Genomic DNA, 115,343 nt, shown 5'->3' on the forward strand with positions numbered 1-115,343 from the left:
CCTATACCATGATGGGAGATACAGTCAATCTAGCAGCAAGGCTTGAAGCAGCAGGTAAGGATTATGGGGTTTGTATTCTCGTTTCGGAATTTGTCCATGATGAAATCAAAGACCATTTTTTCTCACGGAAACTCGATACAGTACGTGTGAAAGGAAAATCAAAACCAGTCACTCTATATGAAGTGAGATGCAAAAAGGGAGAAGAGTCAGAAGAAGAGAAAAAATTCGTAAATGCATACGAAACTGCCCTATTTTCCTATTTTAATCGTAAATTTTTGGAAGCAAAACGGCAGTTTGAAATCTTATACCAGTCCTCTCACGACGAAGCGTGTAAACTTCTCTTGGAACGGTGCCAATACTATATCGAAACTCCTCCGGAATTGGATTGGGACGGTTCATTTACAAGGACTAAAAAGTAGGAAATACATAGATTTTTCTGCTAAAATAGACAAAGTATCCAATAAATTGTATAATTTTCTTGCTTTTGTCGGCGTAGTTTCAATATTGGGAAGTATCTGACTCATATAGGAGAAACACGAGATGGCACTACGACTCGGCGATGAAGCACCCAATTTCCAAGCGGAAACTTCGGAAGGTAAAATTGACTTCCATGAATATTTAGGACAAAGTTGGGGGATTTTATTTTCTCATCCAAAAGACTACACTCCAGTTTGTACAACTGAGTTAGGTTATGTGGCTAAAATCAAACCTGAGTTTGAAAAAAGAAATGTAAAAGTGATCGCACTTTCCGTTGACCCTGTGGACAGCCATAAAGGTTGGATCTCTGATATCAACGAAACACAAAGCACAAATGTAAATTACCCAATCATTGCAGATGCTGACAAAAAAGTATCCAATTTATATGATATGATCCACCCAAATGCGAGCGAAACAACGACAGTTCGTTCTGTGTTTGTAGTAGGACCAGACAAAAAAGTAAAACTCACTCTTACTTACCCAGCTTCCACTGGAAGAAATTTTGATGAGTTACTTCGGGTTATTGATTCTTTACAACTCACTTCTCAATTTAGTGTTGCAACTCCTGCCAACTGGAAAGACGGAGAAGATACAATCATCGTTCCATCAGTTTCCGATGAAGATGCAAAGAAAAAATTCCCAAAAGGGTTTCGTACAATCAAACCTTATTTACGTTACACACCACAACCGAATAAATAGTGGAAAAGTGGCGGGGCCAATCCCCCGCCTGTGTGGAACATGATTTATGCACATTCATTTAAAACGTATCGAAGCCCCATTTGTCTTAGAAGCAACTAACGAAGCAGGCAATTCCATTCGGATCGATGCCTCACCCGAAATTGGTGGCAAAAATTCTGGTCCAAGGCCAATGGAACTTCTCATCATGGGACTTGCAGGTTGCAGTAGCATTGATGTCATCATGATCTTAAACAAGTATCGCATTGAAGTGAAAGACTATTCAGTGGATGTGGAAGCAGACCGTGAAAAAGTAGAAGAAGCCAATCTCTTCAAAAAAATTCATTTGAAATTTTTTGTAAAAGGAGAATTCGAAGAGTCACAAGTAAAACGAGCCATTGACTTGAGTTTAGAAAAGTATTGTTCCGTTGCTAAAACATTGGAAAAAACGGCTACAATCACTTACGAATTAAAATTGGTTTCATAAAATCTACAAAACCAATCTATCAGATTACTTTCAATCTTTATGGATCGAATGGGTTCTTATTTCAATTCGTTTAGATCCCAATTGTATTCATTGTAAATGATTTTGGCATCGGGTTTGATCGTATCTTCAAATCCATCTTGTATAAATTGGATGAGTGATGTCTTTTTGGTAAAGTCAGGTTGGAACCAGTTGAATATCTTACTTAGATACAGTGTATTTGTATTTTTATCATAAGAATTTTTCTTAGAGTTTTTTAAGAACGTTAGTTTTGCTATTTGTAATTGTTTTTCTAAATTTGCAGGTGTATAAGCTTCAGATTGTAAAATTGGGCAGCCAATGGATGCACATACAATCGCAAAATGAATCCTTGGTTCCATAAAATCTTTTCTCAGTTTTTCATGTTCAATCCAATCTAGGTGTCTGGATTTCCCAAGTAGGCTAAAAAATTCTTTTTTCCAAGGAATCCCTCTGGCTAAATTGATTTTTGAAATCGGTGAACCAATGTCAGTGATACTGTCCACAGGGTAATGGTCCACTATCAGTTTTACAGTAAATGCATTATAAGCATTAATCAAAAAACTGATTTTTTCTTTTTCAGAAAAGGATTGGTACTGACTGTCAGAAACTTTTGTTAGTTGGTCGAGGTAACTATTCAATTGGGATGAGTCAGAGATAAATCCTTTGTAAGAGACAAGTCCATTTTTGACATGTTTTTTGAGTAACAAGTCCCAAACACTATGTTTGTGATCAAAGTTCTGTGCTATTAACGATTGGGACATCCCCAGAACAAAAAAGAGTGCAAAATAATGTTTCATAACAACCATCCAGAACTTAGACAGAACTGTTACCCTATTGACATTTCAATTTTTAAGTTTGTCTTAGATTTAGGACAAACTATTCAGATAACGGCTAATCCCTTGGACCACAGGAGCGGGAATTTCGTGTCCTCCAGGGAAGGATATGAACTCTCCTAACAAACCAGAACCTCGAAGTAATTTTTCCAGTTTTTTCGCATTGGCATAACCCAAAATAGGATCGTATTCGCCATGAGATTGGAAAAACCTTAAGTTTGATTTTTTAGGTGCCAAATCTTTCCAAAGAGTCTCATTGACTAAGGCTCCTGAAAGGATCATTAATCCTTTGGATATTAGTTCGTTTCGGAGTGTAATATCAGTTGCAAGCATTGCTCCTTGCGAAAAACCACCTAAAATCAATTGGTTCCAAGGCACACCAAGAGCTTCTAACATCAAATATGCGGAAGCTCTTGCGATATCCATACCTTCTGGGTCTTTGTCTGCAAAATTTCGAAAATCATTCTTTCGTATCGCTTCTTCTAAAGCGGCCATATCAATGGGGAACCAAGCACGCCCCGAATACCCGGGCATCAGTGGAATACTCAAATGGCCATGTGGGAAAACCCAATTGAATTTTTGGTCTGTAACAAGAACTTCATGGATGGGGTATAAATCAAATGCACTAGCACCATAACCATGAAACAAAACTATTGTGGGAGCGTCAGGGTCCCCTTTTACTCTTAATACCTTTAATGGTCCTAAAGATTCTAAATCGTTTTCATCATCTAACATATATTATCCGAACAAGGAAGGTTGGTCTTCCGGAATTTCTTTTTCATAAAAATTAGAAACTGATAGTCCCAAAAGTCTAATTTTTTTAGGAGGATCAAAATTGTCCTTCCAAACACTTGCCAACATGTTCGAGGATTGTTGGAAAAGGTTGTCTGCCAAGAAGAAAACAACGTCAGAAGTAATTGATTTTTGTTTTACAGTAAAATCTTCAAATTTTACTTTTAAGGTAAGTGTTTTACCTTTTTTGTTTTTTTTCAACATTCTCATTTCGAGTTCTTTTGCAAGAGATTCCAATTTGAGTAAAAAATAAGAAAAATCCTCAGAATCATGAGTGAAAGTGGTTTCCACACCAATGGACTTAGGATCACGGAAAGGGATAACTTCTCTATCATCGATCCCCCTTGCCATTCGATAAAATACAGCACCCATTTTTCCAAATTCATGGACAAGAAATGATTCCTCCGCCTTTCTCAAATCTTTCCCTTTTGAAAAACCTAAGTGTTGGAGTTTTTCAAAAGTTTTTTTCCCTATCCCAAAAAATTGGTATAAAGGTAATTCATCCAAGAAAGAAATTTCGTCTCCTGGTAAAACGACATACAATCCGTTTGGTTTGTTTTTTTCGGAAGCCATCTTCGCCAAAAACTTGTTTGTTGCAACTCCAGCAGAACAAGTGAGCCCTGTGTTTTCCCAAATCTTTTTTCGAATTTCTTTGGCGATTGTACTGGCAAGTGGAATCTCTTGTTTGTTCAATGTTACATCTAAATAAGCTTCATCTAAGGATAAGGGTTCGACTAAATCAGTATATTCCAAAAAGATCCTACGAATTTCTTTTGATACTGATTTATAAACATCAAATCGTGGAGGAGTAAAAATTGCATCAGGACAAAGTTTGTATGCTTGGTAACATGAAATCGCTGATCGAATTCCAAATTTTCTAGCTTCATAACTTGCAGCACAAACCACCCCCCTGGAATGCGGAGATCCACCAACAACAACAGGTTTCCCTCTCATTTCAGGGAAGTCACGTTGTTCAACTGATGCATAAAATGCATCCATATCAATGTGGATGATCTTTCTCATTTGATTTGGAGAGAATTTTTATCTCTTAAAAAAACCTTGCCAAAAGTTTTTTGTAAATCATCCTTTTTGCATAGTGAATTCTAAATTAGCCGCAAAAATTTTAGTCGTTGATGATAATGAAACCAATATGGAAATCATCACCCATATTTTACTTGGCCAAGGTTATGAAGTTGCAGTTGCATACGATGGAGAGTATGCCTTAGAACTTGCGGAAGTTTTGGATTTTGATCTGATATTACTCGATATCTTATTGCCAGGAATCAGCGGACTCGAGGTGGCAAAACGACTTTTAACGATGGAACGTCATAAAAATACACCTATCCTTTTTCTCTCAGCATTAAATGAAACAAGTGATATAGTAAAAGGTTTAGAAACTGGAGCTGTTGACTACATCACAAAACCCTTTCAAGAATCTGAAATTTTAGCAAGGATTCGAACCCACCTCAAAATCAAAACTTTAGAAAAGGAACGGATCGATTTATTGTACGCCATTCAGAAAGATTTAGAGTTAGCAAAAACAAACCAAGAGAAACTGGTAACATTTCAATTCCCACCCTCCCCCTTATACGAAATTTACACTTCTTATAAACCTATGGATTTAGTTGGTGGGGATTTGATAACTTATGATGTGCTTCCGTCGGGAGATTTGGATATCCTATTTGGCGATGTAACAGGGCATGGAATTGCAGCTGCAATGGTGTCTCTCATGGCAATTATTACATTCAAAACAATGAACAAATCGTTTTTGTCACCTAGCGAATGTTTATATTGGATTCACAATACCCTCACTCCTTTGATCAGTACACATTTCATAAGTGCAGTTTATATTCGTTACCGTGCTGAGGAAAACTTACTTTCTTATTCCATGGCAGGTCACCATCACATGTTTTTAATTCGAAAAAACAATATTCAAAAATTGGGAACAAAAGGTTTTTGTCTCATGATGTTTCCAGATCAATTGAATACAAAAAATGAAGACATCATATTACAATCGGGTGATCGATTGTTTTTATTTTCAGATGGTATGTTTGAAGTGCCGAATGAAAAAGAAGAGTATTTAGGAGACCAAAAATTTTCGGAAATCGTGGAAAAAAACATCAATTTATCATCCCAACATTTTTTGGATTCGATTTCGGAAGAAGTGTTAAAGTATTCTGAAGGAAAGGTTGCTGATGATATGACTATGTTATTACTTGAAGTAAAATGATAGAACAAATCATATCCATTGGAATCGCTGCGACTCTTTTGTATTTTGCTTACTTCTATCGTAATGCATATAGAAGAGAAAAAAAACTAAGGAAAATATTATTCCGAAAAAATTTAATCAACGCTGAAGAAATTGGAAGAGTCATTCGAGAAAAAGAAAAACAATTCCAAGATATATATGATACTGCAAATTCAATCATCATACGTTGGAGCCCTGATTTTCGAATCCATTCTGTAAATCCTTACGCTGAAGAATTTTTTCAAATGGCAAAAGACAAGGCCGAAGGAAAAGACTTAGTCTTAGATTTGTTTCGGGTACCTTTTGAAAAATCAAATGAAATCAAATCGTTATTATGGAACATCTTTCATCGTCCGGAACAAAACATTCGTCAAGAATTTGATGTATATATAGGATTAGATGATAAACGCACTGTTACTTGGTCCAATCGCATTTTAAAAAACGAATTTGGTTACCCATACGAAGTATTATCGATAGGGATTGATATTACAAACAGAAAGATTGCCGAAGAAAACTTAATGAAATCCTATGAACGGATTTTGGATTTATATAACAATGCTCCTTGTGGTTATCACTCTCTCGATAAAGATAACATTTTAGTATCAATCAATGATACTGAATTGGATTGGTTGGGATATACAAGAGAAGAAATTGTCGGTAACTTTCGAATCAATGATTTATTAACTCATAGTAGTTTCGAAAAATTCCAACAAATCATTCATTCCTTCCCTCAAGAAACATTAACTGGAGTTGAATTAGAGTTTGTTAGAAAGGATAAATCTACTTTTTTTGTGAGTTTAAATTCTATCCCAACGTATGATAAAAATGGGAATTTTGTCATTAGCAAATCCACTGTTTTTGATATCACTGACAGAAAAATAGCCGAAGATAAACTTAATGATTATTCTCAAAAAATCCAACTCCAAAACAAACGACTCCAAAAAGCTGTAGAAGCAGCGATCAAAGCAAACCAATCAAAATCAGTATTTTTTTCCAAAATCACACATGAACTTCGAACACCATTACACGCAGTCATTGGGTTCTCACAAATATTAGAAAAGGACCCCAATTTACCAGATCATTTAAAAGGGTATGTTAATTCATTATACGAAAATGGCGTACATTTATTGGGAATGATCAATGATATATTAGATCTTTCTAAAATAGAAGCCGGTAAGATGACAGAGACTAGAGAAAAATTTTCTTTAGTTCAATTATGGGACACATTATTTTCGATGTTTTCGTATCGATTTGCAGAAAAACAAATTCATTTTGAACTACTACAACCAGAAACAATTGAAAATAAATTTTATGAAGCAGACCTGCAAAAAATTAGACAAATATTAGTCAATTTACTCGGCAATTCGTTGAAATTTACAAACCAAGGATTTGTGAATTTGGAAATCCAAATTAAGCAAGGCTTGGAACCTAATATTGATTTGGTTTGTTTTACCGTCAAAGACTCTGGAATTGGAATCCCTAAAGACCAACTCCATTCTATTTTTGAAGCTTTCCAACAAACAGAACAAGGGAGTTCCTACCAAGAAGGAACAGGGCTTGGACTCTCCATCTCACATCAATTAGTTGATTTTTTGGGAGGAACGATACAGGTAGATAGTGAATTGAACCAAGGTTCTACTTTTGTATTTGAGTTACCTCTTCTTCAGTTGATGGAAATCCCAAATGATCTAATTCTTAAATCTAAAATTGGACCTACAAATTCTAAAGAAGTTTGGCATATAACAAATGCTGACGAAAAAGAAAAAGAATATGTAAGGAACTTTCTAAATTCTGAAGACAATCAGTTTAAAAATGAAATTTTACAACTGATCAAAATCCAAAACTTTGGCCAACTATTACAACTATTAGGTAAAATCACTTCGGAAGCAAAAGGAAAAACAATTTTACTCGAAAAAGTAAAGAACAAACGATATAAATTTTTAATTGATTTGGTTCAATCTTCTTCCCTTTAAGGGATCATTGTTTTTCAGTTTTAATCTCTATTTTCTGGTAATTTTTTTGTTTTAAAATGTCTGTGACTGTTACAAACGTTCCAAATTCAATGTGTTGGTCTACTTCTAAGCTTACAGATTTGTTTGGATCAGAATTACTCTCTAAGGTTTTTACAAATGTATCCATATCCATTTTGGTATCATTTTTATATAAATCACCACTAGCCCTGATTTGAATTTTAAAAGCATAGGTTTCATTTCCAATACTTTCTGTTTTTGATTTAGGTAAATCCAATGAAATGGAAGAAGTTGGTTCTGAAAATCGAACAGCTAACATTAAAAAGATCAAAAGGATAAACAAAACATCAATCAAACTGCTAATATCAATACCTGATTCTTGTTTCGGTTTTCTGAGTTTCATTCTGTTTTGGTATGGTCTTTTGCGATCAGTTCAGATAAATATCGAATTTTATTTTCGATGATTCGATGGAAAAACAAGGAAGGAATGGCTACAAGTAACCCGGCAATCGTTGTATTCAATGCATCTTTGATTCCGCCTGCCAAAACTTCCAAACTCACCTTTTTTTGGGCTTCCATTTCTCCAAAGGCAGTGTTGATCCCAATCACTGTTCCAAGTAAACCAAGCAACATAGCTAAGGAAGCGATGGTTGGGAACCAATGGGTTGTTCGTTCTAATGGAGAAAAAAACAAATCCAACTCATCTTCCGATGGTTCTTTCGGGAAACAGTTCATTCTAGTTTCCTTTTCTTCCAATTTTCGAAATCCAAGGAACAATCGCAAAAAAGAAGCCAAAGAAATCATCGAAAAAGCCAAAAGAAGAATAAAAATCAAAATTGCGGGAATTGAAAATGTCCAATTCATGGATGTATCGACCTCTATGAACCAATACAAACTGCCTTCCCAAGAAAAGAAACCCGAATATGTAAGAAAGAACTTTGATGGAATCGCAAGAGCTTACGACAGATTCAATGATTGGAATAGTTTTTTCCTACATCGAATCTGGAAAGATTGGGTTGTCAAAGAAGCTAAAAAAGAGGTCCCCCAAGCAACATCTGCATTGGATCTATGTTGTGGTACAGGTGATATCACGTATCGGTTATCTTTGGATCCCCAACTGCAAACGGTAGTTGGACTCGATTTTTCAGAACAGATGTTATCCTATGCTTTCCCGAAGGTAGAAGGGAAAACACAGGTCAAACTCCTTGTAGGTGATGCCATGGACCTCAAACAATTTCCCGAAGGGAGTTTTGATATTGTAACAATGGGTTTTGGCCTAAGAAATGTTTCGGATTTAAAAAAATGCCTTTTTGAGATCAAACGAGTGTTAAAGAAAGATGGAGTGTACGTCAATTTGGATGTTGGTCGTGTGAGACCCAAATTTCTGAAATACTTTGCTGATTTTTACTTTTTTAAAATCGTTCCTTTATTTGGGTATTTGTTGTATGGGAAACAAAACGAAATGTTTGATTACCTCCCCCATTCTTCCAAACTTTACCCCGACCAAGAAACACTTTCTCTGATCCTAACAGAAATTGGATTTACCAATGTCCGTTTTCAGAATTTTGTATTTGGAAATGCAGTTGCCCATATTGCAAAAAAGGGAAAATGATGCTTTTTTAAGCAATTATGTCTGATCAGTTTCGAAAATTGTCCTTTTTTTTGATCCCTGTTCGTACTTCTACCCAGAAATCCCATGGATTTCCCTAATTTTTTTGCAAAAGCGTTGATTATTTTCAATATTTGTCGTTTAATCTCCTATACAGGTAGGAAAAAAATATGAATCGATGGATCATTCTTTTGGTGCTTCCTCTCTTTCTTCTGGATTGCTCCAATAAGAAAAAAGGAATGTTATTACTCCCCTTTTTAGGGCTCGGCGACGGAACTACACAAGCCACAACGGCTTCCGCAAATGATGGTGATGGAACATTTACTGTGGTAGGATTGGAAACAACAGATCCAAGCCAAGTGACTACACCTGATTCCAATACAAACACTGGTGATACTGGTAATTCCGAAACTCCTTCCGTAGTCACTCCAACACCAACTCCAGCTGCGCCAACTCCTGGACCTACAACCGTTAATAATGAAACAACAACGACTGTGGTTGACCAAACCAATGGTGGAGATTTTAATTTTGAAACGAATATCACTGTACCAGTTACCGTTGTGATTGTGAATGAGGCAGGTCCAGTGACCAACGCTCCTGTCACTGTGACGGAGTCGATCACAACAGGGGAACCAAACGTTGTGGGAGTCGGAACTACTAACGGCAATGGTTCAGTCACCATTCCAATCAGTGTCCCCCCTACGGTTGTTTCTGTTGATATCAGTGTTGTCGGTGTGAATCCAACAACTGGAGAAGTTGTGGAAATCGTGGGATCAGCTCCCGTACAACAACCAGCAACTGGATCTAATTCAGAAGGCACTGTTGTGGTAGCACCTGTAATCAATGTAGACACTACCAATTTCCAACCAGTCAACGGTTGTGTGCAAGCAGTTGATTCGGATTGTGATGGTATTGCAAATAATTATGACGAATTCCCAGATGACCCAAGTTTAGCAACCATTGCAAGAACTGGTCGTTATACAATTGCATTTGAGGACATGTTCCCTTCTGCAGGGGATGCGGACTTAAATGACCACTCTACAGTGTTCAGTACTGAAATGGACAAAACACCGACTAACAAAGTAAAAATCATTCGTGGAACCTATACACATGTTGCAAAAGGTGCAGGTTACAATCACGAATTGAGACTTTCACTTGATGTTCCAACAAATGCTAATGTTCAAATCAGTTACGTTGATGGAAGTGGAAACCCATGGAATGGATGTGCGTCTGCTCCCAAATACACTGCCAATACTGCAGGTGATTGCACTGGTGGAACATTAACCCCTGCACAACTCAAACGTGGTGTATTAATCCTCCCAAGTTCTGATAAAACATTGTTTGGAAAGAAAAATGCTCCAGCAGCTGGATCTACTTTTACAATCAATGACTTCGTAAGAGGGGTAACTGCACAAGTTACGATTACTTTCGAAGAACCAGTGGATTTGAATGCAACTAAGAACCTAGTTGGGGGACACCTAAACTACTTCCTTGCAATCAACCAAAAAACTGACGGTGTTTTCAGACAAATTTTCCGTCCAGGTTACTTCAAAGATGCAAAAGGAAAAGACTCCTTCCTCGATAAAAATGGTTTCCCTTGGGCGATCATCGTTCCAGGTGTTTTCAACCACCCAACAGAAGGTGCTGACATTCGCAAACCATCAACTTCTGGTTACATTTTCTTTAACTCTTGGATGAACTCCAATGGTGTTGCTCATAAGGATTGGTATTTACACATCGACCAAATCCCTGCACCAAACCGACCATCCTATGTAGTCAGAGTGAGTGATTTTTACACAGACAACGGATTTACTGCATACCTCATCAAAGCGGTTCGTAAGAATGCTTTGGAAGTATCAGCAAGCCTGATCGTCGTAGGAGCTGCGTTAGGTTTTCTCATGAAACGTAAAATGGGAAATCCAAAAGCCGCTTAAAAACAATTCTACCTAAACAAAAGAAATCCTTCCTCCGAAACCACGGAGGGAGGATTTTTGTTTTATGGCCTCTCTTTTACGGTTCGCTGACAAAGATTACTTTTTATCTGGCAATTTTTTCAAAGACCTTGAGTTCCACCATCCGATCCTTGTGGATCCTCTTTGGCAAGGAACGAAGTTAGAAACTCAATTCCAACAGTTCCCTCTTCCTGACTTAAAAACACCGAACCACCGATCGTTTGGTTTAGTGACATCCGGATCCACTGGAGTCCCAAAAATAGTATGGAAAGAGTGGGCTGAAATCCATTCAGAACTTGAAGATTGGGCAAACGAAAAAGACATCCAAAGTTTTTTAGATGGGACCAACGAATTCCAAGTCCAAGTCCCGTTTTGCCATCTCTACGGCCTTCTCTGGGGATTTTTACTTCCAAAACAGTTAGGAATCCCTATTGTCTTTGGGGATGGATATAAACATTCGGAAACGACTCTCTGCATTACTTCTGCCCCTCAGTTACAACTGGCGTTATCACAAGGTTTGCAACTCCCAAGAAGAGCCATTGTTTCTGGGATGAAATTTCCAGTACCACTCGCTCGGGAACTTAGAGAAAAAACAGAAATTTCAATCATAGAGATTTATGGGTCCACAGAGACAGGCGGAATGGGTTACCGTGACCCACTTAGGCAAAATAGATTCCAATTTTTACCGAATGTAGAATTTCAATTCCAATCCGTAGAGGAAAATCAGGAACTTTTAGTCAAAAGTCCATTTGTTTCAAAACAATATTATTCCTTACAATCCAGTGAATGGGTATTATCTACAATACCCACTAATTCATATTATGCGACAGGAGATTTAGGAGAAAATTCGGATCTCGGATTTTATCTTTTCGGTAGGAAAGATCGTATTATTAAACACAAAGGAAAACGAGTGTCTTTGGACCGAATTGAATCAGAAATACTTGGTTTAGGACTCGAAGGTCAGTTTTTTTGTGTACCGGTCCATCATGAAACAGGTGATACAATTGGGTTATTTACGGATTCTTTACTTCCGATCGATAGAATCTACCAGAGATTACGCAATGAACTCCCAAGTAGTCATGTTCCAAGAGTGATTGTCAAACAAAACGAGATCCCAAAATTACCAAACGGGAAAACTGATTATTCCAAAATCTCAGGTTTGTGTTTTGAAGAATTCCTTAGGCTTCAATTGCTAAAAGAAAAAGGAAAAAACATCCAAAACATCAATTCGGAAACAACAATTCCTGAAATACTTGAATCAATATTGGGTTCGGTTCCAAAACCAGACCAACATTTCATTTATGATTGTGGGATGGATTCTATCCTCTTTAGTGAACTCATTTTGAAATTGGAAAAAAAATTAGGGCACCAAATCCCAGAGGAAGATAAACAAACCGGTTATTTAATCAGTTTGTCAGGGCTTGAAGAATATGTCAGGGATAAACTGTATTTGATAGAATGATGACTAACTGGGAAAGAATGGAATCTTTCCCAGTTTTTTTGAATCGATAAAATTCTTTTATCTTAGTTTTACAAAGATCCAATTTGAGTTTGTAGCTTTGTCGTGATACAAATGAATCACCACATTGGTAGGTTTCATTTTATAAGTAAAAACATAATTGAAAGCGATGTCCAAATCACCTGAAATCATACCTTCTTTGAATCTACCGTAAAAAATACGGTTATTGGTACAGATTGCTACTTCCGTGAAAAAGTTTTTCCCTACCGCTGTTTGAATGGGAACATTGGCAAGTTCCGATTCATATTTATTGTAGAGTAAAATTTTACCTGATTCATCTACCTTTACAATTCCAAATGGGCATGCATCTGCTTCCGATTGGTTAAGGGATCCGAGTTTACCTAAAATACTTGGGTCTATAAATTTGCTCATTAATTTCGTTCCTGTCCGAATGTGTTTTATGTTTCGTATTCTGAATACATCGAATTAAGTTGTTCTTCCATTCCTCGGATGAGTTCCATCACCTCAGAAATAGAATGGGTTTTTGTTTCCTTTAACAACATTTCCTTTTCCGCATATAAATCAGAGATTTGTTCTTCAATGGAGTCTGACTCTATAGAATTTGACGGATTCCCTGTCGCATTTGTCACAGAATTTTCTTTTTCTGCGTATAAGTCTTCCACTTGCATTACCAAATCTTTTGTGACTTCAATGAGGCTTGTTACGTCCTCAGTCCCTCTGACTTGATTTCGGATCAATTCATTGATCCAATAAATGACGGAATTCTGTGATTTCGCCTTTTCTAAACGCAATCGTTCTGAAAGCGGATAGTGTTCTTCAATTTCCCTTTTAGTGAATATCATAGTCTAAATATTAGATGTATTTTTTGTTAAAATTACGTCAAAAAAAATGAATCCTACAAAAAATTAGGGAAACCAATGCCACAACAAAAAATCTTCAATGAAAAAGAGAGACTCTACTCTCGTTTGGTTTGGAATGATTCTATCAATTTAGTCCTTTTTCTCCTCCTCGCAGGTATGTTTGGATACCAATCCATTTACGGACTTCTCCCAGTAATAATCCAATTTATTGCTGGATCGGTGGTTTTTATTACTTTCGTATTTTCTATTTTTCGAATGATCCAAAATAAAAATATTCTAAAAAAAGATATAGTCTCAAATCATTTAGCCGCTGATCCAGTTTTATTACTTTCCGGATATGGAATTGATATCCACGAATATTCGGAGTCTCTAACAGATACATGTTCTGATTTACAAAAAAGATTGGATGCCATTGGCAATCATATCATTGAATTAAATGAGAAAATTCAAACGACAGGCGGTGACATCGATCGTGTGTACCAAATTGTCTCCCAACTCGCTTCAGAAGAAGTAAAACTTATGGATGCAGTGGGTAAAACTTCAGAAGAAATCAACATCATGTTTGAAATTGTAAACGTCGTCATAGCTGAGATACAAAGCAGAAATGAAACAATGGAAAATTTAGTCCAATTAAGTAAGGATGGTAGAAAAAAAGTAAATGATACCAATTTTACAATCCAAAGGATCAGTGAGTCCTCAGGGAATATTCTAAAACTCATCGACTTCATTAATGGAGTATCCAAACAAACGAATTTACTAGCAATCAATGCGGCCATTGAGGCAACTCACTCTGGTTCCGAAGGGAAAGGATTCACGGTCATTGCTGACGAAATTAAAAATTTATCTACAATGACGGCAAACAATGCAAAACAGATTTCGAAAATCTTAAACGAAAATGTGAATGATTATAAAAAGGCAGAAAAACTTGGGATTGAATCGGGAGATGCCTTTCAATTCATCGCTTCGGAAATTCATATTGTTCATGGAACTATAGCGGAAGTTGTACAATCCATTCAGGAATTAAAGTCGAGAGGTGGCGCTATCCTTTCCAAAGCAAAAACACTAGATGATGTTGCAGAACGTGTGAGAGATACTTCTGGTGAGGTTTATGGTGAGATTGTTACGATCAATTCAAACCTAGACGAAATCCAATCCTTATCGAATACAATCCAAAATGAATGCGAAGAGATTCGTTCTGCACAACAAGTCATCTTAAAAACGACTGAAATTTTAAAATCACAAATTAAAGAGATCCATTCTGTCACAGATAAGATGATGATGGGAACCACTTGAAAATAGATAGACCGATTGTTCTATAATTCAAAAACTGGGTGAATGAGAAATAGAGAGATATTACTCGAATACAAAGTTCATCCCCTTTGGAAATTTTTAGAAGAAACATATGGTTTTGAACAGGCATTCCGAATGTTCAAACCATATGAAGGGGCCAACATACTACCAAAACTCATCGATCGAAACACAATGGTAGTTTCCATGCCACTCATTCTCTCCAATACAAATTATGTAGGGACCCATTTTGGTGGTTCCTTATATTCTATGTGTGATCCATTTTTTATGTTTTTACTCATGATGAATTTAGGAAAAGATTATATGGTTTGGGACAAAGGTGCAAAAATCGATTTTGTCAAACCAGGTGAAGGCACTGTAACAGCAACGTTCCATCTTCCTGATTCTGAATTTGCAGAAATCAAAAATCTCTTACAAAAAGAGAAAAAAACAATCCGAACCTATGAGGCTCTCGTTGTTGGTGAAGATGGAAAAACTGTTGCTCAAATTACCAAGGATTTGTACATCCGTAGGCTCACCTAAGCACAGTGAATGAATTTTCTTAATTTAAAACTGAAATCGACCTAAACCATCAAATTGGGATTTTGGTAATCGAAATTCCAATTTAGATCTGGTATGAATTTGGATGTAAGTAGCACCTTTGGGAGCGTCTCCAGTCCAAACATAACCAGACTTAGTTTCCGTAAATAATTCTTTTTTGATCTGATTTCTTTCTATATTTAAAAAATTAATTCCAACAAGAGAGGATTTGGAGTTTGTTTCCAAGAAGATTCGGCCACTACGGGAAACATTTATATCTACCAATTTCCATTCCCAAATTTTTCCATGAAATTCATATTCATAGTTAGGTGATACAGGAGGGATTGTATATGCGATTTGATAATCTTTGGTTTCATTTTTACGAAATTCCGACCCAATTCCATAGGTTAAAAATTTCTGTGAATGAAACAAACTGTAGTTTAAAGGCAGACCAACTGACAAGATGAGGAGTAAGGGAGAAAACCAAATCGTTTTCCTATACTTATCAAAACTGGGAGAATAACCAGTTCCTTTTTCTCCTAAAAGAATGAGATAAAAACATAAAAAGGCACCATCCGAATTCTGGATTTGGACTCCAAATAAAAATGGGATGAGAAGTAAAATGCCTTGTTTCCAAAGCCCTCTTTCCCAAATGAAAATCCCGATATAAAAAAGAAATACAATGGAACCAAGGATTCCTAATTCATACAACATCCAATGGTAAAATGTAGGTGGGAAGTCAACGAAGGGAATGTTGGCAATTGATCCATTTTGTTCTGGGGAAAGTAAAAACAAGGGAAAAGATCCAATCCCATTCCCCATCCAAAGGTTTTCATGAATTCCCAAATTTGCAACTTTGATGAGCTCATATCGGACTAAATCCAATTGTTGGAAGGCTAAACTGGGAGAGCTAGGGAATGATTTTAGAAACAACATAAATCGTTTTGCTAAGATCACAAGATCCCATTCTTTTGGTACCAAACTGATGCCATATAATGCCAAACAACCTAATACTGGTAAAGCGAAGTAAAGCCCAATTTGTGTGAAAATTTTGGTTTTTGGTGACAAGATCCATAAATCCGTTATCAGTTGGATGAATCCAACTAAAACTGTTACTCCCCATATCACCCAAAAAGCCTTTCCTTGTTTTAATCCCAACCAGGTGATAAGGAGGAAAGAAAGGATTAATAATATTAAACTAAAACGTTCTTTTGATTTTCGCCAAATATGAGTTAGTTTTGTCATCCATAAAAATCCGACAATTGGAAGGAGCCAAGATGCCGATCCTGAGTCCTGGAAAAAACCTGTTGTGCGTCCTGCACTGACGCTTAAATGAGTTCCCTGTGAAAAAAATTCCAAACTCCAAATAGATTGGATACACATAACCAAAAGATTGATTCCAAATCCTAAAAAGAGTCCAAATCGAATCTGTTCTGATAAACTATCCTTTGATGGAGTTGGCATAGAACGTTCTTCTGAAAAAAAATACAAAATGACAAGTGTGAGTGGAATGAGAATTTTACAAGAAAGCCCCATTGCTTCTCTTGAAGAAAGTTTTGGATAATACAAATATTCTTGGATACCAAGCCCTGTAAATATACCGATCCCTTGGTATTCTAAAAAACACAAAATCGTTAAACAGAAGATAAAAAACAAAAACCCAAAATAGGTAGAATACCAAATGGGAGAATTTGATTTTCCAGTGGGATTTCGAATCATCCAGTCGGTAATGATTTGTTCTGATTGTTTTGGTAATGCAGTTTCATTTCTGCCAATTAACACAAGTAAGGTTTCTCGAACCCAAATCCCAAGAATGGAACCAAGAAGAAGTCCCACTAATTGATAAGAACCCACCATCGGTAATCCCGATAAATAGGGAAGCCTAACAAGAGTAACCGCCGATAAACTCGTCCAAACCCTTCCCCATTTCCGTTGGTACAATTGTGGGAAAAAACCAAATGAAAACTGGAAGAAAAAGGAGGGAAAAAAGAGTGATTGGGGAACTGGCTCTACGTAACGGTGTAAGTTCCAAACGAGAATACTCGCACCAAAAAAAAATACTAAGTCAAGGATTGGTAAAGAACGAAACCTTTCTAAAAATCTCACGATAGAAAGAGTTTAAGGACTGGTATGGCGAATCAATTGTATTTTCAGGTAAAAAAGAGAATTCGATGTAGGGAAAACGAAAGGAGAGTTTGTATTTAGGGTAAAACTTCTAAAACCGGTGTTAAGAGAAAATCAGACGATTCTCTCTAGTCGAGAGAATCTACATCCATTCCCGTTGTGGGGTAAGCCGAAAGGGAATCCATTCGGTAACCACCTGCACGGTTACGACTTTTTGCCATTTGTTCCGCGAATTCTACGGTGAATCTTGTCCACGGGATGGCTTTGAGTCTTGCAAGGGGGATTTTTTTCTTTGTCCCTTCACAAATGCCATAGGTTCCGTTTTCAATTTTCTCTAAAGCGAGTTCGATCTCACGTAGAGTCTCAATTTCGTTTTCTGTCAAAACAGAAGTGAGGGCTTCTGAGTTGAGTTCGGATGCGATGTCTGCAATATCTCCCATTTCCTTAAGGCCAGAAGGAGAACTTGTATCTTCCCACTGGTTGAGTTTGATGAGAAGAGATTCTTTTTTCTCTTGGAGGAGCTCACGCACCTCTTCGATGAACTTCTTGTCTACTCCCTTCTCGGCGGAGGATTTTGCAGCTGGTTTAGGCATCTTATTCCTTAGACTTTGGATTCCTTGTGATCCGTGTGTGCTTTGCAAAATTTGCAATATTTTTTTGTCACAAGTTTTTCCGACTTTGTCTTTTTGTTTTTAGTCTGGAAGTAATTTGACCGCCCAGGTATCGCACATGGGACACAGGTTAGTTTTATGATTTCTCTCATAATTTATGCCATGACGTACCGACCCCATATATAGTCAATCGACAATAGCAGGTTTTTTCAATTCCTTCCGAAAATAGCTAGCGAAGAGGCTTCCGAGTAAAGAATGCGTGAGACTCGAAAGTGCACTAGGAATTGCCGTGTTTGGATCGGCAAAATGGGTCTTGGCAAGGACCGCCCCAAGCCCAGAATTTTGCATTCCCACTTCTATGGAAATGGTTTGGGAAATTTTGGGATCCCGAGTTAGGATCCAAGCAAAGAATCCCCCGAGTCCAAAGCCACCTAAATGCAAACAAATCACTGCTAAAAAAATTCGGTAGTCTGAAGTAATGATGGTCTCTTTCCCACTGGCAATGATGGAAGCAACAATCATCGCAATGAGGAGTACAGATAGTACGGGAAAAATATCTTTTGTTTTCTCTGTAGCTTTTGGGAAAAAAGATTTGAGAAAAAGCCCAAGTCCAACAGGTAAAAGGATCACTTGGAAGGTGGTGAGAACAAGTCCCAAGCGGTCAATTTCCAAACGACTGCCAATAAAAAATGCAACTAACATGGGAGTGAATACGATACCAAGGATCGTCGAAACAGAAGTCAGAGTGACACTGAGTGGAACATTGGCCTTTGCCAGAAAAGTAATGACATTGGATGCAGTTCCACCAGGGCAACACGATACAAGAATCAGTCCTACTGCATAGGCTTCAGGTAAGTGAAACCAAAAACCAAGATAATAACCTAACAAAGGCATGATGGTATACTGCAAGATAGTTCCGATTAGAATTGGTTTGGGTTGTTTGAAAATCCTAAGAAAATCATCCACTTCTAATGATAATCCCATCCCAAGCATAATGAGGCCTAAACTGTAAGTGATCCAAGGCCCCTTAAACCAAGAAATTTTTTCTGGTTCCAGAAACCCTATCCCTGCAATTCCAAGTAAAACAAGGGGAAATGCATTTACGATTTGTTTTGAGAGACTTGTTAACACAGGTCCCTCTACTTTTCCAAATACGATTGTAAATGGGTTTTCACACGGTTTACATGTTCTTCTTCAATCCCAATATGAGGTGCCATTCGGAGGCGACCCAGGCGAACTGCCGTGATGATTCCATGTTGTTTGAGATGGGCCTGGATGGCTTCTGGTTGGAATTTTTTAGGGTCTATGTGGTTTGTTATGGCTAAAATTCCTGTTTTGACGTCGGGGAAAACATCTGATTCCAGAGTAAAACCTAACTCGTGTAACATGTCCTTTAACATCCCTGCTACTTCGTAAATCCTTTCCTGGACTCGTGAGAACCCAAGAGTGGACAACATTTTGAGGGAAGCAAAAAAATAAATCCAATCGTTAAAATTGATGGTACTCTGTTCAAATTGTTCGGCAGCGGGTTTCCATTCGTCTCGATATGGAAAATAATTGGAATCGTTGACAACACTTGCTTGTCCTTTGAATACCAATTGGAATCCTTTCGATTCTTCTTTTGAAATATAAATCACACCTAAACCCAATGGACCAAGTAACCATTTCCAAGCCGCAAACGCACAAAATGCCACTTTGATTTTGGAAAAATTCAGTGGGATATGACCAACTGCTTGGCTTCCATCAATCACAAGTTTGGTCCCGAAACTTTCACATAATGCTGAAACAGTTTCCATATCAAACACTACACCCGTACACCAATGAACAGGTGATATACTAAGGATAAAAACATCCTTTTTTTCTAGTTCCAGTTTTAGGTTTTCTAAAAATTCATTGGGAGTCTTCCCCACTTTGACAAAACCTAAAGTTACACCTTTATTTTGCCAATGTTCCCAAGGATACACATTACTTGGGTATTCATTCTCCAAAACCAAAATCCGTTTCCCTTTTGGAATTTGTATACTATGAGAATAAAAATTCATCCCCTCACTGGTGTTATGTACTATCCCAATCTCTGTTGGATCACAATGTAAAATTTCTGAGAGATACCCACGAATTTCTTTTTTGATATAGGGTTCCGAAAAATTGGGAGTAAAGATTCCAAATTTTGCATATTCCTCTAGATACACATTCATCATTTGAATGGCATAAGTCGATACAGGGGTGGTACCACAATAGTTCAACCAAACCGATTCTTTTTGTACGGGGAAATACTCGGAAATGCCTTTCCAGTTGGAAAATATTGGGAAGGGAGGGAAAACAGATGGAGATTCAGACATGTAAAAATAGAAATATCTGAAGCGACAGAAGAGAAAAGTAAAAAAAAATGGGACCGTGCAATCTTCTCGGATTTACCTCTCTCGTTCCGCTTTTAGCCATAACATTGCTCTTTTTCGCAAACTTATTGGTTCCAAAACAAAATTCACTGCCATTATAAAATCCAATGCTTATGGACATGGGTTACTTGCTACCGCATCCATTGCCCTCGACGCAGGTGCCGATTATTTGGGTGTCAATTCACTTGAAGAAGCGGTATCCATTCGGCGTGTGTTTGCCAAAGCGACCATCCTTATCATGGGAAGTATTCCCAATTTAAAAGAAAGACAGGCGGAACTTGCAGACGAAAACTATTGGGTGATGGTTTCTCGTGTAGAAGAAATGGAAATTTTAGCAAAACTTTCCCCCACTCCCAAAATCCATTTGAAGGTTGATACTGGGATGAGTCGTTTGGGAATCCCCTTCCAGAATGCGGAAGTCCTCGCCAAAGAAATTGCAGAAAAAAAACTCCCCCTTTCAGGGATTGCTACCCATTTTGCGAGTACGGAAGATTTTACTGAACATAGTTATTCCATGTTACAACTAGGAAGGTTCCAAGATACTATCGATACATTCGCTAAACACGGGTTTATCGACCTCATTTGCCACTGCGCCTCTTCTGCATCAGCGATGTTATTTTCAGAAGCGCGTATGGACTTAGTACGAGTTGGAATTTCTCTTTATGGACTTTGGCCCAGTCTCGAAACCAAACTTTCACTTTCTCTTATGAAAAAAGATGTGGGGATGTTAAAACCGGCTCTCAGTTGGAAAACCCAAATCCAACACATCCAAAACCTAAACCCCGGAACTTTTGTTGGGTATGGATCCACATTCAAAACCACTCATGAAACAAGACTTGCTGTTGTACCTGTTGGGTACTATGAAGGTCTGGACAGAAAATTATCTAATCATGGTTATATGTTGATTCGTGGCGAACGAGCAAAAATTTTAGGTAGAATTTGTATGAATATGAGTATGCTTGACATCACTCATATTTCAGATGCGAAAATTGGAGACGATGTTGTGATTTTAGGTAAGTCAGGAAATGAGGTGATCTCTGCTGATGACCATGCCACATGGACTGGAACCATCAACTATGAAGTAGTCACAAAAATTTTGGGATCCTTCCCTCGTATCATTGAAGACTAGAGGACCATATGTCAGAAAGACAAACATATAATTGGAAAAACCACAGACTAACATACGTTCGGCATAAATCCCTGAATCCAAAATCCAAGGAAACCATTGTTCTCGTTGGAGGATGGTGTTCTGCTGCAGGGTATTGGGGACTCAATATTCCATTTTTTCGCCAATTGGGCGATGTCATCGAACTTGACTTAGTTGGTCATTATCCAGCCGAAATTTTTGACCAAAAAAAAGGCCTTACCCTCCAGGATTTTTTAGAAACTCAAGCACAAGGGATTTGGGCATCAGCCGGGGAAAAAGACATCACACTCGTTGGCCACTCCACAGGTGGAATGGCAGTCCTTGCCATTGCATCTCTTTTCCCACAACGCATCAAACAAGTGATCGCAATCGCCCCCTATGTGCACGGACCAGTCCCTGGGATCTTAAAAATTGGAGTGATGGGGTTACGTGCTAATTTAGGAACGTTTTTTGACCTAGGATTTAAAATTGGGAAATCATTACCCAAAGCCCTACAGATAGGTTTTTCCTATGGAGTGTATGATTCAAGTGCGTTCCATGCAAGAGAAGACATCAAACAATTCTTAAAAGAATACAACCCACAATTCGAATGTTTGAACCCAAGGCAAATCCTCATGATCCTTGAGATGCTCGACCGAACAGATATTCGACCTATTGTGTTTGGAAACCAAGTACCAACACTCATCATGCGAGGGGAAGAAGATCCCATCATTCCTGGTAAGGATGTGATGGAATTAGAAAGAACAACACCTCATGTAAAAGCGGTATTGTTTTCGGAATGCGGACACTTTGTACACATGGAAAAACAAAAAGCAGCTGAGAAAGTGATGAAAGACTTTCTTTTGATGAAAAAATCTTCTTCGACAAGAAAGTCTTTTTTCTAAATTCCAAACCTTCGGTGGTGCAAACTCGGTAAAGTAGAACGGATCTCAGACAATCGATCCATTTCGATCTCAGCGATGGCAAACCCTTCTTCGGAATCGAGCTCTGCCAAAATTTCTCCCCACGGAGAGATGATGAGTGAATGGCCAAAAGTCTTACGTTTGCCATGAGGATCATGTGTTCCTGTCTGGCCAGGTGCGAGAACATACATTAAATTTTCAATCGCCCTTGCTCGGAGGAGAACATGCCAATGGGCTTCTCCTGTTGGCACTGTAAATGCAGCAGGTAAAAAACACAAATCGACACCTTGTTTGGATAAGGCACGGAAAAGTTCGGGGAATCTTAGGTCGTAACAAATGGCAGAGGAGATATTTCCGTATTCGGTGTGGATCACTTCAGGGACCTTTTCTCCCGCTTCGGTGTGATTGGATTCTTTGTATGAGAATCCATCTCCCACAACCGCATCAAATAAATGGGCTTTGTGGTAACGGAACACTTCCTCACCTTTGGGATTTACAATGACAGCCGTGTTGAACACTTTTCCCGTAGGTGCTTTTGTGGGGAATCCTCCTCCCAAAAGATAAATCCCAAGGTCCATCGCCGTTTCTTTTAAAAAGGAAAAGGTTTCTTCTTCAATTTGACCAAGTAGGTTTTGTTTTTCGGATTCACTTCCCATAAACGAAAAATTTTCAGGTAGGCCAATGACTTTGGCGCCGGCCTTAGCAGCACCTTCCACAAGTTGCCTACACTTGGTTAGGTTATTTGAGACTCTTGCGGTACTTGTGACTTGCACAACGGCGGCTTTAAAATTCATTATCATAAATGAGGACTTTTATGGACCACCAATCAGAAAAAATCAATCATATCTTAGAAGCACTTCCTTATTTGATCAAATATTCTGGAAAAACCATCGTCATCAAATATGGTGGGGCTGCCATGGTGGAGGAAGAACTCAAAGCTTCCTTTGCAGAAGACATTGTTTTACTCAAGTACTTAGGCATCAATCCTGTGGTGGTTCACGGTGGTGGCCCTGAAATCAATTCTCTCATCAAATCATTAAATCTCAACACACAATTCATTCGAGGCCATCGTGTGACAGATGAGGCCACGATGGAAGTGGTAGAAATGGTTCTCACAGGAAAAGTAAACAAACAAATTGTTTCCCTCATCCAAGAAAAGGGAGGGAAACCTGTTGGTCTTTCGGGAAAGGACGGAGGTCTTGCCATTGCCGAAAAATATTTGATGGAAGTCGAGGGGGAAGATGGGAAAACCCAAAAAGTTGACCTAGGTCTTGTGGGAGAAATCACTTCTGTTGACCCAAATATTATCCTCACCTTACAACGAGAAGGTTTTATTCCGATCATATCCCCAGTAGCCATGTCAAAAGAAGGCCAAACTCTCAATATCAATGCCGACACCATGGCAGGAGCAATTGCACAGGCACTCCATGCAGACAAACTCATTTTACTCACAGACACACCTGGTATTTTGATTGATGGCCAATTGGTAACAGGACTCAAAAAAGTCGACATTCATACTTACATAAAAACTGGACAGATCTCTGGTGGCATGATACCAAAAGTAGAGTGTTGTTTGGGTGCGATTGATTCTGGAGTCAAACGAGCCCACATTATCGATGGTCGAGTGCCTCATTCCGTCTTAATTGAAATTTTGACTAACCAGGGGATAGGAAGTTTGATCGAACAAGGATAGATTTGGATGCCTACGAAACTTTTAACATTAAGTCTGATTTCAGATATAACGAGTCGAATCAATTCACAAGAAGATCTAAACACCCTTCTCAGTGAAATTATGGGGATCACTCGTGATGTGTTACATACGGAAGGATCCTCCCTACTCCTCTACGATAAAGAAAATGACCAACTTGTGTTTAATACAACAAGTGGTTTAAAAGAAGAATCTCTTGCCCACCTAACAGTCCCCAGGGGTAAGGGAATTGCAGGCATGGTGCTTGAAACATTAAAACCAGAAATCGTAAACGATGCAGCAAACGACCCTAGAATCTTCAAAGCGATTGACCAAAAAGTTGGGTATGTCACTCGTAATTTAATTTGTGTGCCAATGGTTGCACAAGGAGAAGTACAAGGTGTACTTGAAGCAGTGAACTCCCTAGACAACCGTGACTTCACCCAAACCGATATCAAAATCCTACGTTACCTTTCGAACTTAGCAGCCATAGCTGTCAAAAACCGTCTTCTCATTGATAACTTAAATTTAAGAGCTAACGAACTCAATTGCCTCTTCCAAATTTCACAAGCACTTGCCAATATCCAAAGTTCAGATGAATTTATGGACCTCGCCGTCAAAACCATCTCCGATGTTTTACAAGTGGACAGAGTTTGCCTCAACTTTGAAAAGATTGAGAAACGAGGATTACCACGATCCAAATCCAAAGGATTTTCCGACCAAATCCAAGACGAAGATGTAGTAGGACTTCTCTTCAACGATAAATCAGATTGGATGTTCAAAGGGTTTAAGGTCATTACCGCCAATTCACCACAAGGGATGCAACTCACTCATAAGGGACTCTTCCAACACAGTATGATTTTACTTCCCATTCTAAAGAACAAAGAATGGTTAGGTTCTCTTGTTGTTTCGGACAAAACATCTCGTACACGTTTTGATGAAATGGACATTCGAATCCTGCGTACTCTGACAAACCAAGTCGGTGAAGCTTACACTGCATTACAAGTGAAGATCCAAAGTGAACGTTTAAAAAACATTGATCGTGACATGCAAGTCGCAGCCATGATCCAAAAACACTCACTCCCTATCATTCCCAAACAATACTCTCTCCTTGAATTTGATACTTACTACCAAGCATCTCGTGAAATTGGTGGAGACTTTTATGATATGGTGGTCCATGGAAAAGACGAAGTGTCTGTCATCATCGCCGATGTTTCTGGGAAAGGAACTCCTGCCGCACTGTTTATGGAATTTTCCAAAACCGTATTACAACAAGAAGTTTCGAAAACCACTTCGACAAGTGAAGCTCTCTTTAACGCGAACCAAATCCTACAAGATAAATCTGGCTTTCTAATGTTTGTTACAGCGATGCTTGTTCGTATCAATATGACAAAAAAAGAATTAACCTATTCCTCTGCTGGTCATAATTTACAAATCATCTATCGCAAAAAACACCATAAGATCCAACACTTATCGGGCAAAGGACAACCAATGGGAATTGGCAAATGTGAATTCTCTGAACATACTGTCAGTTATTTGCCAGGTGATTTACTTGTGCTTTACACGGATGGAGTGACGGAAGCGATGAATACGAAAGAAGAACTTTTTTCAGAAGAAAGGCTTGAGTCTGTGATTCTATCTCATATCAACGATCCACCAGAAGTGATTCGGCAAGCAATCTTACAAAAAGTAAGTGAATTTGTGGGAGAAGCGGAACCACATGATGACCTTTCTCTCTTTATCATCCGTCTAAACTAAAGATAAAGGAGATTTTATGAGACGCATTCTATATGCAATGGCAGTGTTTCTCCGATTGGACAAACTGCACAAAGCGATGTTAGATGCAGTCATTGAAACACGAGTTAAAAACGCACTCCAAACATCTGACAAATTACGCAAAGAACAAGACAGATTGCGAGAAAAAGAATTTCGCAAACAAATGGAAGACCTTCAAAACAACCACAATAGCAGTTTTGAAAATTATAAATTAGAAACGGAAAATTTAATCCGAATCTTCAAAAACCAAATCCTCGTCGAAAAAAAAGAAGTATTAAAAGAACGCGAAGTGGTCAAGGAAATGCAAAGGCAAGCCATGATCCGCGAAAACAGATTCCAACATTACATCTTACGATTCAAAGAAATCCTATTTGTAAACAAAAAGGTAGTGGAATCGATCCAAAGTTTGGTCAAAGTAGAATCAAACATCGAAGATCTGTTATACGAAATAGATAATTACGATGAAAGTAAGTTCATCAAAAAACCAGAAATGATTTTGGATACCGAGTTTCTAAACGAACTTCACAAAAAAGAAGAAGAGATCAGAGACAATATCCTTAAGTTCCAAAAAAAAGTAGAGAATAGCTGAAGGGGAACCTTCAGCTATTTTTTGATTCTAATCTGTAAATTCGTTCACTCATGAACTTTTTTCTAACAACATCTCTTTTTGTTTCCACAGATAATAGATGGCTGGATAAACCACAAGTTCCAGTGCAAAACTTGTGACGAGCCCACCAACCATCGGTGCTGCTATCCGTTTCATTAGGTCAGAACCAGAACCCGTCGCCCACATGATTGGCAATAAACCTATGAATCCAGAAAGAACTGTCATCATTTTGGGTCGTATTCGGTGCACTGCTCCCTCGATAATGGCTAGTTTTAGATCCGGTAAACTCAAATTTGAATGTTGAGATTTATGTTTCTCATAAGAGAGATCCAAATACATGAGCATAAATACTCCAGTTTCCGCATCTAACCCGAGAAGTGCAATGATTCCTACCCAAACGGCAACTGAAATTTGGTAATCTAAAACATATAACAACCAAAAGGCGCCTATCATAGAAAAAGGAACCGCGGTTAATACGATTGCCGTTTTCATAACAGACTTTGTATTGAGATATAAAAGAAAAAATATCAAGATAAGCGTTATGGGTACCACAATCATCATCCGGTTTCTAACACGAATGATATTTTCATATTGCCCACTCCACTCCAAAAATACTCCTTTGGGAAGACTCACTTCTTTTTCAACGACCGACTTCAGACGATCCACAAATCCGAGTAAATCCGTGTCCGTTGTATCCACATACACATAACCTGTCAAAAATCCATTCTCATCTCTGATCATAGTAGGTCCTATGTTGTATTCAAGAGTTGCCAAGTAACTAAGTGGGATATGCCCACGATTTGGAATTGGAATGAGTACTTTTGAAATCATTTCCAGACTATCACGGTATTCCCTGGGATATCGAATTTGGATGGAATACCTCTCTCGTTTTTCAATGGTTGTGGAGATGGTTTCTCCACCCAAAGCAGAAAGAATTGTTTTTTGGATATCTTCGATTGTTAATCCATACTTGGCAGCAAGTTCCCTTTTGATTTTAATATCGATATAATAACCGCCAGATGTTCTTTCAGCAAAGATAGAACGAACATTTTTTTCTTTTTTCAAAGCTGTTTCAATATGGATTCCCACCTCTTGGATTTCTTCCAGATTCTCACCTAACACTTTTATACCGATCGGAGTTCGAATCCCTGTAGACAACATATCAATACGAGCACGGATCGGTTGAGTCCAAGCATTCGAAAAACCTGGGATCTCCATTTGTTCGTTCATTTGTTTCACAAGTTCTTCTTTGGTAAGTCCAGGCCTCCAATCCTTCTCTGGTTTAAGAGTGACAACTATCTCAAACATTGAAATGGGAGATGGATCCGTGGATGTATCTGCCCTTCCAGCTTTTCCATAAACAGATTCTACTTCCGGAAAACGAACTAACTTCTGGTCCATGATCTTTAATACCCGTTCTGCTTCTCCAATACTAATCCCAGGAAGAGTGGTTGGCATATACAAAATGGAACCTTCATTGAGTGGAGGTAAAAACTCAGTTCCCAGTTTAAAATAAATGGGAACTGTCAAAAGAAATAACAAAACGGCAGAAAGAATTGTCTTTTTAGGATGGTTCAAAACCATTTTCACCACAGGTTCGTACACTAAATACAAACGTTTGCTAATCGGATGGTTTTTCTCTGAATGATACTTCCCTACAAAAATAGTTGTTAACAGGGAATTGACAACAGGTGTAAACTTTGTGAAGGGATCCATCCGCGTGAATAACATTCGAAACGCAGGATCTACAGTAATCGCAAGGAGCGCAGCGATCGCCATGGTTAAATTCTTGGAAATGGCAAGGGGTCTAAATAATTTTCCTTCCTGGTCAACTAAAGTAAAAATAGGAAAAAAAGCAACGGCGATGATGAGAAGAGAAAAGAATACGGAAGGTCCCACTTCCAATAGTGCTTCCAGTCGAATTGCATGAAAGTCACCCACTCGGCCAGATGATTCCCATTCTTCCAATTTTTTATAAGCATTTTCAACCTCCACGATTGCCCCATCCACAAGAACTCCAATCGATAAAGCTATCCCAGCCAAGGACATCAAATTGGAACCAATGTCAGCCAAATACATGGGCAAAAAAGAAAGGATGACTGCGATCGGTATTGTAAGGATCGGAACGATCGCAGATGGAATGTGCCAAAGGAATATTAAGATAATGATGGAAACAACAATGATTTCCTCTGTTAACTTTTCCTTTAATACACGTATGGTTTCGTTGATAAGGATAGAACGATCATACACTGGTTTAATTTTTAAACCTTTGGGCAAAGAAGCTTCCATTGATTTGATTTTATCTTGCACTGATTCAATGACTCGAAGTGCATTTTCACCATGCCTCATGATAATGATCCCAGAGACTTGGTCCCCTTCACCATTCCAATCACCAACACCTCGCCTTAAGTCAGGGCCATCTACAATTGTCGCAACCTGTGATAAATAAATGGGAGTTCCCAAGGAATTGGCACCTAACGAGATTTGTTCGATATCTTCTTTGGACTGAACATACCCTCTCACACGGATCATGTATTCAGCACCACCAATTTCAAGTAACCTAGCGCCTATGTCATCATTTGATTTACGAACTGTATCAATGACACGGTCCATATCGATTCCAAATATTTGTAATTTTAAAGGATCAATTTGGATTTGGTATTGTTTTTTAAACCCTCCCACAGTGGCAACTTCCGCCACACCAGGGATTGAATTTAGTAGGTACTTCAATTTAAAATCTTGGAAAGAGCGAATTTCAGCTAAATCCATTTGGTTTGTTTCATCGACTAAAACGTATTGGTAGATCCAGCCAACACCCGTAGCGTCAGGCCCTAAACTTAAGTTTACTCCCGTTGGCAAATTATTTTGCAATTGAGAAATGTATTCGTTCACTCGCGAACGTGCCCAATACAAATCAGCTCCATCTTCAAAGATTACATAAACAAAGGAATAACCAAAATCGGAAAATCCTCGGATCGCCTTTACCTTGGGAGCTCCTAACAATGATCTGACGATTGGATAAGTCACTTGGTCTTCGATGATATCTGGACTACGATCCCATTTGGAATAGATAATCACCTGTGTATCAGACATATCAGGTAAAGCATCCAATGGGATGTGTTTCATTGCAAAAATCGACATTAATACAAAAAATAATGCCGTGATGATGACCAAATACCGGTTATTAGCGGAGAATCTAATGATTGTGCTGATCATTTTTATCACCACCTAACTTTAATTTTGATTCTGAATCTAAAAGGAAATTTGCTTTGGAGACAATTTCATCATTTTCTACTAAACCTTCCTGTACCTCGACCCATTCTGTAGAAGAAAACCCAACCTTTATTTTTTTAGGGGCATAATGGTTGGATTCAGTTTTCTGATACACCAAATCGGATTTGCCTGTAGGAAGAATGGATTCTTTTGGAATTCTTAAAACATTCGTCTTTTCAATCCCATAAGTCCCTTGTACATACATCTGTGGCTTAAAATATTCTTGGGGATCTTTCACCTCACACCAAACAGACAATGTTCGTGTGTCTTGGTTGATCAAATTTCCCATTGCCACTATTTTTGCCTTTGGTTGAGCATTTGTTTCGATCGGATTAACTAAATCTATGACCTTTCCTACTTTTAAATAGGAGAGATCATTTTCATACACTTGGAACACTAATAAGGCTGTTTGCTTTGATCTACCCGTTAAAAATAGATTTGCATTTTTAGAAAGGATAAATTGGATCTGTTTTTCACTTAATCCCAATTTGGTGAATCGTAAACGAATTCCCTCTCGAATTTCCCTCCCCCATTCATTCCCAGAACCAATTGACTTGTATTCATTGGCAGTCGAAAAAATTTCAGGATCATAAGCAACTTGCCCACTGAGATTGATCGTTTTACTAATGGTTCCCCTTGTCACAAGAACCGTATCTAAATTGAGAATGGATTGTTTATTCTCTGATAGTTTTAAGTCAGGCTCTTTTGATTGGGTATGGTTTGCATGCTCAGATTCAGGTTCAAGGAGTGGATCTTCCTTTTTTACAAGTGTCATGCCACAAATCGGGCATTCTCCTGGATGGTCCATTTCAATTTGAGGATGCATCGGACAAGTGTAAATATCTTTATGATTATGAACAGTTTCACCACAAGAAACCAAAACTAAAGACACAATGAGGATGGGAAATAGAATATATTTAACCTTCATGATTTTCTCCTTCAGGCAACAAATGATTTGTTAGTTGCAATAGTTTTAAAACAGATGACCAACGTTTGAATTGGATTTGATGCACTTGAGATTGCATTTCTAAAGATTCAGCGATAAAATCGTAACTCTCACCCAATACACTATCTCCTTTAGAATACGATGAAAGTGATGATTTTATATTTTTTTGAAAAGAAGGCAAAAGATTATTTTTAAAGTTATCAAGTCTTTGTTTATTCCCTAACCATGATTCGATAGTTGCCTGGTATTCTGACTTAAGTCGAATCCGTTCCTTTTCTTTTTCTTTTTGCAACCTCTGCACTTTGATGGCATTGGATTGGTTCAATTCATCTACTTTTGACAAAGACCATACAGGCACTCGAACTGTCACACCTGCACTCCAAAGATCACCAGCGAACTCAGGATTATCCATAATGGCTAGGTTCAAAGGTCCACTATCAAGTAAAAAAGGTTTACGCCTTCGTTGCATATAACTCACGAATACTTCAAAATCAGGTAAGTGTAAGATCTCATCTTTTTTAGATTCTACAATTGCCTTCGTTTCGTTCACCTCAGCATATTGGATGAGTGGAAACTTCGATAACGAATCTCCTGACAATTCCTGCTCAATGTTACTTTCTTTTTTTGTCAGATACGCAATAATCTCTTCTTCAGTAATGGAATTGGAACCTATATACTTTGAATAAAAATCAAGAGATTGTTTTAATTCTTTTAGAGTAATTGTTTTCTCAATTACTCTATCCTTGATTCTTTCAATTTGATTTTTGGTTTTGAGAACATTAGATAATTTAAACTGTTCTGAAACGTATTGTGTGGATTCCAATTTTACTTTGGTATAAAGTTGTTTTTCAATGTTTTGCAGATCATTTAATTCTCTTTCAATTGCTGCAACGGACAAAATCAATTCAAAGTATGTTCGAATGAATTCATTTTGGATCCAAACGCCACTCCAATAATCCAGTTCCGAATCGTTTTTTAGAATTTGTTTTTCTAGATTTAACCTTCCAGGGAATGGAATTTCTTGCGCGATGGAATATTCTTTCCCAGTCATACTAGGAGTATCAGGTCTAGCGCGATCGGTATCAAATCCTGATCTATAAGGATAGGATCTGTATGCAAACCCAATTTTTGGATCTGGGTATACATCTGCATGTTTGGAACGAAATTCTTTTTCTTTCGCTTCCAAAAACTTCAACGATACTTCTGGATGTTTTTTCAATAATTCGTTGATTTTGCCGTCAATGCCACTTGGACTGTCTAGGTTACTTGCATCTACTTGAACAAAAAAGACAAAATAAATAAGTAAAGCAGTATATTTTAATATATGTATGTAATGATTTCCCATAAATTACCTCCGATTTTAATCAAAAAAATCGAAATGGTTTAAATGAGAAGTTTTATGGTTTTTTGTAGGGTTATAAAATCGTTATGGAAAGTATCAGCGATTGATTGAAATATTTGAAATGCAAAATTTGAAATTGGTATTTCAACTTGTGAAGGCAAATACAGTTTTTGAATGAAGACACGTACTAATTTAGAAAACTCTATTTGAAAACGTATTCCATCCGAATTTGAAACTTCATTGCATTGACAAGAATTTCCATTCGGCGTTTCATTTGAATCCCCTGCCTCTTTCGAATCTGCATGGCAAGGCATGACGTAATCTTGAGAATCTGCAGTTTCACTACTTGTTTGAGTTATACCGAATTTGGGACATGTGAAAAATCCAGCCGTACAAACCAACACAAAGGCAATGGAAGTCAGTAAAATGGCACTGACAATCCTTAGGTCCTTTCTTTGTTTCGGTTTCATATGGTTCACTTACCAGTTAGACGAAAGCCCGATTCCAGTGGAAGAGAAAAATCTTTCTTTTTTCAGCCTTTCGCCTTCATCGTATTGGGTTGGCCAGTGGAGGCGAGGAGTGCTCGCCACAAGGTACTCTTTTCTGGACGTAATACCTTTCGTTCTGCAATGGCAAGTGAGATTGGCATCACAGTGAAAACATTATTCCAAATCCCTACCACACAACCAGTGCGGCCAGCGAACGCCGCATGTACCGCGTTTTGTGCTAAAAACCCACAGAAAACCGAATCTTCCGCATTGGCAGGAACAGAACGAATGATGTAACTTGGGTCGATGTATTTTAGATTGAGAGCCACACCTTCTTTTTTGAAATACTCTGTGATTTTCTCTTTCATAAACACACCCACATCAGCGAGTTTTTTGTTACCAGATTGGTCTTTTTCCCCTTTGTCTTCAAAGTACTTTTGTCCCGCTCCTTCAGCGATGATGACAACAGCATGTCCTCTTCTTTGCACTCGATCTTTTAAGACTGGTAAAAATGCACCTTCCCCTTCCAAATCAAAATCTTGTTCTGGGATGAGGACAAAATTCACATTTTTGGAAGCCAAAGCCGAGTTCACAGCGATGAACCCAGAGTGGCGTCCCATCAGTTTCACAAGGCCAATGCCATTTGGTGCCCCTTTTGCTTCTTCATGTGCACAGTTGACTGCTTCCACCGCCTTACTAAACGCAGTCGAAAACCCAAACGTTTTTTGGACATAATTGATATCGTTGTCGATGGTTTTCGGAATTCCAACAATGGCGATGTCTTCTTTTCGTTTTCTCACTTCTTCTTGGATCGCCTGGGCACCTCGGAGAGTTCCATCTCCCCCAATACAAAACAACATCTTCACTCCATATAAAAATAAAGTATCTACCATCTCCTCTATCTTTTGGTTCCCCCGAGATGACCCAAGGATGGACCCACCAAAATTCATGATATGAGCCACTTTATCAGGAGTGAGTTCAATCGGCCTGTGTCCAAACTTTTTCACAAGACCTTCATACCCAAATGGAAATCCGAGGATTCTTGGAACTTTGTAACGATAGTGTAATTCCATGACAAGAGCACGGATCACATCATTGATGCCCGGGCAAAGCCCACCACAGGTTACGATGCCCGCGGTTACTTCTTCCGGTTTAAAGTAGATTTTTTCTTTTGGGCCTGCTTGTTCAAAAAATACGGGACTTGTCTCAACTGTTTTTTTGGCATCTTCTGCCCCAGAAAAGATGGTTTGAAACAAGACGACAGAATTGTCTTCTGTCCAATAATCATAACCCGCTGGGTTTGGTATGGTGCAAGGCCCAAATTGTTCTACTTTCGTATCGTTTTGATTCATCGGTCTCACTTATAACAAAAAAAGACAGAGAAGAAAGCAAATTTCATTGCCAAACAAAGGAAAATCAGGCAGAAATGCTTTTAGATGCTAAAAAAGATAGTTCTCATCGCCTTTCTCGTCTCGTTGACGAGCCTCACCGTTTTAGCACAAGGGCTTCCGTTTTTTTCTAGTTATTCCTTTACTGATCCTCGTTCGTCTCTTTTCCAAGTTGGCAATTCACATAACGGCAATTTGGCGATACTTATCCCTTTTCGTTTCCCAAAGGAACTCGAGTTGGGATCCAATTCGGAATTTTCCAAATCCAATGACCCAATGGCAGGGATTCAAATTTTTTCTCCAGTGATTCCATTCACTACTTCAAACCCTTACCGAAATCCTGAAGGGAATTTTGATGTGAGACCAGAACGTGCCAATGCAGCACTTTTATCGTACCAACCGAATGTAACCTATGTGTATTACAGAAATGGATTCACACTTGATTTAGGACTGAGCATCGGTATGTCACTCAACCAAGGGTCTAATGGATATGTGGATGTGGCAGAGTCAAAAGTGCGAATCAAATACCGCCTCAACAGGAATCTATTTTCCTTTATCAAAAATTCTCGTTGGGAATTGTTTTTACAACTTTCTGAATTACATAGGTTTGAATCTTCTGATTACAACAATCGTTTTAACACTTCCATCCGTGCCCAAGAACCTTCGCGCACAAACTTCGTAGGAAGACAAGTGTATGTGACACCAGGGATCAGTATTTCCAATAGTAATATTACATTTGAAGGTATGGTGCGAGTTCCCATCAATGCAAGAGAAGCAGGTCGCACACTCGACGAACTATGGGCACCTGAGATCCAAGGAAACTTAGGACTCAAGTACTACATGCCAGTCACGCCTTCTCGTTCCACTCAGTAAATAGGGCAAGTTTCCACCTTTCATAGATCTAATTGAACGAAATCGTTTCCTTCCTTTGGTAGGGGCGCCTCGAATCCGTTAGACGATTGGTAATCAATTTTATAACGACCGCGCTTTTCGCTCCAATTTTTCCAACATTTAGAGGTTTTCAGAATCCTACTGTATGGAAAAGATTTCCGCTACAATCGCTGGCGCAGGGGGAAAGGTATTCATTGTCATACGTATAACAATCTTATAGCGGGTGATAATCGAGTATCAGATAAATTCTGGGGATGGAAATGATATGCGAATTACATTTATCACGCGTATTCTTGCATGTTATCCGCATTACAATTAACCGACGCCGGTCCAAGCGAACCGAATTACAATTAGCCCATGCCCATTTTAATAATAGACAACTTCAATTGTCTCAATCAAAAATTCGACCTAAGTACTTCTCAAGATTGATACGGATTGGCATGAGATAAGAATTCATTCCATTCTCCGAACAATATGTAAGTACATCCTTTGCAAATTTCACATTCCATTCCAAACTCGGACGGAACTCTCTTGGGAAATAAGCTCGATTCCTAGATTCCCAATAACTTTGTGATTTTTCAGTGACCACGGGACTAACACCGATATACACTTCCATCCCTTTCAGTTTTTCCGTGAATATATCCACAAGTCTCATATCAAAAAAAGGTTGGGTCAAAAACCCGTCAGCACCTGCGTCTTTTTTCATTTCAATGTAATCAAACTCATCTTTGATCCCAACACGGTACTGGTCGACAGCTGCATACACTTTCAAGTGTTGTATTTCTTTTTTTAGTTTTTTGATGAGTTTAATGGAAGTTGTTGGGTAAACTTGTTTTGACATATCCGTTGGTGGATCACCTTTGATCACAACCACCGAGGGAATTCGGTGGTGTTGTAAAGTTTTTACCAAAGGATCACAATTGTCTAAGTCAAAATCAATCGCTCGAATATGAGGGATAACATTTGGGAAGATTGGCTGAACCAAGGATGCCGCTTCCCAACTTCTATTTTCAAAGCGTAACAAATCAGGGATGTTAATACCCGAAATTTGATGATAATTTTTTTTTACAAATTTTACTTCCTGTAAAAGAACTGATACATCACGAGGTACAACTTCTAGTAGAATTTGATTCATTCTTGGCAAGCATATTCAATCTGCCATTCCGTAACGTTTCTAGTATTCGATGTCTGAGTAGAATGAATTGCAACATTTGTATTCGACTTTGTAAAACCATTGTTATTTCGTTGTGCATTCATATTTGTATTTTGATTTACATTTGTTGTGCTTCCCACAACAACTTCACCTTCTTGCAAAATTTTCACTTGTTTTGACCCGCAGTTTGTTGCCATAAATCGATCAGCCTCTGCTTTAGCTTCTGCTGATTTTAATAGACCTTGTGTGACTGCTACCGTTCCACCCTCACCTGGCCTTGAATTAACAACTCTTGCTGTGGCGCAATGGATGGTCGATAGAGTTAGAATACCTAAGGTTAAAAAAGTAAATTGTTTCAATTTATATCTCCTGTTTTGCTTTTTATACTAATTTATAAAATTGAAAGTCAAATGAAAAAGTCTCATCGATTTAGAAATTCGGATATTGTAACCTACGTATAACGAACAGGTCCAAAAAAGTTCAAACCTCTATGATTTTTCAACAAATCGTTTCCACGACAAGTCCACATCCATCTTAGAAATATTTTCTTTTTTACGAGAGATTCGAAATTCAAAAATTCTAGATGCGGGCATCTTTGCAATCGTAGGTGCGGCTTTGTCGTCGTTGGAAGGAGAGTTTGGTGTTAGGTTGACATCATGTTTCCAAACAATCAAGGTTTCTTCTGTTGGGCAACTAACTTCCCCACAACTCACTTCTAAGATTTCCAAATCCGCATCTTTGGGAATGGTTGTGTAGGTAGAAAGCCACTCAGCAAGTTTCGGATGGAAAGGAAACCCTGAGGAAAGTTTCCCTTTTGTTACCGATTTCCATCCATGCTCGTGGGAAGGTTTCGATACTGTCATAGTGATCTCCATTTCAGATCATCCATCACAAATCATTATTAAAAGATAACAACGATTTGTTTGAAGTCTTATCCTTTAGACTTCCTGGATGGGTCATAGTTTAGAATAGGAGACAACCAACGTTCCACTTCCGATTTTTCCATTTCTTTCATTTTAGCGTATGGTTCTACTTGGTCTTCGTTGATTTTTCCAATGGCAAAATAACGTGCTTCAGGGTGTGAAAAATAATACCCACTCACACTGCTAGCTGGCCACATCGCACAAGATTCAGTGAGTTTGATGCCTGCATTTTTTTCGACATCCAAAAGTTTCCAAATTTTGCGTTTTTCCGTATGATCTGGACAAGCTGGATAACCAGGTGCAGGTCGAATCCCGCGATACTTTTCACGGATCAAATCTTCAGTGGTAAGATTTTCATCTTTTCCAAAACCCCACTCTTCCCTCATTTTATGGTGCATGTATTCAGCAAAAGCTTCTGCAAATCGATCTGCAAGTGCTTTGACCAAAATAGAATTGTAGTCATCATGTTTGACTTCATAGGTTTTCGCTAATTCTTCAATGCCGTGGCCTGCTGTGACTGCAAAATAACCGATATAATCATTTTTGTTAGTTTCTTTTGGAGCAATAAAATCCGCCAAACTATAATTAGGTTGGTTTGACATTTTTGTTGTTTGTTGGCGTAACATTGGGTAAAATCCCAATGATTTTTGTTTGGTTTCATCTTCAAAAATTTCAACCATCTCACCGTGTGAAACCGCTGGGAACATACCAACAACAGCTCTCGGTTTGAGGTCTGGATTTTCTAACATTTCTTTTAAGATAGTTTGCGCATCATTATACAAAGAAGTTGCTTCTTTCCCAATCACTGGATCCTTTAAAATTTGTGGGAAACGCCCTTTTAATTCCCAAGCCAAAAAGAATGGAGACCAGTCAATAAACGGTAGTAAGTCTTTCAAAGAAACATCATTAAAAACTTTTATGCCCGTAAAACTTGGCTTTGGTGGCGTATAAGAATCCCAATCCGCCGCAAATTTGTTTTTGATTGCATCAGCAATTGGAAGGATATTACGTTCACTTTCTCTGGAATAAAATTCTTCTCGGATACGTGATTGTTCTTCCGTGATCGTTTTCGCATACTCCTTTGATGTTTGAGGATTTAAGACACTGTTCATCACATTTACGACGCGAGATGCATCCATCACATGTAAAACTGGTTGTGAGTACTGTTCTGCAATTTTCACAGCAGTATGTGCAGGAGAAGTAGTAGCACCACCAATCAGAAGTGGAACTTTAAACTCCAATCGTTCCATCTCTTTTGCCACATAAACCATTTCATCGAGAGAAGGAGTGATAAGACCAGATAGCCCAATGGCTGCGACGTTTTCTTTTTTAGCAGTTTCCAAAATCTTTTCACAAGGCACCATTACACCGAGGTCTATCACCTCATAATTGTTACACGCCAAAACCACACCCACAATATTTTTCCCAATATCATGCACATCACCTTTTACAGTTGCAATGAGGAATTTTGCTTGTTTACTTTCGTCTTTTTGGTTTCGTTTTTCCTCTTCCATATAAGGCATGAGGTAAGCGACTGCCTTTTTCATTACCCGCGCACTTTTAACAACTTGTGGCAAAAACATTTTACCAGCACCAAAAAGTTCCCCTACCACCTTCATTCCGTTCATGAGTGGTCCTTCGATGACATCGAGAGGTTTGGCTAAACTTTGGCGTGCTTCTTCCGTATCTTGGGTTACAAATTCATCGATACCTTTCACAAGGGCGTGTGTGAGCCTCTCTTCAACCGTTCCACTGCGCCAAACATCATCCTTCTTTTGGACTTTTGCTTCACCATGGAAACTACCAGCAGCATCGATCAAACGTTCTGTGGCATCTGGTCTTCGATTGAGTAACACATCTTCCACTAATTCAAGTAAGTCTTTTGGGATTTGTTCATAAACTTCGAGCATCCCTGCATTGACAATCGCCATATCCATTCCTGCTTGGATGGCATGGTATAAAAAGGCAGAGTGCATTGCTTCCCTGACCGGGTTATTGCCTCGAAAGGAAAAGGAAATATTACTGAGTCCACCTGATACTTTCGCACCTGGGCAAACTTTTTTAATCTCACGTGTGGCTTCAATAAAATCGACAGCATAATTATTGTGTTCTTCAATCCCAGTTGCAACGGTTAAGATGTTGGGATCAAAGATAATATCAGTTGGCTCAAAGTCTAATTTTGAAACTAACAAATCATAAGCACGTTTACAAATTCGAACTTTGTCATCTTTAGTTGCCGCCTGCCCTTGTTCGTCGAACGCCATCACAATCGCTGCTGCTCCAAATCTTTGGATCGTGCGAGCATGGTTTAAAAATACTTCTTCCCCTTCTTTGAGGGAGATGGAGTTTACAATAGGTTTCCCTTGGATACACTTAAGGCCCGCAAGTAACACAGACCATTTCGAGGAATCAACCATAAAAGGAACACGAGCAATGTCTGGTTCCCCTGCAATTAAATTCAAAAACTTTGTCATCGATGCTTCTCCATCGAGAAGCGCCTCATCAAAGTTAATGTCTATGATATTGGCACCAGCTTGTACCTGTTGTAAGGCAACTTGAACAGCTTCTTCAAAATTTCCATCTAAGATGAGTTTTTTGAACTTCGGAGATCCTGTGACGTTGTTTCTTTCTCCAACGTTGATGAATCCTTGGTCTTTAGTAAGTTTGAGTGGTTCTAGACCTGCAAATCTACTGAGTTGTGGTTGTTCTTTTAAAGCACGAGGTTTTATCGAACTAACTGCTTCTTTTGCAGCACGGATGTGTGCAGGTGTGGTTCCGCAACACCCACCTACTATATTTAAGAAACCCGCTTCGCCGAAATTTTTCATCCATCCACCAAACTCTTCTGGAGTTTGGTCATACCCACCAAACGCATTGGGAAGGCCAGCATTTGGGTAACAAGATACATAACAATCGGCCACACGAGATATTTCTTCAATATAGGGACGCATCTCACCTGCACCTAACGCACAGTTGATTCCAACTGCAAGTGGTTTTGCATGTTTGATCGAAATGTAAAATGCTTCTCCCGTTTGACCTGAAAGGGTTCGACCAGATGCATCGGTAATCGTAACCGATAAAACAACAGGAATACGAATGTTTCGTTCTTCAAATACCTTTTCAATGGCATAAATACATGCTTTGAGATTCAAAGTATCGATATTAGTTTCTGGTAATAATAAATCCACACCACCATCGAGTAATGCCGATACCTGTTCATGGAAACAATCGACTAATTCATCAAAGGTGACAGCGCGAAATGCTGGGTTATTTACATCAGGTGAAAGGGATGCTGTTTTGACAGTTGGTCCAATTGAACCTGCAATAAAAACGTCTGTTTTGCCAGTTTTCGCTTTGAATTTTTCTACTGCATTTTTTGCACACTGAACAGCTGCTAGGTTTAGGTCTCTCACAGCAGATTCCATTTTATAGTCTGCTTGCGAGACAATATTGGAACTAAAGGTATTGGTTTCGATAATATCCGCACCGGCTTCCAAATACTCTAAGTGGACAGATTCTATGATATCTGGTCTCGTGATCGCAAGAACATCATTATTTCCCTTTATCGAAACAGGCCAATCCTTAAACCTGTCACCTCGGAAATCGACTTCCTCAAGTGAGTGCCTTTGGATCATGGTCCCCATGGCACCATCTAGAACTAAGATTTTTTCCGTGAGTAACTTTAAGAGGGTTTTGGAAGAAGGATTGGTATATTCAAATTTCATAATATTTATGTATATAATTAGATCAGTAGATTAAAATAAAAGTGGGCGATTACTTTCGGAATACACCCACAAGATTCGTTATTTACTCGGGTCGGAACATTTGGCACCTTTGAGAGGTGGTTTTGTTGTTACGATTACCGGGAATTTATTTGCTTCTTTTGCGTTTACTTCAATTGATGGTTTGTGTTTTTCGGGAACATCATAGTCCGGAAAAATCGCATCAATCGGGCATTCGTATTGGCATGCATTACAATCAATACAAGTATCTGGATCGATGTACAAAGTGTCCGGAGCTTCGTGAAAAGCTTCCACTGGACAAACTGCAGCACAACTCGTGTATTTACAATCAACGCAAATTTCAGTTACAACATACGCCATGAGAAACTCCCAATGCCCTTTATTGAACAATCATAAAGGGCAATTTTTTTTAGTAGCGGTAGTGGTCCGGTTTGTAAGGACCTTCTAGTGGAACACTGATGTAATCAGCTTGTTTTTGAGTGAGTTTTGTCAAACGAACACCCAACTGCTCCAAATGAAGTGCAGCTACCTTTTCATCCAAGTGTTTTGGAAGGCGATACACACCCAACTCATATTTCGTAGTATAGAGTTCAATTTGAGCCAAAACTTGGTTCGTAAAGGAACTAGACATGACAAATGATGGGTGGCCTGTTGCGCAACCTAAGTTCACTAGACGACCTTCCGCAAGAACGATAATGGATTTACCATCTGGGAAAGTGTATTTGTCTACTTGAGGTTTGATTTCTTTTTTAGTCACACCTTTCTCAGAATTCAAACGTGACATTTGAATCTCAGTATCAAAGTGACCAATGTTACAAAGGATTGCACCGTCTTTCATCGCTTTCATGTGTTCCAAAGAAATGATATCATCATTTCCAGTTGCTGTCACAACGATGTCTGCGTTTTCAATTACATCTTCCACGCGAAGTACTTGGTATCCTTCCATCACTGCTTGGAGTGCACAAATTGGATCGATTTCAGTTACGATCACACGTGCTCCAAAATTACGAAGGGATGCAGCAGAACCTTTTCCTACGTCTCCGTATCCGCAAACGAGAGCTACTTTTCCAGCAAGCATCACGTCAGTAGCACGTTTGATTCCGTCAGCAAGTGACTCACGGCAACCATAAAGGTTATCAAACTTTGATTTTGTTACAGAGTCGTTTACGTTGATTGCAGGGATTTTCAAAGTTCCTGCTTTTAATTTTTTATGAAGTGCAATCACACCTGTAGTTGTTTCTTCAGAAACACCTTTGATGTCTGCAAGTAGTTGTGGGTATTTTTCATGGATGAAGTGTGTAAGGTCATGTCCATCATCTAGGATCATGTTAGGACCTTTGCCACCATCAAAAAATAGAGTTTGTTCAATACACCACCAGTATTCTTCTTCCGTTTCACCTTTCCATGCAAATACAGGGATTCCTGCTTTTGCAATTGCGGCTGCTGCATGGTCTTGTGTTGAAAAAATGTTACAAGAGGACCAACGAATGTCAGCACCTAATGCAGCTAAGGTTTCGATAAGAACCGCTGTTTGGATTGTCATGTGAAGAGATCCGCAAATTCTTGCACCTTTAAGTGGTTTAGAAGTTCCGAATTCTTTACGAAGAGCCATAAGACCTGGCATTTCTTTTTCTGCCAAAATGATTTCTTCTCTTCCCCATTCTGCAAGAGAGATATCCTTCACTTTATATGGCAATCGTTCCGATTTTGTTTCAGTTGCTGTGGACATTTTGTTTCCTTATTCCTTTGTTGCTTTGATTGTTAAAATTTTAAAACTTGATTCTGTTTGGATTTCTCCAATTGATTCGACTTTGAAACCTGCATTTGATAACCATGATTCAAATAATTCTGGTTCAAACCCAAGCCATAAATCCGCAAAATTATCTCTCATGTATTCTGCATTGTGTTTCTCTAAATCAACAATACACAAAACTCCACCCGGTTTTAATACACGGGCAATCTCTTCTAAAACTGTAGGTGGATGAGAAATATGATGCATAACCATAGATGCAACTACCGCATCACAGGATTTAGATGTAAGTGGCAAATGTTCCATAGGTGTTTGGATTAAACTTACACTTGGATTTTTTGCAAAGTGGATGGATGCGTTTTCAATCATACGGGAAGAGTTGTCAATTCCAGTAACATGTTTTGCTTTATTGAGTAAAAAAGGAATAAGACCTCCAGGCCCACATCCCAAGTCTACAATGTTTTCACAAAGGGGTAACTCTTGTAAAATCCATGAACGATAAAGTTTTGGGTGTAAGGTTTCTTCCTGTAATTTTTCCCAACTCTCAGCAACTCCATCAAAAAATGATTTCGATTTTTTCTCACGAGCTTCTAAAATTTGATGAACCATTTTTTGATCCTTTTCTCTTGAGGGAAGTTCTTCTTTATAAGATAACAATAATTTGGTGAGCTCTAAAGGGAATCTGAATCCAAATCCCTCTTCATCTGGTAAAAAACTGTAAACCAAACTGCCTTCCCGTCTCGAACCAACTAACCCGGCTTCTGTTAGGATTTTTAAATGGCGGGAGATCCGTGATTGGCCCATGCCCAAAATTTCCACCACTTCATTCACGGAAAATGCTCCAAAACTTAAGATATGGAGGATCCGAATCCTGGTTTCATCAGAAATGGCTTTGGTGGCAGCTAGGATTTGTGAGGCACTGCGGATGGATGGAAGGGTTTCTGTTGCCATTTCTAAGATATCTACATATCAAGAAATCTTGATATGTAGATTCTGAGCAACCAAAAAAAGGAATGTTCCTAAAAATTGGAACATCCTTCGGCAGGGAACTAAGAGATTTTAAAGAAATTGATCTTTCTTTTTAGGGTTTCCGCTAAGTTTGCAATCCCATTCGCGGTTGCAGTCATTTCTTCAAGGCCTGCAGCAGTACCTTGGGTGAGGTCATTGATGCTAAAAATGGCTTGGGCAACCTCTCCAATCGCATTTTTTTGCTCTTCCATGGAAAGCCGGATGGCTTGGCTAATTTGGTTCACCTTGTCCACCTCTTCCCCTACCTTCTGGTTGATGATGAGCTGTTCCTTGGTACTTTTTTCGATGGTGTCTGTCATTTCATCAAACGAACTCACACCTTGGATGATCCTTTGGATGAGAGAAATTGTGGTTTCAATTGTGTCTCGACCACTTTCAATTTCCTTCTCGTTTGCTTGGATGAGTTCACCAATGTCATTGATTGAAATGGCAGTTTTTTCGGCGAGTTTACCAATTTCATCGGCTACTACGGCAAAACCACGACCATACACACCCGCTCTTGCAGCTTCAATCGCGGCGTTTAATGCAAGTAAGTTGATTTGTTCCGAAATATTATTGATGATTTCAATCACACTTCCAATTTCTTCCGAACTATTACTGATTTTTGAAATGGAATTCCGCATGGAATCAAGTGAAGATTGCCCTAATTTTGCTTCTTCTGAAATTTGATTCACATCCTGGGATGCCTTTCCTACTTGTTTGCCAGTCGCTTCAATGAGACTTGAAAGTTCCGCCATTTTTGCTTTTAAAAAATCAACTTTGCGGAATTGGTCTTCTGCTTGTGCATCTACATTTTGGACTGCAGCCGAAATTTCTTCAATGGAAGCAGAGATTTCTTCAGCAGAAGCAGCTTGTGTTTGTGCATTTGATGACAACATATTCAGAGATGCTGACATTTGTTCTGCGGATGCAGCTAAATCTTCCGAGAATGCTTGGTTGGAACCAACTACTTCTATAATTTGTTTGAGTGTTGCATTAAGTCCTCGAGAAAGGCGAGCAAATTCATCAGAAGATTCCAACTTTACTTTGGTTCGCAAATCTCCCACTTCTACATTTTGTAAAACCTTTCCGATTGTTTTCATTGGATGAAACCTTGCAGAAAACAACATATAAATCGAAAGTGCAATGACAATGGATCCAATCAAACTAATGACCGTTAAACCTCGTAATGAGGACAAACTTTCTACTTCAATTTCTTTGAGATCTATGGTAGAAAAAAACTGAATCCCATACTTTGTACTGACTTTTCTTCGAAGTAAGAATGTTGAACCTTCCCAAGGGTTACGAAAGGAATCCGTTTCACCAGCATTCAAAGCAAGCTTTTCAAATTCAGAACCTTTAAAACTATTCATTAGGTATTTTGGATTTGGATGATAAACCATCTTGGATTCTCGATCGAGTAAAAACGAATAACCAGTGGAACCAATTTTCACATTTTTAAGGAACGATTCCATCGCTTTCCCAACTAAAAAAGGCATTCCAACAAGACCTACGACAGTCCCATTCGCATTTTTCACAGGAGTTGTAACCATAATCACAATTTGACCGTTAAATGGTGATTTAACGGCAACGCCAACATGTGGTTTCCCTTCTTTGGATGCTTTGATGTTTTCGGAAACCTCAGGATTGGCCACAAGTTTGTAACCAACACTTGCTCCGCCAGGTAGTCCAGATGCAACGATTGGAGTACCTTCCTCAAACGATGCAATAAAAGCATTTTCAAGGAGTAACTGCGTATCACCGTAAGCTTTTTCCAAAGCAGGTACTGCTAATTTATAATTTCGTGTTTCTAGCGCCTGTTTGACGGAAGGTAAAGAAGCAACGTCATTTAATGTATTTTCTACTGCTTCAAAATAAACATTAATCCCTGCTTCATTACTTTGGTTAAAATTGTACAATTGGTTTGAAAACGCTTTTTCCAATGCCTTTGCATTCACATTAAATGAATATATCAAAAGGAAAATGGAGAGTACCATTACCATAAAGGAAAACATAACTGGCACTGTATTTCTTAAATTACGATAATAAGGAGTGATTCGATCATTGAGTTCTGACTGGAAGATATCGTCATCGAGTACTATGTGAGATGCTTTCTCTAAAAAGACAAACGAGATGATGACATTGAGAAGTGCAGTGAGAATCAAACTACAAATAATGTAAAATCCATCTGATTTACTTGTTTCGGGTAAATACAAGACTGGAATGATTACAATGGGAATTGCTAATGCCCATTGGGAGGCACCAACCTTTGCTCCAATCACTGGCATTCTGGCAATGGTATCCCATACTTTTGTATATGTTTCAGGGTTTTTTTCCGACTGGGACTCTAGTTCGAGTAAACCCTCTTTGATGAACTTGAGTTTTTTCGGGAAAATCAAACTGGGAAGCAGTAACGTGATGAGAGCTGCGATTACAGTTGCACCTAAAAAGGTCTTAATCTGAGTGGAACTTAAATCGACATAAAATAAGATGAGAGCAATCCCTATGGGAACCACTACTCCCAAGGAAAATACTTGGGAGGCCATGATGAAGGAACGTGTGTAACGTTTATACAAATTCATTGAAACTTAGACCTTGGCATATCGTAAATTTGATACCAAGTACGGCAAGGTTTTATGGTTTTCCCCGAAGTTTTCTAAAAAGAGAGTTTGAGTCCTAAATTTGCTGAGTAGAGGTCTTTCCCACCATACAATCCCTCGGCAATCACCTTCAGCATGAACAAATCCAATTCCAAACCAACAATTCCATAACCAATCCCACGTTTCGAATTGGATTCACCGCTTGCACGAAAACCAAGAGTAGCATTCGGATTTTGGGCAAGGAGTTGTTGGTCAAGGACTGTTTGGTATTCTCTAGGAAGTTCCAGCGGTAAGGATTGGTTGGCAGAAATGATGAAAGGACCTCGACGAGAGAGAGAAGCTGAATTATGACCAGAATTCCAACTGTAACCACCTCCAACGATCAAGTTTGCTACCCAAAATAGTCCAATCCCTGTTCGTAAGTCCACATTGGTTGTTTGGACCTTTGTGTTAAAAAGGAAATTGGTGTCCCCACCCCATTTTCCCTTAACTCCTTGGAATTCAATTTGGGCAGCTTTGCCTTCCAAATAACTAAGACTCATGTTTTGTTCCATCACATGATGGCCCACTCCCACATTGATCCCATTCCAAGTAATGAGGTTCATCAAAAATCCTTCTTTTTCTACCAGTTGGTAACGAAGCATTCCACCATACGAGCGTACGGCGATTCTTCCCTCATAATTCTTGTTATTCGATGGAGCTTGGAGTTGGTCTTGTGTCACTGCCACATTCATTCCATGCAAAAAAATTCCGATTCGACGGATATAACCACCTTCTTCTGTTCCTAACAACCAACCTGGGTTGATGTCCAAATGAAAGGAAGGTATAACAGATCCACCGACGTTCGGAAGTTTTGGGTATTTGATCAAATCATCTTGGATTTGGATATCGTCTTTTTTATAACCAGCGGCAGATGCACTCACACCTATTTGGATACGGCGGACAGTACCTGTTCCAATGTTACTTGTGCCAACATTGGCCAAAAATCCTGCTTCTAAATTTGTTTTTAATACTTCGTCGAGATACCCTTTCTCGAATTTTTTAAGTGTGGCATTTCCTGTTTCTGTGAGTTGTGAAGGTAAAAAACTACAAGCTGTTCCTTCGCAGGTAAATTGGGCAGATAGTTCCGTTTGTGCAAACAAGGTGACCAAAACTGTGGAAAGGAAAACGATTCTAAATTTCATATAGATCCTTTATTCTCTACTCTGAATCAACAATTGGAAAGTAATTTTCTCTCTCAAACCGAGACTTCTTTTGGTTTTTTTCCCGTACTAATCCAAAAAACACCTGTAAGAACAAACAATGTTCCAATACTATGTAGGATGGTAATTGGCTCATCCAATAACCAATACGCTAAAAATAAAGTCGACATTGGTCCAATTGATCCAACGATTGCTGCTGTTTTACTTCCTACACGTTTGATCCCTTCAGATACAAAAACTGCTGGAACAACGGTGTTCACAGTTCCCATAAAAAAAGCCAAACCATAAAACGAAAGGGGTTGGATAAGGTCTTTATAACTTCCGAAAATCAAAAAATGAAGAAACACCACGAGGGAAGAAATGATAAGAGCCCATGCTGTAAATCTTTTTGCACCTAACCTGGGTATGATGGACCCACTCCCCATAAGATAAATGGCATATGTTAACGCAGAAAGTAAGATAAAGAAGGCACCTAAACTGACATCCTTGGGTGATCCTAATTGTACATCCTGACCAAATGCCAATGATACACCTGTGTATGTAAGAATGAGTGAAAAAATTTCTCTTACATGAATTTTCTTTTTTAAAAACAAAAAAGATAAAATGACAACGAGAGTCGGATAAATGAATAAAATGATTCGTTCAAGGCCAGCACTGATGAATTTGAGTCCAACAAAGTCAAACAAACTGGCAAGATAGTAACCTACCACTCCCATAAGGATTACATTCCAATAATCTTTTTTTGTTAAGGAAGGTTTATCGGTTTCTTTTTCTGCGGACCATGCCATCCACAAAAGAAATGGGAAGGCAAATAACATCCGAAAAAATAATGATCCAATGGCAGAAATTTCATAACGATAGGTCAATTTCACAACCACCGCTTTGGCGCTAAAAAGTAAGGCTCCAATTAAAACAAACGCCACCCCTTTCCATTCTACATTCGTATTTTCTTTCACAAATCCATCCTGAAAATGTGTAAAAATCCCGATAGTTTAAATGGATGATTCGGTATTTGGTTTTTTTGATTTTTCTTTTGGGGAGTGTTTCCATTTTTCCCGATCAAAATGAGGAATTATCCAAACCATTGTTACGTGTATTCCCAACGTTTCGTCCAGAAGAATGTGAAGATTGGGCTATTATGCCTTTTGTTTGCAAACGATGTTTGTGGGAAGGGAAACGTTACGCTCAACAAATTCGTTTTTTTGAAGATGGTCCGTATCGGACTCACGGTTGTTATACGGAAAAGAAAGGGTTTGAAGTTTTAGAAGAAAAATAAGGAACCGGGAATCGAAATTCCCGGTTTTGGTAGTGAATTATTTTTTTACACAGCCCATAATGCCAGCGATTCCTGGAGCATTTTTTAAGCAGTTTGGATCAAATTTTCCTTCCATACACTGGTCGATCATTTTTTGTTTGCCTTGTTGTAAACCTGCAAGAACGGGAGCTGCTGCTGGGTTCTTTTTAGCTTCTTCCTCAATTTGAGTGAAAGTACTTGTAAGCGCAGATTCACACTCTTCTTGGGTATAGACTTTGGATTTACAATTCGCCAAAAATAGCCCGAGAGCGAGCGCAAGGATAAGAGATTTTTTCATGAAAAACTCCGATGAAATAGATTTCCTGATAGTTTCTTTTTTACAAAGGGATTTGAAAACAAAAAAATGATCCATCACATAGCCATAGGAACGACACATCCAAGCCATTTGGCGGCCTTTTACCTGAAGATTCCAGGTTCTTGTCTCATAAAGGAACATTTTTATGAATCGGGATCCATCCGTTCTGTATGGATCCAATTTGGTTCCATTCTCTTGATGTTGGAAGATGGAAAAAGGGAATCACCCAAAAACCTAGTATTTGCTTTGGAAACTTCAAAAGAAGCAGAATGGAAAAAATTTTTGGAATCCACTACCATCGTTTCGCGTACAGATTTTACATTGTATTTCCAAGACCCTGATGGGAATGGATTAGGTGTTAGTACCTACCCAGAAAAACTTCCCCTTCTTTAGAAATGAGTTGAGTAAACCTATCCAAAAACTATTTTAAGCGTCACTTGATTGTAGGTAAACTATGTCGATCAAAAAGAAAATTATCCTGATTTCGCTGGCTGTCATCTCCATCATCATTGCAGGGATTATGATTGTCCTTTCGATGGTTGTTCGATCAACTCTACAACATAATTTAGAAGAAGATACAAAATACATTTCTTCCAAAGTCACAAGTGATATCTCAAACACTCTCAAGTCTCCATTGAAAAAAACATTCGCCTTTCGTAAGTCTTATGAAAATGGGAATATCATCTCTAGGGCAGATGCAATCAATTATCTTAAATCATTAAACAAAGAAAACGATATCGCTTTTGCGGCGTATTGTGGTTTTGAACCCAATGCATTTGATGGGAAAGATTCTATTTATAAAAACACAAAAGAACATGATGGAACAGGTAGATTCATTCCGTATATCTTTCGAGATGGAGATAAACTATTCTCAGAACCATTAAAGAATGTGGATGATCCCATTCAGGGAGAATTTTACCAAAAACCAAAAACTACCTTACAAACCAGTATCACATCACCTTATATCTATAAGGTTGGCAAAAACGACATATTCATTGTGTCCATTATGGAGCCCATTTTACGAAATGGGAAATTCATAGGGATAGCAGGAATTGATATAAGCCTAACAACAATTAAATCATATTTAGATTCACTGAAATTTTCAGATGGTGAAGGTAAAATCACACTGATCTCAGACAATCATTTGGTTTTATATGATGGATTTACCCACCTTTCAGAAGGATTGGATTTTCGATCGGCAGCTGATCCCTATTTTTATGATCGAATTAAAAACAAAGACACAAACATTTACGAATTTAATGATTACTTCCATGTGGCAGTTCCCATAACCATTATCGAAAAAAACGATCCATGGTTTGCCCGAATCTCTGTACCAAAATCTCAAATCCAGTCCACACTCAATTCCATTATCTTTGTGACCATTGGACTTGGAATCTTAGGAGTAACACTTTCCATTTTATCAATTTACTTTAGTTTCCAAAAGTTGGTTGATCGTCGTATCCAATCCATCAATACATCTACCAAAAATGTAGCTTCAGGTGACTTAAGGCACCTCATCCAAATCGATCAGATGGATGAATTGGGCAGCATCATGGTTACTTTAAACCAAATGATCGAACACTTGCGCAAACTGATTCGGATTGCCCAAAAATCATCTGGGAAAATTAGCGAAACAACTGAAAAAATTCAAACTACAATTACGGAACTGACTGATTTAGCTCAAAACCAAGCAGCCTCTTCCGAAGAAGCAAGTGCCACCGTTGAAGAATTAAATGCATCTTCGGAAACAATTCACAGCAATGTATTAAGTGCAGTTGAAAACACAGAAACCATACACCAATCGTTAGGTGACATTCAAAACCTAATGAAAAGAATATTAGAAAAAGTGAATACGTTTGGAGAGATTTCCGTTCGAGCCAATCAAAATGCAGAAGAAGGTCGTTCCATGGCAAAGGAAACATCTCTTGCAATCAGAGAAATCCAAGAAAAATCCAAAACCATCACTGCCTTTTCCAATGTAATCTCCGATATTGCAAAACGCACTGGTTTACTTGCATTAAATGCTGCCATCGAAGCTGCAAGAGCAGGTGAATCAGGGAAAGGATTTGCTGTGGTTGCAGAAGAAATCACAAAATTAGCAAGTCAATCTGCAGAATCAGTATCACAAATCAATACTCTCTCCCAAGAAGCATTGGACTCCATTGAACGTGGGAACCAACAAGTAGAACGATTAGTGGAAGTATTAAAAAAAATCACGGATGAGGTTTCACTCATCTTCATCTCTTCCAATGAAATTGGTCCCCTCATCGAAGACCAAAGTTCTCGCACGGAAAGTATTTACACAGAAGTGGTTGAAATCACAGAACAAGTTAAGTCCATCCAACTTTCAACAGAAGAACAACAAAGGGCCACAAACGAATTGGCCAATATGACAATCAATATTTCAAATGGTTCTCAAGTATTATCAGACCAATCTTCTTCTATGGCAGAAAATGCAGAAAGACTGGGACAGGTGATAAATACTTTGGATGAGTTATTAAAAACCTTTCGGATTGAAAAAGAAGTGTAAGGAAGAAGTGCTTTCCAAGCGACTGCAAATAGCCCGAAGGAGACCACCCATTCGGAACTTGGAAAGACTGTGTCTGGTCGGTTTTGCAACAAAGCACAGGCGTTATTGCCCAGCCACCTCGCGGGTCAAAAATCTTTTGTTGTAACAACTACTATCCAAATGGACCACCTCCTTTGCTTATACCTTAGCTAAACCTTTTCTAGTACTCTTCAGATTTTTGGTCAAGAAAACATTTGATTAAAACTAAAATAAAACAAGATAGTGTACTATGGGAAAAGAGTTAGAAGGGAAAACAATCTCCTCGGAAATAGAGTCTAAGCCATCACTCCAATTACATTTTGAAGTGAGTGTATTTGATTTATATAAACACTATTACCAAGTGCGATTGACGGTTGAAACCAATCAAAATCAAATTTGTTTTTGTTTGCCAAATTGGACTCCTGGGTCCTACATGATCCGCGACTATGTTACCCACTTACATAAATTTGAAGCCATAAACTCTGCTAATCAGGAACCTGTTTCTTGGGAAATGGTGGACTTACACCGCTGGAAATTAAACAACCTCCCTCCAAAATTTGAAATCACTTATATCATTTATGCATTTGAAGATTTTACTGTCAGAACCAATTACTTAGAAACTGAGTTTGGATTCATTAACCCACCTGCCCTCTTTTTATACCCAGAAGGTAGATTGGATACACCGACCACTGTTGAGTTTAAAGTATCCGAAATTTTTCCAAACATTTACACAAGTTTGCCAAGAGACGAAAATAATTTTCATAAATTTTATTCCAATCATTTTGATGAACTATTTGATTCACCATTCCATCTCAGCAAAAAAAACTCAGTATTTTTTACTGCTGGTACCACCAAACATGAATTATTGATTGAAGGAGATGTTTCATTCGACTTCAAAACAAAACTCTCTAACGATTTACAAAAAATTACTGAAACACAAATCCAATGGATGCAAGAAAGCCCCAATCAGTATTACTTATTTGTTTTGAATTTAAGTTTACCTGCTTATGGTGGATTAGAACACAAAGCCTCCAGCATTAATTATTTCAATCCTGAACTCATTCATGATGACGAGGAATACAAACGATTATTAGAACTTTTATCCCACGAATATTTTCACCTTTGGAATATCAAACGCATTCGACCCATAGCGCTTGGACCATTTGATTACCAAAAACCAAATTTAACACGGGAACTTTGGATTGCTGAAGGTTTTACAAGTTTTTACGATGCGTATTTTTTATACCACGCAGGTTTCTTAAATTTTGAAGAATATTTAAACAAACTCCAATCTGATATCTTTTCATTGGAAGACAATGATGCTGATTTTTGGATGAGTTTAGAAGAGTCTTCTTTCACCGCTTGGACAAAATATTATAAAAGGAATGGGAACAGCCATAATATAACGGTTTCTTATTATACAAAAGGTGGTGTCCTTGCCTTATGTATGAATTTATTCTTATTACAAGAATCCAAAGATAAAAAGACAATTAGGCATGTATTCCACAAACTTAACGAAGTTTTTGTAAAAGAAAAACAAAGAGGATTCACCAAACAAGAGTTTTTTGATATTACAAAAGAAGTTACAGGTGTAGATTTAAAATTAGAATTTAATGAGTATCTTGAATCCCCAAAACCAATCCCAGTGGATGTTTATTTGGACCATATTGGAATCCATCGGATACAAACGGATTTAGTTGGTGATACTGGTTTTAAAACAAAAGAAAAAAACGGAAACCTTTATGTTCAAAAAATCCTTCATAAGTCAAATCACGAATCCATCGATTTAATGTTAGATGATGAAATACTAGCAATTAATGGGAAACGAGCAAGTAATCCCATCCTACAAAAATTAGAAAAAAACCTAAGGCCAGGTGAAAAGTTCCATTTGATCCTATCCAGAGCTGGGAAAATCAAAGAAACGATGGTGACCGCTTCTGGTTTTTACAAAACAAGAAAATTCGTGGTCTCAGAAGATTGTAGTGCTGAAAAAAAAGAACTCAGAGAATATTTTTTAAGGAACATTGTCTAATGCCTGCTATATTTAATTACATCCTGACTCCTTCTTCAAAGGAAGAAGTTTTATTAGATACCCCACTCCCACTTTCTCATAAACATCCAAAACATTGGATTCATTTAACAGCCGAAAACGAAGAAAAACTCACTTTTTTATTCCAAAAACATAATATCCATCAATTGACAATTGAGGACATCCTAAACCCGAATAGCCGGATCAAATTAGAAAAATTTCCCAATTATATATTTTTCATTTTCCGAGGATTCCATTTCGAACGTAACCAACTCACACAGAAAAATTTTAACTTTATCCTGACTCCAAACCAAATCATTTCTCTCACCTTGGATTATCGCGATAGTATTGGGAATATGATTGAGGACTGGAAAACAAATAATAAGATTTTATCCAAAGGATATGAGTTTATCGTACATAAAATATTGGATATTGAGACGGATCACACGTTAGCCATTACGCAAAAAATTGAAGAACGTATCGAACATTTTGAGGATCAAATTTTTAGCAATGCAAAGTCTTTGGACATCAGTAACGTATATAGTTTACGATCAAGTTTACTCTCTATCAAAAAAGGGATGTTACAAAACAAAGAAGTTTTAGAAGATTTAGAAAAAATCAAAAATAGCTTTTTTAGTGATGAAGCAGATGCCTTTTTTCGTGACGTACGTGACCATTCGATTCGAATTTTAGAACTTGTGGACAGTAATATTGAATCGATTTCATCAGCTCTCGAAGCTCATATTGCCATCTCTACTCGAAAAACAAATGAAATCATGAAAATACTAACGATTATGACTGCCATTATGTTACCAATGTCTCTCGTTGCAGGAATTTATGGAATGAATTTTAGACATATGCCCACATTAGAATGGGAATATGGATTTATCTCAGCAATTGGTGCAATGGGACTTCTCGGTTTACTAATGTTAGTTTACTTTAGAATCAAACGTTGGTATTAATTTTTAAACCAAACTTCTTATTTGTGCTAATAATTCTGGGTCTTCCTGTGGTGGATCAATTTCACCCCGGATCCATTGATTGAGTAAATCTTTCAGTTTTTTATTCAACGAATCGAATTCGGGAGAATTTGGGAAAAGTATGACGGAGTGAGGTTTGATGGACTTCCCTGTTGTGGATAAAAAAGCAAAATCAGGAATCATTTTTTCCAATGTTTCTGCAGAAAAAGCAGGATAGTTCATTCCAAGCCAATCCACAGAAGGTAAACAATTTTTATTAAAATACGCATCAGAAAGCGCAGATACAAGAGCTTTTTTTAACTGTTGTTTTTTCTCTTTTTCAATACGTTCTTCTCTATCTCTTAATTTTTTCTTAAAGAAGTTTTCCCTCCGTTTTTGGTATAAAAACTGACGGTCCATTTGCAAAAATGTTAGAATCGATTTTGCCTTCGCATAACCAGAGTTTACGATTGGTGTGATCCCTAAAAAATAGAATAATTTATAAAACCAAGGAATGTAATTAAAATAAACCGCTTGTAGGTTTTTACCATAAGTCTTCACAAACTCGTCATCTTTAAAGATAGGTTTGAGTTCCTTTTCATTTAATTCTAAAATTGCCTTTAGATATAAGATGTGTTCGGTGGTAAATCGATAATTCTGGTAAATCAAAGTATTGATTTCTTTGATATTGTTTTGGTTATTATTGACAAATACAGCAATTTTAGAATCTGCATCATGCCATTCCGCGGATAATACTTTTGGGTTTTTACGAAGTAAATCAACGATCACCAAATTATGTTCATCATCTTTTTCTAAATTGATACGAAGCAGTCTTGAATCAAAATCAAATTGACTGTCTAACATTTTCATGTAGACTTTTAATAATCGATCAACTTCCTTTTTCTTCTCTAACTCTGCAAACTTAACGGCGATTTCCGTTACTTTTTTTAGGTTATGAATAAAAGCATAAAATCCATTTTCTTTCAGGATTTCTTTGAATTCGTACAAAGTTTCAACTTTAGCTCGGATGATTTCTACTTCATTGATTTCTACATCTCCCGAACCAGGTGCAAATAAACGATCGAGTGCCAATCGAATTTCGGAATCAAATGCTTTGGCAAGTGGTTCGACCTTTGTCATCAAATACTCATTTGCAATATTTAAAAAATTAGATGCTTCGGATTCGGGTAAGAAATAAAAACCAATGTGGGGTAATACAATCACTTTTGATTCTTTTGCCAATTCATCAATGATGAGACCCCGAGAACGTTTTAACATTTCTGCTGACGGTTGGAGTGGAAATTGTTTGGGATCAAGTAAACGATCTAATTCGTCCCCTGTTCCTTCTTCTTCTTTGTAATCAATATCTGCGAGTTTATTTAAAACATTACGCCAGGTATCTTCTGTTAAGATCCGTTTGTTTTGAATGTAATTGTATAGATGTTCTGTTGAACGTCCGATCAATAGTTTATAAGGTTCCTCAAGAGGCATACCTCCAGGCAATCCAACTAAAAAAGTTACAAGGCGTAATTCACCTACATCAGCATCATATTTAATCTCAAACAATTGTGTTGTGAGTCCATAGTCGATGAGTTCCCACATTTGGTCGAGGGCAGTTTCTCGATCCATTTTGAGTTTTTCAAAATTTGAATCTGTAGGACGAAACAAATGACCCGCTTCAATATTTTCTCTGGAACTTTGGGCTTCTACAGTCTTCATGATGGAAAGTGCTTCTTTTTGTAAGATGATCCCAGAAGACCTTCCCAAATTTTCTTTGGTAGTGAGTTGTAAAAAATGATCGTGTGGCGGAGAGATTCTCATATATTAAATGGCAGTGATTCCACCATCAACGGTCCAATTGGCTCCAGTGATATAACCAGATTCTTTTTGCAAAAGAAAATTAACAACACGGGCGATTTCAGAAGGATCCGCAATTCGTTTTACTGGTGTTTGGTTGATGATTTTTGATTTATGATCAGAAACTTGGTCTTCTTGGATGCCCATATTTGTATCCACATATCCTGGACTAATTGCATTGGCAGTGATTCCAAATTTACCCCATTCATCCGCAATCGATTTGATAAATCCCACTAATCCATGTTTGGAGGCTGAATATGCAACGGAATTCCCAGAACCTACGATGGACAATGAGGATGCAATGGCGACTATCCTTCCAAATTTTAATTTTTTAAAGATAGGAAGTACAATTTTCGAAATCAAATACAAACTCGTGAGATTGATGCGAAAAATGGATTCCCATTCTTCAATGGATACATCCGTGATTGGATGGTAAGGACCTCCAAAACCAGCAGTATGGACAATTCCATAAATGTCTCCCATATCGGAGGACTCCATCAAGATTTTGGACAAACTCCTTTCGACTACAAAGGGTGTTTCCGAAAGGTCCACTTCTCGGTAGGTTTCTTGCAAAATAGGTTCTTTTGGCCGAACTTTGTCAAGATTCCAGACAGAAAACCCCGCAAGGACAAGTGTTCTCACGATCTCACGTCCAATCCCACCACTGCCACCTGTCACAAGAACAATCGATTCCTTGAGTTCCATCGGACCTATAAAATTCCTTTCTTTGGGGTAATGGATAAGTCATCCACAAAGATAGATTTTGGCAACTGCGAAATACACCACAAATACTCGGAAATGTCCGAAACTGAAACCATGTCTTTCTTGTCAAATGCGGGTCTTGTGTCCCATATCTCGGTTGCCACTGCCCCAAGGCTAACATGGACCACCTTCGATCCAAAGGGTTTCCATTCTTCCCGTAAGGCACGACAGATCCCAAGCACCGCATGTTTGGAAGCACAGTACAAAGCGGATTCGGGGAAACCTTGTTTTCCAGCTGTGGAACCTAAAAATACAAACGTAGATTCAGAACATTTTGGCAGAAGTCGGGAAAAACTGCGGGAAAGTTTGAGAAGGGAAACAACATTTAAATCTAAATGTGACTGTAAATCTGCATCGGAAAGTTCCGAAATCGGACCAAAGACTCCATCACCTAATGCAAAGTATACGAGAATGGAAACAGAATCTTTGGGTTTGTCGCCATACAATCCATTTAACAATGATTCGAATTGAACAAATGTTTGGTTGTCTTTTGCATCAAACCGATAAGTGCCAGGGGATTCCAAAGTAAACGAGGATAATTGGTTTTTCCCTTTTCTAGAAAATCCAAATACGAAAAAGTTTGGATCCTTTTCTTTTTGGAATCGATTGTAAAGACCCTCACCAATTCCAGATCCGATTCCGAATATAAAAACGTGGGTCTTTTTTGTCATATCCTACGTGCCATCACCTGCAAAAGAAAATGAACGGCTTCTAAGTGTTTGTTGGCTTCCGCGATTGTTTTCCCCCAGACCGTTGGGCCATGTCCTTCAATGAGAAGGAAGGGAACTTTGGGAATCCCATGGTTTTGAAAGTATCGTTTGATTTCATTGGCAATGGTGGGAACATGTGTGTGGTTATAAAAAACGGGCATTGTTAGGTTTGGTTTTTCGTCCCAAATCCCAAACGCTTTGATGATTTCAATGGGAGGAAGTGGGATATCTTTACATCCTTCTTCTTTTCCGACACCAAACTCGAGTAAGTTGGAATCAATCGTGTGAACATGGAGACATGATCCAACTTCAGGCATCTGGGAATACAAAACTTGGTGGATGGATGTTTCAGCAGATGGTTTTAATCCATCATTTGCTTGGACAAGACTACCATCAAGTGTTGATACACAAACAAAATCGGATTCTTTCAGTTCTCCTTTGTGTTTGCCAGAGGCTGTGATCCAAAATTGATTATGAGTTAGATTGTCTCTGGTAGAGAGATTCCCAGCAGTGGCAAACATCCACTGCCGTGAATAATAGAGATGGGAAAGTTTGGTGATTTCCTGTAAAGAAGTGATCAAATCCAAATCTATTTGTTAACGCGCTCCACGTAACTCAAATCACGAAGATCGATTTTTACCGTATCCCCTTGTTTGATAAAAATCGGAACTTGGACTTCACCACCCGTTTCTACAGTCACTCGTTTGAGAGCAAGACCAGTGGTGTCACCTTTTAAACCGTCTTCTGCGTAAGTCACTTCCAAGATAGCAAAGTTAGGAGGTGTTACACCTATCGGTTTGTCATTGTAAAATGAAACTTCTACCGGTGTCTCTTCTTTCATAAAGGGAAGGATGTCTTCCACATAATCTTTGGAAACAGGAATCTGTTCGTAATCGTTGACGTCCATAAAGATGATTTGGTCACCGTCAGCATAACAATACTGCATCTTACGACGTTCCAAATCCACACTTTCCAATTTCTCTGCTGCTTTGAAGGTTCTTTCAATGGAAGAATCACGGACAATGTTTTTGAGTTTGGTGCGGATAAAAGCAGAACCCTTTCCTGGGTTCACAAATTCTGTTTTGACGACGGAATAAAGCTCATTCTCAATCTTGAGGATCATCCCTTTTTTTACTTCTGTAATGCCTAAGTTCATAATTTCGTTACTCGTAAACAAAATCCGAGGGACTTGGCATAGTGTCAACCGAAGTATGGTTATAAGTCATGACTTGGTCCGATTGGAAATGGCAATTGCAAAACCGCATCACTACTTTAGCGGATTTGGAAAAAGAGATCACTCTCACAGAAGAAGAAAGGGATTCCTTTGCACGCGCCTATGAACAGTTCCAATTTGCAGTAACACCTTATTATTTACAACAATTGGACAAAAACAACCCCCATTGTCCCATCCGAAAACAAATCCTACCTCGGGCAGGAGAATTGGTTCGTAAACCCAACGAAACCGAGGATCCACTCGCCGAGGAAACATATATGCCTGTGAAAGGTGTGACCCACCGTTACCCTGATCGTGCGATCTGGTACATCTCTCACGTCTGCGCGGTGTATTGTCGTTTTTGTACAAGGAAACGAAAGGTCTCTGATCCAGAAGAAACTCCGAACCGAATGGAATGGGAAAAGGCTTTGGATTACTTTCGCAAGCAAACTAAACTCCGGGAAGTGATTCTCTCTGGTGGTGACCCACTCACCCTTTCCGATTCGTCTTTGGATACACTGCTTTCCGAACTCAAACAAATCCCTCATTTGAACCAAATCCGAATCCACACTCGTCACCCAGTGACCATGCCTATGCGTCTCACCGAAAGTTTAAATTCTGTTTTTTCCAAACACTTCCCACTCTACATGGTCACTCATTTTAACCATCCCAATGAAATTTCAGAAGAAACGAAATTCTATGTTATGCGAATGATAAAAGAAGGACATGTTTCCGTTTTTAACCAATCGGTTTTGTTATCTGGCATTAATGATGATGCCGAAATATTATCTGACTTAAATTACAAACTGATTTCCATAGGGATCAAACCATATTACCTCCACCAGTGTGATGAAGTATTTGGTAGTTCTGATTTTGTTGTACCGATGGAAAAAGGGATAGAGATTTATCGTAAACTACGTGGGTACCACTCAGGGATCACAATCCCAAATTATGTTAAAGACCTAACCGGTGGTGGTGGGAAAGTATTATTATCCCCAGAGTATTTACAAAAAAAAACAGAGAATGGGTACCTCTTTCAAAATTATCTAGGAGATGAATATGAAGTGGGCCACTAAGTATTTATTCATTTTACTTTCATTGGGAATTTTATTTTGTAAAACAACCAGTCCAACCACATCGCAAAAAGAGACTGTTTCTAAACCCTTAGAAATAAAAGAAACTCGTCCCCTAACAAAGGAACTACGGCTTACTTACCATGCAGTTTGGGTGAACAAAGAAAATTTTGAACTGAAAGAATCGATTTCTCTTTTTGGTACAGGGAACCAATACAAAATTTTATTTTCTGAAACAAATGAATTTTCATGGTTACGATTGTCTTCCACAGACAGAGAAAACCAATCCCAGTTCCGTTATTTTTTCAAAGACGAAACTCAAAATCCAGAAGTCTCTTATTTTGTTTGGGGACAAAAAAAATGCAGTGTCCAAGTCTACCACATGCCAGAGGGAGAATTGTACCTACGTTGGGAAGGAATCCACAATGGTTTTTTACTCGTCTTTGAATCCTCCACAAAAAAAACAGATTCACCCAAAGAATTGGCAAAATCCTTTCATCAATTGATCCTTGGTTCCTTGGAAGTGTACTAGTCGATTTTTCTGAAAGAGAAGATTTTTTAGAAAAAAAGATTAGGCAAATGGGAAGCCACCGTTAGGCTTTGAGGAGAAATTTTATGTGGTTAAAACTTGGCGAATCGGAAGTGATCAATTTGGACTATGTTGCATCGATCAAAAAAAATCCAAACCAACCTTCAATCGAAATCATTTACCAAGACTTAAACAATGTAAAGTCCCTCCCTTTCCCCGGCAAAGAAGAACGTGATCGTGCTTTTAAAGCCATACTAGAAAACCTTTCTCGAATGAAATTATACTTTGAATGAAATATGGAATTTGAAGCACTAAACCCGAATCTCTATGCACAGGTCTTGGATGAACTCGAACTCATCCCAAGCACAAAACCCTACCAAATTCTATTTTATGGTTCCAGAGAACGTGGGGATTACCACCCTGACTCCGACTTAAATTTTTATCTAGTGGCTCATTCTACAGACCAGATGAAGTCACAATTCATTGATTCGATTTCCAGAGTCTTACAAAAATTAGAGGATGTGGCTCCTGTGAATATGATTGCAGGGGATGCTGATTCCCTTCGCCACCGATTGAAAATTTCAGAACCTGGTTCGGTGCAACTCCTCGAAGCATCTTCTGTATTTTTTGGGGAAGGGATTTTTGAAGACCTCAAAGCTGATTGGGACAAATGGAAAGAACGTGAAATCCCAAAATCTGATCTCATCCAATACTTAGAAAAACGCATTCGGTTTTTCAAACAACAAGTGACTCGTAATGCTAAAGATGAAATTGCCCAATTGGAACGGATCACAACCCTCACATTACACATTTGGGCCTTACAGAATATCGAAGACCTCACTCATATCGAACTTTTGAAAATGGACACTCCAGACCAACTCGTTCCCCTCTTTACCAATTTGTACAGAAAGGAATTGGAAGCTCCGATTTGGGAATTACTCGAATTACAAACGAAAGTACGAAAGCTTAAAGTGGACATTCGATGGAAACGAGATGTCTCAAGAGAAGACATCCACGAAACCAAATACAAACTTATCTCATTACGAAATGACGAAGAGTTTATGATGAACCTTTGGGCCTAACACTTACGGTTTAAATTCTTTTAAAAACGATTCAAAACCTCTTTCTTTCAGTTTTGATTTGGGTATAAATTCCATAGAAGCCGAATTCATACAATACCGTTTGCCAGTGGGCTTTGGACCATCATCAAACACATGCCCCAAATGAGAATCTCCCTGTTTTGACCTAACTTCTGTTCGTATCATACCATACGAATTGTCTTCAATTTCGACCACATTGGATTTCACAAGTGGTTTTGTAAAACTTGGCCATCCTGTTCCTGATTCAAATTTGTCCTTGGAACTAAAAAGTGGTTCCTTGGAGACAATGTCGACATAGATCCCATCTTCATGGTTGTTCCAATACTCATTTTGGAAAGGGGGCTCTGTTTCGTCTTCTTGTGTTACACGGTATTGTAGGTCGGTCAGTTTTTTACGTAACTCGGGATTTTCTGGTTTTTTTGCCTGTTCTTTTGCAGATGGAGAACAGCAAAAAGAAGAGAACAACGACAAAAACACGACAGAAAGGAAAGAAACCAGTAAATTTCGTTTCATGAAAGTTAGACCAGTAGAATTTGATTTTTTACTTTCATTTACGCGAAAAATCCTTCGTCATAATAAACATGCAGATTGCTCCGCTACCAAAAAATGAGTCCGCAAGGCTTTCCGCTCTAAAAAGTTTGGAGATTCTCGACACTCCTGAAGAGGAAATGTTTGATGAAATTACCAAACTTGCTTCGATGATCTGCGATGCTCCGATTTCCCTTGTGAGTCTCATAGATGAAACCAGACAATGGTTTAAATCCCACCATGGACTAAAAGCCAGGGAAACTCCACGTTCTCTAGCCTTTTGTTCCCATGCCATTTTGGGAGACGAGATGTTTGTGATTCCCAATGCCAAACGAGACAATCGATTCAAAAACAATCCCCTCGTGAATGGGGATCCCAATGTGATTTTTTATGCAGGGATCCCACTTGCCTTAGATGACCAAATCAAATTGGGAACACTTTGTGTCATCGATAACAAACCACGAGAACTGAACGAAGAACAATTACAGATGTTACGCCTTCTTGGGAAACAAACGGTTCGGCTTCTGCAAATGCGTAAAGACAGAGACAAACTCGAAATTGAAAAAAGATCGGCTGAACGAGCAAACGCTGCCAAACGAGATTTTATCGCAGCCATTAGCCATGACATTCGGAATCCATTAAATTCACTTCTTGGAATGTCGGAAATGATCAGGGAACAACCCATTCCAGAATCCATTCATCATTATGTGGACCACATCAAAAATGCAGGGGAAGTGATCCTCAATTTAGTAAACGATACGATTGAGTTATCTCGCTTAGAAGAAAATGCATCAGTTTTAAATAACGAATGGTTCCATTTAAGCCAATGTTTGGATGTGTACCATAATTTTTTCAAACAAGAAACCAAACGAAAAAAAATTGAATTCCAATTGAAGAACGAAATTTCAGAAACAGTATACTTACTTTCTGACAAACGGAAACTGGAAAAAATCATTTGGAACCTAACAGCAAATGCTGTCAAATTCACTCACCATGGTTCAGTTACTTGTCATGTTTCCTTAGAGACAAAAGCAGATGAAAATGCAAATTTAATCATCGAAATCAAAGACACAGGCCCTGGGATTTCACCAGAGATCAAAGACCGACTCTTTCAAAAGTACAATGAATTTGTTCCAGAAGGTTGTGAAATTTCGGGCTCTGGTCTTGGTTTGTCCATCGTTAAACTTTCGTTAGAAGAGATGAATGGTGAGATCAATGTGGAATCTAAGATAGGCGAAGGCAGTACATTCAAAGTGAAAATTCCTACCGTTTGGAAACGGGAAGAATTCTCCCCTGAACAAAAAAACCTTTCGAACCAAAAAGATTCAAATCTTCCCAATTTTACCACTCGCAAAAGAGTTCTCATCGCTGATGACAATGAACTGAACCGAAAGGTTTTAAAGAATTACTTAAAACCATTGCCGTTTGATATTGTGGAGGCAAATAATGGGATCGAAACAGAGAGGATTTTAGGATCGGACCAATTTGATATCGCCTTTCTCGACATTGAGATGCCAGGAAAACATGGGACAGAGATTGCAAAGGCTCTTTCCTCGGAAAAAACGAGACCCATTTTATTTGCCTGTACGGGTCTTTGTATGCCAGAAGAAAAAGAACATATTTTAAACTCTGGGTTTGAGTACTTTATGCCAAAACCCTATTTAAAAGAAGAATTGTACTCCCATTTAGCTGAAATCGCCAAAAAACACCCGTAACGTTCGCTTGGGTGGTATGGTAGTTTTTCCCTTTCTTTTTTAGGCCGTTTTTTTATTGTATCCTATTTTCATGACTAAGAATGACACCGAAGTTGGAAATGACTTCCAATCCTTCGGATTACGTCCTGAAATACTACAAGGAATCACTGAAGCAGGCTTCGAATCACCAAGCCCTATCCAAAAACAAGCGATTCCGCTCGTATTGGAAGGAAAAGATTTAATCGCACAAGCGCAGACCGGTACCGGAAAAACTGCAGCTTACGGACTCCCCTGTTTGAACCGAATCAATGTGGAAGAAGGCATGCAAGTGCTTGTTCTCACACCAACTCGGGAACTTGCATTGCAAGTATCAGATGAATTGTACAAACTGGGAAAACATTTAGGAATCAAAACCACCACGATTTACGGCGGTAGTTCCTATTCTAAACAAATCACTCAAGTGGCAAAAGGTGCCCAAGTTGCTGTCGCAACTCCTGGCAGACTCCTTGACCTATTAAAAGGTAAGGAACTTAAAAATTTCAAACCATCAATGGTGATTTTAGACGAAGCAGATGAAATGCTTGATATGGGATTTATGGATGATATCGAATCCATCTTTAACTTACTTCCCACCAAACGCCAAACATTATTATTTTCTGCAACAATGCCCGAACCAATTAAAAAATTGGCGAGTAAATACCAAACGCACCCAGCTCATGTGAAGATTGCAGCTACAGAAAAATCTTCTAAAAACATCGAACAAGTATATTACATAATCGATGAGGCAGAACGCGAAACAGCTGTAGTACGGATTTTGGATTTTGAAAGCCCATTTAAGGCAATCATTTTCACAAAAACGAAAAAAGAAGCAGATGATCTAAAAGCAACCCTTAGTTTCAAAGGATACCCAGTTGAAGCTCTCCACGGAGACTTAAACCAAAAACAAAGAGAACAAGTTTTAAAAAGCCTACATGATGGCCGAGTGAAAATCCTTGTGGCAACTGACGTTGCAGCACGTGGTCTTGACGTAAAAGATTTGTCTCTTGTGATCAACTACCACCTTCCTTTTGATAGCGAAAGTTATACGCACCGTATTGGACGTACTGGCCGAGCTGGAAAATCGGGTAAGGCTGTGACTCTTGTAACAACAAGAGAATCAAGAGCCCTTCTCCGACTAAAAGGAACATCTGGAACTCAACTTACCATTGCAGCACTTCCGACTAAAAAGGAAGTTCACGCAAGAAGAGAAGAAGACTTTTTAAACAAAATTGTCGAAACCGAAATCCATGCTGATGCAGAAGAAGTATTAGAAAAACTTTTGAAGTTAGATGACAAACGTGCAGTCGCTTTAAAACTCCTTTCCAATATGCTCGATAAAGCTAAAATCAGTGGCCCTGAAAAAATCGGAAAAACCCCAGCGGAATGGAGCGAAATGCCTCCTGGTGGTGGTTCTGGTGGCGGCAGACGTCGTCGTGATGATGGTGGTGGATCGGGAAGTCGCGGTGGTTACCGTGGTGGAAGGTCCAACAGTGATCGCAGCGAACGTGGCGAACGAAGTGATCGCGGAGAAAGAAAAGAACGTGGTGGAGATAACCGCCGTTCAAGCACCCCCTCTTCTTCTAAAAAAGAAGGTGGAGTGTTTGTAAAAGCGGCTGGGAAAAAAACTCAGCGTTTTCGAAACAAGTAGTGGCTCACAAACCACTCTTCTCCGTTTCGATAACCCCATAACTCTGCACAGGCGAGAAAGAAAACTTTCCAATATACAAACCATTTGGTTTTTTCTTTTTCGCCGTAAGTACTCGCAAGGATAGGCAAGAGCTTGTCCTTGTTTTCAATCATGTTTTCATACCAAGCTTCAGATGTTCTTGCATAATGGGTTCCATTGACTACCCAGTGGTCTTCAATGAGGAAGTCCTTTTGGAAGTACAAAAACAAATCATCAGAAGGCATCTGCCCACCTGTGAAAAAATACTTCGCCATCCAATCCGTTTCATCAATCACTTCAAAAGGATACGCAAATTCTTTATGTGTGAAGATATGTACAAAAAACTTTCCATCTGCCACAAGAAACTTGGATAATTTTTCAAAAAGTTTCTCATAGTTTTTCATATGTTCTAACATTTCCACAGACACAATGCGATCGAACTTATCTTTTGTGGTGAACTCATTCATGTCTTTTGTGATGATAGTGAGATTTTTTAATCCTCTTTCTTTGGCACGTTTGTCGATGAATTCTTTTTGGGTACGGGAATTGGAAACACCTGTTACTTTACATTTTGGAAATTTTTCAGCAATGTAGAGCGAGATACTGCCCCAACCACATCCGAGATCAAGGACACGCATCCCATTTTTAATCTCCGCACGTTCCACAGTGATGCGTAACATCTCTTCTTCGGATTCGGCAAAAGTAGTATCAAGTGTTGGCCAATACCCTGAAGAGTATTTCATCCTCGGTCCCATCACATAGGTAAAAAATTCACTTGGGACTTCGTAATGTTGTTCGTTTGCGGCATCCGTATGAACTGCAATGGGTGAATTTTTAAGTGAATTCACATAATTCATTTTGTGCGTTAGTTGTGCGGTGGCATTTTCTTTACGTTCTTGTTTGATGCGGAGATCAAGTAACTGCCGGATACGGAAACGAATGAGCCAATCCGGGAAAATATCCTTTTCTAAAAGTGAGTTGATACTAAACGAAGATGACTCTTCCTTTTTGTTAGAATCAGTGAAATTCATGTTTTATCCTTTTTTATTTATTGTTTTGGAAACCAAGGGAAAAATGCGTTTGTGGTGCGCATGTACTCGCGAAATAAATCTCCTTTCGACTGAAGTGAATATTTTTCAGCAAATGGGACACCGGATACAAATCGTAACAACACAAACATAAATACAGGAGTGAAAAGAGAAACCATTGCTTCTGTTGTGGAAAGGATGGGAATCACTCCAATCCCAAGCCAAATCACCCATTCAAAAAAATAATTGGGGTGTCTTGTGTACTTCCAAAGGCCAAGATTACAGACCTTACCTTTGTTTGCCTGAACGGAAAGGAATTTGTGTAGGTCTCTGTCAGCAATGGTTTCGCCAATGACACCTAATAAAAACAAACTCCATCCGATCCAAACCATTAGCGTTCCATTGGGACCAAAGAGCCCCACATTCGGATACAAATTCCACTGAGAGGCAAAGTAAAAGGGAAACGATAGAAGGAGTGCTAAGGCCCCTTGTAATAAAAAAACATTGGTAAACATTTTACTATGGACTTTGTCGCCATAGTCTTTTCGAAACCCAGCATAACGTTTGTCTTCTGGGTGGTTTGTGCGGATCCGTGTGAAGTAGAGAAAACCTGATAACCGAATCGCCCAAACCCAAACAGGAATGAGGACAACTAATTTTGCAACCAAAGTCCCTTTTCCAAAATAAGAAAGGACAGTGGCGATACCTGCAATCACAAGACCCCAACCCACATCGATGACAGCATAATTGTCTCGGGTTTTTCCCCAAAACCACATGAGTGTCATAAAACAAAAAGTAAAAATAACAGCCGTTAGATACGGAATCAGAATATTGTCCAAGTGGGTTTTTCCTCTACCTTGGTTTAGACGGAGTTCAATGTGTTTTGAAGTCGTCGTAGAGTTTTTTATAGAGAATTTTTTCTAAAAACTTGGGAGAGAAAAATCTCATCCATTCTAAAAACTTACCGCTCAAATTGAACGTAACAAGCCTTGCTTCTTTGTCCTTTGCAACCTCCATGAGAACATGGGCCACTTCTTTTGCCGACTTTCGTTTGCCTTTGGCAGGAGCTTCGGTGAGAAGTTTCCCATCGGAAGCAAGACCAGAAGTGCGGAGTGCCGTGTCAGTATAAGGGACACAAACGAGTGAGACACCAATTCCCAAATTTAGGCTTTCGATTCGAAGGGACTCGAGTGCAGCATGTAGTGCCGACTTGGAGGCAGAGTAAGCAGCACGCCCAGGCACTCCATACAAAGCAGAGACAGTGGATGTGGTGACAATATTCCCTTTGGCTCTTGTCACCAAGGGAAGGAGACCTTTAATGAATTGTACGGGTCCAAAAAAATTGGTAGCGAAGGTCTTATGGTACACTTCCATCGAAAGGGAATCAAACCGACCATGGGCTGTGATGCCTGCGTTATTAAACAGGACATCCACACGTTCGATTCGTTTCGAGATCCAATCAATGGCATCCAACACAGAACTTGGATCGGATAAGTCACATGTGACCCTATGGAGGATTGTGTCTTTGTGTTTTGCCGTTGGTTCGGGGATGTCTCCTGCACGCCTTGCCAAAAGCACCAATTGGCATGGGAAAACGGCGAGTTCTTCGAGTAATGCCTTTCCAATTCCACTGGATGCACCAGTGATCACTACGACAGTATCGTTCCAAAATTCTTTTTTCATACTACCCTTTCAGTTCAATTCCCACTCGACAAAGGAAATCCTGCGGTGAGTATCTGACGAGTGAATTTTCAATTTGGGTGGGTAGAGTTTTAATGGGAAACAAAGTATGGGAGATCCAAGGCAATTTTGGAATCCAAAATTTAAAAGAAACAGATCGTGAAATACCGGAAACACTTGCACCTAAAGAAGTACTCGTTCGCCTAACAGCGACTTCACTGAATTATCGTGATTATTTAATGGTGATTGGGACTTACAACCCAAGGCAAAAACTCCCACTCATCCCTTGTTCGGATGGGGCTGGTGTTGTGGAAGCTGTTGGATCTGAGGTCACACTCTGGAAAAAAGGAGACCGAGTCCTTCCCATCTTTGCCCAAAAGTGGTTAGATGGAGCTCCTAATATGGACAATTTGCGTTCGACCTTAGGTGGACCAAATGACGGGTGTTTGTCGCATTATGGAAAATTTTCCGAAGAAGGACTGGTAGCAACCCCTAGCCACTTAACAGATAAAGAAGCAGCCACACTTGGATGTGCAGGCCTTACTGCTTATAATGCAGTAGTGAATTTTGGTGGGATTGAACCAGGGAGTGACGTCCTTTGCCTTGGCACGGGTGGTGTTTCCTTATTTGCCCTACAATTTGCCAAGATGATGGGAGCTCGTGTCATCATCACTTCCTCTAGTGATGAAAAATTGGCTCGTGCCAAAACCTTAGGTGCTGATGAAACCATCAATTACAGTACAAAATCCAATTGGGAACGGGATGTCAGAAAACATACCAAAATGGCAGGGGCTGATCTGATCATTGAAGTGGGTGGTGCTGGCACCATGCAAAAATCGATGATGAGTGTGAAACCTTACGGGACCATTGCCCTCATTGGTGTCCTTGCTGGTGGTGAGTCGAGTTTATCACTCTATCCTATCCTCATGCAAGGTGTGAAAGTACAAGGTGTAATTGTGGGAAGCCGCAGTGACTTTGTTCACATGAACCGAGCCATCGAACAAAATCAAATGAAACCTGTTGTGGACAAAGTGTTCGGTTGGAAGGAAGTGCCGGAAGCGTTAGAGTATCTGCAAACAGGAAAACATTTTGGAAAGGTGGTTGTGAGTTGGGAGTGAGAGGTTTGGGGAGTTTACAGTAGGGTAAGGATGTACAATATCCGTGGATGGCACCAAACTATTTATAGATTGGTGTGTTTTCAGACAATTGTCGGAAAACTTCCTACCTACTTCCCCGCCTTCACCTGCGACGCCAATCCATCGGTTAACAAATCCAATTCTTCTATCGTAAAACCGCGCAACTGCACATCTTTTAATCCAATCTCTGGATCTTTCACAGCAACTTTTAGGGCTTTTTTGAGATTGGAGAGATACCGTTCTGGAGTCGTCTCATCTGTATCAATATATCCAAGAAAACTAGCACCTAAATCATCTTCCACGTTTACTAAGGCTCGGTCCTTGATTGTCACAATTGCCCAGGACATCGGAAGCATTCCGTTTTCAGGATTGGATGTCTCGAAATAAAATTTACATTTGATTAATGTATCAGTGTAACTCGAACATTTAACTTCTTTAATGGTACCTTTTGAATTACTGCCAGCAGAATCAAAAGAAGAATGAGTTTGAATATCATATTCATACTTATTATTTTCAAGAAAAAACTGAAACCAATTTGTAGAATCATTAAACCGATTCAAGGCAATTAAAGAACTGTCAATTCCATTGATACGAACCAAAGGATTTCGATTATTAAGAAAAAAGTTAAAATCTTCTAAAAGAACTTCCAAATCATAACTTTCTAATTTCTCAAAGTTCTTTTTTGAAACTCGTAATATCGTACCTTCAGATATTGAGACGTCTGCTTTAATTTTTTCCAAATTTAATTTCGTACTTTGAAGATTCGATACATCTGAGAAACTTTCTTCTTTTTTACAACTGATCACATATAAGAAAAAGATTATTATTAAAAGAATTTTATTCATTAGATCAATCCTAATTTTTTAAGTAACGGTATATCATCTATGGTGGGAATGCGAGTCTCAAAAATCTCTTCACCGTCGGCGTCGACACCCTTATAAAAACTAAACTCTACGTGTGTATGATCCCTTGGATTTCCGATGGATCGACCACTGTTACTAGAGATTGAGATAGCTTGTCCTGGTGTCACCATATCATTTGTTTTCACGAGAATTTTTCAAACTGTATATCGCAAATTTTATCAATTTTTACTTGGTTTCACATGTTGGTAGACAATTCCCTTTTCTTTGAGAAATTTCACAATCTTATTGAAATCTCTTTCATTAAAACGAGGATTATGTTTCAATTCCTCATTGATTTGCAGTCTTTCTTGAATCAATTTTGTTCTGAATTCAACTGGGTATAACTCCGTATTTAAGTCGAATCCATTTTTTAAAAGCAGTAATGTTATATCAAGATGATGGTGTGTCATTGATTCTTCCACAGCACGACCATGACCAAAATTCACATCAGCACCTTTTGCAATTAACATTTCTACACTTTTGAAATGCCCTTTCTTCGCAGCAACACTCAATGCTGTCGCAGGCGGATGATTCTCGTCGAGTAAACTTTCATCATAAATTTCTTTGGCATTGGGATCCCCTCCATGTTCCAATAGTAATTTTAGTATAGAGGAACTTTTTTCTGCTACAAAAAGCATTGGAGACTTTGGATTCAGTTTCGATTTAAAATTGGGGTTCGCACCATGTTCTAGTAAAGGAAGTATCGCCCCTTCTCGGCCCAAAAAAATAGCCATACTTAAAATTGGAATGCCAACATCGTTTGGAACATTCAAATCATATTTTTTTTCGGGAAGGTAGGTTTCTAACTGAGTGTCATCATAGAGATAAATTGCCCTTGCCAATTCCCATAAGGGTGTGTTTTGGAATTGTCGTGGATCAAAATGATTAAGTCGAGATTTATCGATCTCTTTGTCCAATACATTCGATTCTGTTAATTTTAAATAATAAGACTTGGTTTTTGTCCAAATACAACCTTCTAGTAAAAAGGAAAGTAGAACAAGGAACACCAGCGAGGTGGTTCGAAACAATTTAATACTTTGAGATAAACTCATTTTTTTTCCTCTCAGACCAGTTGTTGGTTTTAGACATCTCGCCGATCCTATTTAAGATTGTTTGAGGGATCGGAGTTTTCCAATAATCGATGCCTTGGGAAGCCAAAAATCGAATGATCTTTCCTTTTTGTTGGTACCATTTTGTATCAAGTCCACCAAACTCATATCTACGCTTATCAACCAAAAAGAGTGGAACCTTTTCCTCGTTAGGTTTACCGTATTCAGAACCACCAGTGTATGACATAACCCCTTTGTAATCAACACCATGTTCCAGAAGATACAAAATTTGATCCAGCCGATCATAGATCATATATTTTGCAAGCAAGAGACTACCACCATATTTGTTTTGATGATGGATATTTCCCCCTGCCTCCACAAGCAACTGTAAGGTTTCAAGGATCTTTGCATACAGTAAGGGAGAGTATCCTCCCATGATTGTATACGAATAGCCGTTATAGTCTGTATGTGAATACTTTATCTGAGAATGAAGGTTGGGATCTCCACCATGTTGCAATATGATATCAATGATTTCTTTGTGTTTTTTAGCGAGTTCTTCCACCTCCCCAAGATCGCAAACAGCTAGTGCGTATGCAAGATCCCAAACAGGTGTTTTTTGGAAAACTCGATAATCACTCTTAGAGCCTACAGATAACGATTTTGGGTCAACAGGTTCTTGTAAGTGCCTGGAAACAACAACACGTTTGAAACTACTTGTGATTTTGTAACAATTGAGTTGTAACAGTATTGTGCACAATACAACAATATGGAACAATTTGAGTCTCAAAGAAGATACCTACCATTTCCCATGTCACATCTGTCATTCAATTGCTAAACTCATCCGTAGGTTCAGGGCCTTCTGATTTTTCTAAAACAGCCTGATCAAAATTTTCATCGATTTCTTTTTGGTTGAGACACTCGGATTCGAGTTTCATTTTATCGTAAGCCTTAAAATATCCAATTTCAGTCGTTTCATAAGGATCCATATTTTTGTTTATGAGAGTTCTTTTGGCATTTATATACTCTTGAAACAACCAATATGTAAGAGATTTTCCCGTACTGGCAGAGATTTTTTTTGCTATATATATTTTTTTTCCATCCTTATCCAACGTAAGGATTCCTATTTCATCTGTCGTTACGTTAAATTCATACAAGGAATTCGAATAAGGACGCCTTGTCCGAAAATGATCTTTTGATAGAAAAAATCTCATCCCAGAAATCGAAACTACGTCCAATTCCTGTTTGGTATAATCAATGTTAAAATGTTTTCTCAGAAAAATGAAAAGAGAGATATAACCTTTTTTGTCGTTTGAATACGGCTCTAAACAAAGTCCCTGTTCCCGAGATTGGTTTTCTAGATTTGGTGTTCCCTCTGCCTTTTGATCAAAGGTTTTCGTTTCGACCTTACCACATACGAAAAGGAAACTCCCCATCATTAAAATACCTAAACAAATTCGCTTTCTCATAACCTTAGTTAACATACGGATTTCGTTTCCCTTTTAACTCTGGAAGCTCATCAATTTCACTGAGTACTTTTTCGTAACTCCCCCAACCTTTGTACCCCATATAGTAGTCTGAAGTGCATAACGGTAGATTCGGTTCACCAGGATACACTTCCAAAACTTTCAATTGTATGGCAAAGATATTGCCATACCACGTCGTAGACTTCACTGGTTGAAACGACTGCATGGCATTGATGATTTTTTCATCTTCTTTTACTTCAATGTCGTAGCTGATGATTTTCTTAAATTTGCCCACAACTTTGATATTCATCATATTATTGACTGCTGTGTAAGGAGCATCATAATACGTGAGCCTCATTTTTTTGATTCTCGCATAACGTGCATCAATCGTTCCATCAAATTCGCAATAGTTTTTAAAATAAAAGAGATAATCGTCATTTAAATCTTTGGACTGTCGATTGTGTTCCAAATCATAGTTCCCGTTATACGAGGCAGAAACATAGATGGCTGGTTCTTTTCCCTGCCATTTGCTCACAAACCAACGACGACGATCGCCAGATCTTTCGATAATCTCCTTTCGTTCCTTTAAACCAAGTAACTGTTTAAAATCTCCATCTTTAGTATAATAGTTTACAGATCGAACGATTTCATCACTCTCACTTGTTATCATCGGTCCGCTAAAAAATGCTTCATTGTACTTCTCGATAATGTTAGTAATTTGAAGAAGATCTTTTTTTTCATCAGCACGTATCGAAAAAGAGATAAGAAGAAGAATAAATACTTTCTTCATTTATTTTTTCTCCAAAATAGTAGACCACCGATTCCCGAGTTCGTACGCACCATACGGATAGCGAGTGAGCTCTTCTTCTTTGTTGGAATCATTCACAATCCATTCTCCTCTCGCATCACCAAATCCGACGATATACACCCGATGACCTTGATGTGGTTCAATTTTCTCATTCTTTTCATTATATTTTGGCTCTGCAGGTGGTGCATCCAAGTACAGTCCTGAATTGACGAATTTACCGTTTCGCAATTTTTATTTGATTCCCTTGTGTTTGTCAATAGTATCCGTAAAAGATTTTGTTAGGATTGGGAACTTTGAGACCAAAAAAGCGATGGTTTTGTTTTAAACATTGATTGCATTCGAAGGCATTTTTCCAGTTTCCCCTTCCTAGAAGGGAGTCCGAGTTCCCTCGTGGATGAGTATTCATACAACATTTGTATTAGTACAAAACTGAACTCACTTCCTGGATCATCTGATCAAAAATTGTTACGACTGACAGGTTTTCCTCTGTTTTAGATTTTACTTACTTCGTGTCCTTCATTTGTAATGCCAAACCATCCGATGACAAACACATTTCCAAACGTTCAATTCGTACAAGATTTACACATTATTTATTAAATTAGAACATATTGATGAACGAAAGTACCGATTGTTTTAGTTCTTTTTTATGAACTAAAACAAAGACTCCATATAAAAGTACATATTGTCCAGTTTTTATGAGAATATCAGAATTTTTAAACTTTTTCCCTCCAATCTGTACGATTCTTGCATTCGCTATTCGCATAGGAGAAGACCCAAGTGGTCTTTTGATAATCAATCATGCGAAGATACTTCATTTTATATGTAATCCTTTTGGCGACTGGCTACCCAGTCTCTGCTCAAACTACTACTACCGAGCCGAATGTTACAAGTCCAAACATTCCAAGTCCCTCTCGGGAACCCATCCAAGAACCAAAACCGAGTCCTCCTCCGACATGGTCAGATGGTTTTAGCGCTGGTGCTTTTGTTCGTTTTCGACCAGAGATGAAGTATAATTTTGATTTCAATCGGAATACAAATGACAATGTCGATTTTACAGGACAGAAGATACAGTTCTTCGTCCAAAAAGAATTCACGAAAGATATCATTGCCAAAGTCACGTTCCAAGATAGCCGGTTATGGGGGGCTGAAAAAGGATCATTAACGGGAATCGCTACTGCCAATGATGGGACAAGGCAAAGTACAGATGTAAGAGAAGCGTATATAGAGAGTAAAAATAATTTTAGCCTCCCCTTACACGTACAAGCTGGTCGTCAAATTTTGCGTTATGGTGATGAACGATTGGTGGGTTCCCTTGATTGGACAAATGTTGGAAGGAGTTTTGATGGACTTCGTTTCAAATGGGAAGACAAATTCTTTTCCTCACATCTTTTTGTCACTTCGGTAAGCGAACGACATTCGGATATTGCAGGTAATACAACCAATTTTGGAGTAAAATCTCAGTACAATACTTACCTTGATTGTCCCTATAACGGCACAAAAGTTTGCACACCTAAAATCGATGCACAAAGACAAGAGTTAGGTGATTCATACTTCACAGGTTTTTATAATACACTCAAACCTTCTGATTATTTGCATATTGATTTGTATTATTTGGGATTACAAAAAGAATACCTTCGCACAAACAATTCCCTTGTCCTAACCACGGGAGAAGTTGGGAATCCAAACACACGTGCGGGACGATGGGACGTACTCCATACTTATGGAATCCGAGTTACAAACAAAACGCAAGCCGGCAAAAAAGCACTTCAAGCAATAGATTATTCCTTTGAATATGCTACCCAAACAGGAACTACGGGTAGGAATATGACTCCCAAATGGGACTTTTTCCAAACCAATGTGAGTTTGCTTGACCCTCTCACCAATACAACATACCAACAAAATTTATACCGCGAAAAAGAACGTTATAAAACCTTCGCCTTTGGTGCTGACATTGGTTATACAATTTCTAAAGTAAGGATGGGAGTCGCTTATGATGTAGGAAGTGGTGATCCAAATCGCACAGATGGATCAATTGCATCCTTCCAAAACCTTTTTCACACAAACCACTTTTTTTATGGAATGGCTGACCAAGTCAGTTGGGTGAATATGAAATCAAAATCGATTAATCTAAGTTATGCCACTGAATCTTATGGAACATTCCGAATCGATTATTTTGCCATCGAAAAACACAAATTACAAGATAGTTGGTATGACTTAGTTGGAAATGCAAAATCGGGTGCGAGTACTGAATCCATTTCGAATAACCAATACGATGTAAGCCAAGTATTGACAGAAAATGGTACAGGGAACAATCGACCAGTGTCCTTACTCGGAAGGTCACTCTTTCGTGAAGTGGATGTAAAATACAATCTTCCTTATAAAAACATTCTGATCGAAGGTGGTTATAGTATGATTTTTGCGGGAGATGCAATCCAAAACAAAGTGAATGACCGAACTGTGAATGCTAACGTGTATACAAATCAATTTTCGAAAACAGCACAGTTTGCATATCTGATGGTTACATCACAGTTCTAATAGGAAATTTAGGTTTCGGGTAACAAGATAAAAAAGATCCAATCACCTTCTTACATGGATCTCTATGTAAAAAGGTCGAATGACTGAGTTGGCAACATTTTTTTGGCTCAATCTGGAGGTTCACTATTTTTTAAATTTCAAATTCTCAAAAAACTCACTTGATGCCTCAAGTGTTAACCGTAACTCATTTCCTAGGAAATAGATATAAGCATCAGCAGTTTCATTTTTATGTATAACGATGAGATTACAATATTTATATGAAAAATTGAGTTTGGGATCAAATTCAAAAAGACTATTGCTCCCCCAATTTGCATTAAAAACATTTAATAGAATTTTCTCAGGTAGCGGATTCGACTTAATTTTAGGATTATCTCCTGCTAAATTCATAAGAATCAGTATAAAATCTTGGGCATATGAATTATCATTTGGTTTAATGATAAATGCATTAGGATTATTTTTTAAGAATTCTTCATATTGATCGATTTTATCTTTAAATGAATTGATATGATATCTTATTTCGGTGCCATTTGTTTTATTTCTTAAAGCATAATTATATTGAAAGGGACCATCATTTAAATTCTTACTCAGTTCATAATTGTCTGGTTTTAAGTTTTTTATGACTAACTGATTTGAGTTTAAAATTCTCAAAAAATCATTTGTAATTTGATTGTCCTCAGTATTTTGAACACTCGTACAAGCTACAATCAGATATACTAATAAGATTGTTTTTTTCATTTTTCTGGCCTTACCTTTTTTTAATTACTCATACAAAACATTCTTTGAACCATACTTCCTTTGGAGACTCTTCTTTATGGGAAATCTCTCTTCGATCCATTCCTTTTCCTCTAAACGTAAATTCACCAGATTTATCTCTTACATAGATATAAGTATTTGATAAAATAATTCTGATTCTGTAAGCTCACGATCAATTGCAATAATTGGACTCATATTCATTTTGAATCAAATCCGCTGCCTTTTTATTCTTATATTGAGTGTACGGCAAAACCAACATTGGTGTGAATCCAATTGGACCTGTCCAAAAACCAACACCAAAGGATAAAGCAGAAATGGCTGCAGTAAAATTTCTATTTTCTACTTGAATTTCCCTCATTTGACGTTTCGCATGAAAATATTGAGCCACACACTCTTCTGTGTCATTTTTCGGAGACTCTGGAACAGAAATACAAGCTGCAACTAACAAAAACAATATTATCATAAATGACTTAAAATTTCTTTTGCACATCTGTCCATCACCTTAAGATTAGCAACTTCAATCATGGATTCAATTTCACTCGTACGATAAAATCCATAAATCTCTACAGTTTTTTTGGCATTTTCAATGAGCTCAGTGTTAGCTTTTTCAATACCATTGACGGACATCTTACATAAAAGTTTTACCTCATATGTAACATTGCGTACTTGTAAAGGCCAGTATCCTGTCATTGGCCAAATGGCTGGCCAGGTTTTCCACATATTAAAGTTTGATTCCAAATTTGGATAAACTTCTATATCAAACAGATACTTATCCACCTCTTCATTCACAATTCGATCGTTAGAGACATCTAACACTTGGTTGCTAACTCGATTATTCTTTAGAATCGATTTAAAAGTATACTTCCAAGCTTTTGTATAGTTAACACTATCAGAAGTATAAACTTCAAACTTACCAATGTAAACTGCTTGGTTTATAATAGGATAAATGGTATTTTCTGATTCTCTAGGTTGCGGAACTTGTTTGATGTCAATTGCACAGGAAACAAACAAAAAGAAAATAGATATACTCGTAATATTTTTACCATTTAACATTTGTATCATTACCTTCAACCAAGTCCCACATCTAAAGCCATCATCAGCACAAATCCAAACATCGCACCGAGTGTAGACATTTCGGTTTCTTTCCCTGTATGTGATTCTGGAATCAATTCCTCAACCACAACAAAGATCATCGCACCTGCCGCGAAGGAGAGTGCAAACGGAAGGATACTGGCTACATAAAACACAAGGGCCGCACCGAGAAGTCCTCCTATGGGTTCGACAAATCCAGAAAGTTGGCCATACCAAAAACTTTTTTTGGCACTATACCCTTCGCGTAACAATGGAATGGAAACCGCAGCACCTTCCGGGATATTTTGGATCCCAATCCCAAAGGCAACCACCACTGCCGCCATAAGAGCCTCGTAAGTAAACCCATCACCTAAGGCACCAAAGGCGACACCTACCGCAAGTCCCTCTGGGATATTATGCAAAGTAATGGCAAGGATGAGTAACAAACTCCTTTGGAAAGAGGACTTCCCGCCTTCGAGTCGGTTTTCTTCTAAACCAACGTGTAAATGTGGGAGGAGTTTGTGGAGAGCAAACAAGGAAAGTCCACCTGATAAAAACCCAAGGCTTACATGGAACCAAGCAGGTTGGCCGACATTTTCTGAAAGTTCAATCGAAGGAAGCAAAAGTGACCAAAAACTGGCAGCAATCATAATGCCAGAGGCAAAGCCAAGCATCGCATTAAACACAGGCCTTGGCACCGTACGAAAGAAAAACACAAACCCTGCTCCAAACGCAGTACAAAACCAAGTAAACCCAGTGGCAAGAAGTGCCAATACCACTGGATGGAATGAAAGTAGATCAATGAACATCTATTTGGCGGGCATCATCCCAACATACAAAGAACTCATTTCTTTGGCACGCCAAAGTCCGTCGGAGTCTTTTTCCACAGTGACAGGACGGTAACTGGAAGCACCTTTTGTAGCAACAAAGAGTTTGATCCGACCAGAAGACTCTTCTCCTGAATAGGGATTGGTGTAGGTTTCGACTGTGAGAGGAAGATTCGGCGTATACCCGTTAGATGGTTCTGCCCCTTTCCAATACCCATTTGGTAACATTTTGTATTTGTCGAGTTGTCCAAGCAAATAGGAATCACTTCCTCCTAAATCCACTCCATCAATCGCTGTTGGTTTGTTCGATTTTTGTCTGTTTTTGGAAAGGACAGAAAGTACCACAGCCTTTCTTCCTAATTCTGGATTTTTTCCGTAGAGAGAGATGGCAAGGACTAAAACGGCAACTCCACCTTCTGGAGTTGTGGCGGTGGCCGCTTGGATGGATTTGAATTCTTCAATTGTGTTTGGTTCAGAGGAAAAACTGACAGGTGTTCGTTCTGTCAAATTTTGAGCCACAAGGGATATGGTAAACGAGACCAGAAGTAATGTTACAATTCGTTTCATGGGCGAAAATCTTAGTTTGATTTCCTTTGGATGCAATCCTTTTTCTAATTTTTTTCTTTACCATTGGGCGAAAAGGGTTAAGTTATTTTTATGAAAAAAATTTCTCTTTTCCTATTTTTCTGTTTCCCCCTCATAATCACCTCACAAACATTAAAGGACGCTAAAGAATTCCAAGCTCTCTCCAAAAAAATGTGTGCGAAAACTTCGGAATGTATGAAAGAAAAACTAAAAGACCTTCCACCAGAACAAAGGAAGATGGTTGAATCTCAATTTGTGAATGGGAATGTCTGCGAATCTCGTTACAAACAATACATTGTAGAAGGCCAAAAGCCAAGTAACGAAAAACCGACCAAAAAACTCACCAAACAAGACATAGAAGACATGAAACAATGTACAAAGGAAATGGCCGCATTTTCCTGTGCTGAATTGGAAGAAGGGAAAATCCCACCAGCTTGTGAAAAGTTCCAATCCGAAGAGGAATAAATCTTTTACAATTCCATCCAATACGGGCTCACTTCCGCGAGTCCGTTTTTCCCCAAAAGTTTTAACATGAGTCTGTCCATCCCAATGGAAATCCCCGAACAATTGGGAAATCCATTCCCCAATGCCTGTAAAAAATCCTCATCCATTGGAAATACTTCTTTCCCCAATTTGGCACGTAACGCTTGTTCGTCTGCAAATCGTTTTCGTTGTTCGTTTGGGTCATTCAATTCATAAAAAGCATTAGCAAGTTCGAGTCCGTCCCAATAAATTTCAAATCGTTTGGCAACTCCCTTCTCAATTCTAGCAAGAGCGGCACATTCCGGAGGGTAATCATACAAAAAGACAATCCCTTCCCCCAATTTCGGTTCAATACAATTTAAAAATACCAAAAAGAACAAATCTTCATACTGCCAAGTTTGTAATTCCTCAAAGGAAGAAGAGGTTAACTTTTGTTTCATGATGGTTGAGATCAAATTTTCTCTTTCATATCCATGCCCAAGATGGTTGAGAAACACTGACTGTACTGATTCATGACGGATAAAACCTGGTTCGGATAGTTGGTTGTGGAGTTTTGGTATACCAACTGTAAAGATCAGTTCTCGTAAGAATTTATCGATAAAGTGCAGAAGCACTTCATCATCCATACCTTCTGCATAGAGTTCTAACATAAGAAACTCTTTTGTATGGTACGAACTTCCCACTTCCCCTGACCTGTAGGTATGGGCCAACTCGAAGATACGAGGTAGGCCTGTTGCCATCATTTGTTTTAGGCTGTACTCAGGAGAGGTGATGAGATACCCCTTTTCTTTTCCAGAGGGAGAACACACTTCAAAGGGATCCAAGTACGGTTCCATACCGACAATGGGTTTTAGAGTGGGTGTATCCACTTCCAAAAATTCATTCCGTGTCAAAATCTCTCTTACCGTTTGTAATACTTTGGAACGAAAAATGAGTGTCTCTTTTAGTAGAACGTGCAAACCTAACCTCCGATGGCAAAAAAAACAAAATACCTAAATGTAAGGGAAATCCAAAACGCCTATGAAATTGTCATCTCCTCCAAAGACGTACATGCGGAGATGGAAGAAGAATTGGACTCTGTGATGCATATGTTATTTTTCCAAACCAGATCCCATATCCAAATGGATCTGTCGAATTTGCCGTATTTACCCATCACCCTTCTCACCAAACTTTTGAATATGGCAAGAGACCTTCGATTGAAAAAACGAGTTTTGGTTTTGAATGGTCTCACCCTATCCAGTTACCATTACCTCAAACGGTTTGGCCTCATCCGGTTGGTATTCCCTAGTGAGTCCATCCTCAGGGAGTCCCACCGAGTTCCCAGGGGATAATTTCCAATTCGACTCCCATTTCACCTAACAAAAGCATCGTCCTTCTATCGAGGGTGACACCTTTGGTAAACTCAGAGGCAAACTCAACCGAGACGTAAATCGTAGAAGTAAAGTTTTCTGTGAACTCTTTCAGTTCTTTGCGAACGGGTCCCAGTGTTTTTAGAATGTCCCAAATATGATCTTGGGCAGAGAACTCAGGTCCTAACTTAGAATTGAGCTGCCAATGACTCGGAATTGTCATATTTTCGATGTCTTTTACATCCCCACCATGGTAATAGTCGGGAGTTAGGCCTAATTTTTCCGTCACTTCCAAGGGCCGTAGCCTTGTTCCTGTGATGGCAAACATTGCCCACGATTTTAGTTCTCTTTGTGTTCCCGATTCCATTTTTTACTTTTTTTTTCTACTACAAGAACCAAATTGAGAAAGAACTCAAGGGAAAAACATGAAAAATATTTTGGTAATTGAGGACGATCCGGACATCGGGAACCTAATCCGGAAATCTCTCGATTCAGCTCACTACACCACTTCCGTTTTTGAAAATGGCGAAGATGGATTGAAATTTTATAAATCCAATCATCCTGATTTAGTGATTCTTGACCTTTCACTTCCAGACATTGATGGTATGGAAATTTGCCGTAGCATTCGGAAATCAGACGAAAGTACTCCAATTTTTATCCTTTCTGCAAGAACGGAAGAAATTGATAGGATCATGGGACTCGAGTTAGGTGCTGATGATTACATCACAAAACCATTTTCCGTTCGGGAACTCAAAACTCGTGTAGACGTTTTTTTTAGACGTTGGGATAAAAAAATTGGAATCAAACCAAATGTAGGACAAGCGGGTGAGATCATTCGTGGTGCCTTAAAGATTGATTCCATTCGTCGTCGTGTTACGTTAAACGAAAACATCATCAACATCTCTCGTAAAGAATTTGACATTTTACAACTACTCGCTGGTTCACCAGGAAAAGTTTTTTCTCGTGAAATGATTTTGGAATCAGTTTGGGGAGTGGAATGGGATGGTTTTGAAAGGATGATTGATAGCCATATCAAACGCATTCGTTCCAAACTGGAAAAAAATTCCGCACAACCAGAATGGATTGAAACCATTTGGGGAATTGGATATCGTTTCACTGACAATTTTGAAAACATTGTTGTACCAGACTAACATACGTTATGGAAGAAGTGAAAAAAGAGAAGTCCCTCATCGACGAAATTAAGTTGTATGAGAAAAAAGCCAAGGAAATTGAACAAAGAGCCAAGGAGAAGTATATGGAACAAGTAAGTGACATCAAACAAAAGTTAGGGAAAGCAAGTGAAGAAGCATCCATTCGTGCCAAAGAGGTGATCGACAATGTGGGTTCCTATGTAAAAGAAAATCCACAAAAAGCAGCTGTGATTGGTTTTGGAGTTGGACTTGGTCTTGGACTTGCCCTTGGTTGGTTTTTTAAGAAGAAATAATTGAACGAAAAACACTCTAAACAACGCAAAAAAGGTGGTTTAAAAGCCACCTTCGAAGAATTCATCGCCAAACTTGTCTCTTATGTAGAAGTGATGGTGATCTATATACAAAAAAACGTACAGTTTTATGTGCAAAAATTTGTTAAAAAAACGGTTTGGGTATTCACTGCTCTCACACTCATCTTCCTTGGACTTGTGTACACTTCGTACGGCATTTTCCTAAGTATTCAAAAGTTTTTAGCTAGCGGAGATCCCATCCTTGCGAGTTTCGGAACTGGAATTGGATTTTTAGTTTTTGCAATCCTCTTTTTATCTTTTGTTTTCCGTAAATAATTTGTATGGTATTTAACCCCTTCCAAGACCACAACCGTTACCTCGACAAAGACCCAAAAGACATGACTTTGTCCGAATTACGCATGTTACTCAAGATCAAACGAATGGACTTAACACTTGGTTGGATTGAATTGGAAGGCAAAGTTAAATTCTGGCAACGAGTGGTTCGTTCCCTTCGTGAATCGGGCGTTTTAGACAAAGCCAAAGAAGGAATCCAAAGTTATTTGCAAAAGGACTCACCAAAAGAATAAGGATTTGCCCTTCCATATCCGATCCTAGTACCAACAGTAGGACAACATGGCATCGGAAGAAATTTTAGTATTTACCACAATAGGCGACCGCGACATGGCGGAAGAACAAATCTCTGAAATGTTAGAAGAAGGGATCATTGTATCAGGGACCATATTCCCTGAAGTCGAACTGGTTTACCTTTGGGAAGGCAAAATCACAGTTGATACGGAAAACAAAATTTTACTCAAAGCAAAAGCTGATAAGTATGATGCGATCGAAGCGTATATCATGAAACACCATCCCTACATAGCACCCGAAATCATTCGGCTGGATGTGAGTTTTGGTAGCCCCGCCTACAAAGCGTTTGTTGCCGACAAAATCAAAAAGAATAGCTAACAAAAAAGTCCACATGCTTTTTCTTTTTTGTGGGCGCCTCGAATTCAATTTTCTCACAATCAACTTTACGCAAAAATCGACCGGGCCACTCTGGGGTCCGCGTTCGCTCCCGTCCTAGTCGGCGTTTCGCCTCCTAGGACCAAGCCCACCGTGTCCCTGGCGCAGGGATAGAACGTATTTTCTAAATTTAGCATTGGGAACAGGTAAAAATTGTGTTGCCAAATGACTACATATCATTTATTAGTCAAATGGCTACACAATGGATTTACGAAGAGATGTTTTTCAGGCAATTGCAGATCCCACTAGGCGGGCCATCCTCCTCCTTGTGGCCACCCAGTCGATGACAGCGGGAGCGATTGCTTCCCAATTTGATTCCAAACGACCCACCATATCCAAACACCTACTCATCTTAACCGAATGTGATTTGTTACAGAGGGAACCCATTGGCCGTGAAATGTACTACCACCTAAACCCACATAAAATGAAAGAAATTGCCCATTTCATCGAACCATTCCGTAAACTCTGGGACGACAGGTTTAATAAACTGGAATCTGTGATGAAACAATATAAACCGAAGGCATAATACAAATCGTTTGCGAATAAGGAATTTGGAATGGAACTCAAAACAAAGGTGATCGCAGAAGACGGCAAACAAGAGATAATGATCGAACGTGAGTTTGATTTACCATCCTCTCTTGTGTTTAAGGCGCATACAGAACCAGAGCTCATCGAACAATGGATGGGAAACAAGGTAATCCAATTTGAAAAACGAAACCACGGGAGTTATGTATTTGAAACAAAATCCCCTGAAGGGCATTTACTCTTTCGAGCAAATGGAGTGTTACTGAACCTCGTGGAGGACCAAAGTTTTGTGAGAACCTTCGAAATGGAAAACACTGGTTTCCCTATCCAACTTGAATTTTTTACCTTCCAAAAGATTTCCGAAAACAAATCCAAACTCAGAATGCAAATTATATTTCAATCGGTGGATCAAAGAGACAATCTACTGAAGATGCCATTTGCCCAAGGGATCAATATGGCCCACAACCGATTGCAAACAATCACAAAACAGTGAATGAAATAAATCATAACATAGGTTAAACGATATGGAACCAAAACAAAAAAAAAGTAACACCAAAAACCCAAACTCTTTTTTTGATGGGGTAAAATCTTGGAAAAAAGAATTCCAAATCCTACGTTCCATTGCACTCAAAAGCAAACTAGTTGAGGAAATTAAATGGGGGCAACCTTGTTACACATGGAATGGTCAAAATGTATTTTTATTACATGGATTCAAAGAATATGTTGCGATTTTATTTTTCAAAGGATCTTTATTAAAAGACCCAAAAAAAATTCTCATCCAACAAACAAAAAACGTACAAGCTGCGAGACAGATGCGTTTCCAGTCAGCAGAAGAGATTACCAAATCTAAAACCACGATTCAGGCATTTATGATAGATGCAATCGAGTTGGAAAAAACTGGGAAAAAACCAATCTTGAAAAAAACTTCTGAGTTTGAAGTTCCAGAAGAGTTTTTAAGAATATTGGAACAAAATCCAAAATTACAGAGCGCATTCCAAGAGTTAACTCCCGGTAGGCAAAGAGGGTATCTACTCTTCTTTAATTCTGCAAAACGAAAAGAAACAAGAGAAGAAAGAATCATAAAACATATACCTAATATCTTGAATGGGAAGGGATTAAACGATTAAAGGGATACGAATAGAATCATTGATAAGTCTGGTATAGTTTAGGAATACCGAAACCATCAAAATTGAGGAATGAATTTTTTAATTTAGGAGAACATTTATGTCAGAGAAAACAAACAAAATTCTGTATTGGTTCTTTACCCTTTGGTTATCACTGGGTATGGTTTCCACAGCCTTCGTCCAACTCATGAAACTTCCTGAAGAAGTGGAAAAGATAAACCAATTGGGATACCCAACCTACTTTCTCACTCTTTTAGGTGTTTGGAAATTACTAGGTGTCATCGCTGTACTGGTTCCAAAATTTTTATTACTGAAAGAATGGGCGTACGCAGGGTTTTTCTTTGCGATGTCTGGGGCGGCAATTTCTCACATCAGTTGTGGGCATCCCATAACAGAAGTTTTACCATCTTTGTTACTATTAAGTTTAACTGTGATTTCATGGTACTTACGACCAGAAAATCGCAAAATCAAAGTCTAAACCAAAAGAATTCAAATCCACAAAACGATCAAACATTTGGATACAGTATCTGTTTGATCGTTTCCGAATCATATCAATATAGAAGTCGATTTTTGATTCTCCCGATACTCCTTGTACCAATGCCACGAACCATAAAAAGCAATGAGAAGGAAAATCACATATTCGATGGTCACAAATGGAATATTCTTTAGAGAATACAAAACAATACAAACAATATCCACTAACACCCATAAAAACCAAGATTCCAGTTTCCTTTGGGCTAAGAGTAAATTGGCAATGATACTTGTGACTGTTGTAAACGCATCCCAATACAAATAATCAGGTGGTTTGGCAAACAAACTCGGGAACCAAACTGGTAAGTGTTTTGTAAAAAAACCAAGGCCAAAGGTTCCCACGATCAAAAGGAAAATCACAAAAAGGTTTTTGTTTCTCCCGAGTGATACAATCTTCGTAAATTGTCCTGTTCGTTTCCTCCAAATGATCCAACCATAAATACTGGATCCAAAAAAATAAATTTGTAACAACATATCCGAATACAATTGGATTTGGAAAAATAAAAAGAAAAAACAAATCGAATTAAAAATTCCAATCGGCCATGTCAGGATATGATTCCTAGAAGCTAAGTACACACAAGCAAGGCCAGAAGTTGTGCCTAGAAATTCTATGAGGCTAATGGGATAACCAAAGACAGAAAAAAGAGGGAACTCAATCGAGAAGTCTAAAACAAAATCCGTCATTTACAAAGAAAAAATTCAATAACCATTTTCTTCAAATCCAAATAGTCGTATTTGACTCAAATTACCATCGCCTTTGGGAATGTCCTGACAATAGTAAGGATGTATTGAATATGCCTTTCTTAGAATGCCGTGACCTTGGTAAGCCCCCAGGTTGGGAGTGAATAAACAATCCTCATTCGATTCACATAAACCATTTTCGTTTCCTTTGGCATCGCCAATGATTTCTCGGGCATTTCTAAGGTGATAAATTCCACAAACATTGGAACCAAGGTATTTAGAACCTCTTACCAAATTCTGACAATCTGATTCGGAAGTTGCTACTCCTCCAACTGTATGTAACAAAGGGCGGGAAGAATCGGGACATACGTTCGTATTCTTAAAATACGTATCAGATTTTTTTAATGACCAATCAAAAATTCGACAATTACCTGAGCAAATTCCTTTCACATTATCTGTAAAAACGCCTAATGGGTCATAGTTTGTAAATGAACGATATGTATTTTGGAATTTTAAGTAACTAGTATTTCGTAAATATATGGGAACAAATCCTGCATTATCATTTGGATTTGCGATATCATCTTGGAAGATAAATCCAACAAAACTACTCTCATAAGGTATGTTGTTTGCAAAATTATAATCAGAAGTTCCCGCAGGTAATCCATTGACAAGAAAACCTATATTAGTTCCGCTTAAAATATTATTACTTAAATTATTTGAATAACGTATATTCCCCGTTAGGTATTGATTGTTAACTGATGAATTTTCAATTGCATAGTTGGAAGCTCCAAATATTCCAATATTTTCAAGGAGCATTTTAAAATCAGAACTACCAGAACTGAGCAAACCAATCCCTGAAACCATGTTTACCAATATTTGATTTGAAATGGTTAGACCTGAAATTTTTGCAGGTAATGTTTCAAAAACAGAAATTGTCGCATTGGTCGAACTATTGGCAGCTACCATATCTTTAAATACGTTACCACCGATATTCGAACTTGATGTAGAAATTGCAATACCCTCGTCAGTTGAAGAGTAAAGAACCGCATCTAAAAAACTATTGTTCCAAATATGATTATTGGTTCCGCCGGAAGCTAAACTGATACTACTGCCATCGATGTCTCCAGCTGTAATTGATGAAAACGTATTGTTCTGAATGAAACTTCCTACTGACATCCCGGCAGATGATAAACTAACAACATTTCCACTATTTTGTGTAGAAACTCGGATCGACTGGTATAATCCTTGTGAACCTTGCACGGAAAATGTGGCTCCACCGACAGTAGCCATTAAGTTAGGAGACCACATAAAACGATTGGTTTCAGTAATGGAAACAAGCGGGTTAACATTAGAGGGAGATCCAAATTCGCCTTCTAAATATTGGAATTTGCCACTAAACCGAAAGAATGGTGAAGTGGCCGCTATTGTCAAACTTACGTTTGATTTGAATAAGATTCCTGTTCGATCGGATACAATGTCTGCTGCACCTAACGAAGCCGAGGATTGGTCTAATAAATAAAGAGTCCCAACATTATTCAAAGTTCCACCAACAAGTGGATAGGAAAGAATTGAATTTGTCCAAGTATTTGCAAACTGTGTTTTGCCTACCAATTGGTTCGCATTAAAAACAGAAACTGAGAGACTGCCAAATCGGTAACTTCCGCCCTCCGCTACCACTAAGTCACCGAGATATTTTCCCGGTTTAATCGAGGTAGCAACAAATACCAACCCTCCCCCTTCTTTTTCAAAACAAGTAAACTGTAAGGTTCCGGTATTATCTTCTGCAAAATACCCATCACATGAAATAGAGTTAAAAATTCCTCCATTGGCCTCTATAGACAACATGAGCCCAGCATGTAAACAAGCACTGTAACCACCTAATTCAAGTCCTGTACAACTTGTATTACTTGCTGTAATTGCAGAGGATCCATCATTCTTTATGTAATCTAATAGCTGGTTTCGACCTGTATACAAAGGTTTAATTGGAGAAAGTTGTAAATCCACATTGATTCCGCAATGAGGAGATCTTAGATTTGAGACAATTTTGAAGAGTAATGTATCTAAAAAAGTACGAGACCTGCTATCACAAACATTTCCATACTCAACTGGTTGACAGCCAAAAGAGCAAATCAGTATAAAAAAAACTATGATTTGCCAATGCCATCTCATACGGCTCCAAGTATAGTAATTTGGCAATAAATTGCAAAAACTTTTTACCTACTAAATTCGGAAGAAATCCTCTTTAAAACCTTTTTCACCTAACCATTTACTTTGTAATAGATTGTAACCAACAATTTCGAAGTCTCTTGCAATCCACTTTCTATATTTTTGTTTTGTCCTGGAAAAAGCATAAGGGTCCACAAAGGACATTTCTTCTTTCATAACCGCATAATCCACATTTGTTGGTACAGTAAAATATAAATAATTACAATACTTTGCCATTTTTTCTAAAACGGAAGGAATTTGGTTATCAGGTAAGTATTGGATGACGGAATTACAGATCCCAAGCTCCACTGGTTCCTTTTCCAATTTTGGTAAAACGAATGACTCTAAAGATTCGTGGTAAATATGAAATTTATCTGATCGTTTGACCCAATCTTTTTTTTTCAAATCTTCATAAGCCTCTTTAGACGCATCCACCGCATACACCTTCACAGGTGAAAAGGTTTTTACCATCTCACGAAGTAAAATCCCCTTCCCGAATCCAAAGTCAGTAATTTTGTAAACTGGAATTTCCATAAGTTGGAAAAGAGACTTTAGATAGTCTGCATGTTGTTTCGCATTATAAGAGCCGTCTACATCCAGACCATTCCCATAAATTTCGGACCAGTATTCACTTCCAAATTCTTTTCCATTTTTACCAAGTCCTGTTTGTTTCTGTTTTAAAAAACCTTTCATTAGAATTGAACTCCTAAACTCTGCAGTTCTTTAATCATCTCTTTAATGTACTTGGGTTCTTTGGATAACAAATCCACTTCTTTTTGGTAAGCTTTTGTCACCAATTGGTTATCTTGTTTCACTCGTTTTAGATACACATCCAATGATTCTTTTGTGATTTTACTCGATGGGAAATCTGCCATGAGAGGATGGGAAAAAAACCTTTGTCGTATGGAATCCTCTAATTCTCGGATTTTAGATTTGATGATCCCAACAAATCGTTTGATGGATGTATCATGGAATGACACGTCTGTTTGTTGGTTTGGAATGAGTTCGTCTACTTGGAGTTTGATTTCTAAAATTTCAGCAATATTCATATTATCCCTGGCACCAGAAAGTTTGGTCATCAATTTGGCTTTTTTTTCACGTAAAATAGGGTCTTGTTCTTTGTCGGGGTGGATGAGTTTTGCTAAATTCTTGAACAAAGTATTGATGTCAGTACTTAACAACCGTTCTGCTTCTAATTGTTTTTTTTCTTTATCCAATTGTGCTTTGGATTTTTTTTTGTCTTTGTATCCAGACTTTGTTTTTCGAAAATACTCTGCTCTGTATTCTTCATATTTCTCGCGAAAGTCTCTGTACTTTTCTTCGTGAGATTCCCTTTCTTCATCGGAATCAAATTGAGTGCGATTAAAATCATCCAAATCAATCTCCATTCCAAAAGTTTGTTTGATCCTGGACTCCATTTGGTTTTTATAACGAATCCGTTCTAATTTTTCAAATTTGGTTTCTAACTGGTCTCGATATGGAGTATAAAATTCTGGGTCTTCTGTCAAATTATCGTTACACATATCGAGTAAATACCGACGTAAAAACTCTCTTTGCATTTTCCCAAAAGATAATTTTTCTTCCATTAAGATCGAACACATCAGTTCAAATCGTTCCCGTTCCAATTGTTTCTGTTTATTCAGTTCTGGCAAAACCACGTTTAAGTACGTTTGATTCACTAATTGGAATAAAGGTTCTATTTCTTTGGAACGTTCCAGAGTTTCTTTGTGTTTGCGAAGAGCGTCATTAAATTCTTTTTGTGCTTTTGTTTGGTTGGAAGATTCCCCTGTCCATACGATGGATTCGGAATTTGAATTTATGTTTTTTTTGGATTTGGGAGTTGGCATGAAAAGAAAGGACTTGCCAGAAATGACTCCGGCAAGTGTTTCATCGAGTTTTTTTACGCTTTCATCAAATTCAAAGCAGCACCTGCTTTGAACCATTCGATTTGTTGCGCATTGTAAGTATGGTTCACTTGGATCTCATCTTTTTTTCCATCTTTATGATTGAGAACCAAACTAAGTGGTTTTCCTTCTTGGAAAGAAGTGAGACCGATGATGTCGATCGAATCGTCTTCTTGGATTTTATCGTAATCATCTTTGTTGGCAAACGTAAGTGCAAGCATGCCTTGTTTTTTTAAGTTTGTTTCGTGGATCCGTGCAAACGATTTTACAAGTACTGCTCTTACACCTAGATGCCTTGGTTCCATCGCCGCGTGTTCGCGAGAAGAACCTTCCCCATAGTTTTCATCTCCAACGACAATCGACCCAATCCCTTGTGCTTTGTAAGCTCTTTGGGTTTGAGGTACTGGTTCGTAGTTTCCAGAAACTTGGTTTTTCACTTCATTGGTTTTACCATTGAAGAAGTTTGTCGCACCGATGAGGAGGTTATTGGAAATATTGTCCAAGTGACCACGGAATTTTAACCAAGGACCTGCCATCGAAATATGGTCTGTTGTACATTTTCCTTTGGCTTTGATGAGAAGTTTTAATCCTTTGAGGTCTGTTCCTTCCCAAGCTTTAAATGGAGCAAGGAGTTGGAGTCTAGTGGAACTTGGGTCTACAATCACTTGTACACCGGATCCATCTGCTGCCGGAGCTACATAACCTGCATCTTCCACCGCAAAACCTTTGCTCGGGAGTTCTTCTCCCGTAGGAGGATCGAGTTTTACTTTTTCCCCTTTTTCATTCACAAGGGTGTCAGTGAGTGGGTTAAAACCTAAGTCACCTGCAATGGCAAGTGCTGTTGTGATTTCTGGTGATGCCACAAAAGCATAAGTGTTTGGGTTTCCGTCTTGTCGTGCTTGGAAGTTTCGGTTGAAGGAGTGAACAATTGTGTTCTTTTCTTTTTTCTCTGCTCCCACACGTGACCACATCCCAATACAAGGTCCACAGGCATTCGAAAATACTTTTGCACCAATTTTGTGGAAAGTATCGATAAATCCATCGCGCGCAATCGTATACCTTACAAGTTCCGAACCAGGTGTGATGGTAAATTCTGCTTTGGTTTTGAGACCTTTTGAAGCCACTTGTTTGGCAAGGGAAGCCGCACGAGAGATGTCCTCATATGATGAGTTAGTACAAGATCCGATCAGACCCACTTCTACTTTGAGTGGCCATCCATTTTTCTCTGCCTCTTCTTTCATTTTGGAAATCGGAGTCGCAAGGTCTGGCGTAAAAGGACCATTCACATATGGCTCAAGTGTATTGAGATCAATTTCGATCACTTGGTCAAAGTACTTTGACGGGTCTGCATACACTTCAGGGTCAGCAGTTAAGTGTGCTTTGTATTTGTTGGCAAGATCAGCCACATCAGCTCTGTTAGTGGAACGAAGATAACGTTCCATAGAAGCATCATATCCAAATGTGGAAGTGGTCGCTCCAATTTCGGCACCCATGTTACAAATTGTACCTTTTCCTGTGCAAGAAAGAGCTTCCGCACCTGGACCAAAGTATTCTACGATCGCACCTGTTCCCCCTTTCACTGTGAGGATCCCGGCTACTTTTAAAATGACGTCTTTTGCAGAAGTCCAACCATTCAGTTTTCCTGTGAGTTTGACACCAATTGCTTTTGGCCATTTGAGCTCCCAAGGGAGTCCAGCCATCACATCACAAGCGTCAGCTCCACCAACACCGATTGCCACCATCCCAAGTCCACCAGCGTTCACTGTATGGGAGTCAGTTCCAATCATCATCCCACCAGGGAATGCATAGTTTTCTAAAACAACTTGGTGGATGATCCCAGCACCTGGTTTCCAAAACCCAATTCCGTATTTATTAGAAACGGAAGATAAAAAATCATAAACTTCTTTGTTTTCTGTAACAGCAATGCCAAGGTCTTTGCCCGATTCTTCTTTTGCTGTAATTAAGTGGTCACAGTGTACTGTGGAAGGCACTGCCACTTTTTTTCTACCTGCTTGCATAAATTGCAAAAGGGCCATCTGTGCTGTTGCATCTTGCATCGCCACTCGGTCTGGCGCAAAGTCAACATAATCCGCACCACGTCCAAAACTTTTGGAAGGGTTTCCATCCCAAAGGTGGTTGTATAAAATCTTCTCTGTGAGAGTGAGGGGTCGACCCACAATCTTCCTGGCTTGTGTGATGGCCGCTTCCATTTTGGAATAACGAGCCGCGATCATTTCTATATCAAATGCCATCTGAACCTCTTATACCTATCAGACCGTAGGAAAAAAGGGAATCAATCGAAAATTAAACTACAGAAGCTAAAATCAGTAAAATTGGTTCTTTTAGGGAAGTGAAACGGCATCAACCGTCAATTCGGACATAAACCTCATCCGCTTTTAGGATGAGTCCCGTTTTGATTTCAATGAGCCTTGTATTTACAAAAACTCCGTCTTGGTAAGGAGTAACAATTCCTGTGATGATGACATCCACTTTGAGAACTTCACCTATTTTACGCAAGGTGGCAGTGTCTGTGGGAGAATCCAAACTGAGTCCAGCTTCTTTTAATACCTTTTGGTTTGCCAATCGATCTAAAATTTGGAAGCGGTCTCTTTTCACGAGTTCCGTAGTGAGTTTTTCTGCGAGGATATCTCCATATGGACTTTTTTTCCCTTCATTGTCGAGGAATGTCAGGACAACAAGTCTCTCTGGTTGGAAATAAAATCCTTTTTCTGATAAAGAAGTAGCGAGTTGTTCTAATGGAGGAGTGGTTGGTTTTTTAGGTTTTGATTCCCTTTCCTCTCCCAAATAACAAGAGCTAAGTGGAATTGAAATCAAACAAAGAAGGATAAAATTAAAACGCAACTTCCATTCCAAGCGAGGTAACATATTCATAAAACGATTTCCCATTAAAAGCATTCCCAACCATATATCCACCAGGAACCCCAACTAGCATACCGTCTTTATAAAATTGATTTTGAAAATTGAGAAAAAAAGTCGTTTTGAGTTTTCCTGGGTGTTTACCACGAAACGATGCAGAAAATGTTTCGGGGGATCGACCATTTTGGTCTCTCACCTGTAACAAAGGGTCATTAAAAACATTAAAAATTTGGTTACCAACATAGAGAGAATAATTCTTGCTTGGTCCCAAAAAGAGAATGAATCCAAGTGAAGCAATGTCCTGTGCTGGAATAAAACTAAGTTGGCCATTGGACGCATTTGGTTTTTGGTTCACATAATTATAACGAAGGTTCAGTTGGATTTTGTCACTGCCGAAAAAAAAAGAAAATTTACCACCATCAACTCCATTCGAGACCACTGGATTATCCGTTTTTACATTATAAACAGAAGTTTGTACTTTCAATAAAGACGAGGCAGAAAAGTTACCTTGGTATTCAAATAGTAACTTTGGGTCATATAACGTACGTTTGTTTGTTTCGATTTGACGAAAAATCAAACCCGCAGATGGATTTAATGGCGCATTTAGAATGAATTGGGATAAAGATGGTTCTCCAATTTGTTTTGCATCTAGTGCCGAATACAAAGCGGGCGAAAAATCGGAATCAATCTGTGAATAAGAGTAAGAAAAATTGCTACGTTTAACCCCGCGACGAAACGAAACCCCGGGAGTATCCAATGAAAAAGAGACTAAGGTCTCACGTGGGACACTTGAAAATTCAGATTGTTTTGGATAGGAAAAACTTGGATTGGATTCAGTCTGAGAATTTAGAGTTTTTTTTTCCGCTAACGTCAGTTTTGTTGCGTTTTCCAATTTTTTGACTTGGTTTTCTTGGATCGGCGTCAAAGTGACCACTGCAAGAAGACCAAAGCCAGAGATAAGAGAAACAAAAACAGAAGCTTGAGGGGAGTTCATAAAGAAACTGTAAAACATATTTCCTAATCCAAAGTGAATGTAAACCTATTTTTAAAATAAGAACATAGAGTCACCATATGAGTAAAAACGAAAATGGTTCTGTAATGCATACCGGTAAACATTCATCACGAGTCGACTATTTGCAAAGGCACTTACAAGTAATAACAAACTCGATTTCGGTAAATGAAAGTTTGTGATCAGTCCTTGTACGGATTTAATGTTGTCACCTGGCGACAAAAATATGTCAGTTTGACCCAGACCTACCTTATATTTCTGTTGTTGAGAATCAAATACAGTTTCGAGTACACGAAGAGACGTAGTTCCGATTGCAATGATACGACGACCTTCTTTTTTTGCAGTGTTCAATCGACTCGCTGTTTCTTCCGTGATCTCATATTTTTCTTTGTGTAAGGTTTTAGTTTGCCATTGTTCGGCGGTCAATGGACGGAATGTCCCATAACCAACTTGGAGGTTCACTGGAACAAATTCGATTCCCTGTTGGACAAGTTCTTCTTTTAAGGAATCTGTAAAATGAAGGCCCGCTGTTGGTGCTGCGACAGAACCTGATTTTTTTGCAAAGATGGTTTGGTATCGTATTTTATCTTCTTCAATGACTTTCCGTTTTAGATAAGGAGGGATTGGAATTGTTCCAAAAATCTCAAAGTCTGCATCTGAAATTATTTTGTCTGATACGAGTAACGACAATTCTTCCTCTTTCCCATCATATCGAAAACGAAAATTTGGGAATCCAACAGGCCATAAGCTATCACCTAACTTTAATTTTGCCCTATTTTTAAGAATACAAGTCCAAACTAAGGAAGAATCATCCACAGTTTCTAGAAAAATGGATTCGTGAATTCGACCTGATTCCACTTGTAAAAACACCCTTCGATACGAAACTTTTGTATCATTAAATACTAAAACATCACCAGGTTGTAACCATTGCCCAATGTTGCGAAAATGGGGTGCTTCCCAAAACGTTTCCTTCGATTTGTCTACAAGGAGTAATCTCGATTCATCTCGATTTTTAGCAGGGAAACGCGCAATTTGTTCTTCTGGTAAATGAAAATCAAATTCTTCTAAAAAATCCATCTTGGAATCACCTTAGGAAAACCTTGTCAATTAACCAGAAATATTGGGAATGGTAGGAGAACTATGTGGAAATTTTTAGAACCTATGGAAAGACAGGGGAAATGGATCCTCACTGTTCTTTTTTTGTTCCTTTTAGTCACTTCTGTGAATCGTTCCCACCAAAAATCTGATTTTTTGGACTATTACCATGCGAGTGAACGTTGGGTAACAGGAGATAATTTATACCGATTCGATGTAGCCTTTGACCTCCAATCCAAAATCAAAACAGCAGAAGATTTATTTCGGCCAGAAAACCTTCCTTTACTGTTAGCCCTTCAAAATGAAACGGCAACCTACATCTACCCTCCCGTTTTTTCTTTTTTACTCATTCCAATTACCTACTTATCGGAAACGAGTGCGGCCCTTGTATTTGAGATCCTCAGTTGGTTTTCATTTTTATTCTTATTGTACCTTCTTTTTCAAAACAAGGAGGTGAATCTTCAAAAAACAAAATTTCCATATTTAATTCTTATCCTTACGATCCTTTTTAATTTTCGATTCATCGAAAGCCATATCCAAAACAACCAAGTAGGGATAATCCTCATCTTACTTGTATTGATTTCCATTTTAGTTAAAAATGATTTTTTAAGTGGCTCCTTACTTGCGTTAGCTGTCAGTATCAAAATCACTCCTCTTGTTTTTCTTTTTGTTTTTGTTTATGAAAAGAAATATAGTCGGATTATCTGGCTTTTGATTGGTTTGGTTTTATGGAATGCCCTTCCATTGCTGTATCATTGGGATTATACAATTCAAATGTCAAAAGAATGGGTGACTGAAATTCTTGGGAATGCTTTAAACAATCCACTCCTACGTTCTTGGAAAAACAACCAATCATTCAGCTCAACACTTGCGAAGTATTTTGTTTCAGGTGCTGATTTTATCAACCAACCCACTTATAGATTACCTTTTTTGAACCTTCCGATTTCTGTTCTCAAGCTAATCCAATTGGTTTTCATTTTTGTTTATGGGATTCCTTTGTTACTTTTATGGAGAAAACCAGATCAAAAATGGTCGATCATCTCTTTGTTATTTTTGATCTCTGCCCTTTTTAGTGGGATCAGTTGGATCCATAGTTATATCATTTGTTTGGTTCCCATTTATTTTATACTCAACAAAGTTTTTTCGACACAAATGGAAACCAAGGAAGTGTATTTTTTAATTTTGATTTTATGTTTACCAATTTTCAGCCATAGAACCTTTGTCGGTCAAAAAGCCGAATCGTTTCTTTCCATGTTTTCTATTCTTTTTTATTCTACAAGTTTGTTGTATTTTTATATTGTTAGGTTTGCCCTCAATGAAAACAAAAATCGGAATTGATGCCAGACCACTTGCTTATGGAATTACTGGGAATTCGCGTTATTTGGCGGAAGTCCTAAAGGTAATCATACCAAAACACAAAGACAAAGAATTTTATTTTTTTAGCAACAAACCCATCCATGTTGTTTTTAATGATCTCTTATACCCAAACGTACATTTGGTGGTTGAACCAAAGTCTATCCCAGGCCCACTCTATCTAAATTTCATTTTACCAAAAAGGCTAAAACAGAATCAAATTGAAGTGATTTGGGGCACCATCCAAATGTTGCCTTTCTTCAAGTTACCAATTCCAAGTTACGTAAACTACCATGATCTCAATTTTATTTCTGCTCCAGAAACAATGGCTAAATGGAATTATTGGCAACATAAATTTCTGTCTCCTATCACATTAAAAAATGCTGATATTATCTTTTGTTTATCCAAAAATACTAAAGAAGAAATCATGCAATTTCGACCTAATTGCAAAGACAAATGCATTGTTGTTTACCCTGGTGTCACAAAAATCAAAACCAATCGATCTAAGTTAAACATCAAATTTCCAAAAGATTTTTTTCTAACAGTGGGTACATTAGAACCAAGAAAAAATATCAATCGTTTGGTGGATGCCTTCATACAATTCAAAACCAAATACCCAAAAGATAAAAACTCACTCCTGATTATGGGAAGAAAAGGATGGGGAGAAGAAGGTGATTTACTTTACCAAAAATTAAATGATCCAGAGATCAGAGCCAAAGGAATCCAATTCATAGAAAAACCAGATGAAAATACTTTGGCTTCTGCATTCCAATCTTGTAAGGCATTTTTTTTCCCGTCTTTACATGAAGGTTTTGGATTACCTCTACTGGAAGCGATGTTAGAGGGCAAACGATGTGTTGCATCCGACATTCCTGTCTTCAAAGAAATTTTATCAGATCAATGTGATTTGTACATCCCATCAAAAGATACAAATGCTTGGGCAAATGCATTTCGGATCATGTCTGGTAACACAAAAGAAAGAACGCCAAAATTCCCAACAAAGAAGTGGACATGGCAAGAAACTGCTAAAAAAATTGAAGAGGTGCTATTTTTATGAAACCTATCCTACGATTACTTTCAAAATGGAAAGAATACAAATCCAAAAAAGAATCAATGTATTTTGGTACTTCACTTTATGATGAATTGTATACAAACCCGATCCCTTCTCTTGCATTGATTGTAGGCGTTTCACTTTTCTTTTATTTCAGCTTACCATATATTCATTTCCTTGGAAATTTTTTCTTTTGGTTTGTTGGCGTATTGGAAATCACAAAAGTTTTAAAAATTCCATTTTTAGATGAACTCAGGTATTACCACTATTTATCCGCTTTCGTTTACTTTTATATTTCTTTCTCTCTTTTAATTGATATGAGTCGATTGCTCTCAAAATGGAATGTGCGCACTGTAATTGTCAAAAACGAAGTTTGGCAAATCAGTCATTCTGGGCTTGGCAAAAAACTCAACCAATACCAATTAAATGCAGAAGGTCTATCTTTGTCATATGAACATGGTGGGCTCATGGATTTTTTGGGACTCAATCGACTGGTTTGGAAAAAAGATGGGAAAGAGATATTTTCATCTCCTTATTTTTTTCCATATAAAAAAAATAAAAGCATCATCAATCGATTGTTAAAACGATAAGAAGGCAAACTCAGTTTGAAAAAACTTTTTATTATCCTACTCCTCTTAGGACTGTTTTTATTCCACCTTAGGTTTTTATCAAGAGCCTTTGATTGGGATTCATGTGTATACGCACTCAACATCCAAAAAGATAGGATTGAATCTGCTTTTTTTAACCCTCACCATCTCGGATTTGAATCTTCTGGTCTATTGTATTGGAAAATAATACGTTCCATTTACCCTACAACAGATATAATGTTTTTTCTAAGATTGAGAATATTAACTTTTTCACTTTTTTTCTTGGGTGTTTTCATTTGGATTTATTATAAATTATACAAAGATTTTTTTCTTGCGGTAGTACTTGCGATGGTCATCCAAGTGAGCCAAGCATTTTGGTTTTACAGTCTACACAACGATACACCACTCATTCATTCTTGTTTGATGGCCTTATTGTTTTTATTTACCATTTACTTCTTACGAAAGGGATTAAACCAAAAACACTTAGTGATTTTGTGGTTGATCCAACTTTTTACCATTTACTTCCACCAATCAAATGTGATTCATTTTGGGATGGTGCCTATGGCAATCTTTTTGTCTCCTAATCGAAGTTTGGGTAAAAAATTAAGAATTATTTTTATCTACTTAACTTGTTTAGGTTTAGCCACAATTCTCTCTTATTTGTTTGTCGGATTTGTAATTCTCAAACGAGGCCTCGGACCTATCGATGAAAAACATTTTTCTTTTTGGATGTTCTTGTATGCAGCCATCAACCGTTGGGGAACAAGCCTAGGAGAGGACAAAAATTATGTATTGTACTTTTATCGAGGGATCGGAGATGCGTTCCTCGTTTTCCAAAATGTGATTCCGAAATTACGAGTGAATCTTTTTGATTTCCAAAATCCTAAACACCTACCCTATAATTTAAATCTTTTGTTCTGGATTTTTAGTTTGAGTTTAGGAATTTTGAATTTCCGTACAATGTGGACAAAATTCAAACCAGAAATCTTAATTATGTTCTTTTGGTTAATTCCTTCCATTGGATTTTATACATGGTGGGAAGGTTATTTTTTTGAATTCTGGGTTGGAACCATCATTGGCCTTTGGATTCTAAATTCTTACATCCTAAGTTCTTTCCAAATCAAAGTTCTACCAAAGTTCTCAAATGCAATTTTGCATATGTCTTATTCTTTTCTTTTTATTTTCTATTTCTTAACAAACTTCACTTTTTCAACATTACCTAGATCTATTGGACCAAAGTTTGGTTACACTGAAGGAATCCAGGGACCTGTCGAAAAATTAGCAGAAGAATCCATATACAGATAGGTAATCCATTATGTTATTTAACTCACTTGAATTTTTAGTCTTCTTTTTGATCACAATTATCATTGGAAATATACTGAAAAATAGATGGCAAAGGTTATTCTTCTTACTTGCCAGTTATTATTTTTACATGGCATGGCAACCATCATCAATCTCGTGTTCGGCGATGGCGGACAGTGGATTAAAATACTTCTCGGACAGAATGTATTGTGATCTTAAAATCAATCCTTATGTATTTATTTTAATTTTTTCAACCTTTATTGACTATTTTGCAGCAAGAGCAATTGAATCAAAACAAGACGGTGACTCCAAACGAGGTTGGTTACTTGTTTTATCTCTTGTTGTTAACATTGGAACACTTGGTTTTTTCAAATACACCGATTTTTTATTAGGTGTGATAAACGATATCCACTTATTAGGTTCCTTTCAATTTGAAAAACAAAACATCATATTACCAGTGGGAATCTCTTTTTATACATTCCAATCTATGAGTTACACCATTGATGTTTACAATCGTAAGATTGAGGCCCGTAAATCCTTTTTAGACTTTGCATTATATGTAGCTTTTTTTCCTCAATTGGTTGCAGGTCCCATTGTTCGTGCAGAAACTTTTTTCCGTGATTTGGATTATCGTCTAAGTGTTCATAAAGAACACATTGAAGCAGCTTTTGCCCTAATTTTAATCGGATTTACCAGAAAAATTGTCTTTGCTGATAACTTGGCAAAAGTCGTAGATTCTACATTTGCAAACTATCAAAATTTGAATTCTATCGAGATATGGACAGGTGCTTTGGCTTTTGGTTGGCAAATTTATTTCGATTTTGCGGGTTATACGGACATTGCAATTGGTGTCGCCAGATTGTTCGGATTTCAATTTAATGCTAATTTTAATTTTCCAATGTCATGCAAAAATATTGCAGACCATTGGTCTAGATGGCATATCTCCTTCTCCACTTGGATACGTGATTACATCTATATCCCCTTAGGTGGATCAAGAGTCAGTGTCATTATGTACATTCGTAACATCATGATCACTTGGTTATTTGCCGGATTGTGGCATGGTGCTGCTTACCATTATGTGGGATGGGGCATTTGGCAAGGAACTATGTTACTAACTCATAAGTTCTACGGTGACACTCCTGTTTCAAAATTCCTAAATGAAAAAGGTGGAAAATCATACGAATTATTCTCTCGGATTTTTACCATGTTTTGTTTAGCATTTGGTTTTATCATGTTTAGAGCAGAGACAATGGAAAAAGCAATTCCGATGATGAAAGCTTTGTTATTCATCAACGATTCCGGAGTTCCCATTACACGTTGGATGAATTATCGATTTGGAATTCTGTTAGTCATTTGTTTTACAGCAAGTTACATCTTCTCAAAGAGACAAATCCCAACTTTACTAACAGGAAGTTGGATGAAATATTCAATTTTTGTTATCGTGAATCTATTACTTTTACTATTATTTGGAGTAACAGAAAGTCAGAACTTCCTCTACTTTCAATTTTAATTATGAGCTTAACAAAAGAAACAATCCATTTTTTGAAAGATAAGAAGATCGTTGCTGTATTTATTTTTCTTCTGCTTTTTGAACTCATATTACAACTGGGTTTTTACAAACCGTTTTTGAAAAAGAATTCTTATGCATCCAATATCAATCGTGTTACCGAACATGTTGTATCAAAAAAGGAAGTTCTAAATCCTGATATTCTGATCGTAGGAACATCTGTTGCGTTCGAAGGTATCAGCATTCGTATCCTCAATGAGAATTTGAAAAAATTAGGATGGAAAACACAATCCATTGCTGTCAGAGGATCAGAATTAGTGGTCCAACATCGTATTTTAGAAGAATACTTAGACCAATTCCCTAATGTTAAAATCATTCTTCATGTAATGGAACCTGGCATGCCTTGGGTTGATCGCAATTATGTGGTAGACCCAACTCTTGCAATGTTGTCCGAACTCGGAAATTTCAAAGCGATACCAACCGTTTTAGATTTTGAATACCAATTAAATTTTTCGAATTATCTCTATTTAATTTCTAAATCGGTAGCCTATCGAAAAGATATGTCGGATTTTGTGATTAATTTCAATGAACGACTGAAAGCCATCTCGCGCAAAAATAAAAATCCAAATGAAAATCCTTGGGATTATGAAAATGATCATCCCGAATCGATTGATGAGTACAATCTAACAAGTGTTGAAGATTGTATGAATCGACTTGCACTAAACTTACCCATCGAAATTCCAAAAGGTTCCAATCCTGATCATCGAAGGATGTTGTTTGAAACTTGTGGAATTGCAAGTATTGTCCCCAAAGATTCAGATGCTACCGAAGATACAAAACGTTATTTTCGAAGGCTTACCAAAATGTACGACTTTATTGGGAATCGAAAGATTCACATCATCAATGTTTTTGCTCCTTATTCAGACGTTATCCGTAAAGTCAATAACGAAGGACGCATGAAAGTTTGGAATGATGGATTATCAGAAGCATTAAAAGGACATCAAACACTTGATGAAATGGACTTACAAGATTCGTTAGGTGATAAAAACGGACAATTCTGCTTTGATTTAATTCACTTAAACCAACAAGGTATGATTGAATTTTCAAATATCCTTTCCAAAGAATTGGAGAAAAAACTTGGACCAAAATGAGATCACCCTAAATCAATTACAAAACGAAGTAAATGATTGGATTCAAACGATTGGTGTCCGCTATTTTTCGGAACTTACAAATTTAGCAATTCTTGTTGAAGAGGTAGGAGAATTGTCTCGATTGATGGCAAGAAAGTATGGTGATCAATCTTTCAAATCAGGTGAATCGGCAGAACAGATTCCAAGTGAAATTGGAGATATTTTATTTGTTTTAACTTGTCTTGCCAATCAAATGGGGATTTCTCTCCAAGACGTTATCAAATCAACCATTCAAAAAAACACGAAACGTGATTTAAACCGACACAAAAACAATCCAAAACTTTAAAACTTGGTTTCTAGTTCAAATACTGGAATACCAGCTTCCCTACGAATTGCATTCCAATACGCAGATAAATGAGCTGGATGAGAATTCATGTCGGATATACAGTATTCAAATTTTTGTTTAAATCTTGGATCGTTTTCTAAGTAAGATTTATAATCATCATACTCATCCAACATAAGTTGAAAAAATTTTGTTTGACCAATAAAATCATAATCGTCACGAAAAAACATATAAGCATGTGCCAAATCGTGCAGTAGATGCTCAAAAGCGTCTCTCTTCCCTTCTACTAATGTACCGGCAATTGCATCATCCCAACTAATCGTTGCATAACGTATTCCTTTGCTCTGAGATTCTAGCATCTCCAAAGAGGTTGGATTATAATCTATGAGTTGAATGTTCCATTCAGATCGACTCCATTTCCAAAGTGCATATCGAACTGTATCAGGCATTCCATAAAACCTAACTACTTCTAAAAAGTCTTTTGAAGAATCACGGTTCGGAAGTTTTTGTCCCATCCGGAGAAATGGATGTCGTATCACCCTCTTTTCTAAATATAAAAGTACAATTTGATACGCAACTTCACTGCCAGTGAGATTGTTGTTTACCCAATCAGATTTTAACTCTAATAATTTTGGTCTGAGCTCACTTGCTTCCAATGAGAGCAAAACTTCAGGTATACAAATCTTTTTAAACGAACCATAAATTTGTCCCTTGTCATGTGGCATACTATTCTATCAGTCCGTAATAGTCGGTTCCCTGATTGAATAATCCACCAGATTCACCTCCTAAAAACAAGAAAGTTCCATCAGAAAATTTTACACCACTATGTTTGGATACACTAACCCTGGACATTCCCATTTCATAAAAACTATTACTCTTGGCATAATCCAATTTTTCAATCATCCGACTTGGTTCACTTGTATTATAACGATAAGCTCCACCATAAAATAAAACTCCACCATCCGGCAGTTCTAAAGCAATACTCCATTCTCTTCTATACAATGAATTTGCAACTGTCAATATTCGATTCTTTGAAACATCATATAACATCGTCGCATTACTTAAATTTGACAATTGTGCACCATAAATCAGAATATTCCCGTCTGAAAGTTTCAAACATTTCAATGCACCAACTGGTGTTGGCAAACTAGGTCCCCAACTAAATGTTTCTGTATTTGGATCAAAAAACTCGGTAGTATCTTTAGGAGCAAAAATTCCATCGGATCCACCAATGATCATCACTCTTCCATCATTCAAAACCACCGAACATGAGAATGATCTTGGAGTTTTTAACCGATTAGAAAGTTGAGTGAATGTTTCAGTACTCGGATCATAAATCTCAGCAGTGTTTAAAGTAGTAAAATACATCCCTGGCAACACTGGTGTATAATCTCTAATACCACCAATTACCATTACTTTTCCATTCGGTAACTTTACAATGTCATGCATATGCCGAGGTTCCACCATAGAACCAGATTGAACAAATGATGTCGTTTCAGTATCAAAAATATAACTTTCATTGAGTGCAGTCGTCACTGAATACTTGATCCCACCTGTAATCAGCAATCGTTTCCCATCTAACATCAATCCTCTTTCACCACGATGGATTTCGGGCAAACTAGGATTCGTTAGTTGGAACGAGTTTGTCCCACGTCGAAGGATCTCGGCACTTGAATTATATCCATAAATTGCAATTACATCGCCATTCTGATTTTGGAATGCATCAAATTCAGAACGTCCAAAGTTTAAAGTAGGTCCTGCGACTAAACCTATCAGTCGAATTGTGATTGTATTCGTTACAACATTTAGAGCCTTATCATTTGCATTTGGGAAACCAAACGTAATGGATCCAGGTTCATTCGATTTAAAATTTGTTTCGAAATAAACACGAAATTTAGTATCACTTATTTTTTGGATAGAGCGAAATACAATAAAAGGAGCTAATTTTCCACTCAAAGAAGGTAGTCCAAATTGATTGAGAGGCTCAGAACTTTCAAAATCCCAATACCGAGCAGTAAAAAATGTATAATCAGTAATTGGTAAATACGAAACCAAATTAACAGTTGGTAATTTTGTATCAATAATAATGGGATATTTATCTTGTGATAAAGTTTCACCTAATCCAGATACAACGCTAGATAAATTAACTTCGTAACAACCATCACTTGTAATAGGGTCAAATTGAATCAAAAGTTGATCATTGCCTATTTTGGTAAAACTAATATTTGAAAATGTTTGTTCGTTTAGATTAGCAAGAAATGAAGTGTCTAAGGATGCAAGCTCTCGGTTACATTGTAATAAAATCTGGTCAATGTTGCCAAATGATTTGGTATTTGACTTTTCTTTGCACTCAAATGCACCAGCATTTCCCACGGAAGCAAGTAAAAGACCTGAAATTGATTTTGGATCAAAAACATTCTTAAAGTCACCCGGAACAATGCATCCAAAGAATAAGAATACAAATGAGAAATAAATTTTATTCAAAACTATATTCCTCCGTGTTTGCAAGTATACTTCCTATCCTACCACCTAAGATCATTCCTCCGCCAGTGGCAGAGTATTTGATTTCGCATCCATCCCATCTTGCATTTAAGGACCTACCAGTCAGATAGAATCGATTATCAGATTCTGACCATGATTCTGTATCCAAAATTGAATCAAATGTACTACCATTGACAGTTCGATATTCCAATCCACCTGCGATGATAATTTGGTCTTTACCATATGAAAACATAAAGGAACTTCCCCATTCTCTTCCAAACAAAAGATTTTTATGGTCACGAATGGTATCCGTCGTTGGATTATATATTTGTGCTCGTAAGATTGGTTGGTTGTCATCAAATCGGGAACTGATTCCACCTAAAATTAAAACTTCTCCATTACTTAATGCATGAGTAAAATGATTAAATCGTTTTATCACTCTCGCAGAGGAAGTAGATAGGGTTTTCGTACTGATATCATAAATTTCAATACTATCGATTGATCGTGCATAATAATCGGATGGGTTAGGCCCTGTTACATCCGATCTTTCCCCTCCCGTAATGACCACCTTACCAGCAATTACCGAAACCACCTGTGATTGTTTACCGCGAGAATCAGCTAGGTTACCTATGGTTTCAACCGACATACTGAACGGGTCGGTAGTAACATGAATCAGTTCTACCATTGAAATTGATTGAAACGGAGAAAAGGGAGTAAGACCCCCAACGACCAAAACATCACCATTTGGCAACACAGTCATTTTATGAAGTTGTCTAGGAGTCGTAAGGAATGGTCCTTCAGTCCATGTATTTGAAATTGGATCAAATATTTCTGTTGAATTTAAACTTCCGTTCGATGGATTGCCAACCTTCCCACCATATCCTCCCGAAACCAATAACCTTCCGTCCAAAAGCTTTACGATTGCAAATTCCTGCCGACGGTAGATCATATCGGGAGCAAAAGTGAATTCTTTCGTTATAGAATTATAATATTCTGTACTACTCAATGTTCCATTCCCATTAATCAAAACACCTGACTTAGCTCTACCACCTAAGACAATTTTACGACCATCATCCAATTCCATTCCTACACAAGAACGCCTAGCAATGTTCATATTAGGACCACTTTTGAAAGCAAAAACCTTTACTGGAACGGCAATGGTACCTTGTGTATTAAATGCTTTATCTTTTACTCCATTAAAACTAATGGTAAGAATTCCTCCGTTAGCATTTGGATTCCCAGCAAACAACAATCGAATATTTCTTTGTGAGACGATGATATCAGAAACAACTAAAGTATTCTTTGCATTCCCCGAAAGACTTACCTGGGATAGATTGCCATCCCAAACAATTTCTTCGTTTGCTTCTACATCTAGAAAACCAGATTGCAATTCAGAGATATCAATACTATTTCCTGTTTTTAATTGCAACATAGGAGGAGTTGAATCAATTTCGAATTCAAAAGACTCTGGATTCACCAAAAGGGCTTCGTTCAGATAATAGTCTTTTAAATTCAAAGTGAATTTTCCAGTTGTTACCGAAGGTGACATCCGTATTTCATATAAAAACTTACTTCGCGGAATTACCTGTGAAATAGGATCCAATCCAGGATTAGCAATTGGCAATTTCAAGCCGTTTGCTTTTGTCGTAAAATCATGATTTGTTGAAACATACAATACTCCACCAGGTTGAACACGATTAGAAGAAAACTCCATTTGCACAACCGAATCGCCACCTAACATAAATAATCCTAAGCTTAGTGGAGACGAAGGATCCAATGGATTGGAACCTGCTGGAATTTTACAGGATACCAATAGTAAGGTGAAAAAGAAAAATCTAATCTTTCCCATAAACTTCCACTCTGGTATCTGTTAGCGCTGAATCCCCAAAAATCACAATGCCCTTGGTAGTCAGAAAGGCAGAATGTTCCGATCTTGGAGACATCATTGTGTCTACTATAAAATTTTTACGTTCAAAATGATCATATAGTTCTAAAATCCCAGACTTAAAGTAAGTGTCGACTCCCCCAGTGAAAAAAACTTGTTCATCCGAAAATCTAACAATGGCACTCCCATTTTTAAATCGAGACGTAAACCCAAGACTAGTAGTAGATGATAAAGTTTCGTTCCATGATTCGATCGCCTTTGAACCAGTGCCTTCGCGATTCATCCCACCAAATAACACACGATCCATATTCGGCATTTTTATATTAGTTACGTTTGATCTTGCGGTTGCAAAGTTTCCTGGTAAACTAGTCAAACTAAAGTTGTTCGTGTTAATTGTAAAAACTGTATTTGAAAAAAATGCATAAGGATCCAATCGATCTTTGCCACCAAAATATAAAATGCGAGAATTCGCTTCGTCATATTCAGTAGCATGGAAGATAATCCCTATTGGGAAGTCAGAAGTTCCATTCAGTATTACAGAAGAATTCCCAGTTACCGAAATCAATTCATGGTCTTTTGTGACAGCAGAAGGATCAATTCCTACTTGGAACTGCCCTCCTGAAACTAATATACTTCCATCTCCAAGGCATACCATCGAATGACCGTAACGTCTCCTCGCCATACGAAAGGAAAGTTCTGTTACTGTTTCAGAAGTTGGATCAATAGAATAAATTTTGTCTGAAATTTGAGTGGTCGCAGATACATTCCCAGCGACTGTTTTCCCACCCGAAACAAACACCTTTCCAGTTTTTTGAACACAGATTGATAGCCCCATCAAACCTTCGTTTAATGAAGGTAATACCTTTGATACACCTGTCTCTGGATCCCATATTTCTACTGTTTGCAAAGTTGTACCAGAAGGGTTAACTCCCCCAACCAAAAGGATTCTACCATCATTTAAGATTGAAGTTGTAATTTTCCCTTTTGCTTCCGAAATCGAACCGTAAAATCTTGGGTATGGAAATCGAAACTCAAGTTGTTTCCCTGGGAATGAAAACTCATTCATTGATTCTGGTTTTGAAATGGATAAAAGAACTGGTTCCCTCCATTCAGACCTTGATGAAACAGAAAACAAAACTCTTAACCGGGTATCCGATAGCGGGAATACATCACGTAAAATTAAATCATTTTGATAAGGATCTGAAATTTTAAAATTTGCTTTTGAGAAATAATTTGCTCCTGGTGCACTTAAGTCTAAATCCAGGTATTCTGTTTTTACAAAAATAGGATAATCATTTTGCTTATATCTGGAAGTGATCGTTAATTCATCACCCAATCCCAATCCTAGTAATACAACAGCAGAACTTCCAACAATATTCGCTGGATCAAAAACATTCTGATTGGGTGCTTTTACATTACAATGCAGAACAAAGATGATTGAAATTAAATTAAAACCTAATCGCATAACCCAATTTCCCAACTCGATTGATTCCCATATAACCTTGATTTTCCAAATCTAGATCTAAAAAAACACCAGATTTTTCTTTAGGATTTGGGCCTAACAAATAAAAATCAAACACATTTGCAGACCAAATAAAGAGTAATGCTGTTAAAGCATGCGATAAGTTCGTTCGCGAGGTCTCCATTTGTTGTCTATGTGGTTCAATTAGAAAGTAATTCAACACTACAGTCTCTGCGATTCTCGGATTCGGAGGGATCCCAATTGCAGATTCATATGCATGTTTGTCCGATCGGAATTGGTTGTATTGGTATCCAGCATATAATACTCCCAAAGCAAAAATCGACATGTAAATTTTACCTTTTTCTTCCTGTCCTCTCGCATATTGCCCCCAACCAGGAATTAGGAAGGATCGAAACGCATAAGTTGGGTTATATGGATTGAATAAAGGTGCATCTGCCAAAGAAGTTTCTGGATTCACTGCATAAGTTAAGATTGTATCTTCTGCTTTTTCCGCATATTCTTTGGTGTACGGTTTTTGTAATTTTTGATTTTCTTTGGTCCAATCTTTCATGGATTGGATTACATAATTCGACAATTCAGAATAGGTTACCTCACCATTAAAATTGGAATCTGCTCTACCTTCTAATCCATAAATCAAATATTTAGTATAAATTCCATAACCAGATTTTGGATCTTCAAAACTGGAATAACCTACTTTTGTTGAATAAAATACAGAGACAATTTCTGAGTCTTTAAAACTTGTACCCTCTAAGTATTTTCTTCCAACTTCTTCTTTTCCATCTTCCGGATTTCTGCAAGCATCGATAAAAAAAACGACACGTTTGAGATTAAATTTTCTAGTTAGTTCAATTAGATGTTCAACAGCAATCCCAGTCTCAAATGGTTTTTGGGGATTTGCATCTTCTGGCAAAAGATAGACTTTATCATTATAATCAACCACACCATGACCAGAAAAATAAAAAACGAAAAGATCGTCTGGATTGGTTTCTTCTAATACTGATTCGAGTTGAGTTAGGATATTAAATTTTGTAGGTATGGAACTTACAGATCCTTCTTGGACTAAAGTTTGGATACGATTATAGGATCCATAACTGAACAATATTTTTGTCATCCCAAGCGCATCATTTTTTGCCGTTTTCAAATTGGCTAGGGACAAGTCCTTATATTCACTAACGCCAACAACAAATGCGAATCTTTTCCCACCTGGCTCAGCTTTCAAAAAACTTGGCATCGCTATAATTAAGAATATTAGAATTTTTGATTTCATTAAAATTGTTTATTCAGATGCCAGTTCTTTTGCTTGGTTTTCCAAACTTGATGTATTATCACCCATTTTTCTAGCATTTATCACAACTTTTCGATTAATTTCTTCCATTTGGTGAACAACAGCAACCATTTGTTCTTTATCTTTATCTAATACTTTCGATTCCTGGTCCAATACTTTGGAAATCGATTCAATTAAATCAAGAGCTTCCAGCACTTCATTATTTATATCTTTTTGTGAATTAATTTTGGATGTCGCTGTTTTCATCACACCACTTAGCAAGTCATATTTAGATTGAAGGGATTCAGTTTGATTTAAGGCTGTAGACGCCAGTTCTGTTCCTTCTTGAATATAGCGGTTTGAAGTTGTGATGATTTTCTTAATCTTCGTTGCATTTTCATTGGAATTCTCTGCTAATTTCGCTACCTCTTGTGCAACTACTGCAAAACCTCGACCATGTTCCCCAGCCCTTGCCGCTTCGATGGATGCATTTAAAGCCAATAAATTGGTACGATCAGCAATTTCTGCCATGATATCATTCACTTCACTTACTTCCTTTTGGGAAATATTGACAGAACGTAACCTTTCTTCTAAATTTTTTACAGTTTCAGAAAGTACATTACTTCTATCCTGGAAATCACTCATATTTGCATTGAGATCTTCCACTACTTTCCCAATTTCAGCGATACTTAACTTTAATGTGTCTGATTTATGATTGAGTAAGGTTATTTGAGTATGTTGTTTCCCAATATTTTCGACTGACGTTTGTATACTCTCTGAAAATGAAGAAACAAATTCTGTAAGATCTCGAATCGAAACATCTTGCGATTCGATTTGAAAATTAAAATCATTAGTAAGTTCACGAATACTTTTGAGTGTATTGAATAATTCAGAACCAATTCTATTTAAATCTTGGTTCAGAGTGTTTGCATTTTCTCTTTCCAGTTCCGCAAGTTTATGTTTTTCTTCTGACTCATTTTTGATTTCATTTAATAAATTTAAAACCGTAGAAGTGAGGTAACCAAAACAAATTAAAAATAAGATTTTAAATACTTCATTTGAAATGGCAACCGTTCCCTTTTCACTTTGTAATCCTTCTGCCTCTTTAAAAGAAACACCTTGCCCATAACCGATGATTAATATTAATACCAAACAAAAAGCTGAGTAATAAGTGCTCGTGAGTAAAGTCCGTTTTGAAAAGAGAAATGCAGAGTAAACAACGTAAAAATAATACAATACATATAAGGTTGGTGATTTAATTAAATCGGCAGCAACTGTACTACCACCCATCAGTCCAGATGCAGTGACTGCAAACAATACGGTAATATCCAAAACAATGAATAATTTCGGGAAAAAAGTATTGAGTCTGCCAATTTTAAATAAATAGGCCTGCAAACCTCCGTAAAGAAACATACACGTGATTCCTACCAAATAACTTGTGGTTTGAAGGGTTGTGGACGTTTTGAACGATCCTAAAGTCGCAATAATATAAAAACCAGCGAGTAAAAACCTCACTCGATTGACATAAACTGGGCCTAACTCTAACCAATTCTTTTTCTTCTGAATCGATTCTAAGGATCTTTTCGACATAGGATGATCCTTTAAGATTCAAAGTGATTGGAAAGATATTTTCTTTTTTTAGTGAATGGAAATAGAAAGTCAGTTGACAAAATATAGTTTAATATTAAACCATTTAATATGGAAACAACGAACCCAATCACATCCAGCATTCAAAAAAAATTCTACCCTGCCTCTGAAAGAGGGCATGTCAATTTTGGTTGGTTGGACAGCCACCATTCCTTCAGTTTTGGCCACTGGTACCACCCAGACAAAACCAATTTTGGCGCACTCCGAGTACTAAATGATGATATCGTAGAACCTAGCATGGGATTCGGCACTCACCCCCACCAAAATATGGAAATTATATCCATTCCACTCTTTGGAGAATTGGCGCATAAAGATAGTACAGGTACGAACGGTATTATCAAAACGGGGGACGTACAAATCATGTCTGCAGGCTCTGGGATTCAACATTCCGAATTCAATCACAGCTCTGACAAAAAGGTGAATTTTTTGCAAATCTGGATCTTACCAAAGGTGGCCAATATCCAACCTAGGTATGACCAAAAAACATTTTCAGAAGCTGGTCGTTTGAACCGATTCCAAACAGTCGTATCCCCAGTTGACGAAGAAGCAGTTTGGATCAACCAAGACGCCTACTTTTCGCTCGCTACCTTGGAACCAAGCCATACACTCTCATACAAAGTGCATGCTCCTAACCAAGGGATATACGTATTCCTCATCCAAGGGAAAATATCCACTGAAGGTACAAAATTAGAACGTAGAGATGCAGTAGGACTTTGGGGAGTGGATGAATATAAAATCCAAGCAGATGTAAAATCCGAATTACTCGTCATTGAAATTCCAATGAAATAGAAAAAGGTATCCTTGGAAACGAAGTCGGAAAGGAGATCTGGGAATACAAAAAAACCAGATCACCTTTCCTTCATAAACAGACTGTATTCCAAAGTTTCACACCATTTGCCTTTAAAAACTGCCATTCCCTCCAAAATGTAGATTAAATCGGAAATTGGCCCATTTGTTCCCTTTTCCAAACCCGTTTCGGCTCCCCCAATCAATCAATTTTCAAACGTCTGGCCCTGAAACAGGGCACATTTTTTTCAATAATACGCAATTTTTTTCGTGTATTTATATTCGCGAATTATATTTATGTATATTAAGGGCTATCAAGTTGGATTGGCAGCACCAAGGAGAATTTCAATGAAAGGTTTCAAGTTTCTCATCAGTTTTCTGATTTTATCGATTTCTACCCAGTTAGTGGCACAAACAAACAGTGCCGGAATATCGTCAAAAGATGCATTACAACGATTGGTAGAAGGGAATTTAAGATTTGTACAAGGAAAATCAATTCGTCCAAATCAATCAGTAGAACGTATTAAAGAAGTTTCAAAAAAGCAAAATCCGTTTGCAACAATCGTTGGATGTTCTGATTCGAGAGTTCCAAATGAAATCATTTTCGACCAAGGACTTGGTGATTTATTCATTTTAAGAACAGCAGGCCAAGTTTCGACATATGCTTCTTGGGGTTCAATTGAATTTTCTGTGGCAGTGTTAGGAGTCAATTTGATTGTAGTTCTCGGCCATACGAGCTGTGGTGCCGTTGGTGCTGCTTGTAAAGCTGATGATGTTCCTGGTCATATCATTGCTTTAACCAATTCGATTAAACCAGCGGCAGAAAAAGTAAAACACATGGAAGGTGACTATTTGGACAATGCAGTAAAAGCAAACGTTGCATTCCAAGTTGTTTCCTTACGTAAACTAGACCCTATCCTTTCAAAATACTATAACAAAGGCCAATTACAAATCGTTGGCGCTGTTTACGATTTAGAAACAGGGAAAGTAAATTATCTTTCCGAAGAATACATCTCTACTATCACAAAATAGGTAAATAAGATGGACATTTTACATGCATTAGTTGCAAATTTACAAACTCCAATGTTCCTAGCATTTTTGCTAGGAATCATTGCCACCATCATCAAAAGTGATTTAAAATTTCCAGATGGTATGTATGCAGGTTTAACTATCTACCTTTTATTCGCTATCGGACTAAAAGGAGGAGTTAAATTAAGTAATACAACCTTAGTAGAATTTTATAAACCAGCAATGGCGGCATTGTTCTTATGTATTTCAATCCCGCTCATAGCCTATGGATTACTTACCAAATTTGGAAAATATGACAAAGCAAATGCAGCTGCCTTGGCAGCGCACTACGGATCGGTATCTGCTGTTACTTTCAGTGAAGCTCTCGCTTTTTTGGATTCATTGCAAATCACCTATGAAGGTTTTATGCCTAGTATGCTTGCTATCATGGAAATTCCTGCAATCCTTGTAGCATTATTACTTGTAAAAATGAATCCGACGGATAAGACCGAAGAATCTTCTTGGGGGAAAATTATACACGAACTTCTAACAGGGAAAGGAACTTTATTACTACTAGGTGGCCTTATCATAGGAATGATCTCTGGGAAAAAAGGTCATGAACAATTTGCTCCCCTATTTGAAGCACCATTCCGTGGAATGTTAATTTTATTCCTACTGGAAGTTGGGATTGTAACAGGAAGGAGACTTGCCGATCTCAAAAAAGCTGGTGTATTTTTAATTGGATTTGGTATTCTTTTCCCAATTTGCACAGCTATGTTTGGTTTGTATTTAGGAAAATTCATTGGATTATCCATGGGTGGAGCAATGGTTCTTGGGACACTCAGCGCAAGTGCATCCTATATTGCTGCACCTGCAGCTGTTAGGATTGCGATTCCGGAGGCGAGTCCTGCCATTTATCTCACAGCATCTCTTGCCATCACTTTCCCTTTTAACCTATCAGTTGGATTACCTTTATATTTAACTGTTTCGAAATACCTTTACGGAGCTTAAAATGAAATTAGAAAAGGCAAAACTCATCACAATTATCGCTGATGAAGCTCTCCAAGATCGATTAGTGTCAGAGCTTAAATCTGTAAATGTCAAAGGGTATACAATCAGTGAAGCAAAAGGAGAGGGAATCAATCACGAGCACCTAACTTCATGGGAAGGAAAAAACATCAGATTAGAATCATTGGTTTCGGAAGGTAAAGCGCTAAAGATATTTCAAATTATTTCGGATAAATATTTAGAAAAATATCCTATGGTGATCTTTATGAATGATGTAGAAGTGATTCGAAAAGAAAGATTTAACTAAAAAATTAAAAAGTATGGCCAATGTCTAAATAAAATAATTGGTCCTCACGTGAATAAGCATAGTCCATTAGGATTACGGTGGCTTGGTCCCAAATCAACCGTAATCCTAATCCACGTGAATGTTTATAATCCATTGTGCTTACTTGTTTGATTTTATCCCAAACTCGACCAACATCGTAAAATGGAACGATACTCAATTGGAAAAACTGATCCCACAGTGTAAAACTTCCAACTCGATACCGAAGTTCAATATTATAAAAACCGATCACAGGTCCTACAAAACGTTCCTGCCTATACCCACGTAATGTATTTTGTCCACCTAATGCTCCCATAGGACCATCAATGGAAAATAAATATCGATACTCAAAAAAAGGTACTTCGCCTTCAATCTTAGTCAGTGCTGCTCGTTGTGCGATGACAAACTCTTCGAATAATTTAGGGAATGGTTGGTAAAAATTTTTAATTTGTCCAAAATGCCTTAAGTAATTGAAATCCGAACCTATTGTTCTTTCCGCTTTATTGACATTGTATTCGATGAGCCAACCCCGATCTGGATCTGGTTCGTAATCTCTTGTATCAAAAGCAATCCCGCCCCTCACATAGTTTAAATTTCCACCAT

Annotated in this window: 118 protein-coding genes (1 of these 118 running past the window's edge); 51 read left to right on the forward strand and 67 right to left on the reverse strand. The window is 38.0% G+C overall.

Translation table 11 applies throughout. The annotated features are described in order from the left end of the window. The 3 genes from ND812_RS16610 to ND812_RS16620 all read left to right on the forward strand — a co-directional run. Positions 1 to 419 (forward strand): adenylate/guanylate cyclase domain-containing protein (locus ND812_RS16610; protein WP_265376475.1); only part of this gene is annotated, 419 nt, incomplete at its 5' end. 121 nt (positions 420 to 540) lie between these two features. Beyond that, positions 541 to 1,176: a peroxiredoxin gene (locus tag ND812_RS16615; RefSeq protein ID WP_265359496.1), complete on the forward strand. Its 636-nt coding sequence runs from the start codon at positions 541 to 543 to the stop codon at positions 1,174 to 1,176. Between the two features lie 46 nt (positions 1,177 to 1,222). Beyond that, a complete protein-coding gene (locus ND812_RS16620; protein WP_265376476.1) occupies positions 1,223 to 1,639 on the forward strand; it encodes an OsmC family protein in 417 nt (138 codons plus the stop codon). A 56-nt stretch (positions 1,640 to 1,695) separates the two neighbouring features. On the opposite strand, the gene ND812_RS16625 is transcribed toward ND812_RS16620, so the two are convergent. The 3 genes from ND812_RS16625 to dinB form a co-directional block, all read right to left on the reverse strand. After that, the gene (locus ND812_RS16625; protein WP_265376477.1) at positions 1,696 to 2,454 is read right to left on the reverse strand and encodes a DUF547 domain-containing protein; all 759 of its coding nucleotides are present in this window, start codon (positions 2,452 to 2,454) and stop codon (positions 1,696 to 1,698) included. A gap of 69 nt (positions 2,455 to 2,523) precedes the next feature. Then, complete coding sequence (locus ND812_RS16630) at positions 2,524 to 3,225, reverse strand: alpha/beta hydrolase (RefSeq protein WP_265376478.1); 702 nt, start codon at positions 3,223 to 3,225, stop codon at positions 2,524 to 2,526. A gap of 3 nt (positions 3,226 to 3,228) precedes the next feature. Continuing rightward, positions 3,229 to 4,305, reverse strand: a complete 1,077-nt coding sequence (gene dinB / locus ND812_RS16635; protein ID WP_265376479.1) for a DNA polymerase IV — start codon at positions 4,303 to 4,305, stop codon at positions 3,229 to 3,231. Positions 4,306 to 4,378: 73 nt separating this feature from the next. Between dinB and ND812_RS16640 the strand changes: the two genes are divergently transcribed. Further along, the gene (locus tag ND812_RS16640; RefSeq protein WP_265376480.1) at positions 4,379 to 5,512 is read left to right on the forward strand and encodes a PP2C family protein-serine/threonine phosphatase; all 1,134 of its coding nucleotides are present in this window, start codon (positions 4,379 to 4,381) and stop codon (positions 5,510 to 5,512) included. After that, complete coding sequence (locus ND812_RS16645) at positions 5,509 to 7,503, forward strand: PAS domain-containing sensor histidine kinase (protein WP_265376481.1); 1,995 nt, start codon at positions 5,509 to 5,511, stop codon at positions 7,501 to 7,503. The genes ND812_RS16640 and ND812_RS16645 overlap by 4 nt, the downstream gene beginning before the upstream one ends. Positions 7,504 to 7,507: 4 nt before the next feature. Here the strand turns inward: ND812_RS16645 and ND812_RS16650 are convergent, their stop codons facing one another. Beyond that, positions 7,508 to 7,903: an ExbD/TolR family protein gene (locus ND812_RS16650; protein ID WP_265376482.1), complete on the reverse strand. Its 396-nt coding sequence runs from the start codon at positions 7,901 to 7,903 to the stop codon at positions 7,508 to 7,510. Then, positions 7,900 to 8,235: a MotA/TolQ/ExbB proton channel family protein gene (locus tag ND812_RS16655; protein ID WP_407658593.1), complete on the reverse strand. Its 336-nt coding sequence runs from the start codon at positions 8,233 to 8,235 to the stop codon at positions 7,900 to 7,902. The genes ND812_RS16650 and ND812_RS16655 overlap by 4 nt, the downstream gene beginning before the upstream one ends. 145 nt (positions 8,236 to 8,380) lie before the next feature. Between ND812_RS16655 and ND812_RS16660 the strand changes: the two genes are divergently transcribed. The 3 genes from ND812_RS16660 to ND812_RS16670 all read left to right on the forward strand — a co-directional run bounded on the left by ND812_RS16660 (position 8,381) and on the right by ND812_RS16670 (position 12,523). Further along, positions 8,381 to 9,112, forward strand: coding sequence for a ubiquinone/menaquinone biosynthesis methyltransferase (locus ND812_RS16660; protein ID WP_265376484.1), 732 nt, complete (start codon positions 8,381 to 8,383; stop codon positions 9,110 to 9,112). A 167-nt stretch (positions 9,113 to 9,279) separates the two neighbouring features. Beyond that, entirely contained in the window at positions 9,280 to 11,043 is a 1,764-nt protein-coding gene (locus ND812_RS16665) for an LruC domain-containing protein (protein ID WP_265376485.1), read from the forward strand. A gap of 64 nt (positions 11,044 to 11,107) precedes the next feature. Then, positions 11,108 to 12,523: an AMP-binding protein gene (locus tag ND812_RS16670; RefSeq protein WP_265376486.1), complete on the forward strand. Its 1,416-nt coding sequence runs from the start codon at positions 11,108 to 11,110 to the stop codon at positions 12,521 to 12,523. 57 nt (positions 12,524 to 12,580) lie between these two features. Here ND812_RS16670 and ND812_RS16675 read toward each other — a convergent pair whose 3' ends face one another. Next, positions 12,581 to 12,952, reverse strand: coding sequence for a PAS domain-containing protein (locus tag ND812_RS16675; RefSeq protein ID WP_265376487.1), 372 nt, complete (start codon positions 12,950 to 12,952; stop codon positions 12,581 to 12,583). Positions 12,953 to 12,978: 26 nt separating this feature from the next. Beyond that, entirely contained in the window at positions 12,979 to 13,383 is a 405-nt protein-coding gene (locus ND812_RS16680; protein ID WP_265376488.1) for a hypothetical protein, read from the reverse strand. A gap of 75 nt (positions 13,384 to 13,458) precedes the next feature. Here ND812_RS16680 and ND812_RS16685 point away from each other — a divergent pair, with 75 nt between their 5' ends. Both ND812_RS16685 and ND812_RS16690 read left to right on the forward strand, forming a co-directional pair. Then, a complete protein-coding gene (locus tag ND812_RS16685) occupies positions 13,459 to 14,694 on the forward strand; it encodes a methyl-accepting chemotaxis protein (protein WP_265376489.1) in 1,236 nt (411 codons plus the stop codon). A gap of 42 nt (positions 14,695 to 14,736) precedes the next feature. Further along, a complete protein-coding gene (locus ND812_RS16690) occupies positions 14,737 to 15,231 on the forward strand; it encodes a DUF4442 domain-containing protein (RefSeq protein WP_265376490.1) in 495 nt (164 codons plus the stop codon). A gap of 24 nt (positions 15,232 to 15,255) precedes the next feature. On the opposite strand, the gene ND812_RS16695 is transcribed toward ND812_RS16690, so the two are convergent. The 5 genes from ND812_RS16695 to ND812_RS16715 all read right to left on the reverse strand — a co-directional run bounded on the left by ND812_RS16695 (position 15,256) and on the right by ND812_RS16715 (position 20,302). Next, positions 15,256 to 17,334 (reverse strand): hypothetical protein, encoded by a 2,079-nt coding sequence (locus ND812_RS16695; protein ID WP_265376491.1) that lies wholly within the window; start codon positions 17,332 to 17,334, stop codon positions 15,256 to 15,258. Between the two features lie 146 nt (positions 17,335 to 17,480). Continuing rightward, the gene (locus ND812_RS16700; RefSeq protein ID WP_012476636.1) at positions 17,481 to 17,945 is read right to left on the reverse strand and encodes a TraR/DksA family transcriptional regulator; all 465 of its coding nucleotides are present in this window, start codon (positions 17,943 to 17,945) and stop codon (positions 17,481 to 17,483) included. A gap of 8 nt (positions 17,946 to 17,953) precedes the next feature. After that, on the reverse strand, positions 17,954 to 18,115 hold the full coding sequence (gene rpmG, locus ND812_RS16705) for a 50S ribosomal protein L33 (protein WP_100715880.1): 162 nt from the start codon (positions 18,113 to 18,115) through the stop codon (positions 17,954 to 17,956). Positions 18,116 to 18,149: 34 nt separating this feature from the next. Continuing rightward, a complete protein-coding gene (locus tag ND812_RS16710) occupies positions 18,150 to 19,094 on the reverse strand; it encodes a bile acid:sodium symporter family protein (protein ID WP_265376492.1) in 945 nt (314 codons plus the stop codon). 8 nt (positions 19,095 to 19,102) lie between these two features. After that, positions 19,103 to 20,302, reverse strand: coding sequence for an aminotransferase class V-fold PLP-dependent enzyme (locus ND812_RS16715; RefSeq protein ID WP_265376493.1), 1,200 nt, complete (start codon positions 20,300 to 20,302; stop codon positions 19,103 to 19,105). Between the two features lie 55 nt (positions 20,303 to 20,357). Here ND812_RS16715 and alr point away from each other — a divergent pair, with 55 nt between their 5' ends. Beyond that, a complete protein-coding gene (gene alr, locus ND812_RS16720; protein WP_265376494.1) occupies positions 20,358 to 21,488 on the forward strand; it encodes an alanine racemase in 1,131 nt (376 codons plus the stop codon). A gap of 8 nt (positions 21,489 to 21,496) precedes the next feature. Then, the gene (locus ND812_RS16725) at positions 21,497 to 22,390 is read left to right on the forward strand and encodes an alpha/beta fold hydrolase (RefSeq protein WP_265376495.1); all 894 of its coding nucleotides are present in this window, start codon (positions 21,497 to 21,499) and stop codon (positions 22,388 to 22,390) included. Here the strand turns inward: ND812_RS16725 and ND812_RS16730 are convergent. After that, positions 22,387 to 23,202, reverse strand: coding sequence for a carbon-nitrogen hydrolase family protein (locus ND812_RS16730; protein WP_265376496.1), 816 nt, complete (start codon positions 23,200 to 23,202; stop codon positions 22,387 to 22,389). The genes ND812_RS16725 and ND812_RS16730 overlap by 4 nt on opposite strands. Positions 23,203 to 23,222: 20 nt before the next feature. Between ND812_RS16730 and argB the strand changes: the two genes are divergently transcribed. The 3 genes from argB to ND812_RS16745 are packed head-to-tail and all read left to right on the forward strand — an operon-like array spanning position 23,223 to position 26,460. Next, positions 23,223 to 24,101 (forward strand): acetylglutamate kinase, encoded by an 879-nt coding sequence (gene argB, locus ND812_RS16735; protein WP_265376497.1) that lies wholly within the window; start codon positions 23,223 to 23,225, stop codon positions 24,099 to 24,101. A 6-nt stretch (positions 24,102 to 24,107) separates the two neighbouring features. After that, positions 24,108 to 25,853, forward strand: coding sequence for a SpoIIE family protein phosphatase (locus ND812_RS16740; RefSeq protein WP_265376498.1), 1,746 nt, complete (start codon positions 24,108 to 24,110; stop codon positions 25,851 to 25,853). 16 nt (positions 25,854 to 25,869) lie between these two features. Next, complete coding sequence (locus tag ND812_RS16745) at positions 25,870 to 26,460, forward strand: hypothetical protein (RefSeq protein ID WP_265359473.1); 591 nt, start codon at positions 25,870 to 25,872, stop codon at positions 26,458 to 26,460. A 48-nt stretch (positions 26,461 to 26,508) separates the two neighbouring features. On the opposite strand, the gene ND812_RS16750 is transcribed toward ND812_RS16745, so the two are convergent. From ND812_RS16750 to ND812_RS16770, 5 genes are all read right to left on the reverse strand, one after another. Beyond that, a complete protein-coding gene (locus ND812_RS16750) occupies positions 26,509 to 29,694 on the reverse strand; it encodes an efflux RND transporter permease subunit (RefSeq protein ID WP_265376499.1) in 3,186 nt (1,061 codons plus the stop codon). Next, entirely contained in the window at positions 29,675 to 30,679 is a 1,005-nt protein-coding gene (locus ND812_RS16755) for a heavy metal-binding domain-containing protein (RefSeq protein WP_265376500.1), read from the reverse strand. Before ND812_RS16755 ends, ND812_RS16750 begins: the two co-directional genes overlap by 20 nt. Next, a complete protein-coding gene (locus tag ND812_RS16760; RefSeq protein ID WP_265376501.1) occupies positions 30,669 to 32,042 on the reverse strand; it encodes a TolC family protein in 1,374 nt (457 codons plus the stop codon). Before ND812_RS16760 ends, ND812_RS16755 begins: the two co-directional genes overlap by 11 nt. 38 nt (positions 32,043 to 32,080) lie before the next feature. Then, on the reverse strand, positions 32,081 to 32,509 hold the full coding sequence (locus tag ND812_RS16765) for a hypothetical protein (protein WP_265376502.1): 429 nt from the start codon (positions 32,507 to 32,509) through the stop codon (positions 32,081 to 32,083). A 62-nt stretch (positions 32,510 to 32,571) separates the two neighbouring features. Continuing rightward, positions 32,572 to 33,879 carry an ATP-dependent 6-phosphofructokinase gene (locus ND812_RS16770; protein ID WP_265376503.1) on the reverse strand — a complete coding sequence of 436 codons (1,308 nt, stop codon included), beginning with the start codon at positions 33,877 to 33,879 and terminating at the stop codon, positions 32,572 to 32,574. An 84-nt stretch (positions 33,880 to 33,963) separates the two neighbouring features. Between ND812_RS16770 and ND812_RS16775 the strand changes: the two genes are divergently transcribed. Continuing rightward, positions 33,964 to 34,788: a hypothetical protein gene (locus ND812_RS16775; RefSeq protein WP_265376504.1), complete on the forward strand. Its 825-nt coding sequence runs from the start codon at positions 33,964 to 33,966 to the stop codon at positions 34,786 to 34,788. A 409-nt stretch (positions 34,789 to 35,197) separates the two neighbouring features. Here the strand turns inward: ND812_RS16775 and ND812_RS16780 are convergent, their stop codons facing one another. From ND812_RS16780 to ND812_RS16825, 10 genes are all read right to left on the reverse strand, one after another. Continuing rightward, positions 35,198 to 35,941, reverse strand: a complete 744-nt coding sequence (locus tag ND812_RS16780) for a methylenetetrahydrofolate reductase (protein WP_265376505.1) — start codon at positions 35,939 to 35,941, stop codon at positions 35,198 to 35,200. After that, on the reverse strand, positions 35,938 to 36,318 hold the full coding sequence (locus tag ND812_RS16785; RefSeq protein ID WP_265376506.1) for a hypothetical protein: 381 nt from the start codon (positions 36,316 to 36,318) through the stop codon (positions 35,938 to 35,940). Before ND812_RS16785 ends, ND812_RS16780 begins: the two co-directional genes overlap by 4 nt. A gap of 129 nt (positions 36,319 to 36,447) precedes the next feature. Further along, a complete protein-coding gene (locus ND812_RS16790) occupies positions 36,448 to 36,822 on the reverse strand; it encodes a hypothetical protein (protein WP_265376507.1) in 375 nt (124 codons plus the stop codon). Between the two features lie 68 nt (positions 36,823 to 36,890). Beyond that, positions 36,891 to 40,607, reverse strand: coding sequence for a methionine synthase (gene metH / locus ND812_RS16795; protein WP_265376508.1), 3,717 nt, complete (start codon positions 40,605 to 40,607; stop codon positions 36,891 to 36,893). A gap of 78 nt (positions 40,608 to 40,685) precedes the next feature. Next, a complete protein-coding gene (locus ND812_RS16800; protein WP_002980754.1) occupies positions 40,686 to 40,985 on the reverse strand; it encodes a ferredoxin family protein in 300 nt (99 codons plus the stop codon). A gap of 49 nt (positions 40,986 to 41,034) precedes the next feature. Continuing rightward, positions 41,035 to 42,354, reverse strand: coding sequence for an adenosylhomocysteinase (gene ahcY / locus ND812_RS16805; RefSeq protein WP_265359462.1), 1,320 nt, complete (start codon positions 42,352 to 42,354; stop codon positions 41,035 to 41,037). Positions 42,355 to 42,363: 9 nt separating this feature from the next. Next, on the reverse strand, positions 42,364 to 43,326 hold the full coding sequence (locus ND812_RS16810) for an ArsR/SmtB family transcription factor (protein WP_265376509.1): 963 nt from the start codon (positions 43,324 to 43,326) through the stop codon (positions 42,364 to 42,366). A 98-nt stretch (positions 43,327 to 43,424) separates the two neighbouring features. Next, the gene (locus ND812_RS16815; RefSeq protein WP_265376510.1) at positions 43,425 to 45,965 is read right to left on the reverse strand and encodes a methyl-accepting chemotaxis protein; all 2,541 of its coding nucleotides are present in this window, start codon (positions 45,963 to 45,965) and stop codon (positions 43,425 to 43,427) included. Between the two features lie 74 nt (positions 45,966 to 46,039). Next, positions 46,040 to 47,167 (reverse strand): Lsa36 family surface (lipo)protein, encoded by a 1,128-nt coding sequence (locus ND812_RS16820; RefSeq protein ID WP_265376511.1) that lies wholly within the window; start codon positions 47,165 to 47,167, stop codon positions 46,040 to 46,042. A 53-nt stretch (positions 47,168 to 47,220) separates the two neighbouring features. Next, a complete protein-coding gene (locus ND812_RS16825; protein ID WP_265376512.1) occupies positions 47,221 to 48,141 on the reverse strand; it encodes a DMT family transporter in 921 nt (306 codons plus the stop codon). A gap of 44 nt (positions 48,142 to 48,185) precedes the next feature. On the opposite strand from ND812_RS16825, the gene ND812_RS16830 reads away from it, so the two are divergent. Then, entirely contained in the window at positions 48,186 to 48,461 is a 276-nt protein-coding gene (locus ND812_RS16830; protein ID WP_265376513.1) for a hypothetical protein, read from the forward strand. 37 nt (positions 48,462 to 48,498) lie between these two features. Here ND812_RS16830 and ND812_RS16835 read toward each other — a convergent pair whose 3' ends face one another. Then, complete coding sequence (locus tag ND812_RS16835; RefSeq protein ID WP_265376514.1) at positions 48,499 to 48,777, reverse strand: TIGR04454 family lipoprotein; 279 nt, start codon at positions 48,775 to 48,777, stop codon at positions 48,499 to 48,501. 66 nt (positions 48,778 to 48,843) lie between these two features. On the opposite strand from ND812_RS16835, the gene ND812_RS16840 reads away from it, so the two are divergent. The 4 genes from ND812_RS16840 to ND812_RS16855 all read left to right on the forward strand — a co-directional run bounded on the left by ND812_RS16840 (position 48,844) and on the right by ND812_RS16855 (position 54,334). Further along, positions 48,844 to 49,188, forward strand: coding sequence for a VOC family protein (locus tag ND812_RS16840; RefSeq protein WP_265376515.1), 345 nt, complete (start codon positions 48,844 to 48,846; stop codon positions 49,186 to 49,188). 61 nt (positions 49,189 to 49,249) lie between these two features. After that, positions 49,250 to 51,325, forward strand: a complete 2,076-nt coding sequence (locus tag ND812_RS16845) for a methyl-accepting chemotaxis protein (protein WP_265376516.1) — start codon at positions 49,250 to 49,252, stop codon at positions 51,323 to 51,325. A gap of 268 nt (positions 51,326 to 51,593) precedes the next feature. Then, positions 51,594 to 53,375 (forward strand): M61 family metallopeptidase, encoded by a 1,782-nt coding sequence (locus ND812_RS16850; RefSeq protein WP_265376517.1) that lies wholly within the window; start codon positions 51,594 to 51,596, stop codon positions 53,373 to 53,375. Continuing rightward, positions 53,375 to 54,334 (forward strand): magnesium transporter CorA family protein, encoded by a 960-nt coding sequence (locus tag ND812_RS16855; RefSeq protein ID WP_265356318.1) that lies wholly within the window; start codon positions 53,375 to 53,377, stop codon positions 54,332 to 54,334. The genes ND812_RS16850 and ND812_RS16855 overlap by 1 nt, the downstream gene beginning before the upstream one ends. A 3-nt stretch (positions 54,335 to 54,337) precedes the next feature. Here the strand turns inward: ND812_RS16855 and ND812_RS16860 are convergent, their stop codons facing one another. Genes ND812_RS16860 through efp form a run of 5 tightly spaced genes read right to left on the reverse strand, consistent with a single transcriptional unit; the run spans position 54,338 to position 58,816 of the window. Then, on the reverse strand, positions 54,338 to 56,152 hold the full coding sequence (locus ND812_RS16860) for a hypothetical protein (RefSeq protein WP_265376518.1): 1,815 nt from the start codon (positions 56,150 to 56,152) through the stop codon (positions 54,338 to 54,340). A gap of 3 nt (positions 56,153 to 56,155) precedes the next feature. Continuing rightward, positions 56,156 to 56,893 carry an SDR family NAD(P)-dependent oxidoreductase gene (locus ND812_RS16865; protein WP_265376519.1) on the reverse strand — a complete coding sequence of 246 codons (738 nt, stop codon included), beginning with the start codon at positions 56,891 to 56,893 and terminating at the stop codon, positions 56,156 to 56,158. A gap of 5 nt (positions 56,894 to 56,898) precedes the next feature. Next, positions 56,899 to 57,621, reverse strand: coding sequence for an SDR family oxidoreductase (locus ND812_RS16870; protein ID WP_265376520.1), 723 nt, complete (start codon positions 57,619 to 57,621; stop codon positions 56,899 to 56,901). Next, positions 57,618 to 58,247 (reverse strand): methylthioribulose 1-phosphate dehydratase, encoded by a 630-nt coding sequence (mtnB, locus tag ND812_RS16875; protein ID WP_265376521.1) that lies wholly within the window; start codon positions 58,245 to 58,247, stop codon positions 57,618 to 57,620. Before mtnB ends, ND812_RS16870 begins: the two co-directional genes overlap by 4 nt. Before the next feature lie 2 nt (positions 58,248 to 58,249). Further along, positions 58,250 to 58,816: an elongation factor P gene (gene efp, locus ND812_RS16880; protein WP_100715848.1), complete on the reverse strand. Its 567-nt coding sequence runs from the start codon at positions 58,814 to 58,816 to the stop codon at positions 58,250 to 58,252. A gap of 68 nt (positions 58,817 to 58,884) precedes the next feature. On the opposite strand from efp, the gene ND812_RS16885 reads away from it, so the two are divergent. The 4 genes from ND812_RS16885 to ND812_RS16900 all read left to right on the forward strand — a co-directional run bounded on the left by ND812_RS16885 (position 58,885) and on the right by ND812_RS16900 (position 61,557). Next, positions 58,885 to 59,949, forward strand: coding sequence for a KamA family radical SAM protein (locus ND812_RS16885; protein WP_265376522.1), 1,065 nt, complete (start codon positions 58,885 to 58,887; stop codon positions 59,947 to 59,949). Then, on the forward strand, positions 59,933 to 60,478 hold the full coding sequence (locus ND812_RS16890; protein WP_265376523.1) for a hypothetical protein: 546 nt from the start codon (positions 59,933 to 59,935) through the stop codon (positions 60,476 to 60,478). Before ND812_RS16885 ends, ND812_RS16890 begins: the two co-directional genes overlap by 17 nt. A gap of 83 nt (positions 60,479 to 60,561) precedes the next feature. Continuing rightward, the gene (locus tag ND812_RS16895) at positions 60,562 to 60,768 is read left to right on the forward strand and encodes a hypothetical protein (RefSeq protein ID WP_004787999.1); all 207 of its coding nucleotides are present in this window, start codon (positions 60,562 to 60,564) and stop codon (positions 60,766 to 60,768) included. 3 nt (positions 60,769 to 60,771) lie between these two features. Continuing rightward, a complete protein-coding gene (locus ND812_RS16900; RefSeq protein ID WP_265376524.1) occupies positions 60,772 to 61,557 on the forward strand; it encodes a nucleotidyltransferase family protein in 786 nt (261 codons plus the stop codon). Positions 61,558 to 61,560: 3 nt separating this feature from the next. Here the strand turns inward: ND812_RS16900 and msrB are convergent, their stop codons facing one another. Further along, positions 61,561 to 62,088 (reverse strand): peptide-methionine (R)-S-oxide reductase MsrB, encoded by a 528-nt coding sequence (msrB, locus tag ND812_RS16905; RefSeq protein ID WP_265376525.1) that lies wholly within the window; start codon positions 62,086 to 62,088, stop codon positions 61,561 to 61,563. Between the two features lie 68 nt (positions 62,089 to 62,156). Here msrB and ND812_RS16910 point away from each other — a divergent pair, with 68 nt between their 5' ends. Both ND812_RS16910 and ND812_RS16915 read left to right on the forward strand, forming a co-directional pair. Then, complete coding sequence (locus ND812_RS16910) at positions 62,157 to 63,818, forward strand: hybrid sensor histidine kinase/response regulator (protein WP_265376526.1); 1,662 nt, start codon at positions 62,157 to 62,159, stop codon at positions 63,816 to 63,818. Positions 63,819 to 63,888: 70 nt separating this feature from the next. Next, entirely contained in the window at positions 63,889 to 65,484 is a 1,596-nt protein-coding gene (locus ND812_RS16915; RefSeq protein WP_265376527.1) for a DEAD/DEAH box helicase, read from the forward strand. On the opposite strand, the gene ND812_RS16920 is transcribed toward ND812_RS16915, so the two are convergent. The 3 genes from ND812_RS16920 to ND812_RS16930 are packed head-to-tail and all read right to left on the reverse strand — an operon-like array spanning position 65,463 to position 68,213. Next, positions 65,463 to 66,533 carry an SAM-dependent methyltransferase gene (locus ND812_RS16920; RefSeq protein ID WP_265376528.1) on the reverse strand — a complete coding sequence of 357 codons (1,071 nt, stop codon included), beginning with the start codon at positions 66,531 to 66,533 and terminating at the stop codon, positions 65,463 to 65,465. The two genes, ND812_RS16915 and ND812_RS16920, sit on opposite strands and share 22 nt — an antisense overlap. A gap of 17 nt (positions 66,534 to 66,550) precedes the next feature. Further along, positions 66,551 to 67,369, reverse strand: coding sequence for a DUF1295 domain-containing protein (locus ND812_RS16925; protein WP_265376529.1), 819 nt, complete (start codon positions 67,367 to 67,369; stop codon positions 66,551 to 66,553). A 34-nt stretch (positions 67,370 to 67,403) separates the two neighbouring features. Beyond that, positions 67,404 to 68,213 (reverse strand): SDR family NAD(P)-dependent oxidoreductase, encoded by an 810-nt coding sequence (locus tag ND812_RS16930; RefSeq protein ID WP_265359443.1) that lies wholly within the window; start codon positions 68,211 to 68,213, stop codon positions 67,404 to 67,406. Positions 68,214 to 68,305: 92 nt separating this feature from the next. On the opposite strand from ND812_RS16930, the gene ND812_RS16935 reads away from it, so the two are divergent. Beyond that, complete coding sequence (locus ND812_RS16935; RefSeq protein ID WP_265376530.1) at positions 68,306 to 69,328, forward strand: zinc-dependent alcohol dehydrogenase family protein; 1,023 nt, start codon at positions 68,306 to 68,308, stop codon at positions 69,326 to 69,328. 107 nt (positions 69,329 to 69,435) lie between these two features. Here the strand turns inward: ND812_RS16935 and ND812_RS16940 are convergent, their stop codons facing one another. The 7 genes from ND812_RS16940 to ND812_RS16970 are packed head-to-tail and all read right to left on the reverse strand — an operon-like array spanning position 69,436 to position 73,796. Then, the gene (locus ND812_RS16940; RefSeq protein WP_265376531.1) at positions 69,436 to 70,191 is read right to left on the reverse strand and encodes a hypothetical protein; all 756 of its coding nucleotides are present in this window, start codon (positions 70,189 to 70,191) and stop codon (positions 69,436 to 69,438) included. Next, positions 70,191 to 70,394 (reverse strand): hypothetical protein, encoded by a 204-nt coding sequence (locus tag ND812_RS16945; protein WP_265376532.1) that lies wholly within the window; start codon positions 70,392 to 70,394, stop codon positions 70,191 to 70,193. Before ND812_RS16945 ends, ND812_RS16940 begins: the two co-directional genes overlap by 1 nt. A 33-nt stretch (positions 70,395 to 70,427) precedes the next feature. Next, positions 70,428 to 71,300, reverse strand: coding sequence for an ankyrin repeat domain-containing protein (locus ND812_RS16950; RefSeq protein ID WP_265376533.1), 873 nt, complete (start codon positions 71,298 to 71,300; stop codon positions 70,428 to 70,430). Next, positions 71,278 to 72,084 (reverse strand): nitrogenase component 1 family protein, encoded by an 807-nt coding sequence (locus ND812_RS16955; RefSeq protein ID WP_265376534.1) that lies wholly within the window; start codon positions 72,082 to 72,084, stop codon positions 71,278 to 71,280. The genes ND812_RS16950 and ND812_RS16955 overlap by 23 nt, the downstream gene beginning before the upstream one ends. A gap of 37 nt (positions 72,085 to 72,121) precedes the next feature. Then, entirely contained in the window at positions 72,122 to 72,778 is a 657-nt protein-coding gene (locus ND812_RS16960; protein ID WP_265376535.1) for a hypothetical protein, read from the reverse strand. Then, positions 72,768 to 73,550: a hypothetical protein gene (locus ND812_RS16965; RefSeq protein WP_265376536.1), complete on the reverse strand. Its 783-nt coding sequence runs from the start codon at positions 73,548 to 73,550 to the stop codon at positions 72,768 to 72,770. The genes ND812_RS16960 and ND812_RS16965 overlap by 11 nt, the downstream gene beginning before the upstream one ends. Then, a complete protein-coding gene (locus tag ND812_RS16970) occupies positions 73,551 to 73,796 on the reverse strand; it encodes a hypothetical protein (protein ID WP_265376537.1) in 246 nt (81 codons plus the stop codon). Positions 73,797 to 74,366: 570 nt separating this feature from the next. Here ND812_RS16970 and ND812_RS16975 point away from each other — a divergent pair. Beyond that, positions 74,367 to 76,103 carry an alginate export family protein gene (locus ND812_RS16975; protein WP_265376538.1) on the forward strand — a complete coding sequence of 579 codons (1,737 nt, stop codon included), beginning with the start codon at positions 74,367 to 74,369 and terminating at the stop codon, positions 76,101 to 76,103. Positions 76,104 to 76,226: 123 nt separating this feature from the next. On the opposite strand, the gene ND812_RS16980 is transcribed toward ND812_RS16975, so the two are convergent. The 5 genes from ND812_RS16980 to ND812_RS17000 all read right to left on the reverse strand — a co-directional run bounded on the left by ND812_RS16980 (position 76,227) and on the right by ND812_RS17000 (position 79,321). Then, entirely contained in the window at positions 76,227 to 76,838 is a 612-nt protein-coding gene (locus tag ND812_RS16980) for a lipoprotein (RefSeq protein WP_265376539.1), read from the reverse strand. Positions 76,839 to 77,028: 190 nt separating this feature from the next. Next, positions 77,029 to 77,319: a hypothetical protein gene (locus ND812_RS16985; protein WP_265376540.1), complete on the reverse strand. Its 291-nt coding sequence runs from the start codon at positions 77,317 to 77,319 to the stop codon at positions 77,029 to 77,031. Further along, positions 77,316 to 77,909: an LBF_2127 family putative lipoprotein gene (locus ND812_RS16990; RefSeq protein ID WP_265376541.1), complete on the reverse strand. Its 594-nt coding sequence runs from the start codon at positions 77,907 to 77,909 to the stop codon at positions 77,316 to 77,318. Before ND812_RS16990 ends, ND812_RS16985 begins: the two co-directional genes overlap by 4 nt. Before the next feature lie 14 nt (positions 77,910 to 77,923). Continuing rightward, positions 77,924 to 78,736, reverse strand: coding sequence for a ZIP family metal transporter (locus tag ND812_RS16995; RefSeq protein WP_265376542.1), 813 nt, complete (start codon positions 78,734 to 78,736; stop codon positions 77,924 to 77,926). Then, positions 78,737 to 79,321 carry a DUF6935 domain-containing protein gene (locus tag ND812_RS17000; RefSeq protein WP_265376543.1) on the reverse strand — a complete coding sequence of 195 codons (585 nt, stop codon included), beginning with the start codon at positions 79,319 to 79,321 and terminating at the stop codon, positions 78,737 to 78,739. Positions 79,322 to 79,411: 90 nt separating this feature from the next. Here ND812_RS17000 and ND812_RS17005 point away from each other — a divergent pair, with 90 nt between their 5' ends. Then, positions 79,412 to 79,804 carry an LA_2478/LA_2722/LA_4182 family protein gene (locus tag ND812_RS17005; RefSeq protein WP_265376544.1) on the forward strand — a complete coding sequence of 131 codons (393 nt, stop codon included), beginning with the start codon at positions 79,412 to 79,414 and terminating at the stop codon, positions 79,802 to 79,804. Between the two features lie 5 nt (positions 79,805 to 79,809). Here ND812_RS17005 and ND812_RS17010 read toward each other — a convergent pair whose 3' ends face one another. Next, on the reverse strand, positions 79,810 to 80,781 hold the full coding sequence (locus ND812_RS17010; RefSeq protein WP_265376545.1) for an amino acid--tRNA ligase-related protein: 972 nt from the start codon (positions 80,779 to 80,781) through the stop codon (positions 79,810 to 79,812). A 12-nt stretch (positions 80,782 to 80,793) separates the two neighbouring features. Here ND812_RS17010 and ND812_RS17015 point away from each other — a divergent pair, with 12 nt between their 5' ends. Beyond that, complete coding sequence (locus ND812_RS17015) at positions 80,794 to 81,153, forward strand: hypothetical protein (protein ID WP_265376546.1); 360 nt, start codon at positions 80,794 to 80,796, stop codon at positions 81,151 to 81,153. On the opposite strand, the gene ND812_RS17020 is transcribed toward ND812_RS17015, so the two are convergent. Then, a complete protein-coding gene (locus ND812_RS17020) occupies positions 81,122 to 81,538 on the reverse strand; it encodes a DUF4279 domain-containing protein (protein ID WP_265359638.1) in 417 nt (138 codons plus the stop codon). The genes ND812_RS17015 and ND812_RS17020 overlap by 32 nt on opposite strands. A 58-nt stretch (positions 81,539 to 81,596) precedes the next feature. Here ND812_RS17020 and ND812_RS17025 point away from each other — a divergent pair, with 58 nt between their 5' ends. From ND812_RS17025 to ND812_RS17065, 9 genes are all read left to right on the forward strand, one after another. Continuing rightward, positions 81,597 to 82,322 carry a response regulator transcription factor gene (locus ND812_RS17025; RefSeq protein WP_012476707.1) on the forward strand — a complete coding sequence of 242 codons (726 nt, stop codon included), beginning with the start codon at positions 81,597 to 81,599 and terminating at the stop codon, positions 82,320 to 82,322. An 8-nt stretch (positions 82,323 to 82,330) separates the two neighbouring features. Next, on the forward strand, positions 82,331 to 82,615 hold the full coding sequence (locus ND812_RS17030; RefSeq protein WP_100720452.1) for a DUF883 family protein: 285 nt from the start codon (positions 82,331 to 82,333) through the stop codon (positions 82,613 to 82,615). Continuing rightward, entirely contained in the window at positions 82,616 to 82,948 is a 333-nt protein-coding gene (locus tag ND812_RS17035; protein WP_265376547.1) for an LBF_4227 family protein, read from the forward strand. Positions 82,949 to 82,953: 5 nt separating this feature from the next. Then, positions 82,954 to 83,199 carry a hypothetical protein gene (locus ND812_RS17040; RefSeq protein WP_265359636.1) on the forward strand — a complete coding sequence of 82 codons (246 nt, stop codon included), beginning with the start codon at positions 82,954 to 82,956 and terminating at the stop codon, positions 83,197 to 83,199. A gap of 46 nt (positions 83,200 to 83,245) precedes the next feature. Next, the gene (cutA, locus tag ND812_RS17045) at positions 83,246 to 83,575 is read left to right on the forward strand and encodes a divalent-cation tolerance protein CutA (protein WP_265376548.1); all 330 of its coding nucleotides are present in this window, start codon (positions 83,246 to 83,248) and stop codon (positions 83,573 to 83,575) included. Between the two features lie 259 nt (positions 83,576 to 83,834). Beyond that, entirely contained in the window at positions 83,835 to 84,158 is a 324-nt protein-coding gene (locus tag ND812_RS17050; RefSeq protein ID WP_135652622.1) for an ArsR/SmtB family transcription factor, read from the forward strand. A 30-nt stretch (positions 84,159 to 84,188) separates the two neighbouring features. After that, positions 84,189 to 84,650, forward strand: coding sequence for an SRPBCC family protein (locus ND812_RS17055; protein ID WP_265376549.1), 462 nt, complete (start codon positions 84,189 to 84,191; stop codon positions 84,648 to 84,650). Between the two features lie 31 nt (positions 84,651 to 84,681). Beyond that, positions 84,682 to 85,284, forward strand: coding sequence for a YdeI/OmpD-associated family protein (locus ND812_RS17060; protein WP_265376550.1), 603 nt, complete (start codon positions 84,682 to 84,684; stop codon positions 85,282 to 85,284). A gap of 97 nt (positions 85,285 to 85,381) precedes the next feature. Then, positions 85,382 to 85,759, forward strand: coding sequence for a DoxX family protein (locus ND812_RS17065; RefSeq protein ID WP_265376551.1), 378 nt, complete (start codon positions 85,382 to 85,384; stop codon positions 85,757 to 85,759). 68 nt (positions 85,760 to 85,827) lie between these two features. Here ND812_RS17065 and pnuC read toward each other — a convergent pair whose 3' ends face one another. The 8 genes from pnuC to queA form a co-directional block, all read right to left on the reverse strand. Further along, entirely contained in the window at positions 85,828 to 86,496 is a 669-nt protein-coding gene (pnuC, locus tag ND812_RS17070; RefSeq protein ID WP_265376552.1) for a nicotinamide riboside transporter PnuC, read from the reverse strand. A 15-nt stretch (positions 86,497 to 86,511) separates the two neighbouring features. Next, a complete protein-coding gene (locus ND812_RS17075; protein WP_265376553.1) occupies positions 86,512 to 88,662 on the reverse strand; it encodes a hypothetical protein in 2,151 nt (716 codons plus the stop codon). Between the two features lie 51 nt (positions 88,663 to 88,713). Beyond that, complete coding sequence (locus ND812_RS17080) at positions 88,714 to 89,391, reverse strand: class I SAM-dependent methyltransferase (RefSeq protein ID WP_265376554.1); 678 nt, start codon at positions 89,389 to 89,391, stop codon at positions 88,714 to 88,716. After that, positions 89,391 to 90,545 (reverse strand): hypothetical protein, encoded by a 1,155-nt coding sequence (locus tag ND812_RS17085; protein WP_265376555.1) that lies wholly within the window; start codon positions 90,543 to 90,545, stop codon positions 89,391 to 89,393. Before ND812_RS17085 ends, ND812_RS17080 begins: the two co-directional genes overlap by 1 nt. Positions 90,546 to 90,598: 53 nt before the next feature. Then, the gene (locus ND812_RS17090; protein ID WP_265376556.1) at positions 90,599 to 92,854 is read right to left on the reverse strand and encodes an aconitate hydratase; all 2,256 of its coding nucleotides are present in this window, start codon (positions 92,852 to 92,854) and stop codon (positions 90,599 to 90,601) included. A 109-nt stretch (positions 92,855 to 92,963) separates the two neighbouring features. Further along, complete coding sequence (locus ND812_RS17095; RefSeq protein ID WP_322113708.1) at positions 92,964 to 93,494, reverse strand: FlgO family outer membrane protein; 531 nt, start codon at positions 93,492 to 93,494, stop codon at positions 92,964 to 92,966. After that, positions 93,454 to 94,473, reverse strand: coding sequence for a hypothetical protein (locus ND812_RS17100; protein ID WP_265376558.1), 1,020 nt, complete (start codon positions 94,471 to 94,473; stop codon positions 93,454 to 93,456). The genes ND812_RS17095 and ND812_RS17100 overlap by 41 nt, the downstream gene beginning before the upstream one ends. Before the next feature lie 51 nt (positions 94,474 to 94,524). Beyond that, entirely contained in the window at positions 94,525 to 95,565 is a 1,041-nt protein-coding gene (queA, locus tag ND812_RS17105; protein ID WP_265376559.1) for a tRNA preQ1(34) S-adenosylmethionine ribosyltransferase-isomerase QueA, read from the reverse strand. A 63-nt stretch (positions 95,566 to 95,628) separates the two neighbouring features. Between queA and ND812_RS17110 the strand changes: the two genes are divergently transcribed. The 7 genes from ND812_RS17110 to ND812_RS17140 are packed head-to-tail and all read left to right on the forward strand — an operon-like array spanning position 95,629 to position 102,859. Then, a complete protein-coding gene (locus tag ND812_RS17110; RefSeq protein ID WP_265376560.1) occupies positions 95,629 to 96,921 on the forward strand; it encodes a glycosyltransferase family 87 protein in 1,293 nt (430 codons plus the stop codon). Continuing rightward, on the forward strand, positions 96,899 to 97,993 hold the full coding sequence (locus ND812_RS17115; RefSeq protein ID WP_265376561.1) for a glycosyltransferase family 4 protein: 1,095 nt from the start codon (positions 96,899 to 96,901) through the stop codon (positions 97,991 to 97,993). Before ND812_RS17110 ends, ND812_RS17115 begins: the two co-directional genes overlap by 23 nt. After that, on the forward strand, positions 97,990 to 98,577 hold the full coding sequence (locus ND812_RS17120; protein ID WP_265376562.1) for an LIMLP_18675 family protein: 588 nt from the start codon (positions 97,990 to 97,992) through the stop codon (positions 98,575 to 98,577). The genes ND812_RS17115 and ND812_RS17120 overlap by 4 nt, the downstream gene beginning before the upstream one ends. A 15-nt stretch (positions 98,578 to 98,592) precedes the next feature. Next, a complete protein-coding gene (locus tag ND812_RS17125) occupies positions 98,593 to 99,879 on the forward strand; it encodes a hypothetical protein (protein ID WP_265376563.1) in 1,287 nt (428 codons plus the stop codon). A gap of 10 nt (positions 99,880 to 99,889) precedes the next feature. Continuing rightward, positions 99,890 to 101,386: an MBOAT family O-acyltransferase gene (locus ND812_RS17130; protein WP_265376564.1), complete on the forward strand. Its 1,497-nt coding sequence runs from the start codon at positions 99,890 to 99,892 to the stop codon at positions 101,384 to 101,386. A 2-nt stretch (positions 101,387 to 101,388) separates the two neighbouring features. Beyond that, on the forward strand, positions 101,389 to 102,534 hold the full coding sequence (locus ND812_RS17135) for a hypothetical protein (protein ID WP_265376565.1): 1,146 nt from the start codon (positions 101,389 to 101,391) through the stop codon (positions 102,532 to 102,534). Next, positions 102,521 to 102,859: a nucleotide pyrophosphohydrolase gene (locus ND812_RS17140; protein WP_265376566.1), complete on the forward strand. Its 339-nt coding sequence runs from the start codon at positions 102,521 to 102,523 to the stop codon at positions 102,857 to 102,859. Before ND812_RS17135 ends, ND812_RS17140 begins: the two co-directional genes overlap by 14 nt. Here the strand turns inward: ND812_RS17140 and ND812_RS17145 are convergent. The 6 genes from ND812_RS17145 to ND812_RS17170 are packed head-to-tail and all read right to left on the reverse strand — an operon-like array spanning position 102,856 to position 111,559. Continuing rightward, on the reverse strand, positions 102,856 to 103,581 hold the full coding sequence (locus ND812_RS17145) for a hypothetical protein (RefSeq protein WP_265376567.1): 726 nt from the start codon (positions 103,579 to 103,581) through the stop codon (positions 102,856 to 102,858). The two genes, ND812_RS17140 and ND812_RS17145, sit on opposite strands and share 4 nt — an antisense overlap. Position 103,582: 1 nt before the next feature. Continuing rightward, positions 103,583 to 105,340 (reverse strand): Kelch repeat-containing protein, encoded by a 1,758-nt coding sequence (locus ND812_RS17150; protein ID WP_265376568.1) that lies wholly within the window; start codon positions 105,338 to 105,340, stop codon positions 103,583 to 103,585. Continuing rightward, positions 105,333 to 107,186: a Kelch repeat-containing protein gene (locus ND812_RS17155; protein ID WP_265376569.1), complete on the reverse strand. Its 1,854-nt coding sequence runs from the start codon at positions 107,184 to 107,186 to the stop codon at positions 105,333 to 105,335. Before ND812_RS17155 ends, ND812_RS17150 begins: the two co-directional genes overlap by 8 nt. Then, the gene (locus ND812_RS17160) at positions 107,173 to 108,687 is read right to left on the reverse strand and encodes a Kelch repeat-containing protein (RefSeq protein WP_265376570.1); all 1,515 of its coding nucleotides are present in this window, start codon (positions 108,685 to 108,687) and stop codon (positions 107,173 to 107,175) included. The genes ND812_RS17155 and ND812_RS17160 overlap by 14 nt, the downstream gene beginning before the upstream one ends. Further along, positions 108,671 to 109,972, reverse strand: coding sequence for a caspase family protein (locus ND812_RS17165; RefSeq protein WP_265359615.1), 1,302 nt, complete (start codon positions 109,970 to 109,972; stop codon positions 108,671 to 108,673). Before ND812_RS17165 ends, ND812_RS17160 begins: the two co-directional genes overlap by 17 nt. Before the next feature lie 9 nt (positions 109,973 to 109,981). Next, entirely contained in the window at positions 109,982 to 111,559 is a 1,578-nt protein-coding gene (locus ND812_RS17170; protein ID WP_265376571.1) for a methyl-accepting chemotaxis protein, read from the reverse strand. A 108-nt stretch (positions 111,560 to 111,667) separates the two neighbouring features. Here ND812_RS17170 and ND812_RS17175 point away from each other — a divergent pair, with 108 nt between their 5' ends. The 4 genes from ND812_RS17175 (at position 111,668) to ND812_RS17190 (ending at position 114,725) form a co-directional block, all read left to right on the forward strand. Beyond that, positions 111,668 to 112,405 carry a pirin family protein gene (locus ND812_RS17175; RefSeq protein ID WP_265376572.1) on the forward strand — a complete coding sequence of 246 codons (738 nt, stop codon included), beginning with the start codon at positions 111,668 to 111,670 and terminating at the stop codon, positions 112,403 to 112,405. Positions 112,406 to 112,750: 345 nt separating this feature from the next. Then, complete coding sequence (locus ND812_RS17180; RefSeq protein ID WP_265376573.1) at positions 112,751 to 113,434, forward strand: carbonic anhydrase; 684 nt, start codon at positions 112,751 to 112,753, stop codon at positions 113,432 to 113,434. Positions 113,435 to 113,443: 9 nt separating this feature from the next. Next, the gene (locus tag ND812_RS17185) at positions 113,444 to 114,421 is read left to right on the forward strand and encodes a sodium-dependent bicarbonate transport family permease (RefSeq protein WP_265376574.1); all 978 of its coding nucleotides are present in this window, start codon (positions 113,444 to 113,446) and stop codon (positions 114,419 to 114,421) included. A gap of 1 nt (position 114,422) precedes the next feature. Continuing rightward, complete coding sequence (locus tag ND812_RS17190) at positions 114,423 to 114,725, forward strand: P-II family nitrogen regulator (RefSeq protein WP_265376575.1); 303 nt, start codon at positions 114,423 to 114,425, stop codon at positions 114,723 to 114,725. A gap of 4 nt (positions 114,726 to 114,729) precedes the next feature. Here the strand turns inward: ND812_RS17190 and omp85 are convergent, their stop codons facing one another. Continuing rightward, positions 114,730 to 115,343: the final stretch of an Omp85 family outer membrane protein gene (gene omp85 / locus ND812_RS17195; protein WP_265376576.1), read on the reverse strand. Its footprint extends 790 nt past the window's final position; 614 of the gene's 1,404 nt are visible here — the last part of the coding sequence; the start codon falls outside the window, past its right edge — the gene reads right to left on this strand; its stop codon occupies positions 114,730 to 114,732.

The sequence above is a fragment of the Leptospira limi genome (assembly GCF_026151395.1).
Classification (GTDB): domain Bacteria; phylum Spirochaetota; class Leptospiria; order Leptospirales; family Leptospiraceae; genus Leptospira_A; species Leptospira_A limi.

Coding starts and splice junctions, on each gene's coding strand:
- ND812_RS16615 (WP_265359496.1), top strand. CDS start 541: ATGGCACTACGACTCGGCGATGAAGCACCCAATTTCCAAGCGGAAACT.
- ND812_RS16620 (WP_265376476.1), top strand. CDS start 1,223: ATGCACATTCATTTAAAACGTATCGAAGCCCCATTTGTCTTAGAAGCA.
- ND812_RS16625 (WP_265376477.1), bottom strand. CDS start 2,454: ATGAAACATTATTTTGCACTCTTTTTTGTTCTGGGGATGTCCCAATCG.
- ND812_RS16630 (WP_265376478.1), bottom strand. CDS start 3,225: ATGTTAGATGATGAAAACGATTTAGAATCTTTAGGACCATTAAAGGTA.
- dinB (WP_265376479.1), bottom strand. CDS start 4,305: ATGAGAAAGATCATCCACATTGATATGGATGCATTTTATGCATCAGTT.
- ND812_RS16645 (WP_265376481.1), top strand. CDS start 5,509: ATGATAGAACAAATCATATCCATTGGAATCGCTGCGACTCTTTTGTAT.
- ND812_RS16650 (WP_265376482.1), bottom strand. CDS start 7,903: ATGAAACTCAGAAAACCGAAACAAGAATCAGGTATTGATATTAGCAGT.
- ND812_RS16655 (WP_407658593.1), bottom strand. CDS start 8,235: ATGAACTGTTTCCCGAAAGAACCATCGGAAGATGAGTTGGATTTGTTT.
- ND812_RS16660 (WP_265376484.1), top strand. CDS start 8,381: ATGAACCAATACAAACTGCCTTCCCAAGAAAAGAAACCCGAATATGTA.
- ND812_RS16665 (WP_265376485.1), top strand. CDS start 9,280: ATGAATCGATGGATCATTCTTTTGGTGCTTCCTCTCTTTCTTCTGGAT.
- ND812_RS16670 (WP_265376486.1), top strand. CDS start 11,108: ATGGCCTCTCTTTTACGGTTCGCTGACAAAGATTACTTTTTATCTGGC.
- ND812_RS16675 (WP_265376487.1), bottom strand. CDS start 12,952: ATGAGCAAATTTATAGACCCAAGTATTTTAGGTAAACTCGGATCCCTT.
- ND812_RS16680 (WP_265376488.1), bottom strand. CDS start 13,383: ATGATATTCACTAAAAGGGAAATTGAAGAACACTATCCGCTTTCAGAA.
- ND812_RS16685 (WP_265376489.1), top strand. CDS start 13,459: ATGCCACAACAAAAAATCTTCAATGAAAAAGAGAGACTCTACTCTCGT.
- ND812_RS16690 (WP_265376490.1), top strand. CDS start 14,737: ATGAGAAATAGAGAGATATTACTCGAATACAAAGTTCATCCCCTTTGG.
- ND812_RS16700 (WP_012476636.1), bottom strand. CDS start 17,945: ATGCCTAAACCAGCTGCAAAATCCTCCGCCGAGAAGGGAGTAGACAAG.
- rpmG (WP_100715880.1), bottom strand. CDS start 18,115: ATGAGAGAAATCATAAAACTAACCTGTGTCCCATGTGCGATACCTGGG.
- ND812_RS16715 (WP_265376493.1), bottom strand. CDS start 20,302: ATGTCTGAATCTCCATCTGTTTTCCCTCCCTTCCCAATATTTTCCAAC.
- ND812_RS16725 (WP_265376495.1), top strand. CDS start 21,497: ATGTCAGAAAGACAAACATATAATTGGAAAAACCACAGACTAACATAC.
- ND812_RS16730 (WP_265376496.1), bottom strand. CDS start 23,202: ATGAATTTTAAAGCCGCCGTTGTGCAAGTCACAAGTACCGCAAGAGTC.
- argB (WP_265376497.1), top strand. CDS start 23,223: ATGGACCACCAATCAGAAAAAATCAATCATATCTTAGAAGCACTTCCT.
- ND812_RS16740 (WP_265376498.1), top strand. CDS start 24,108: ATGCCTACGAAACTTTTAACATTAAGTCTGATTTCAGATATAACGAGT.
- ND812_RS16745 (WP_265359473.1), top strand. CDS start 25,870: ATGAGACGCATTCTATATGCAATGGCAGTGTTTCTCCGATTGGACAAA.
- ND812_RS16750 (WP_265376499.1), bottom strand. CDS start 29,694: ATGATCAGCACAATCATTAGATTCTCCGCTAATAACCGGTATTTGGTC.
- ND812_RS16755 (WP_265376500.1), bottom strand. CDS start 30,679: ATGAAGGTTAAATATATTCTATTTCCCATCCTCATTGTGTCTTTAGTT.
- ND812_RS16760 (WP_265376501.1), bottom strand. CDS start 32,042: ATGGGAAATCATTACATACATATATTAAAATATACTGCTTTACTTATT.
- ND812_RS16765 (WP_265376502.1), bottom strand. CDS start 32,509: ATGAAACCGAAACAAAGAAAGGACCTAAGGATTGTCAGTGCCATTTTA.
- ND812_RS16770 (WP_265376503.1), bottom strand. CDS start 33,879: ATGAATCAAAACGATACGAAAGTAGAACAATTTGGGCCTTGCACCATA.
- ND812_RS16775 (WP_265376504.1), top strand. CDS start 33,964: ATGCTAAAAAAGATAGTTCTCATCGCCTTTCTCGTCTCGTTGACGAGC.
- ND812_RS16780 (WP_265376505.1), bottom strand. CDS start 35,941: ATGAATCAAATTCTACTAGAAGTTGTACCTCGTGATGTATCAGTTCTT.
- ND812_RS16790 (WP_265376507.1), bottom strand. CDS start 36,822: ATGACAGTATCGAAACCTTCCCACGAGCATGGATGGAAATCGGTAACA.
- metH (WP_265376508.1), bottom strand. CDS start 40,607: ATGAAATTTGAATATACCAATCCTTCTTCCAAAACCCTCTTAAAGTTA.
- ND812_RS16800 (WP_002980754.1), bottom strand. CDS start 40,985: ATGGCGTATGTTGTAACTGAAATTTGCGTTGATTGTAAATACACGAGT.
- ahcY (WP_265359462.1), bottom strand. CDS start 42,354: ATGTCCACAGCAACTGAAACAAAATCGGAACGATTGCCATATAAAGTG.
- ND812_RS16810 (WP_265376509.1), bottom strand. CDS start 43,326: ATGGCAACAGAAACCCTTCCATCCATCCGCAGTGCCTCACAAATCCTA.
- ND812_RS16815 (WP_265376510.1), bottom strand. CDS start 45,965: ATGAATTTGTATAAACGTTACACACGTTCCTTCATCATGGCCTCCCAA.
- ND812_RS16820 (WP_265376511.1), bottom strand. CDS start 47,167: ATGAAATTTAGAATCGTTTTCCTTTCCACAGTTTTGGTCACCTTGTTT.
- ND812_RS16830 (WP_265376513.1), top strand. CDS start 48,186: ATGATTCGGTATTTGGTTTTTTTGATTTTTCTTTTGGGGAGTGTTTCC.
- ND812_RS16835 (WP_265376514.1), bottom strand. CDS start 48,777: ATGAAAAAATCTCTTATCCTTGCGCTCGCTCTCGGGCTATTTTTGGCG.
- ND812_RS16840 (WP_265376515.1), top strand. CDS start 48,844: ATGATCCATCACATAGCCATAGGAACGACACATCCAAGCCATTTGGCG.
- ND812_RS16845 (WP_265376516.1), top strand. CDS start 49,250: ATGTCGATCAAAAAGAAAATTATCCTGATTTCGCTGGCTGTCATCTCC.
- ND812_RS16850 (WP_265376517.1), top strand. CDS start 51,594: ATGGGAAAAGAGTTAGAAGGGAAAACAATCTCCTCGGAAATAGAGTCT.
- ND812_RS16855 (WP_265356318.1), top strand. CDS start 53,375: ATGCCTGCTATATTTAATTACATCCTGACTCCTTCTTCAAAGGAAGAA.
- ND812_RS16860 (WP_265376518.1), bottom strand. CDS start 56,152: ATGAGAATCTCTCCGCCACACGATCATTTTTTACAACTCACTACCAAA.
- ND812_RS16865 (WP_265376519.1), bottom strand. CDS start 56,893: ATGGAACTCAAGGAATCGATTGTTCTTGTGACAGGTGGCAGTGGTGGG.
- ND812_RS16870 (WP_265376520.1), bottom strand. CDS start 57,621: ATGACAAAAAAGACCCACGTTTTTATATTCGGAATCGGATCTGGAATT.
- efp (WP_100715848.1), bottom strand. CDS start 58,816: ATGAACTTAGGCATTACAGAAGTAAAAAAAGGGATGATCCTCAAGATT.
- ND812_RS16885 (WP_265376522.1), top strand. CDS start 58,885: ATGACTTGGTCCGATTGGAAATGGCAATTGCAAAACCGCATCACTACT.
- ND812_RS16890 (WP_265376523.1), top strand. CDS start 59,933: ATGAAGTGGGCCACTAAGTATTTATTCATTTTACTTTCATTGGGAATT.
- ND812_RS16895 (WP_004787999.1), top strand. CDS start 60,562: ATGTGGTTAAAACTTGGCGAATCGGAAGTGATCAATTTGGACTATGTT.
- ND812_RS16900 (WP_265376524.1), top strand. CDS start 60,772: ATGGAATTTGAAGCACTAAACCCGAATCTCTATGCACAGGTCTTGGAT.
- msrB (WP_265376525.1), bottom strand. CDS start 62,088: ATGAAACGAAATTTACTGGTTTCTTTCCTTTCTGTCGTGTTTTTGTCG.
- ND812_RS16910 (WP_265376526.1), top strand. CDS start 62,157: ATGCAGATTGCTCCGCTACCAAAAAATGAGTCCGCAAGGCTTTCCGCT.
- ND812_RS16915 (WP_265376527.1), top strand. CDS start 63,889: ATGACTAAGAATGACACCGAAGTTGGAAATGACTTCCAATCCTTCGGA.
- ND812_RS16920 (WP_265376528.1), bottom strand. CDS start 66,533: ATGAATTTCACTGATTCTAACAAAAAGGAAGAGTCATCTTCGTTTAGT.
- ND812_RS16930 (WP_265359443.1), bottom strand. CDS start 68,213: ATGAAAAAAGAATTTTGGAACGATACTGTCGTAGTGATCACTGGTGCA.
- ND812_RS16935 (WP_265376530.1), top strand. CDS start 68,306: ATGGGAAACAAAGTATGGGAGATCCAAGGCAATTTTGGAATCCAAAAT.
- ND812_RS16940 (WP_265376531.1), bottom strand. CDS start 70,191: ATGAATAAAATTCTTTTAATAATAATCTTTTTCTTATATGTGATCAGT.
- ND812_RS16950 (WP_265376533.1), bottom strand. CDS start 71,300: ATGAGTTTATCTCAAAGTATTAAATTGTTTCGAACCACCTCGCTGGTG.
- ND812_RS16960 (WP_265376535.1), bottom strand. CDS start 72,778: ATGTTAACTAAGGTTATGAGAAAGCGAATTTGTTTAGGTATTTTAATG.
- ND812_RS16965 (WP_265376536.1), bottom strand. CDS start 73,550: ATGAAGAAAGTATTTATTCTTCTTCTTATCTCTTTTTCGATACGTGCT.
- ND812_RS16975 (WP_265376538.1), top strand. CDS start 74,367: ATGCGAAGATACTTCATTTTATATGTAATCCTTTTGGCGACTGGCTAC.
- ND812_RS16980 (WP_265376539.1), bottom strand. CDS start 76,838: ATGAAAAAAACAATCTTATTAGTATATCTGATTGTAGCTTGTACGAGT.
- ND812_RS16985 (WP_265376540.1), bottom strand. CDS start 77,319: ATGATAATATTGTTTTTGTTAGTTGCAGCTTGTATTTCTGTTCCAGAG.
- ND812_RS16990 (WP_265376541.1), bottom strand. CDS start 77,909: ATGTTAAATGGTAAAAATATTACGAGTATATCTATTTTCTTTTTGTTT.
- ND812_RS16995 (WP_265376542.1), bottom strand. CDS start 78,736: ATGTTCATTGATCTACTTTCATTCCATCCAGTGGTATTGGCACTTCTT.
- ND812_RS17000 (WP_265376543.1), bottom strand. CDS start 79,321: ATGAAACGAATTGTAACATTACTTCTGGTCTCGTTTACCATATCCCTT.
- ND812_RS17005 (WP_265376544.1), top strand. CDS start 79,412: ATGAAAAAAATTTCTCTTTTCCTATTTTTCTGTTTCCCCCTCATAATC.
- ND812_RS17015 (WP_265376546.1), top strand. CDS start 80,794: ATGGCAAAAAAAACAAAATACCTAAATGTAAGGGAAATCCAAAACGCC.
- ND812_RS17020 (WP_265359638.1), bottom strand. CDS start 81,538: ATGGAATCGGGAACACAAAGAGAACTAAAATCGTGGGCAATGTTTGCC.
- ND812_RS17025 (WP_012476707.1), top strand. CDS start 81,597: ATGAAAAATATTTTGGTAATTGAGGACGATCCGGACATCGGGAACCTA.
- ND812_RS17030 (WP_100720452.1), top strand. CDS start 82,331: ATGGAAGAAGTGAAAAAAGAGAAGTCCCTCATCGACGAAATTAAGTTG.
- ND812_RS17040 (WP_265359636.1), top strand. CDS start 82,954: ATGGTATTTAACCCCTTCCAAGACCACAACCGTTACCTCGACAAAGAC.
- cutA (WP_265376548.1), top strand. CDS start 83,246: ATGGCATCGGAAGAAATTTTAGTATTTACCACAATAGGCGACCGCGAC.
- ND812_RS17050 (WP_135652622.1), top strand. CDS start 83,835: ATGGATTTACGAAGAGATGTTTTTCAGGCAATTGCAGATCCCACTAGG.
- ND812_RS17055 (WP_265376549.1), top strand. CDS start 84,189: ATGGAACTCAAAACAAAGGTGATCGCAGAAGACGGCAAACAAGAGATA.
- ND812_RS17060 (WP_265376550.1), top strand. CDS start 84,682: ATGGAACCAAAACAAAAAAAAAGTAACACCAAAAACCCAAACTCTTTT.
- ND812_RS17065 (WP_265376551.1), top strand. CDS start 85,382: ATGTCAGAGAAAACAAACAAAATTCTGTATTGGTTCTTTACCCTTTGG.
- pnuC (WP_265376552.1), bottom strand. CDS start 86,496: ATGACGGATTTTGTTTTAGACTTCTCGATTGAGTTCCCTCTTTTTTCT.
- ND812_RS17075 (WP_265376553.1), bottom strand. CDS start 88,662: ATGAGATGGCATTGGCAAATCATAGTTTTTTTTATACTGATTTGCTCT.
- ND812_RS17080 (WP_265376554.1), bottom strand. CDS start 89,391: ATGAAAGGTTTTTTAAAACAGAAACAAACAGGACTTGGTAAAAATGGA.
- ND812_RS17085 (WP_265376555.1), bottom strand. CDS start 90,545: ATGCCAACTCCCAAATCCAAAAAAAACATAAATTCAAATTCCGAATCC.
- ND812_RS17090 (WP_265376556.1), bottom strand. CDS start 92,854: ATGGCATTTGATATAGAAATGATCGCGGCTCGTTATTCCAAAATGGAA.
- ND812_RS17095 (WP_322113708.1), bottom strand. CDS start 93,494: ATGAATATGTTACCTCGCTTGGAATGGAAGTTGCGTTTTAATTTTATC.
- ND812_RS17100 (WP_265376558.1), bottom strand. CDS start 94,473: ATGAACTCCCCTCAAGCTTCTGTTTTTGTTTCTCTTATCTCTGGCTTT.
- queA (WP_265376559.1), bottom strand. CDS start 95,565: ATGGATTTTTTAGAAGAATTTGATTTTCATTTACCAGAAGAACAAATT.
- ND812_RS17110 (WP_265376560.1), top strand. CDS start 95,629: ATGTGGAAATTTTTAGAACCTATGGAAAGACAGGGGAAATGGATCCTC.
- ND812_RS17115 (WP_265376561.1), top strand. CDS start 96,899: ATGAAAACAAAAATCGGAATTGATGCCAGACCACTTGCTTATGGAATT.
- ND812_RS17120 (WP_265376562.1), top strand. CDS start 97,990: ATGAAACCTATCCTACGATTACTTTCAAAATGGAAAGAATACAAATCC.
- ND812_RS17130 (WP_265376564.1), top strand. CDS start 99,890: ATGTTATTTAACTCACTTGAATTTTTAGTCTTCTTTTTGATCACAATT.
- ND812_RS17135 (WP_265376565.1), top strand. CDS start 101,389: ATGAGCTTAACAAAAGAAACAATCCATTTTTTGAAAGATAAGAAGATC.
- ND812_RS17145 (WP_265376567.1), bottom strand. CDS start 103,581: ATGCCACATGACAAGGGACAAATTTATGGTTCGTTTAAAAAGATTTGT.
- ND812_RS17155 (WP_265376569.1), bottom strand. CDS start 107,186: ATGGGAAAGATTAGATTTTTCTTTTTCACCTTACTATTGGTATCCTGT.
- ND812_RS17160 (WP_265376570.1), bottom strand. CDS start 108,687: ATGCGATTAGGTTTTAATTTAATTTCAATCATCTTTGTTCTGCATTGT.
- ND812_RS17165 (WP_265359615.1), bottom strand. CDS start 109,972: ATGAAATCAAAAATTCTAATATTCTTAATTATAGCGATGCCAAGTTTT.
- ND812_RS17170 (WP_265376571.1), bottom strand. CDS start 111,559: ATGTCGAAAAGATCCTTAGAATCGATTCAGAAGAAAAAGAATTGGTTA.
- ND812_RS17175 (WP_265376572.1), top strand. CDS start 111,668: ATGGAAACAACGAACCCAATCACATCCAGCATTCAAAAAAAATTCTAC.
- ND812_RS17180 (WP_265376573.1), top strand. CDS start 112,751: ATGAAAGGTTTCAAGTTTCTCATCAGTTTTCTGATTTTATCGATTTCT.
- ND812_RS17185 (WP_265376574.1), top strand. CDS start 113,444: ATGGACATTTTACATGCATTAGTTGCAAATTTACAAACTCCAATGTTC.
- ND812_RS17190 (WP_265376575.1), top strand. CDS start 114,423: ATGAAATTAGAAAAGGCAAAACTCATCACAATTATCGCTGATGAAGCT.